109 protein-coding genes, 1 tRNA gene, 3 pseudogenes and 1 riboswitch (1 of these 114 only partly in view) are annotated in these 112,361 nt (G+C 70.2%); of the genes and pseudogenes, 49 read left to right on the top strand and 64 right to left on the bottom strand.

Translation table 11 applies throughout. The annotated features are described in order from the left end of the window. The 4 genes from groL to thrC form a co-directional block, all read right to left on the bottom strand. Positions 1 to 53, bottom strand: the 5' end (the start) of a protein-coding gene (gene groL, locus P8T65_RS25510; RefSeq protein ID WP_316727575.1) for a chaperonin GroEL. It extends 1,570 nt beyond the left edge of the window; 53 of the gene's 1,623 nt are visible here — the first part of the coding sequence; its start codon is at positions 51 to 53; its stop codon lies beyond the left edge, outside the window. A gap of 366 nt (positions 54 to 419) precedes the next feature. Beyond that, positions 420 to 626, bottom strand: coding sequence for a cold-shock protein (locus P8T65_RS25505; RefSeq protein ID WP_046709519.1), 207 nt, complete (start codon positions 624 to 626; stop codon positions 420 to 422). Positions 627 to 1,085: 459 nt separating this feature from the next. Continuing rightward, positions 1,086 to 1,361 (bottom strand): ubiquitin-like small modifier protein 1, encoded by a 276-nt coding sequence (locus P8T65_RS25500; protein ID WP_316727574.1) that lies wholly within the window; start codon positions 1,359 to 1,361, stop codon positions 1,086 to 1,088. A gap of 118 nt (positions 1,362 to 1,479) precedes the next feature. Beyond that, a complete protein-coding gene (thrC, locus tag P8T65_RS25495; RefSeq protein ID WP_316727573.1) occupies positions 1,480 to 2,781 on the bottom strand; it encodes a threonine synthase in 1,302 nt (433 codons plus the stop codon). 17 nt (positions 2,782 to 2,798) lie between these two features. Next, positions 2,799 to 2,970: riboswitch (SAM riboswitch) on the bottom strand. 131 nt (positions 2,971 to 3,101) lie between these two features. Between thrC and P8T65_RS25490 the strand changes: the two genes are divergently transcribed. Both P8T65_RS25490 and P8T65_RS25485 read left to right on the top strand, forming a co-directional pair. Then, on the top strand, positions 3,102 to 4,046 hold the full coding sequence (locus P8T65_RS25490; RefSeq protein ID WP_316727572.1) for a glucosyl-3-phosphoglycerate synthase: 945 nt from the start codon (positions 3,102 to 3,104) through the stop codon (positions 4,044 to 4,046). Between the two features lie 298 nt (positions 4,047 to 4,344). After that, positions 4,345 to 5,757, top strand: a complete 1,413-nt coding sequence (locus P8T65_RS25485; RefSeq protein WP_316727571.1) for a trehalose-6-phosphate synthase — start codon at positions 4,345 to 4,347, stop codon at positions 5,755 to 5,757. 92 nt (positions 5,758 to 5,849) lie between these two features. Here the strand turns inward: P8T65_RS25485 and otsB are convergent, their stop codons facing one another. The 3 genes from otsB to P8T65_RS25470 all read right to left on the bottom strand — a co-directional run bounded on the left by otsB (position 5,850) and on the right by P8T65_RS25470 (position 8,480). After that, entirely contained in the window at positions 5,850 to 6,725 is an 876-nt protein-coding gene (gene otsB / locus P8T65_RS25480) for a trehalose-phosphatase (RefSeq protein ID WP_316731709.1), read from the bottom strand. A gap of 17 nt (positions 6,726 to 6,742) precedes the next feature. Further along, a complete protein-coding gene (locus P8T65_RS25475; protein WP_184892514.1) occupies positions 6,743 to 6,970 on the bottom strand; it encodes a DUF3263 domain-containing protein in 228 nt (75 codons plus the stop codon). A gap of 289 nt (positions 6,971 to 7,259) precedes the next feature. Further along, entirely contained in the window at positions 7,260 to 8,480 is a 1,221-nt protein-coding gene (locus tag P8T65_RS25470) for an extracellular solute-binding protein (protein WP_316731708.1), read from the bottom strand. Between the two features lie 267 nt (positions 8,481 to 8,747). On the opposite strand from P8T65_RS25470, the gene P8T65_RS25465 reads away from it, so the two are divergent. The 3 genes from P8T65_RS25465 to P8T65_RS25455 all read left to right on the top strand — a co-directional run bounded on the left by P8T65_RS25465 (position 8,748) and on the right by P8T65_RS25455 (position 12,077). Further along, complete coding sequence (locus tag P8T65_RS25465) at positions 8,748 to 9,743, top strand: ROK family protein (RefSeq protein ID WP_316727570.1); 996 nt, start codon at positions 8,748 to 8,750, stop codon at positions 9,741 to 9,743. Continuing rightward, complete coding sequence (gene nagA / locus P8T65_RS25460) at positions 9,743 to 10,987, top strand: N-acetylglucosamine-6-phosphate deacetylase (RefSeq protein WP_316727569.1); 1,245 nt, start codon at positions 9,743 to 9,745, stop codon at positions 10,985 to 10,987. The genes P8T65_RS25465 and nagA overlap by 1 nt, the downstream gene beginning before the upstream one ends. Before the next feature lie 163 nt (positions 10,988 to 11,150). Further along, positions 11,151 to 12,077 carry a 1-phosphofructokinase family hexose kinase gene (locus P8T65_RS25455; RefSeq protein ID WP_316727568.1) on the top strand — a complete coding sequence of 309 codons (927 nt, stop codon included), beginning with the start codon at positions 11,151 to 11,153 and terminating at the stop codon, positions 12,075 to 12,077. 24 nt (positions 12,078 to 12,101) lie between these two features. Here P8T65_RS25455 and P8T65_RS25450 read toward each other — a convergent pair whose 3' ends face one another. Both P8T65_RS25450 and cdgB read right to left on the bottom strand, forming a co-directional pair. Next, entirely contained in the window at positions 12,102 to 13,085 is a 984-nt protein-coding gene (locus tag P8T65_RS25450) for a CBM35 domain-containing protein (protein WP_316727567.1), read from the bottom strand. A gap of 212 nt (positions 13,086 to 13,297) precedes the next feature. Further along, positions 13,298 to 15,046 (bottom strand): diguanylate cyclase CdgB, encoded by a 1,749-nt coding sequence (gene cdgB / locus P8T65_RS25445; RefSeq protein WP_316727566.1) that lies wholly within the window; start codon positions 15,044 to 15,046, stop codon positions 13,298 to 13,300. Between the two features lie 477 nt (positions 15,047 to 15,523). Between cdgB and P8T65_RS25440 the strand changes: the two genes are divergently transcribed. Next, on the top strand, positions 15,524 to 16,036 hold the full coding sequence (locus tag P8T65_RS25440) for a flavin reductase family protein (RefSeq protein ID WP_316727565.1): 513 nt from the start codon (positions 15,524 to 15,526) through the stop codon (positions 16,034 to 16,036). A gap of 15 nt (positions 16,037 to 16,051) precedes the next feature. Here the strand turns inward: P8T65_RS25440 and arfB are convergent, their stop codons facing one another. Continuing rightward, positions 16,052 to 16,480, bottom strand: coding sequence for an alternative ribosome rescue aminoacyl-tRNA hydrolase ArfB (arfB, locus tag P8T65_RS25435; RefSeq protein WP_316727564.1), 429 nt, complete (start codon positions 16,478 to 16,480; stop codon positions 16,052 to 16,054). Between the two features lie 217 nt (positions 16,481 to 16,697). On the opposite strand from arfB, the gene P8T65_RS25430 reads away from it, so the two are divergent. Further along, positions 16,698 to 17,273, top strand: coding sequence for a TerD family protein (locus P8T65_RS25430; protein WP_316727563.1), 576 nt, complete (start codon positions 16,698 to 16,700; stop codon positions 17,271 to 17,273). A gap of 73 nt (positions 17,274 to 17,346) precedes the next feature. On the opposite strand, the gene P8T65_RS25425 is transcribed toward P8T65_RS25430, so the two are convergent. Then, positions 17,347 to 18,036, bottom strand: a complete 690-nt coding sequence (locus P8T65_RS25425; protein WP_316727562.1) for a hypothetical protein — start codon at positions 18,034 to 18,036, stop codon at positions 17,347 to 17,349. Positions 18,037 to 18,116: 80 nt separating this feature from the next. Here P8T65_RS25425 and P8T65_RS25420 point away from each other — a divergent pair, with 80 nt between their 5' ends. Beyond that, the gene (locus tag P8T65_RS25420; RefSeq protein WP_399103205.1) at positions 18,117 to 19,238 is read left to right on the top strand and encodes a GNAT family N-acetyltransferase; all 1,122 of its coding nucleotides are present in this window, start codon (positions 18,117 to 18,119) and stop codon (positions 19,236 to 19,238) included. Here P8T65_RS25420 and P8T65_RS25415 read toward each other — a convergent pair. The 7 genes from P8T65_RS25415 to P8T65_RS25385 form a co-directional block, all read right to left on the bottom strand. Then, positions 19,216 to 20,376 carry an aminotransferase class I/II-fold pyridoxal phosphate-dependent enzyme gene (locus tag P8T65_RS25415; RefSeq protein ID WP_316727560.1) on the bottom strand — a complete coding sequence of 387 codons (1,161 nt, stop codon included), beginning with the start codon at positions 20,374 to 20,376 and terminating at the stop codon, positions 19,216 to 19,218. The genes P8T65_RS25420 and P8T65_RS25415 overlap by 23 nt on opposite strands. After that, positions 20,373 to 21,791, bottom strand: a complete 1,419-nt coding sequence (locus P8T65_RS25410) for an MFS transporter (RefSeq protein WP_316727559.1) — start codon at positions 21,789 to 21,791, stop codon at positions 20,373 to 20,375. Before P8T65_RS25410 ends, P8T65_RS25415 begins: the two co-directional genes overlap by 4 nt. Positions 21,792 to 21,889: 98 nt before the next feature. Then, complete coding sequence (locus P8T65_RS25405; RefSeq protein ID WP_316727558.1) at positions 21,890 to 22,639, bottom strand: SDR family NAD(P)-dependent oxidoreductase; 750 nt, start codon at positions 22,637 to 22,639, stop codon at positions 21,890 to 21,892. A gap of 14 nt (positions 22,640 to 22,653) precedes the next feature. Beyond that, entirely contained in the window at positions 22,654 to 23,424 is a 771-nt protein-coding gene (locus P8T65_RS25400) for an SDR family oxidoreductase (RefSeq protein ID WP_316727557.1), read from the bottom strand. A gap of 20 nt (positions 23,425 to 23,444) precedes the next feature. Next, positions 23,445 to 24,122, bottom strand: coding sequence for a cupin domain-containing protein (locus tag P8T65_RS25395; RefSeq protein ID WP_316727556.1), 678 nt, complete (start codon positions 24,120 to 24,122; stop codon positions 23,445 to 23,447). Continuing rightward, on the bottom strand, positions 24,119 to 24,745 hold the full coding sequence (locus P8T65_RS25390; RefSeq protein WP_316727555.1) for a prephenate dehydratase domain-containing protein: 627 nt from the start codon (positions 24,743 to 24,745) through the stop codon (positions 24,119 to 24,121). The genes P8T65_RS25395 and P8T65_RS25390 overlap by 4 nt, the downstream gene beginning before the upstream one ends. Positions 24,746 to 25,014: 269 nt before the next feature. Beyond that, entirely contained in the window at positions 25,015 to 26,514 is a 1,500-nt protein-coding gene (locus P8T65_RS25385) for a M1 family metallopeptidase (RefSeq protein WP_399100108.1), read from the bottom strand. Between the two features lie 7 nt (positions 26,515 to 26,521). Here P8T65_RS25385 and P8T65_RS25380 point away from each other — a divergent pair, with 7 nt between their 5' ends. After that, entirely contained in the window at positions 26,522 to 27,022 is a 501-nt protein-coding gene (locus P8T65_RS25380) for a hypothetical protein (protein WP_184892477.1), read from the top strand. Positions 27,023 to 27,251: 229 nt separating this feature from the next. Here P8T65_RS25380 and P8T65_RS25375 read toward each other — a convergent pair whose 3' ends face one another. Further along, positions 27,252 to 27,920: a pentapeptide repeat-containing protein gene (locus P8T65_RS25375; protein ID WP_316727553.1), complete on the bottom strand. Its 669-nt coding sequence runs from the start codon at positions 27,918 to 27,920 to the stop codon at positions 27,252 to 27,254. Between the two features lie 171 nt (positions 27,921 to 28,091). Here P8T65_RS25375 and P8T65_RS25370 point away from each other — a divergent pair, with 171 nt between their 5' ends. Together P8T65_RS25370 and P8T65_RS25365 are read left to right on the top strand one after the other, a co-directional pair. Beyond that, complete coding sequence (locus P8T65_RS25370; RefSeq protein WP_316727552.1) at positions 28,092 to 29,360, top strand: FAD-dependent oxidoreductase; 1,269 nt, start codon at positions 28,092 to 28,094, stop codon at positions 29,358 to 29,360. A gap of 77 nt (positions 29,361 to 29,437) precedes the next feature. Then, a pseudogene (locus tag P8T65_RS25365) lies at positions 29,438 to 30,402 on the top strand (zinc-binding dehydrogenase); the annotation flags it as partial. 130 nt (positions 30,403 to 30,532) lie between these two features. Here P8T65_RS25365 and P8T65_RS25360 read toward each other — a convergent pair. Then, a complete protein-coding gene (locus tag P8T65_RS25360) occupies positions 30,533 to 31,954 on the bottom strand; it encodes an FAD-dependent oxidoreductase (protein ID WP_316727551.1) in 1,422 nt (473 codons plus the stop codon). A gap of 117 nt (positions 31,955 to 32,071) precedes the next feature. On the opposite strand from P8T65_RS25360, the gene P8T65_RS25355 reads away from it, so the two are divergent. Next, the gene (locus P8T65_RS25355; RefSeq protein WP_316727550.1) at positions 32,072 to 32,950 is read left to right on the top strand and encodes an aminoglycoside phosphotransferase family protein; all 879 of its coding nucleotides are present in this window, start codon (positions 32,072 to 32,074) and stop codon (positions 32,948 to 32,950) included. A 25-nt stretch (positions 32,951 to 32,975) separates the two neighbouring features. On the opposite strand, the gene P8T65_RS25350 is transcribed toward P8T65_RS25355, so the two are convergent. Beyond that, positions 32,976 to 33,239 (bottom strand): hypothetical protein, encoded by a 264-nt coding sequence (locus tag P8T65_RS25350; protein WP_316727549.1) that lies wholly within the window; start codon positions 33,237 to 33,239, stop codon positions 32,976 to 32,978. A 30-nt stretch (positions 33,240 to 33,269) separates the two neighbouring features. On the opposite strand from P8T65_RS25350, the gene P8T65_RS25345 reads away from it, so the two are divergent. Next, positions 33,270 to 34,346 carry a transporter associated domain-containing protein gene (locus P8T65_RS25345; RefSeq protein ID WP_316727548.1) on the top strand — a complete coding sequence of 359 codons (1,077 nt, stop codon included), beginning with the start codon at positions 33,270 to 33,272 and terminating at the stop codon, positions 34,344 to 34,346. Between the two features lie 216 nt (positions 34,347 to 34,562). Here P8T65_RS25345 and P8T65_RS25340 read toward each other — a convergent pair whose 3' ends face one another. Next, on the bottom strand, positions 34,563 to 35,588 hold the full coding sequence (locus tag P8T65_RS25340) for a hemolysin family protein (protein ID WP_316727547.1): 1,026 nt from the start codon (positions 35,586 to 35,588) through the stop codon (positions 34,563 to 34,565). After that, on the bottom strand, positions 35,585 to 36,919 hold the full coding sequence (locus P8T65_RS25335; protein ID WP_316727546.1) for a hemolysin family protein: 1,335 nt from the start codon (positions 36,917 to 36,919) through the stop codon (positions 35,585 to 35,587). Before P8T65_RS25335 ends, P8T65_RS25340 begins: the two co-directional genes overlap by 4 nt. Before the next feature lie 446 nt (positions 36,920 to 37,365). Between P8T65_RS25335 and P8T65_RS25330 the strand changes: the two genes are divergently transcribed. The 4 genes from P8T65_RS25330 to P8T65_RS25315 all read left to right on the top strand — a co-directional run bounded on the left by P8T65_RS25330 (position 37,366) and on the right by P8T65_RS25315 (position 39,589). Next, positions 37,366 to 37,587 (top strand): hypothetical protein, encoded by a 222-nt coding sequence (locus P8T65_RS25330; RefSeq protein WP_316727545.1) that lies wholly within the window; start codon positions 37,366 to 37,368, stop codon positions 37,585 to 37,587. A gap of 90 nt (positions 37,588 to 37,677) precedes the next feature. Continuing rightward, positions 37,678 to 38,727 carry a sporulation protein gene (locus tag P8T65_RS25325; protein WP_316731707.1) on the top strand — a complete coding sequence of 350 codons (1,050 nt, stop codon included), beginning with the start codon at positions 37,678 to 37,680 and terminating at the stop codon, positions 38,725 to 38,727. Between the two features lie 112 nt (positions 38,728 to 38,839). Continuing rightward, entirely contained in the window at positions 38,840 to 39,295 is a 456-nt protein-coding gene (locus tag P8T65_RS25320) for a TerB family tellurite resistance protein (protein WP_316727544.1), read from the top strand. Positions 39,296 to 39,325: 30 nt separating this feature from the next. Beyond that, entirely contained in the window at positions 39,326 to 39,589 is a 264-nt protein-coding gene (locus tag P8T65_RS25315) for a GlsB/YeaQ/YmgE family stress response membrane protein (protein ID WP_230221934.1), read from the top strand. A 73-nt stretch (positions 39,590 to 39,662) separates the two neighbouring features. On the opposite strand, the gene P8T65_RS25310 is transcribed toward P8T65_RS25315, so the two are convergent. Both P8T65_RS25310 and P8T65_RS25305 read right to left on the bottom strand, forming a co-directional pair. After that, the gene (locus P8T65_RS25310) at positions 39,663 to 40,592 is read right to left on the bottom strand and encodes a M56 family metallopeptidase (protein WP_316727543.1); all 930 of its coding nucleotides are present in this window, start codon (positions 40,590 to 40,592) and stop codon (positions 39,663 to 39,665) included. Positions 40,593 to 40,597: 5 nt separating this feature from the next. Further along, complete coding sequence (locus P8T65_RS25305; protein ID WP_316727542.1) at positions 40,598 to 41,002, bottom strand: BlaI/MecI/CopY family transcriptional regulator; 405 nt, start codon at positions 41,000 to 41,002, stop codon at positions 40,598 to 40,600. Between the two features lie 1,448 nt (positions 41,003 to 42,450). On the opposite strand from P8T65_RS25305, the gene P8T65_RS25300 reads away from it, so the two are divergent. The 6 genes and pseudogenes from P8T65_RS25300 (at position 42,451) to P8T65_RS25275 (ending at position 47,069) form a co-directional block, all read left to right on the top strand. Next, positions 42,451 to 43,026: a TerD family protein gene (locus P8T65_RS25300; RefSeq protein ID WP_230221942.1), complete on the top strand. Its 576-nt coding sequence runs from the start codon at positions 42,451 to 42,453 to the stop codon at positions 43,024 to 43,026. 122 nt (positions 43,027 to 43,148) lie between these two features. After that, the gene (locus P8T65_RS25295) at positions 43,149 to 43,862 is read left to right on the top strand and encodes a hypothetical protein (RefSeq protein WP_316727541.1); all 714 of its coding nucleotides are present in this window, start codon (positions 43,149 to 43,151) and stop codon (positions 43,860 to 43,862) included. Between the two features lie 177 nt (positions 43,863 to 44,039). Then, entirely contained in the window at positions 44,040 to 44,621 is a 582-nt protein-coding gene (locus P8T65_RS25290) for a TerD family protein (RefSeq protein WP_230221946.1), read from the top strand. Between the two features lie 39 nt (positions 44,622 to 44,660). Beyond that, positions 44,661 to 44,930, top strand: coding sequence for a Sec-independent protein translocase subunit TatA (gene tatA, locus P8T65_RS25285; RefSeq protein ID WP_316727540.1), 270 nt, complete (start codon positions 44,661 to 44,663; stop codon positions 44,928 to 44,930). 117 nt (positions 44,931 to 45,047) lie between these two features. After that, a pseudogene (locus P8T65_RS25280) lies at positions 45,048 to 45,356 on the top strand (ISAs1 family transposase); the annotation flags it as partial. Positions 45,357 to 45,830: 474 nt separating this feature from the next. Next, positions 45,831 to 47,069: a DUF4157 domain-containing protein gene (locus P8T65_RS25275; RefSeq protein ID WP_316727539.1), complete on the top strand. Its 1,239-nt coding sequence runs from the start codon at positions 45,831 to 45,833 to the stop codon at positions 47,067 to 47,069. A gap of 127 nt (positions 47,070 to 47,196) precedes the next feature. Here P8T65_RS25275 and P8T65_RS25270 read toward each other — a convergent pair whose 3' ends face one another. After that, positions 47,197 to 47,400, bottom strand: coding sequence for a hypothetical protein (locus P8T65_RS25270; RefSeq protein ID WP_316727538.1), 204 nt, complete (start codon positions 47,398 to 47,400; stop codon positions 47,197 to 47,199). A 663-nt stretch (positions 47,401 to 48,063) separates the two neighbouring features. On the opposite strand from P8T65_RS25270, the gene P8T65_RS25265 reads away from it, so the two are divergent. Continuing rightward, complete coding sequence (locus P8T65_RS25265) at positions 48,064 to 48,834, top strand: type II CAAX endopeptidase family protein (RefSeq protein WP_316727537.1); 771 nt, start codon at positions 48,064 to 48,066, stop codon at positions 48,832 to 48,834. A gap of 175 nt (positions 48,835 to 49,009) precedes the next feature. Here P8T65_RS25265 and P8T65_RS25260 read toward each other — a convergent pair whose 3' ends face one another. The 9 genes from P8T65_RS25260 to P8T65_RS25220 form a co-directional block, all read right to left on the bottom strand. Beyond that, the gene (locus P8T65_RS25260; RefSeq protein ID WP_316727536.1) at positions 49,010 to 49,831 is read right to left on the bottom strand and encodes a hypothetical protein; all 822 of its coding nucleotides are present in this window, start codon (positions 49,829 to 49,831) and stop codon (positions 49,010 to 49,012) included. A 1,049-nt stretch (positions 49,832 to 50,880) separates the two neighbouring features. Then, positions 50,881 to 51,540 (bottom strand): hypothetical protein, encoded by a 660-nt coding sequence (locus P8T65_RS25255; protein ID WP_316727535.1) that lies wholly within the window; start codon positions 51,538 to 51,540, stop codon positions 50,881 to 50,883. Further along, a complete protein-coding gene (locus P8T65_RS25250; RefSeq protein WP_316727534.1) occupies positions 51,534 to 51,842 on the bottom strand; it encodes a hypothetical protein in 309 nt (102 codons plus the stop codon). The genes P8T65_RS25255 and P8T65_RS25250 overlap by 7 nt, the downstream gene beginning before the upstream one ends. A 28-nt stretch (positions 51,843 to 51,870) precedes the next feature. Further along, a protein-coding gene (locus tag P8T65_RS25245; protein WP_399100089.1) for an IS3 family transposase occupies positions 51,871 to 53,123 on the bottom strand; the annotation gives its coding sequence in 2 pieces (ribosomal slippage) (positions 51,871 to 52,850 and positions 52,850 to 53,123; 1,254 coding nt in all). Positions 53,124 to 53,135: 12 nt separating this feature from the next. Further along, complete coding sequence (locus tag P8T65_RS25240) at positions 53,136 to 54,845, bottom strand: relaxase/mobilization nuclease domain-containing protein (RefSeq protein ID WP_316727532.1); 1,710 nt, start codon at positions 54,843 to 54,845, stop codon at positions 53,136 to 53,138. Next, a complete protein-coding gene (locus P8T65_RS25235; protein WP_316727531.1) occupies positions 54,842 to 55,402 on the bottom strand; it encodes a MobC family plasmid mobilization relaxosome protein in 561 nt (186 codons plus the stop codon). The genes P8T65_RS25240 and P8T65_RS25235 overlap by 4 nt, the downstream gene beginning before the upstream one ends. Positions 55,403 to 55,735: 333 nt before the next feature. After that, on the bottom strand, positions 55,736 to 56,539 hold the full coding sequence (locus P8T65_RS25230) for a DUF2637 domain-containing protein (RefSeq protein ID WP_316727530.1): 804 nt from the start codon (positions 56,537 to 56,539) through the stop codon (positions 55,736 to 55,738). Positions 56,540 to 56,988: 449 nt separating this feature from the next. Next, on the bottom strand, positions 56,989 to 58,158 hold the full coding sequence (locus tag P8T65_RS25225) for a DUF3631 domain-containing protein (RefSeq protein WP_399100084.1): 1,170 nt from the start codon (positions 58,156 to 58,158) through the stop codon (positions 56,989 to 56,991). Between the two features lie 410 nt (positions 58,159 to 58,568). Then, positions 58,569 to 58,808: a hypothetical protein gene (locus P8T65_RS25220; RefSeq protein WP_316727528.1), complete on the bottom strand. Its 240-nt coding sequence runs from the start codon at positions 58,806 to 58,808 to the stop codon at positions 58,569 to 58,571. Positions 58,809 to 58,904: 96 nt separating this feature from the next. Between P8T65_RS25220 and P8T65_RS25215 the strand changes: the two genes are divergently transcribed. Beyond that, positions 58,905 to 59,585: a helix-turn-helix transcriptional regulator gene (locus tag P8T65_RS25215; RefSeq protein WP_316727527.1), complete on the top strand. Its 681-nt coding sequence runs from the start codon at positions 58,905 to 58,907 to the stop codon at positions 59,583 to 59,585. Then, complete coding sequence (locus P8T65_RS25210; RefSeq protein ID WP_316727526.1) at positions 59,582 to 61,195, top strand: site-specific integrase; 1,614 nt, start codon at positions 59,582 to 59,584, stop codon at positions 61,193 to 61,195. The genes P8T65_RS25215 and P8T65_RS25210 overlap by 4 nt, the downstream gene beginning before the upstream one ends. Positions 61,196 to 61,323: 128 nt before the next feature. Here P8T65_RS25210 and P8T65_RS25205 read toward each other — a convergent pair. Continuing rightward, positions 61,324 to 61,397, bottom strand: a tRNA-Thr gene (locus P8T65_RS25205). 233 nt (positions 61,398 to 61,630) lie between these two features. Here P8T65_RS25205 and P8T65_RS25200 point away from each other — a divergent pair. The 3 genes from P8T65_RS25200 to P8T65_RS25190 all read left to right on the top strand — a co-directional run bounded on the left by P8T65_RS25200 (position 61,631) and on the right by P8T65_RS25190 (position 64,307). Next, complete coding sequence (locus tag P8T65_RS25200) at positions 61,631 to 62,767, top strand: sn-glycerol-3-phosphate ABC transporter ATP-binding protein UgpC (RefSeq protein WP_316727525.1); 1,137 nt, start codon at positions 61,631 to 61,633, stop codon at positions 62,765 to 62,767. Positions 62,768 to 63,008: 241 nt separating this feature from the next. Further along, entirely contained in the window at positions 63,009 to 63,473 is a 465-nt protein-coding gene (locus P8T65_RS25195) for a hypothetical protein (protein ID WP_316727524.1), read from the top strand. A 102-nt stretch (positions 63,474 to 63,575) separates the two neighbouring features. Further along, a complete protein-coding gene (locus P8T65_RS25190; protein WP_184892443.1) occupies positions 63,576 to 64,307 on the top strand; it encodes an NDP-sugar synthase in 732 nt (243 codons plus the stop codon). Positions 64,308 to 64,777: 470 nt separating this feature from the next. Here P8T65_RS25190 and P8T65_RS25185 read toward each other — a convergent pair whose 3' ends face one another. The 6 genes from P8T65_RS25185 to P8T65_RS25160 all read right to left on the bottom strand — a co-directional run bounded on the left by P8T65_RS25185 (position 64,778) and on the right by P8T65_RS25160 (position 71,548). Further along, positions 64,778 to 66,517 (bottom strand): DoxX family protein, encoded by a 1,740-nt coding sequence (locus P8T65_RS25185; protein WP_316731706.1) that lies wholly within the window; start codon positions 66,515 to 66,517, stop codon positions 64,778 to 64,780. 122 nt (positions 66,518 to 66,639) lie between these two features. Further along, on the bottom strand, positions 66,640 to 67,581 hold the full coding sequence (gene rlmB / locus P8T65_RS25180) for a 23S rRNA (guanosine(2251)-2'-O)-methyltransferase RlmB (RefSeq protein WP_184892441.1): 942 nt from the start codon (positions 67,579 to 67,581) through the stop codon (positions 66,640 to 66,642). A gap of 140 nt (positions 67,582 to 67,721) precedes the next feature. Then, positions 67,722 to 69,125, bottom strand: a complete 1,404-nt coding sequence (gene cysS / locus P8T65_RS25175) for a cysteine--tRNA ligase (RefSeq protein WP_316727522.1) — start codon at positions 69,123 to 69,125, stop codon at positions 67,722 to 67,724. Between the two features lie 259 nt (positions 69,126 to 69,384). Next, a complete protein-coding gene (ispF, locus tag P8T65_RS25170) occupies positions 69,385 to 69,912 on the bottom strand; it encodes a 2-C-methyl-D-erythritol 2,4-cyclodiphosphate synthase (RefSeq protein ID WP_399100075.1) in 528 nt (175 codons plus the stop codon). Between the two features lie 37 nt (positions 69,913 to 69,949). Beyond that, the gene (gene ispD, locus P8T65_RS25165; RefSeq protein WP_184892435.1) at positions 69,950 to 70,726 is read right to left on the bottom strand and encodes a 2-C-methyl-D-erythritol 4-phosphate cytidylyltransferase; all 777 of its coding nucleotides are present in this window, start codon (positions 70,724 to 70,726) and stop codon (positions 69,950 to 69,952) included. A 339-nt stretch (positions 70,727 to 71,065) separates the two neighbouring features. After that, a complete protein-coding gene (locus P8T65_RS25160; RefSeq protein WP_003953493.1) occupies positions 71,066 to 71,548 on the bottom strand; it encodes a CarD family transcriptional regulator in 483 nt (160 codons plus the stop codon). Between the two features lie 301 nt (positions 71,549 to 71,849). Here P8T65_RS25160 and P8T65_RS25155 point away from each other — a divergent pair, with 301 nt between their 5' ends. Continuing rightward, complete coding sequence (locus P8T65_RS25155; RefSeq protein WP_316727520.1) at positions 71,850 to 72,059, top strand: hypothetical protein; 210 nt, start codon at positions 71,850 to 71,852, stop codon at positions 72,057 to 72,059. 108 nt (positions 72,060 to 72,167) lie between these two features. Further along, positions 72,168 to 72,836 carry a copper chaperone PCu(A)C gene (locus P8T65_RS25150; RefSeq protein WP_316727519.1) on the top strand — a complete coding sequence of 223 codons (669 nt, stop codon included), beginning with the start codon at positions 72,168 to 72,170 and terminating at the stop codon, positions 72,834 to 72,836. A gap of 133 nt (positions 72,837 to 72,969) precedes the next feature. On the opposite strand, the gene P8T65_RS25145 is transcribed toward P8T65_RS25150, so the two are convergent. Beyond that, the gene (locus P8T65_RS25145; RefSeq protein WP_009340348.1) at positions 72,970 to 73,650 is read right to left on the bottom strand and encodes a response regulator transcription factor; all 681 of its coding nucleotides are present in this window, start codon (positions 73,648 to 73,650) and stop codon (positions 72,970 to 72,972) included. After that, complete coding sequence (locus P8T65_RS25140; protein WP_316727518.1) at positions 73,647 to 74,963, bottom strand: ATP-binding protein; 1,317 nt, start codon at positions 74,961 to 74,963, stop codon at positions 73,647 to 73,649. Before P8T65_RS25140 ends, P8T65_RS25145 begins: the two co-directional genes overlap by 4 nt. Before the next feature lie 299 nt (positions 74,964 to 75,262). Here P8T65_RS25140 and phoU point away from each other — a divergent pair, with 299 nt between their 5' ends. The 3 genes from phoU (at position 75,263) to P8T65_RS25125 (ending at position 77,329) form a co-directional block, all read left to right on the top strand. Then, complete coding sequence (gene phoU, locus P8T65_RS25135) at positions 75,263 to 75,961, top strand: phosphate signaling complex protein PhoU (RefSeq protein ID WP_045555976.1); 699 nt, start codon at positions 75,263 to 75,265, stop codon at positions 75,959 to 75,961. A 665-nt stretch (positions 75,962 to 76,626) separates the two neighbouring features. Beyond that, a complete protein-coding gene (locus tag P8T65_RS25130; protein ID WP_316731704.1) occupies positions 76,627 to 76,875 on the top strand; it encodes an SCO4226 family nickel-binding protein in 249 nt (82 codons plus the stop codon). Positions 76,876 to 77,029: 154 nt separating this feature from the next. Then, on the top strand, positions 77,030 to 77,329 hold the full coding sequence (locus tag P8T65_RS25125) for a hypothetical protein (protein ID WP_184892425.1): 300 nt from the start codon (positions 77,030 to 77,032) through the stop codon (positions 77,327 to 77,329). 89 nt (positions 77,330 to 77,418) lie between these two features. On the opposite strand, the gene P8T65_RS25120 is transcribed toward P8T65_RS25125, so the two are convergent. Then, positions 77,419 to 78,180: a phosphoglyceromutase gene (locus P8T65_RS25120; protein ID WP_184892423.1), complete on the bottom strand. Its 762-nt coding sequence runs from the start codon at positions 78,178 to 78,180 to the stop codon at positions 77,419 to 77,421. 198 nt (positions 78,181 to 78,378) lie between these two features. Between P8T65_RS25120 and P8T65_RS47350 the strand changes: the two are divergent. After that, a pseudogene (locus P8T65_RS47350) lies at positions 78,379 to 78,723 on the top strand (MFS transporter); the annotation flags it as partial. 69 nt (positions 78,724 to 78,792) lie between these two features. On the opposite strand, the gene P8T65_RS25110 reads toward P8T65_RS47350, so the two are convergent. Continuing rightward, complete coding sequence (locus P8T65_RS25110; protein ID WP_316727517.1) at positions 78,793 to 79,293, bottom strand: DUF2000 domain-containing protein; 501 nt, start codon at positions 79,291 to 79,293, stop codon at positions 78,793 to 78,795. Positions 79,294 to 79,342: 49 nt separating this feature from the next. Here P8T65_RS25110 and P8T65_RS25105 point away from each other — a divergent pair, with 49 nt between their 5' ends. Continuing rightward, positions 79,343 to 80,203, top strand: a complete 861-nt coding sequence (locus tag P8T65_RS25105) for an AraC family transcriptional regulator (protein WP_316727516.1) — start codon at positions 79,343 to 79,345, stop codon at positions 80,201 to 80,203. Here the strand turns inward: P8T65_RS25105 and P8T65_RS25100 are convergent. Then, positions 80,148 to 80,663 (bottom strand): YbjN domain-containing protein, encoded by a 516-nt coding sequence (locus tag P8T65_RS25100; RefSeq protein ID WP_215456404.1) that lies wholly within the window; start codon positions 80,661 to 80,663, stop codon positions 80,148 to 80,150. The two genes, P8T65_RS25105 and P8T65_RS25100, sit on opposite strands and share 56 nt — an antisense overlap. 62 nt (positions 80,664 to 80,725) lie before the next feature. Next, positions 80,726 to 82,066: a D-inositol-3-phosphate glycosyltransferase gene (gene mshA, locus P8T65_RS25095; RefSeq protein ID WP_316727515.1), complete on the bottom strand. Its 1,341-nt coding sequence runs from the start codon at positions 82,064 to 82,066 to the stop codon at positions 80,726 to 80,728. Between the two features lie 268 nt (positions 82,067 to 82,334). Here mshA and P8T65_RS25090 point away from each other — a divergent pair, with 268 nt between their 5' ends. From P8T65_RS25090 to P8T65_RS25080, 3 genes are all read left to right on the top strand, one after another. Next, a complete protein-coding gene (locus P8T65_RS25090; protein WP_316727514.1) occupies positions 82,335 to 83,237 on the top strand; it encodes a class I SAM-dependent methyltransferase in 903 nt (300 codons plus the stop codon). A 418-nt stretch (positions 83,238 to 83,655) separates the two neighbouring features. Continuing rightward, positions 83,656 to 84,771, top strand: a complete 1,116-nt coding sequence (locus tag P8T65_RS25085; protein WP_316727513.1) for an NlpC/P60 family protein — start codon at positions 83,656 to 83,658, stop codon at positions 84,769 to 84,771. A 484-nt stretch (positions 84,772 to 85,255) separates the two neighbouring features. Further along, on the top strand, positions 85,256 to 86,674 hold the full coding sequence (locus P8T65_RS25080; RefSeq protein WP_399100062.1) for a PP2C family protein-serine/threonine phosphatase: 1,419 nt from the start codon (positions 85,256 to 85,258) through the stop codon (positions 86,672 to 86,674). A 39-nt stretch (positions 86,675 to 86,713) separates the two neighbouring features. Here the strand turns inward: P8T65_RS25080 and P8T65_RS25075 are convergent, their stop codons facing one another. From P8T65_RS25075 to P8T65_RS25060, 4 genes are all read right to left on the bottom strand, one after another. Beyond that, entirely contained in the window at positions 86,714 to 87,058 is a 345-nt protein-coding gene (locus P8T65_RS25075) for a DUF2516 family protein (protein ID WP_316731703.1), read from the bottom strand. Between the two features lie 226 nt (positions 87,059 to 87,284). Beyond that, a complete protein-coding gene (locus P8T65_RS25070) occupies positions 87,285 to 87,902 on the bottom strand; it encodes a hypothetical protein (RefSeq protein WP_316727511.1) in 618 nt (205 codons plus the stop codon). Positions 87,903 to 88,006: 104 nt separating this feature from the next. Then, a complete protein-coding gene (locus P8T65_RS25065; protein ID WP_316727510.1) occupies positions 88,007 to 88,561 on the bottom strand; it encodes a helix-turn-helix transcriptional regulator in 555 nt (184 codons plus the stop codon). A 244-nt stretch (positions 88,562 to 88,805) separates the two neighbouring features. After that, positions 88,806 to 89,399, bottom strand: a complete 594-nt coding sequence (locus P8T65_RS25060; protein WP_316727509.1) for a TetR family transcriptional regulator — start codon at positions 89,397 to 89,399, stop codon at positions 88,806 to 88,808. Positions 89,400 to 89,514: 115 nt separating this feature from the next. On the opposite strand from P8T65_RS25060, the gene P8T65_RS25055 reads away from it, so the two are divergent. The 4 genes from P8T65_RS25055 to P8T65_RS25040 all read left to right on the top strand — a co-directional run bounded on the left by P8T65_RS25055 (position 89,515) and on the right by P8T65_RS25040 (position 92,752). Further along, positions 89,515 to 90,207: an SDR family oxidoreductase gene (locus P8T65_RS25055; protein ID WP_316727508.1), complete on the top strand. Its 693-nt coding sequence runs from the start codon at positions 89,515 to 89,517 to the stop codon at positions 90,205 to 90,207. Between the two features lie 59 nt (positions 90,208 to 90,266). After that, positions 90,267 to 90,605, top strand: coding sequence for an aldo/keto reductase (locus P8T65_RS47345; RefSeq protein WP_399100056.1), 339 nt, complete (start codon positions 90,267 to 90,269; stop codon positions 90,603 to 90,605). Positions 90,606 to 90,776: 171 nt separating this feature from the next. Then, on the top strand, positions 90,777 to 91,781 hold the full coding sequence (locus P8T65_RS25045) for an NADP-dependent oxidoreductase (RefSeq protein WP_316731702.1): 1,005 nt from the start codon (positions 90,777 to 90,779) through the stop codon (positions 91,779 to 91,781). Between the two features lie 416 nt (positions 91,782 to 92,197). Continuing rightward, a complete protein-coding gene (locus P8T65_RS25040) occupies positions 92,198 to 92,752 on the top strand; it encodes an NUDIX domain-containing protein (RefSeq protein ID WP_399100053.1) in 555 nt (184 codons plus the stop codon). A 38-nt stretch (positions 92,753 to 92,790) separates the two neighbouring features. On the opposite strand, the gene P8T65_RS25035 is transcribed toward P8T65_RS25040, so the two are convergent. The 4 genes from P8T65_RS25035 to P8T65_RS25020 form a co-directional block, all read right to left on the bottom strand. Continuing rightward, positions 92,791 to 93,600 (bottom strand): ABC transporter permease, encoded by an 810-nt coding sequence (locus P8T65_RS25035; protein ID WP_316727507.1) that lies wholly within the window; start codon positions 93,598 to 93,600, stop codon positions 92,791 to 92,793. Then, complete coding sequence (locus P8T65_RS25030) at positions 93,597 to 94,652, bottom strand: ATP-binding cassette domain-containing protein (RefSeq protein ID WP_316727506.1); 1,056 nt, start codon at positions 94,650 to 94,652, stop codon at positions 93,597 to 93,599. Before P8T65_RS25030 ends, P8T65_RS25035 begins: the two co-directional genes overlap by 4 nt. A 333-nt stretch (positions 94,653 to 94,985) precedes the next feature. Continuing rightward, a complete protein-coding gene (locus tag P8T65_RS25025; RefSeq protein ID WP_316727505.1) occupies positions 94,986 to 95,822 on the bottom strand; it encodes a DUF4097 family beta strand repeat-containing protein in 837 nt (278 codons plus the stop codon). Between the two features lie 93 nt (positions 95,823 to 95,915). Beyond that, positions 95,916 to 96,452 carry a toxin-antitoxin system HicB family antitoxin gene (locus P8T65_RS25020; protein ID WP_316727504.1) on the bottom strand — a complete coding sequence of 179 codons (537 nt, stop codon included), beginning with the start codon at positions 96,450 to 96,452 and terminating at the stop codon, positions 95,916 to 95,918. Positions 96,453 to 97,153: 701 nt separating this feature from the next. Here P8T65_RS25020 and P8T65_RS25015 point away from each other — a divergent pair. The 3 genes from P8T65_RS25015 (at position 97,154) to P8T65_RS25005 (ending at position 100,267) form a co-directional block, all read left to right on the top strand. Beyond that, positions 97,154 to 98,047 carry a GNAT family N-acetyltransferase gene (locus P8T65_RS25015; protein ID WP_316727503.1) on the top strand — a complete coding sequence of 298 codons (894 nt, stop codon included), beginning with the start codon at positions 97,154 to 97,156 and terminating at the stop codon, positions 98,045 to 98,047. A gap of 270 nt (positions 98,048 to 98,317) precedes the next feature. Then, entirely contained in the window at positions 98,318 to 98,920 is a 603-nt protein-coding gene (locus tag P8T65_RS25010) for a DinB family protein (protein ID WP_316727502.1), read from the top strand. Positions 98,921 to 99,379: 459 nt separating this feature from the next. Continuing rightward, positions 99,380 to 100,267, top strand: a complete 888-nt coding sequence (locus tag P8T65_RS25005) for a nitroreductase/quinone reductase family protein (RefSeq protein ID WP_316727501.1) — start codon at positions 99,380 to 99,382, stop codon at positions 100,265 to 100,267. Between the two features lie 106 nt (positions 100,268 to 100,373). Here P8T65_RS25005 and P8T65_RS25000 read toward each other — a convergent pair whose 3' ends face one another. From P8T65_RS25000 to P8T65_RS24985, 4 genes are all read right to left on the bottom strand, one after another. Then, complete coding sequence (locus P8T65_RS25000; RefSeq protein ID WP_399100046.1) at positions 100,374 to 102,545, bottom strand: HelD family protein; 2,172 nt, start codon at positions 102,543 to 102,545, stop codon at positions 100,374 to 100,376. 78 nt (positions 102,546 to 102,623) lie between these two features. Continuing rightward, positions 102,624 to 103,238 carry a TetR family transcriptional regulator gene (locus P8T65_RS24995; RefSeq protein WP_316727500.1) on the bottom strand — a complete coding sequence of 205 codons (615 nt, stop codon included), beginning with the start codon at positions 103,236 to 103,238 and terminating at the stop codon, positions 102,624 to 102,626. 10 nt (positions 103,239 to 103,248) lie between these two features. Beyond that, positions 103,249 to 105,537, bottom strand: coding sequence for an aminoglycoside phosphotransferase family protein (locus P8T65_RS24990; protein ID WP_316727499.1), 2,289 nt, complete (start codon positions 105,535 to 105,537; stop codon positions 103,249 to 103,251). 291 nt (positions 105,538 to 105,828) lie between these two features. After that, complete coding sequence (locus tag P8T65_RS24985; RefSeq protein WP_316727498.1) at positions 105,829 to 106,911, bottom strand: aminoglycoside phosphotransferase family protein; 1,083 nt, start codon at positions 106,909 to 106,911, stop codon at positions 105,829 to 105,831. A 176-nt stretch (positions 106,912 to 107,087) separates the two neighbouring features. Here P8T65_RS24985 and P8T65_RS24980 point away from each other — a divergent pair, with 176 nt between their 5' ends. Further along, positions 107,088 to 107,843: an HAD-IA family hydrolase gene (locus tag P8T65_RS24980; RefSeq protein WP_316727496.1), complete on the top strand. Its 756-nt coding sequence runs from the start codon at positions 107,088 to 107,090 to the stop codon at positions 107,841 to 107,843. On the opposite strand, the gene P8T65_RS24975 is transcribed toward P8T65_RS24980, so the two are convergent. Further along, a complete protein-coding gene (locus tag P8T65_RS24975) occupies positions 107,824 to 108,705 on the bottom strand; it encodes a GntR family transcriptional regulator (RefSeq protein WP_316727495.1) in 882 nt (293 codons plus the stop codon). The two genes, P8T65_RS24980 and P8T65_RS24975, sit on opposite strands and share 20 nt — an antisense overlap. Positions 108,706 to 108,874: 169 nt before the next feature. Here P8T65_RS24975 and P8T65_RS24970 point away from each other — a divergent pair, with 169 nt between their 5' ends. After that, positions 108,875 to 109,063 carry a hypothetical protein gene (locus tag P8T65_RS24970; protein WP_316727494.1) on the top strand — a complete coding sequence of 63 codons (189 nt, stop codon included), beginning with the start codon at positions 108,875 to 108,877 and terminating at the stop codon, positions 109,061 to 109,063. Here the strand turns inward: P8T65_RS24970 and P8T65_RS24965 are convergent. Both P8T65_RS24965 and P8T65_RS24960 read right to left on the bottom strand, forming a co-directional pair. After that, complete coding sequence (locus P8T65_RS24965) at positions 109,054 to 109,872, bottom strand: HAD-IA family hydrolase (protein ID WP_316727493.1); 819 nt, start codon at positions 109,870 to 109,872, stop codon at positions 109,054 to 109,056. The two genes, P8T65_RS24970 and P8T65_RS24965, sit on opposite strands and share 10 nt — an antisense overlap. Further along, positions 109,821 to 110,684: a GntR family transcriptional regulator gene (locus P8T65_RS24960; RefSeq protein WP_316727492.1), complete on the bottom strand. Its 864-nt coding sequence runs from the start codon at positions 110,682 to 110,684 to the stop codon at positions 109,821 to 109,823. The genes P8T65_RS24965 and P8T65_RS24960 overlap by 52 nt, the downstream gene beginning before the upstream one ends. A gap of 201 nt (positions 110,685 to 110,885) precedes the next feature. Here P8T65_RS24960 and P8T65_RS24955 point away from each other — a divergent pair, with 201 nt between their 5' ends. Then, on the top strand, positions 110,886 to 111,077 hold the full coding sequence (locus P8T65_RS24955; protein WP_230222033.1) for a hypothetical protein: 192 nt from the start codon (positions 110,886 to 110,888) through the stop codon (positions 111,075 to 111,077). Between the two features lie 64 nt (positions 111,078 to 111,141). Here P8T65_RS24955 and P8T65_RS24950 read toward each other — a convergent pair whose 3' ends face one another. Next, positions 111,142 to 111,984, bottom strand: a complete 843-nt coding sequence (locus tag P8T65_RS24950; RefSeq protein ID WP_316727491.1) for a GntR family transcriptional regulator — start codon at positions 111,982 to 111,984, stop codon at positions 111,142 to 111,144. Between the last annotated feature and the right edge of the window lie 377 nt (positions 111,985 to 112,361).

The following is a 112,361-nucleotide window of genomic DNA, read 5'->3' as shown; positions in this document are numbered from 1 at the left end:
CCGCGCTCGAGGCCGCGCCGCGCCTCCTCGTCGAACGCGATGATCTTGGCCATGTGAAGTGGTCCTCCCGGACTGGGGTGGATTGCTCCGGACCGCGCTGGCGCCCGCGACGGACGGCCTGCCTGCCTCGTGGTTCCTTGCCCCACCCGGCCTGCGGGCCTCACCGACCCGGTCCTCGTTGTCACTCTCACCTTCAGAGTGCTAACGCCAATGATTAGCACTCGACCATGCCGAGTGCAAGCGGCTCTCGATGATCCGCAGGTGAACGCGCCCGCGCACGCGCCGCCCCGGCGCCCCGCGCACACCCCTCACACACAGGAGGGCCCGCAGCACACGCAGGAGGGCCCGCACCCCTGACGGGGTGCGGGCCCTCCCGAAAAGAACGAAGAACGTCGCTGCGTGAAACCCGGCGCGTTACTTCAGCCGACCGCGAGCCGGACCATGTCCGCCTGCGGTCCCTTCTGACCCTGCGAGATCTCGAACTCGACCCGCTGGCCCTCTTCCAGGGTGCGGTAACCGTCCATCTGGATCGCGCTGTAGTGGACGAATACATCCGCACCACCGTCGACCGCGATGAAGCCGTACCCCTTCTCCGCGTTGAACCACTTGACGGTGCCCTGAGCCATGCCTAACTCCCCTATTACTGGCCCTTGCACAGATCCACACTTCGCGGATCCGGGTCAGACCTCACCCCCCAACGGTTGGGGGTGTGCGCCGGAACGCGTCGACCGCGGCCGAATGTATCTGTCCAACTGCCCTCTGCAACAGGTCAATCGGACGAGAATTCTGGACACGACCGGTCGGGAATGTACGAACAATTCGTCTGAATTCAGGGCAAGTCGGGCCCCATAAAAGGAACGAAATACGCAAAAGGCCTGCACACTTTGGCTACTTCATATAGGGCGTGCGGCGCGATCGGATATGCGCCCGGCAAGAATCACTACGGTGATCGGACCGGGTTCCCCAACTCTACAGTGCTCAACCATAGAGAATTGCCCCCTCCGCTTCTCTCGCGGAGGGGGCAATTCGGTGAACTCTCGGTAATCAAAGTTACCGACGGTTACTACCGACCGGTACGACGGCGGTCAGCCACCGGCGACCGCGGGAATGATCGAAACACCCGCACCGTCCGGCGTGGCCGTCTCCAGACCCTGCTCGAATCGGACGTCGTCGTCGTTCACGTACACGTTCACGAACCGCCGCAGCTTGCCCTGATCGTCGAGCACCCGGGCGGCGATCCCGTTGTGGTTCTTCTCCAGATCGGCGATGACCTCCCCGAGGGTCGCCCCCTCGGCACTCACCTCGGCCTGCCCGCCGGTGTAGGTGCGAAGGATGGTGGGGATGCGGACGGAAACGCTCACGATGGGACCTCCGGTCAGATGTTTTCAGGGGCGCGGGGCTGTGTTCAATGTGCGGCTGCCGCCGCGTGGGCGCGACCAGCCCCCACCGGCCCGCAGACGAACGACTGGCTAACGGGCCCTACGCGAGCCCCGCCTCACGGAACGAATCAAGGTTGGGCCGAATGGTCGCGGTCAGCCCGGTCCCGGCCACCGCGTCCAGCGTCTTCAGACCGTCCCCCGTGTTGAGCACGACCGTGGTGAGCGTCGGGTCGAGGAGTCCGTCCTCGATCAGCTTCTTCGTGACACCGACGGTCACGCCACCGGCGGTCTCCGCGAAGATGCCCTCCGTCCGCGCGAGCAGCTTGATCGCCTCGACGACCTGCTCGTCCGTCACGTCCTCCACGGCCCCACCGGTCCGCCGCGCGATGTCCAGCACGTACGGCCCGTCCGCCGGGTTGCCGATCGCGAGCGACTTGGCGATGGTGTTCGGCTTCTGGGGCCGCACCACGTCGTGCCCGGCCTTGAAGGCCACCGACACCGGCGAGCACCCCTCGGCCTGCGCACCGAAGATCTTGTACTGCTTGTCCTCGACGAGCCCGAGCTTGATCAGCTCCTGCAGCCCCTTGTCGATCTTCGTGAGCTGCGACCCGGAGGCGATCGGCACGACCAGCTGGTCGGGGAGCTGCCAGCCGAGCTGCTCGCAGATCTCGTACGCGAGCGTCTTGGAGCCCTCGGCGTAGTACGGCCGCAGGTTGACGTTCACGAAGCCCCAGCCCTCGCCGGCCGGGTCGCCGATCAGCTCGGAGCAGAAGCGGTTCACGTCGTCGTAGTTGCCCTCGATGCCGACGAGCTCGCCGCCGTAGATCGCGGCCATGACGACCTTGCCCTGCTCCAGGTCGTGCGGGATGAACACGCAGGACCGGAAGCCGGCGCGGGCGGCGGCGGCGCCGACGGCACCGGCCAGGTTGCCCGTGGAGGAGCAGGAGAGAGTGGTGAAGCCGAAGGCGCGGGCCGCCTCCAGGGCCTGCGCGACGACCCGGTCCTTGAAGGAGTGCGTCGGGTTGCCGGAGTCGTCCTTGACGAAGAGCTTGCCGGCGTCGACGCCGAGCGCGGCGGCCAGGTTGTCGGCCTTGACGAGCTGGGTCCAGCCGGGGTTGATGTTCGGCTTGGTGGCCACGTCCGCCGGGACGGGCAACAGGGGCGCGTACCGCCAGATGTTCGCGGGACCGGACTCGATCCGCTTGCGCAGCTCCTCCGTGTCGTAGGCGGAGTAGTCGTACGCGATCTCCAGCGGCCCGAAACACTCCTCGCACGCGAAGACCGGGCCGAGGGGTACGCGGTGACCGCACTCACGACAGCTCAGAGCGGCGGCGGGGCCGAGGTCTACTGTGGAGATGGAGCCGAGGGAGTCGGTGGTGCTTGCAACAGTCTGCGCAGCCATGGAGGCGAGGCCCTTTCTCCTCATCTTCCTCACGACGCACTTCGCCGTGAGACGGATTTGGCACCTTCCCTAGCCGGGAGCCTCACCACGATGACGATGACGCGACGATGCGCGAATGTCGTGGTCAGACCGGCTGGAGGGTTGCCGGGGCTTCATCGGGCCGTATCCCTCTGCCCCTCTGGATGAGCGGTATTTGGTTGTATACGCCGACGAGCCGCGACATGCGATGGTCACCAGCGTTGTCCAAGACTGTAACCGAAGGCCAGGACAGTTGAGAGAGCCGTCCGAACCGCGAGATGAACGCAGAGGAGCCGCGCACTGTGCTGAACGAAGTCGAGCGCTGGCTGAGTACCCGCTCCTGGTCCATGTCCGACCGCCCGCTCCACCGGATCATGGCCGCGAAACGCGCCACGGGACAGACGGTCAGCGTCGTCCTGCCCGCGCTGAACGAGGAGGAGACGGTCGGCGACATCGTCGCGATCATCCGTCACGACCTCATGCGCCAGGTCCCGCTCGTCGACGAGATCGTGGTCGTCGACTCCGGCTCGACCGACCGGACGTCGCAGGTCGCGGCGGCCGCCGGGGCCACGGTCGTCCACCGCGACGACATCCTGCCCCGCATCCCCGCCGTGCCCGGCAAGGGCGAGGTCCTGTGGCGGTCGCTGATGGTGACCTCCGGCGACATCGTCTGCTTCATCGACGCGGACCTCAGGGAGTTCTCGTCGGACTTCGTCTCCGGGATCGTCGGCCCGCTGCTCACCGACCCCGGTGTCGACCTCGTCAAGGGGATGTACGACCGCCCCCTGGGCTCGGCCGCCGGTCAGGGCGGGCGTGTGACGGAGCTCATGGCCCGCCCCCTGCTCAACATGCACTGGCCGCAGCTGGCCGGCTTCGTGCAGCCGCTCGGCGGCGAGTACGCGGCGCGGCGCTCGCTGCTCGAACGACTGCCGTTCCCGGTGGGCTACGGCATCGAGCTGGGCATGCTGGTCGACGCGCTGCACCTGGTCGGCCTCGACGCGCTCGCGCAGGTCGACGTGGGCGTCCGCAAACACCGGCACCAGGACGGGGCGGCGCTGGGCCGCATGTCGGCGGCGATCTACCGCACGGCTCAGCTGCGGCTGGCCCGGGGGCACCTGATCCGTCCCGTCCTGACGCAGTTCGAGCGGGGCCGGGAGGGTTTTGAGCCGCGCACGTATTCGGTGGACCTGGAGGAACGACAGCCGATGCTGGAGATCGAGGAGTACGCGGAGCGCAGGGCCGCGTAGGCGTAGGCGGCGTAGGGGGTGGGGGTGCGTGTTCCGTCGCCGGGTGCGGGTGGCTGGGGCTTCTCGCGCAGTTCCCCGCGCCGCTGAAAGACCAGGCCCTGCGGGCCTGGAAGACGGCGGGCTGCGGGATGAAGGGCATTGGGGCGCAGCCCCTGCTCCTCAGGGGCGCGGGAACTGCGCGACCAGCCCCCACGCACCCGCAGCCGCCCACGCACCACGCACCCCCTCCCCCATAGGCACCCGGTAGACGGCCGAACCGTACGTTTGACCGGTGAACTCAGGGGCTAGGTTGAGCCCTATGGCATCGACGCACAGCGCGCGGATCCTCGTCGCCTCCAACCGCGGCCCCATCACGTACACCGAGGACGAATCAGGCGCCCTCACAGCGAAGCGCGGCGGCGGCGGCCTCGTCTCCGGCCTCTCCGCGATCGACCCGGACGCGGGCGCCGTCTGGGTGTGCTCCGCCCTCGGCGACGGCGACCGCGAGGCCGTACGCCGCGGTGTCGGCGAGCCCGGCGTCCGCATGCTCGACATCCCCGCCGACGTGCACCACGACGCGTACAACGGCGTCGCCAACTCCACGCTGTGGTTCGTGCACCACATGCTGTACCAGACCCCGCTTGAGCCGTCCTTCGACGCGGAGTTCCGGCGCCAGTGGGCGTCGTACGAGACGTACAACCGCGCCTTCGCCGAGGCGCTCGCCCAGGAGGCGGCGGACGGCGCGTCCGTGCTCGTGCAGGACTACCACCTGACCCTGGTCCCCCGGATGCTCCGCGAGCTCCGCCCCGACCTGCGGATCGGCCACTTCTCCCACACCCCGTGGGCGCCCGTCGAGTACTTCCGGCTGCTGCCCGACGACATCGCCGCCCAGGTGCTCGACGGCATCCTCGGCGCCGACCGGGCCGCGTTCCTCACCCGGCGGTGGGCCGACGCGTTCACCGAGTGCGCTCGCGCCGTCCTCGGCCCCGACGCCCCGTCCGGCACCCGGATCGGCGTGCACGGCCTGGGCGCCGACGCGGACTTCCTGCGGGCCCGCGCCCACCAGGCGGACGTCGACGACCGCATCGCCACGCTGCGGGGGCAGATCGGTACGGCCCCCGACGGCTCCCCGCGCCGCACGATCGTCCGCGTCGACCGTACGGAACTCTCCAAGAACATCGTGCGCGGCCTGCACGCCTTCCGGCAGCTTCTCGACGAGCGGCCGGACTGGCGCGAGCGCGTCGTGCACATCGCCCTCGCCTACCCGTCGCGGCAGGACCTCGCGGTGTACCGGGACTACATGACCGAGGTCCAGCGGGTCGCGGACGACATCAACGAGCGGTACGGGACGCCGGAGTGGACCCCGGTCGTCCTCCACCTGAAGGACGACTTCGCGCGCTCCCTCGCGGCGTACCGGCTCGCCGACGTGGCCCTGGTGAACCCCATCCGGGACGGCATGAACCTCGTCGCCAAGGAGGTGCCGGTCGTCTCCGACGAGGGGTGCGCGCTCGTGCTGTCACGGGAGGCCGGGGCGTACGAGGAGCTGGCGGACGACGCGCTGGTGGTGAACCCCTACGATGTGGTGGGCACGGCCGCCGCCCTGCACGAGGCGTTGAGCATGCCGACGGCCGAGCGGGCGGAGCGGACGAAGCGGCTCGCCGGGGCGGCGACCGCGTTGCCGCCGACGCGGTGGTTCCTGGATCAGTTGGAGGCGTTGGAGGGCGGCCAGTAGCTCGGGGGGGCGGGTTCGTCGGCGAGTGCGGATCCGGTGGGGCTTCTCGCGCAGTTCCCCGCGCCCCTGAAAAGCACCGGGTCCCCCTGTCGCTACACGTGCTCGGCGATCGTTGCCAGCAGGTGGACAACGCCCCCGGGGCCGTCCACCACCAGGTCCGCGCGCTCCGACACCTCGCTCACCTCCGCGCTGCCGCTGCACACCAGCAGGCCCGGCGTTCCTTCGGTGCGGAGTTTCTCGACGGTGGCGAAGGCGGGGAGGTCGCCGAGGTCGTCGCCGGCGTAGAGGACGGACTCGGCGGCGGTCTCCTTGAGGTACTCGTGGAGGGCGACGCCCTTGTCCATGCCCGGGGGGCGCAGTTCGAGGACGAGGCGGCCGGGTTCGACGATGAGGCCGTGCCGGCCGGCGAGGTCGGCCAGCGGGGCGCGCAGGGCTTCGAAGGCGGCCTGCGGGTCGGTGGCGCGGCGCGTGTGGACGGCGACCGCGCGGCCCTTCTCCTCGATCCAGGTGCCCTGCCACGCGCCGACGCCGTCCAGCAGCCCGGGGAGCTCCGCGCGGACCGCGGCGACACCGGGGTGCGGGGCGGGGGCGCTGACGGTGCCGGTGACGGCGTCCCAGCGTTCGGCGCCGTAGTGGCCGAGGACGACGAGGTGTTCCAGACCGGGGACGTCGGCGAAGCCGCCGTGACGGACGGCGACGGCGGCGGGGCGACCGGTCACCACGGCGACGGAGGCGACCTTGGGGGCGAGTGCGGCGAGCGCGGCCACGGCGTCGGGGTGGGCGCGGGCCTGTTCGGGGTCGGGGACGATGGGGGCGAGGGTGCCGTCGAAGTCGAGCGCGATCACCGTACGGTCGGGTCGTCGCAGGATCGCGTCCAGCGCGTCCCGCCCGGCGGGGGTCACGGGTGTCGGCAAGGTGGCCCCGGAGTTCGCACCATGCGTGTTCTCTGCGTCCTTGTGGCTGCCCATGGCTTCGACCCTATCCGTCATCGCTCCTCGCGGCGGGCCTCTCGCACCCTTCGCAGCCGGTTGACGGTGACCGGGTCGTGGGCGAGGGCGCGGGGGTCGTCGAGCAGGGCGTTGAGGAGCTGGTAGTACCGCACGGGGGCGATCCCGAGCCGCTCCCTTATGGCCCGCTCCTTGGCCCCCGGCCCCGCCCACGACTGCCGTTCCACGGCGAGGATGGCCTGTTCACGGGGTTCGAGCGCGTCCATGGGTCGACCGTAGCGGAGGGGGGTGACAGGGCGTGTGCCAGCTCGGGGGTGCGGGTTCGGCGGCGGGTGCGGGTGATTCGTGGTTGCTCGCGCAGTTCCCCGCGCCCCTGAAAAGCAAGGGCTGCGCCCCGTGCTTTCGGCCCGCAGCCCCGTCGCTTTTCAGGCCCGCGGCCCGCCGTCTTCCAGGCCCGCGGGGCCTGGGTCTTTCAGGGGCGCGGGGAACCGCGCGAGAAGCCCCACCGGGCCGGCAGCCGCCCACGCACCGAAACCACCCACCCCCGTACGCGCCCTAACCCTCCCGATCCGCCACCTCCGCCGTCTTCTGCAACTGCTCCAGCACAACCCGCGGCTCAATCCCCGGCCGCACCGCCCGCCCGATCTGCTCCTTGACCGCCGCGCTGACATCCGCCCAGGACGTCTTGCCCACCGGCGGCAGCACCGCGTCCGGCAGCGCGTCGAGGAAGGGCCCGAGGTCCGCCTCGTCCTTGTCCGCCGCCATCTCCTCGGACGCGGACACGGTCACCGGCAGCAGGTCGTACTCCCGGGAGAAGTCGAGAACGTTCTCGTCGCTGTAGACGAAGTCGAGGAAGTCCCCGATCTCCTCCCCGTGGCCGTTCTTCTTGAAGGCCATCATCCAGTCGGCCACCCCCATGGTCGCGTGCCGCCCGCCGCCGTACCCCGGCATGGTGGCCGTCCCGTAGTCGACCCCTTCGTCCGCCGCCATCCGCATCAGGCTGGGGTGCCCGTTGAGCATGCCGACCTCCCCCCGCGCGAACGCGGCGAACGCGTCGGCCCGGTTCAGCTCCGCCGGCGCCGTGGGCCCGGTGAGCCCCTGGTCGACCAGTTTCTCCTTCAGCCAGGTGAAGGTCCGGACGTTCTCCTCGGAGTCGAGACGGTAGTTGTCGACGGTGTCGACATAGCCCGCCCCGCCGCTGAACAGCCACTGCATGGTCTCGGCCTGGGCCTCCTCGGGCCCGAGCGGCAGCGCGTAGGGAGTCTTGACCCCGGCCTCGTCGAGGGCCTCGGCGTCGGCCGCCAGCTCGCTCCAGTTGCGCGGGGCGCCGTCGAGGCCCGCCTCGGCGAAGAGCTTCTTGTTGTAGAAGAGGACGCGGGTGGACGCGGCGAACGGTATCCCGTAGGCGACGCGCCGCACCTTGCCAGCGTCGGCGAGCCGGGGGAGGAACCCGGCCTGGACGGGGATGGAGAGCAGGTCGTCCACCTCGTAGAGCCGGTCGGCGGCGGCGTAGTCCGCGTAGGTGCCCGCCTGCGCCATGTCGGGCGCCTCACCGGCGGCGACCATCTCCTTGACCTTGCGGTCGACGTCGTTCCAGGAGTACACGGTGACGTCGACCGTGACGCCCGGGGTCTTCTTCTCGTACGCCTTCACGACCGCGTCCCAGTACTTCCGGGAGCTGTTGGCCTTGGAGTCGCCGTAGTCGGCGGCGACCAGCTTCAGGGTGACGCCGGGGCCGTCGGCCGACGCAGCGCCGCAGCCCGCAAGCGTCGCCATCAGGCCCAGCACGGTCAGTGCCGCCGTCCCGCTGTTCCTGACACCGGTCTTCGTCTTCGTCCGCCTCTGTCGCTGTCGCACTTGTCCCGCCCCAAACCCGTCGCACGTACCCCGCGTGAACCAGCCTGAGTCACCGGCTCTCCGCTCAAGGCCGTTGATCACTCAACTTCCCGAACCCTCCATAAGGTCTACACCACTCCTCTCATGAGGTCTAGACCACGTGAGTGGACTAGACCTCTCGCGGGTCCAAGGGCCACACTGTCCTCCGTGAGACATGTCATCGCCCTCGACGTGGGCGGCACCGGGATGAAGGCCGCTCTGGTCGGGGCCGACAGCGCGGCCTCCGGGGGCACATCCCCCGGGGCCCCCGTCCTGCTGCACCAGGCACGCCGGGCGACCGGCCGCGAGCGCGGGCCGGAGGCCGTCGTCGCGTCGATCCTCGACTTCGCCGCCGAGCTGCGCGCGTACGGCGAACGGCACTTCGGCGAGCCCGCCCTCGCCGCCGGCGTCGCCGTGCCCGGCATCGTCGACGCCGAGCGGGGCATAGCCGTCTACGCCGCCAACCTCGGCTGGCGCGACGTCCCGCTGCGCGCGCTCCTCGCCGAACGCCTCGGCGGCGTCCCGGTCGCGCTCGGCCACGACGTGCGCACCGGAGGGCTCGCGGAGGGGCGCGTGGGCGCGGGCCGGGGCGCGGACCGCTATCTCTTCGTGGCGCTCGGCACCGGGATCGCCGGCGCGATCGGCGTCGACGGCCGGGTGGAGGCGGGCGCCCACGGCTTCGCGGGCGAGATCGGCCACATCGTCGTACGGCCCGCGGGCACCCCGTGCCCCTGCGGGCAGTACGGCTGTCTGGAGCGGTACGCCTCGGCGGCGGCCGTCAGCCAGGCCTGGGCGGAGGCGTGCGGGGAACCCGAGGCCGACGCGGCGGACTGCGCCAAGGCCGTCGAGTCGGGCGACCCGCGCGCGAGCGCCGTCTGGCAGCACGCCGTCGACGCCCTCGCCGACGGCCTCGTCACCGCCCTCACCCTCCTCGACCCCCGCACCCTCATCATCGGCGGCGGCCTGGCGGAGGCCGGTGACACCCTGTTCGACCCGCTCCGCGCCGCCGTGGAACACCGGGTGACCTTCCAGAAGGTCCCCACCATCGTCCCCGCGGCCCTGGGCGACACCGCGGGCAGCCTGGGCGCCGGCCTGATGGCCTGGGACCTGATCGCCCCCACGACCCCCACAACCCCGACGGACCCTTCGGAGGTAACCCCCTGATGGCCCCCGCCTTTTCCGACACCGGGTCCGACAGCAGCGCCCCATCAGGGGCGCGGGGAACTGCGCGACAAGCCCCCACCCACCCGCAGTCGCCGAACCCAGCGCGTCCCTACGTCCTGGAAGGCGCCAACGTCGTCCTCCCCACCGGCACAGCAACAAACGCCCGTCTCACCATCCACGGCACCAAGATCACCGCCAACTCCCCCGAGATCGCCCACACCATCGACGTCCGCGGCCACTGGCTGGTCCCCGGCTTCGTCGACCTCCACAACCACGGCGGCGGCGGAGCCTCCTTCACCTCCGGCACCGTCGACGACGTGCTCACGGGCATCCGCACCCACCGCCTGCACGGCACCACCACCCTCGTCGCCTCCACGGTCACCAGCGACATGGACGGCCTCGCCCACCGCGCCGGCATCCTCTCCGAACTCGCCGAACAGGGCGACATCGCCGGCATCCACTTCGAGGGCCCCTTCATCTCCCCCTGCCGCAAGGGCGCCCACTCGGAGGAACTCCTGCGCGACCCCGACCCGGCGGAGGTCCGCAAGCTGATCGACGCGGCGCGCGGCCGGGCCGCGATGGTCACCCTCGCCACCGAACTCCCCGGCGGCCTGGACTCCGTACGGCTCCTCGCCGAACACGGCGTCATCGCGGCGATCGGACACACCGACGCGACGTACGAACAGACGGTTCAAGCCATCGACGCGGGCGCGACCGTGGCCACCCACCTCTTCAACGCGATGCCACCGCTCGGCCACCGCGACCCCGGTCCGATCGCCGCGCTCCTGGAGGACGAGCGGATCACCGTCGAGCTGATCAACGACGGCACCCATCTCCACCCCGCCGCCCTCCAGCTGGCGTTCCGTCACGCGGGCGCGGACCGGGTCGCGTTCATCACCGACGCGATGGACGCCGCCGGCTTCGGCGACGGCCGCTACACGCTGGGCCCGCTGGCGGTCGAGGTCGTGGACGGGGTGGCCCGTCTGGTGGAGGGCGGCTCGATCGCGGGCTCGACCCTCACCCAGGACCGCGCCTTCAAACGGGCCGTCACCCTCGACCGCCTCCCCGTCGAGGACGCCGTCGCCGCCCTCTGCTCCAACCCGGCGAAACTCCTCGGCCTCTACGACCGCGTGGGCTCCCTGGACCCCGGCAAGGACGCCGACCTCGTCCTCCTCGACGCGCACTTCGACCTCAAGGGGGTCCTGCGCAAGGGCGAGTGGGTGGTCGATCCCCAACTGAGGTGATTCGCCTGGTTGTTGGCATGAGGTACGGAGTGCGGCGGTTGTCCCGAGGGCTGGGACGACCGCCGCTCTTTTGGCATGATCGAGCCTGCGCAACCCCGTCCGGGCGAGCGCACTCTGTTACTCGGCAGGCGCGCTCACGAGCACCAAAAGGGGGTCGGCCCAGGTGATCCTCACGGTCACACTGAACACCGCTCTCGACCTCACCTACCGCGTACGGGACCTCAGGCCCCACGCCACGCACCGGGTGACCGATGTCATCGAACGGCCCGGCGGCAAGGGCCTGAACGTGGCCCGGGTGCTGGCGGCGCTCGGCCACGAGGTGACCGTCACCGGTTTCGTCGGCGGCGCGACCGGCCGGGCCGTACAGGACCGGCTCACGCACACACCGGGCGTGGTGGACGCGCTGGTACCGGTGGAGGGTGCGACGCGCCGGACGATCGCCGTGGCCGACGCGAGCGGTGACACGACTCAGCTCAACGAACCGGGCCCGCTAGTCTCGCCCGCCGAGTGGTCCGCCTTCCAGGAGGCGTACGTCGGTCTGCTGCGCTCCGCCTCGGCGGTGGCCCTGTGCGGCAGTCTGCCGCCGGGGGTGCCGGTGGGGGCGTACGCGGGTCTGGTCCGTACGGCTCGCGCGCTGTCCGTGCCGGTCCTGCTGGACACCAGCGGCGAGCCGTTGCGGCGCGGGGTGGCGGCCCGCCCCGACCTGGTGAAGCCGAACACCGACGAACTGGCCGAACTCACCGGCTCCCACGAGCCGTCCCGCGCGACCCGGGACGCCCGCCGCCGCGGCGCGCAGGCGGTCGTCGCCTCCCTCGGCCCCGACGGTCTGCTCGCCCACACCCCCGAGGGCCTCTGGCGTGCCACCCCGCCCCGCCGTCTGCGCGGCAACCCGACCGGCGCGGGCGACTCGGCGGTGGCGGGCCTTCTGTCCGGCCTGGTCGACCGCCTCTCCTGGCCCGACCGGCTGGCCCGCGCGGCGGCCCTGTCGGCCGCGACCGTACTGACCCCGGTGGCGGGCGAGTTCGACCGTCAGGCGTACGAGGAGTTGGTGGACCAGGTGACGGTGACGGGGGATGTCACGGCGGCGTGAGGCATCGGCTCCTGCGAGCGGGCCTCAGCTCTTCCAGCCCTTTTCCAGGTACAGCTGGTCGAAGTTGACGTCGCAGGAGTTGCCGTCCTCGCAAGAGATCTTGATCTCGTTGCTGCCCTTGTTGAGCTGGATGGACGCGTAGGTGTTCGTCCAGCCCTTCTCGTAGTCGCCCTCGGGGCCCTTGGCGAAGTTGTCCAGGTTGAGCGGGCGGGTCTGGGCCGTGCCGTTGACCGTGAGGGTGGCGTCGGCCTTCTTGCCCGGGACGCCGTAGTTGACGTAGAGCGTGTACTTGCCGCCCGCCGGGACGTCCTCCATCTTCCAGGTGATGGACGACCCGACCGAGTTGAAGTTCCCCACATAGAACCCGCCCTCCGACTTCGCGCCGGAGACGTCGGAGGCGATAGCCGCGTTGCCGCCGAGGAGGAGAGTCTTGGCCTCGGCCTTGGGGAGTTCCTTGGCCTCGGCCTTCTTGGACTTGCTGGCGGACGGGCTGGGGTCGGCGCTCTCCTGGGTGGTGGGGCCGGTGGAGGCACCGGTGTCGTTGCCCGAGGCCTTGTCGGAGTCGTCGCCGCCCAGCATGGCGACGCTGATGCCGATCACCACGGCGGCCACCACGGCGATCGCGCCGATGAGGAGGCCCTTGGTGTTGGGGCCACGGCCCCGGCCGCCGCCCCCGCCGTTGCCGTACGCCTGCTGACGCGTCGTCTGGGCACCGCCGGAGAAGCTCTCGGGGGCCTGGTAGTGCGCGTTCGGCTGGCCGGGGGCGCCCTGCGGCTGGCCGTAACCCTGCTGCGGGACCTGCCCGTACTGCGCGGTGGCGGCCTGCGGTGCCTGCTGGGTCTGCTGCCCGTACTGGCGTTCGCCGACCGGACGCGCCCGGTTGACCGCGTTCGGGTAGCCGTAGCTCGCGCTGGGCGGCTGGGCTCCTCGGGCCTGCCCGTCGGCGTAGAGGTAGCCGAACGGGTCGTCGTCCTCGGGCGTGCTCGCGCCGTTGTTGCCGGGCGTCATCCCTTGGTCTCCTCAGCGGTGCGGTACATGCGGTACGGGTGGCGGGTTGGTGCGTGGGGGTGTAGGAGAGCGAGCCTACCCGCTCGTGATGGTCCAAACGGGTGACTCGGACCTCATCGCCCGGCCGGTACAGCGCCGACCAGGCGTCTTTCAGCCGCCAGCGGGCTCTGACCTGGGCTTCTGTCCCGGTGTCTCCGCTGTCACACCGGGCTCTATCCGGCCCGCCTGTGCTGTCTGGGACGAGATCGTTTCTCGACGTACATCCGCTCGTCAGCTGATTTCAACACCTCGTCCGCCGTCATTCCGCAGTGGGCCCATCCGATGCCGAAACTGGCCCCGACGCGCATCGCCCGGCCGTCCACGCGAATCGGCTGGATGATCTCGTTGCGCAGGCGTACGGCGAGGTCCTGGGCGTCCGCGCGGCCGAGGCCGTCGGCGAGGACGACGAACTCGTCACCGCCGAGCCGGGCCACGGTGTCGCCGTCGCGCACGCCCCGGCTGAGCCGCCGGGCCACCTCGATGAGGACGGCGTCGCCCGCGTTGTGCCCGAACCGGTCGTTGATCGACTTGAACCCGTCGAGGTCGCAGAAGAGCACCGCGAGCCCCTTGGTCCCGTCGTCACGATCGTCCTCGGGCGCGACGGTGTGCACATGGTGGTCGAAGGCGTCGTACGGGCCGCCGGCCGCGTGGAAGTCGAAGACGTGCCCGCTGTGCCCGGCGGCCTCGTAGGCGTCGAACGACGGGTGCGGCAGCCGCGCCGCGTGCTCGGCGCCGTACTCCCCGAACCCGCCCCCCTCGCCCTGCTCGCCGAACTGCCCGAAGGCCGCGTTCATGGAGTCGGCCGCCGCGCCGGCCGGGAGGGACTGGGGGCGCTGGCAGATACGGGCGGAGAGGCGCGAGCGCAGCTCGGCGGAGTTCGGCAGGCCCGTGAGGGCGTCGTGCGAGGCCCGGTGCGCGAGCTGGAGCTCACGCCGCTTGCGCTCCTCGATGTCCTCGACGTGGGTGAGCAGGAAGCGGGGCCCGTCGGCGGCGTCCGCGACCACGCTGTTGCGCAGGGACACCCACACGAACGTCCCGTCGCGGCGCCCGAGGCGCAGCTCGGCGCGCCCGCCCTCGGCGGAGGTCCGCAGGAGGGTGCCTATGTCCTCGGGGTGGACGAGGTCGGAGAAGGCGTACCGCCGCATGGCGGAGGCGGGCCGGCCCAGCAGCCGGCACAGGGCGTCGTTGGTCCGCAGGATCCGGCCGTGCTGGTCGCCGCCCATCTCCGCGATGGCCATACCGCTCGGGGCGTACTCGAACGCCTGCCGGAAGGATTCCTCGCTGGCGCGCAGCGCCTGCTGCTCCCTTTCGAGCCTGACCAGTGCGCGCTGCATGTTGGCGCGCAGCCGAGCGTTACTGATCGCGATGGCGGCCTGGAAGGCGTACATCTGGAGCGCTTCGCGTCCCCACGCGCCCGGTCGGCGACCGTTTCGCGGTCGGTCCACGGAAATGACCCCGAGCAGCTCGCCGCAGGAGGCGCCGCCGGCGCCCGGCGTGTACATCGGCGCGAAGAGGCGGTCGGAGGGGTGCCACTCGTCCTCGAAGCGGGGCGCGGGGCCGTCGGTATACCACTGGGGGACGTCGTCCTCGTCGAGCACCCAGCCCTCGGTGTGCGGTATGAACCGCAGGTCGCCCCAGGCCTCGCCCATGTTCAGCCGACGGTCCCAGGAGGCGCGGGAGCCGACGCGGCCGGTGATCAGGGCCTCGGCGGCGCTGTTGCCGGAGAGGGCGGCGACGACCAGGTCGCCGTCGGGGCGGACGAGGTTGACGCAGGCCAGTTCGTAGCCCAGGCCGTTGACCACGCCGTCGGCGACGGTCTGCAGCGTGTCGGCCAGGCTGCGCGCGGTGTTCATGTCCGCCATCACCTGGTGCAGCTGCCGTAGCGTCGTCAGACGGACGTAGGGCTCCGACTCGGTCTCCATTCGCCCTCCCCCCGAGATCTCGTGGCAGCTCCAGGCTCCAGGTACCCTGCGGAACCTGCTCGAGTGCTTAACTCGCGGGCTTACTACCGCTTACAGTTCCCGCTTACAGGTTCCAGCTTCCCCGCCACTGAATCACAGCGTGAAGCCCACTCGGTACACAGGGTCAACAAAATATGGCTCCTGTGACTCAAGTCACAGCGGAACCTGAGCAATTGAGTGGAGTTTATGCGTTTCCCGCATGCGCTTCCTGAACAGGATTCAGAACTCTGTGTAGGCACTGTGAGCGACCTTGACCGGTGCGCTCGGAGGGCCCTAGGTCGCAGGTCCGGGGCGGGGTGGGGCCCCGGCCCGATGTGGGAGCCCCTCGCCGCGGACTAGCGTGCGAGCGTGTCGAAGACAGTTCCTCTCGCAAACGCGCCCGTGGCCCAGCGCACCCCGGCCGCCCCCGGTTCCCTCCCCGGCGGGCATGCTGAGGGGGTGAGCGAAGACGAGTTCCGTGCCGCGATGTCCCGACTGGCGGCGGGCGTGGTCCTGGTGACCGCGCACGAGGCGGCGCTGGATCCGGACGGGCCGCGCGGCGAGGACGTGGGTATGACGGCCACCTCCTTCATGTCCGTCTCCCTCGACCCGCCCCTCGTCCTGGTGAGCCTGCGCGAGGGCTCCCGCATGGACGACCTGCTCGCCGAGCAGCCCCGGTGGGCGGTCTCCGTCCTCTCCGACCACCAGCACACCGTCGCGGCACGCTTCGCCATGCGAAACCGCGTGAGCGACCGCCTCCTCTTCGACTCCGTCCCCCACACCCGGGGCGAGGCCACCGGCGCGCCTCTGCTCGACGGCGCCCTGGCCACCCTGGAGTGCCACACGGAACAGCGCGTCACCGCGGGCGACCACACCCTGGTCATCGGCAGAGTCCTGACCGCGACCCTCCCGGGCCCGGACACAAGCCCCCTCACCTACTTCCGCGGCCGCTACCGGCAACTGTCCCAGTAGGCCGGGCCCCGGCCCTCAGCCCCAGCCCTGCCCCGACCGGCCCCGCTTCGTGTCCGAGCGCTGCTTCTTCTCCCGCAGCCGCCGCTCGTTGATCCCGCGCGGGATACGGGTGGCCCGGCGCGGCTTGGGCGGCGGCGCCGTCGCCTCCGCGAGCAGTGCGGCCAGCCGTACGGCGGCGGTCTCCCGGTTGCGCCACTGCGAACGGTGCTCGGAGGAGCGGACGCTGACCACCCCGTCGACGAGCCGCGACGCGAGCCGCTCCAGCGCCCGCGCCTTCCACACCTCGGGCAGCGCCTCGGTGTTCGCGAGGTCGAACCGCAGCTCGACCTGCGAGTCACTGGTGTTGACGTGCTGTCCGCCGGGACCGGAGGAGCGGGAGAAGCGCCACATGAGCTCGGCCTCGGGAAGCGAGACGGAGCCACGGATGACGTAAGGACCGGACATGCCCCCATGGTCGCGCGGATGTCCGGTCCACGTCACGCCCTTTTCACGGCACCCGGGTTCCTCAGGGCTCCCTGGGTTCCACGGGCTCCCCGGGTAAAGAAAGTAAAAACCGCTGGAACCTCTGGCGCCCCTCCCGACGTTCATAGGGGTACAGGTAGCTTCGTCCCCGGCACGAAGCCTGTAAGGCACGTACGCAACGAGGGAAGGACTCCCAACCATGGCTGTAAGCCTGTCCAAGGGTGGCAACGTCTCGCTCACCAAGGAGGCTCCGGGCCTGACCGCCGTCACCGTGGGCCTCGGCTGGGACGTCCGCACCACCACCGGCACGGACTTCGACCTCGACGCCTCCGCGATCGCGGTCAACACGCAGGGCAAGGTCTACTCGGACGGCCACTTCGTCTTCTTCAACAACAAGCAGACCCCGGACCAGACGATCGTCCACACCGGCGACAACCGCACGGGCGAGGGCGCGGGCGACGACGAGGCGATCAACGTCAACCTCGCGGGCCTCCCCGCCGACATCGACAAGATCGTCTTCCCGGTCTCCATCTACGACGCGGAGAACCGCTCGCAGAACTTCGGCCAGGTCCGCAACGCCTACATCCGTATCGTCAACCAGGCCGGTGGCGTCGAGATCGCCCGCTACGACCTCTCCGAGGACGCCGCCACCGAGACCGCCATGGTCTTCGGCGAGCTGTACCGCAACGGCGCCGAATGGAAGTTCCGCGCGGTCGGCCAGGGCTACGCCTCGGGTCTCGTCGGTATCGCCCAGGACTTCGGCGTCAACGTCTGAGTTCCGCACCACCGCACCACCGCTTCACCGCTTCACCGAAGGCCCCGCCGGCGCACGGCGGGGCCTTCGGCCGTCATACACGCCAGCCGGCGCAGTACTGGATGTGCAGCGAGGCGGGGACACGCCGCCGGTTCCGTATCCGGGACCAGGGGCCCGGGTCGAGTTCGACGCAGAAGTGCCCGGCGTCCGGGTGCCGGTGCGGGAACGACGGCGCCTCGTCGACGAGCCCCCGCAGAGCGGCGCCCCGCTCGCGGAACGCGGTGGGGCTGCCCACGACGAACAGGGTGTGCGCCGCGATGCCGAAGGCGAGCTGGTCGCGGTACGAACGGTGGTGCCATCTCCCGTAGTCGACGGCGTCCTCGTCCGGGAAGTCCCGCTCCGGTGTCGCCGTGGTCTGGGGCCGACCGGCGTCGAGCCGGGACCGTACCTCCTTCCACGCGCCAGTCGGGAACCGCAGGCTTTGGTGGACCAGGACCAGGTCCAGCGCGACAGGTTCGCCGCCGCCGCCGCTGCCGGCACCGCCACTGCCGGCACCGTCGGGAACGGCCGCCGCCCGGATCGGCAGATGGACCAGCGACCGGGCGGACCGGGCGGCCAGCGCCCACAGGGCGACGAGTTGCTCCGCGCCCGCCCGGTCGACGTACATCGACAGCCAGTGGTGGTCGTCGCGCAGCGCCAGCCGTGCCGCCGACGGGGTCGGCCGGATCACCCGGAACTCGTCACCGCCCAGCCGCGCCTTGTGCACGCGCACGCGCTGTTCCACACGCCCCCCCTCCGCTCCTTCGTATCCGGAGGAACCGTAGGTCCACCGACAGGTCCCCTGATCGATAACGTGCGGCCATGCTGCTGCTCGAACCGCTCCGCACAGCCGAGGACGGAACCGTCCCCGGCCCCCTCCTCGCCGAACTCACCGCCCTGCACGCCTCCAACCGCGACTTCTACGCCCTGAGCGATGACTTCCCGGACGCGAACGACATCCGTCCCGAACAGGTGGCCGCGGCGCTGGCGATGGAGCTGGCCAACCCGGACGTGGAGATCCTGCTCGCGAGGCAGGGCACCGAGGACGGGGACGGCCCCGCTCCCCGGCGGCTCGTCGGGGTCGCCATCACCCTCGCGCGGCACCCCGATCCCGCCGACCCCGACCCGTGGATCGGGTTGCTGCTCGTCGACGGGTCGACCCAACGCCGGGGGTACGGAGGCCAGTTGGCGGCCCTCGTCGAGGAACGGTTCCGGCGGGCGGGGCGGGCCGCCGTCCGGCTGGCGGCGCTCGACAACAACCCCGGCGCCCTGTCCTTCTGGACCTCCCTCGGCTACGAGTTCGTCGAACACCGCCGGGACCGCCAACTGGGGCGCCCCTGCACGGTGTTGCGCAAGGCGCTGAGCGAACCGCCGAGCGGACGGCCGAGCGAACCGCCGAGCGAACGGCCGAGCGAACGGCCGAGCGAACCGCCGCGCAGATCGCGCCGGGCCGCGCGGATCGCCGTACTCGATCCGGAGGGTGCCGTCTTCCTCTTCCGGTGCGTCGACGACGAGACGGGCCCGCACTGGGCCCTGCCCGGCGGCGGTCTGGAGGAGGGCGAGTCACCGCGCGAGGGTGCCCTGCGGGAGCTGCGCGAGGAGACGGGCTGGACGGACATGGAGCCGGGCGCCTTCCTCTGCTCCTGGGAGCACGACTTCACCCGCGCCGGCATCCCCGTCCGCCAGTACGACGACATCTACGTGGCCCGGGGCCCCCGCCGCGAGCCGGCCGGCGGCCTCCTCACCACCACCCGCGCCGAGGAGGGCATCCTGGCCTGGCGCTGGTGGACCCCCGCGGACCTGGCCGACCCGGCGGCCGAGCCCGTCTGGCCGCCGGAGCTGCCCCGGCTGCTGGCGGAGCTCGGGACGGCCGCCGACGCCGGGGACCCCGACGCAGGGGACCGTCCGCCGGCGCCGGCCGACGTCAGCGGAACCGGGCCAGCCTGACGACCGCCTCGCGGAGCCGTTCCTCCGGGGCCAGCAGACTCACCCGTACGTATCCCTCGCCGTGCTCCCCGAACCAGCGGCCCGGCGACACCGCCACCCCGGCCCGGTCGAGCAGCGCGTCGGCGAAGGCGACGGAGGGCTCGTCGGCCGGTGTCGGCAGCCAGGCGAAGACGGACCGGGGGACGTCGAGGTCCCAGCCCGCCTCCCGTACACCGGACACGAAGACGTCACGTCGGCGTTCGTAGATCTTCGAGAGGTCGTGGACACAGTCCTGGGGCCCGGTCAGGGCCGTGATCGCCGCGCGTTGGATGAAGGGCGGGAGCGAGACGAAGTAGTGCTCCTGGAGGAGGTCGATCGCGGCGACGACGGCGCGGTTGCCGACGACGGCGCCGACCCGCCAGCCCGCCATGTTGTACATCTTCGACAGCGAGATGAACTCGACCCCCACCTCCTTCGCCCCGTCCGCCCGCAGGAACGACACCGGGGCCTCGCCGTCGAAGCTCAGGGCACCGTAGGCGAAGTCGGAGGCCACGAGCACGCCGTGCCGGTCCGCGAACCGGACCGTGTCGGCGTAGAACTCCGGCGGTGCCGTCACCGAGGCGGGGTTGTTGGGATAGTTGAGGAACATCAGCCGGGCCCGCTCGCGTGTCGCCCGGTCGAGGGCCGTGTAGTCGGGCAGGAAGCCGTTCTGCCGGCGGAGCGGCAGGGGGTGCATCCGGGCCCCGGCGAGGGCGACACCGGCCCAGTAGTCCGGGAAGGCCGGGTCCGGCATCAGACACACGTCACCCGGGTCCAGGAAGCACTGGCTCAGCTCCACCAGTCCGGCCTTGGCGCCGAACAGGATCGCGACCTCGGTCTCCGGGTCCAGCTCGACCCGGTGGTTCGTGGCGTACCACCGGGCGATGGCGGCCTTGAGTTCGAGGAGGCCCGAGAAGGAGCCGTACCGGTGGGTGGCGGGGTCGAGGACCTCGGTGCGCAGCGACTCGACGATGTGCGGGGGCGTGGGCAGATCGGGGTTTCCCTGGCAGAGGTTGACGACGTCCTCGCCCGACCGCACGAGCCGGTCGATCCTGGCCACGGTCGACGCGAACGAGTTCCTGGGCAGGTCCCGGAGCCGGTGGGCGGACTCGATCCTCATGGCCGGTCCTCACGGTCGGCGGCCGCTTCCGGACGGCGGTCCTCGGTCACTGCCACGCGACGGTCCTCGGTCACTGCCCCACGGCGGTCCTCGGTGACGGGCTCGGCTCCGGGCTCGGGCCGGTCGGTTCCGGTGGGGGTTTCGGTGTCCCGACCGCGCGCCCACTGGCTCAGGCCGCAGGCGGCGAGTGTGATGCCCGCGCAGACGAAGCCGACGGCGGAGAAGCCGTACTCGGTGAACAGCGGGCCGAGCAGGGCGGCGCCCAGGGCCACCGCCAGGTTGGTCGCGAGGGTGTAGAAGGCGAGGATCGTCCCTCGGTGGGCCGGCGAGCACTCACTCAGCAGGGTGCTCAGCAAGGTGACGACCAGGCTCTGCATCGCTCCCCACAGGAAGAGGCAGAGCACCAGCAGCGGGGTGAGATGGTCGACCAGCGGGATCACGGCCAGCGCCGGGACCAGGCCGGCCAGCAGCCCGACGAGCACGCGCTCCTTGCCGAGGTCGTCGGCCCACTTCCCGGTGACGAAGCTCGTCGCGAAGCCGAGGCCGTACAGCAGGATCATCAGAGAGGTCGAGGAGCTCTCGTCGCCGAACCGGTACTGCAGCGCGCTGCCGAGGTACGTGTACATGCCGTAGAAGCCGAGCATGTTGAGGAACGTCGCCAGGACGTACACCAGCACCTTCGGCGCGCGGAAGGCCTGGACGACCGAGCGGCTCCAGCCGCCGTCGCCCTGCCGCGCAGCTGTTCCCACGGCGTCGTCCGTCCGCACGGCGCCGTCCGGTGTCCGCGTGGCGTCGTCCGGTGTGCCCTGCGGGCCGGCGGGCTCGGGGCGGGCGCGTCCGCCGGCCCGGAACAGCACGCCGATCACGAGGACGCCCAGCACGCAGAGCAGCCCGAAGGTCCACCGCCAGCCGACCCGCTGTCCGACGAAGTCCCCCGTGGGCACGCCCAGAACGAGGGAGAGCGACCAGCTCGACACGACGATGCCCATGGCCCTGGCCCGGTGCCGGTACGGGATCTGGTCGCCGACGAACGCGTACGCGGTCGGTACGAACGCGCCCGTGGCCAGACCGGCCAGCGCCCGCCCGGCGAAGAACACGCCCAGGGAACCGGCGGACGCGCACAGCAGCGTGCCCAGGACGAACACCGTCATCCCGGTCACCAGTCCGACCCGCCGGGACACGCGGTCCCCGAGCGGGGCGAAGATCAGGGCGCCGATCGCCGTACAGACCCCGTAGACGCTGACCGACAGCCCCATCACGGCGACCGAGGTGTCGAACGACTCCGACATGTCCGGGAGCAGCGGGGAGACCACCAGCTCCTCCGAGCCGACGGCGAAGATCCCCGCCATGAGTGCGAGGACCGTCAGCAGGGGGAACCCCGCCGCGCGCTGCCCGCCGTCCAAGCGATCCGCCACTCCAGCCAACCTTTCCCGCCCACGTGCGCTGTTGCTCACTTGCTGTTGCTCACTCGCTCTTGCTCGTCTGCTTCCCTGTGGCGCTTCCCGCGGCCCGCTCAGACGGCCGTGTAGCCGCCGTCCACGGTGAGCGCGGCGCCGGTGATGAAGGACGACCGGTCCGAGGCGAGGAAGAGGATCGCGTTCGCGACGTCCTCGGGCGTGCCCAGACGGCCGACCGGATTCAGCTTCGCCTTCGCCTCCTTGACGGTGGCGTCGTGACCGATGGACGCGTCCGTCATGGGCGTGTCGATGATGCTGGGGCAGACGCAGTTGGCCCGGATGCCGTGGCGCGCGTACTCGACGGCCAGGGACTTCGTGAGCATCAGGACACCGCCCTTGGTGGTGTTGTACGCGGCGATACCGGGCCAGGCCACCAGCCCGCTGACCGAGCAGACGTTCACGATCGCCCCGCTCTGCGCCGCCATCATCGGGCGCAGCGCGTACTTGGAGCACAGGAACATGCTCTTCAGATTGGTGTCGAACAGCCGGTCCCACTCGGACACCGGCATCTCGTGGATCGGGGTGGATATCTCGATGCCGACGTTGTTGACCAGGACGTCCACCCGGCCGGTCCGCTCCGCGGCGACGCCGATCAGGTGCTCGCAGTCCGCCTCGGCGGTCAGGTCCGCCCGGACGAAGACCGCGCGGTGCCCGTCGCTGGTCAGCTTGGCGACGACCTCGGGTCCGTTCGTCCCGTCGACGTCCGCCACGACGACCGTGGCGCCCTGCCGGGCGAACTCCACCGCCGTCCGCTTCCCGATCCCCGACGCGGCACCGGTGACCACGACTACTTTGTCCTCGAACAAGACTCGGTCCCTCCTCACACACTCTTCAACTGACCGCCGTCGGCCGAGATCTGCTGGCCGGTGATGTAGGACGCCTCGTCGGAGGCCAGGAATCCGATGAGGGCCGCGACCTCGTCGGCCTGTCCCGGCCGGTTCATGGGGACCGCCCGTACGAGACGGTCCTCGACCTCGGGCTCCGGGAGACCGCCGTCCCGGCTCAGGTGCCGGACGGCCTGGTCGTAGCGCGGGGTCCGGATGGTCCCGGGGTGCACGCAGTTCACCGTGATGTTGTGCGCGGCGTACTGGCTCGCCAGATATTTCCCGGCGTTCGCCATGGCCGCGTTGACCAGACCGGAGAGGAACATTCCCGGCAGGGGTTCCCTACCGATGTTGCCGACGACATTGATGATCCTGCCGAATTCGTTTCTCGTCATCACGGGCGCGACGGATCCGATGAGATCCAGATACGGAACGAGTTTCTGATGCATCGCGGCACATACGTCGTCGTTCACCCGCACCCCGTCGAACGGGCCGGGCGCCGGGCCGGGCCCGTTGTTGACCAGGACATCGATCCGGCCGAATCGTTGTTCCACCTTCTCCACGAGTTCGGCACGGAATTCCGGCGAAGTGATGTCACCCGGAACGACATAGGTGTTCCGTTCGACGCCGGATTCCCGCGCCACCTTCTCCAGCGCGTCCCGGCCGCGGGCGCTGAGGACCGTCGTGCAGCCCCCGGAGAGCAGCCGCAGCGCGGTCGCCCGTCCGATACCGCTGCCGGCCCCCAGCACGATCGCTACGCGCGCCACCGATCTCCTCTGCCGTCCGTCTACTTGGGGACCCGGTGGTACCGGGGCGGAATGAAGATGTTCAGGGAGCGGGCCACACTCTCGTGCGGATTCGCGGCCCCATGCCCCTCCTGGCTCTCGCAGAAGTAGGTGGCGCCGAAGACGAGTTCGTGGGTCGTCTCCTCCACCGTCATGTCGTAGCGGCCTTCCAGGCAGATCCCGATCTGTTCGTGGGAGTGCTTGTGGTACGGCATCTCCCCGCCGCCCGGAATGTCGGCGATCATCAGCTCGATCCAGTTCTCCAGAAAGAACGTGACGTCCATTCCGACGAACTTGCGCGACTCGATCGGCCCGAGGAAGTACTCGCTCGGCGCGGTGTAGTTCTCGCCCGGTTTGTAGCGTTTGATGTCGAGTGCGACGGTCTCCTCCGAGGTCGGGTTCACCGCGGAGTGCTCTACATGGGAAGGGGCGATGTACACGTCCTTCTCGGCCCGCATCAGCCTGGTCACCCCGCCGACCGTCATGGAGAGTTCGCCCCTGACGACCATCCCCACCTGGGCTTCCCTGTGGGAGTGGGGTGCCACGACGGCACCGGGCGGGAGGTACGACACCAGTACCTCCGTGTCGCCGCGCCGGTAGGACTCCATCCGGATCCCGTTGTCGTGGAACACCACGGCGGAGTCGGGGAAATAGGGGCGCTCATACACGTGCGTGGTCATCGCGGTCCTTCCTTTTCGATTCTTTTCGAGAAGACGGTCCACGTCATGGGGATCGGTGAGAACCGGTAGACGAACTTGAGATTGTGCTGTCTCGCCGCCTGTTCATTGGTGATGGCGATGTTGTAGAGACCGTCGGCCACCTGGCCGGCCGCCTGACTCGTGGAGGTCGTCGTGACCAGCTTCACGGGCCGGTCGAAGTAGTACTCCAGGAGCGGAATGGGGGCCGGATGGGTCACCACAGTGTCGGTGAAGAGCAGTTCCTCACGAAAGGCGAAGTCGGACCGCGCGGCCAGTCCGTATTCCGGCGTACTCCCACGGAACACGATCGACGGCTCCAGCAGCGGATTCATGTAGAAGGCGTTGATACCGGCGTAGGCGTGCGGCACCAGCGCGAGATCAATACGCCCCTCGGTGAGCGCGTCCATACAGTGCTCGAAGGTCTCTTCAAGAACTATTCCGAAGCATCCTCGGTCACCGAATAATCGTGTCATCAGCCGGGCCACGTACTCACTGCTGGTCCCCTCGGGACCCAAGGTGCCGAGCTTCAAGGAACGTTGCGATTCGTCCCCCATGAGCGAGATCAGCGCACGTTTCTCGTCACCGGATATGCGGAGCGTCTCCATACCTCACCTTCACCCAGAGACAGCACAGGAGAGCACACGCAAGCCTCACGAAAAATTGTTTCCACCAGATTCCGTGCACGCAACGACAAGTTGCCCCATCGATCACGCCATCGGTTTTCGGCCTGCCCCCGAACATCGCGAGTGAAGTAATTTCGCCACGAATAGGCGGCATAGAAACGGACGGGAATCCTCCAGCTCTCACCGCGGTCCCGCCTGACCTCGGCGGAATCGGATCACGCGAAAGCGGGCGCACGGTCACGGCGATGGGATCAAGCCAGCGGAGGCTTTCCGTCGCCGTACAGCCAGTCGTCCCAGACCGGCGTCAGATCCGCGCCCGGCGCCGCCTCCTCCGCGAACTTCTCCGCATACGCCGTGAAGTCGGCCGTGTCCGCGTTGCCGTGGCGGTGCACGGCCGCCCAGCCCCGGATCAGCTCGAAGAAGGCGTCGTCGCCGACGGCCTCGCGGACCTGGTGCAGGACCATGGCGCCGCGTTCGTACACCGGGCTGTCGGAGATCCGGGCGGCGCTCGGCGGGCGCGCGGGCGGGAAGTCCCAGACGGCCTCGTTCGAGGCGGCGTCCGGGAAGTAGTCACCCTCGTACAGCGCGTCAAAGGTCTCCTGGGCGCTGTCACCGCCGTGGTCCCCCTCCCACAGCCACTCGGCGTACGTCGCGAACCCCTCGTTGAGCCACATGTCCCGCCAGCTCTTCGGGGTGACGGAGTCGCCGTACCACTGGTGGGCCAGTTCGTGGACGAGGAGGGAGAGGTCGGGGGCACCGGGAAAGACGGGCCGGTTCTGGGTCTCCAGCGCGTACGCCGAGTCCTCCGGCCTGTCGACGATCGCCCCGGTCGAGGAGAAGGGATACGGACCGAAGTACCTCTCCGCCCATGCGACGACCTCGGGAATCCGCCCGAGCACGGCACGGCTGTCCTCGGCCTGGGAAGGATCGACGGCGACGTACACGGGAAGCCGCCCCGAGCCCTCTCCTTCTCCCCCGCCCGCCGTCGAGCGCCGGATCTCGTACGTGCCGATCGCCAGCGTGGCCACATAGCTCGCCATCGGTTCGGCGGTGCGCCAGGAGAAGGTCGTACGGCCGTCCTCGGTGGACTCGCGCCGCAACTCCCCGTTGGAGACGGCGTGCAGGCCCTCGGGGACGGTGACCGTGAGGTCGTAGGCGGCCTTGTCGGAGGGGTGGTGGTTGCCGGGGAACCAGGTCATCGAGCCCGCCGGTTCGCCGAGCGCGAGGGCGCCGTCGGCGGTGGGCAGCCAGCCCTCGCGGGAGCCGTCGGGATCGGTGAGCGTCTGCGGGGCGCCGGAGTAGCGCACGGTCGTACGGAACGTCTTCCCCTCGTCGAGACCGGCGTCCGCGGGGGTGACGGTCAGCTCCTGCCCGGCCCGCTTCCACCGCGCCGTCACACCGTCGACGGCGACGGACTCGACGTCCAGCCCCTTGAGGTCGAGGTTGAAGGAGGCGAGGTGCCGTGTGGCCCGTGCGGTGATGACGGCGGTGCCGCGCAGCGGGGCGTCCGCCTCGGGGTCGTAGGCGAGGGTGAGGGCGTAGTGGCCGGCGTCGTAGCCGCCGTTGCCGAGCCGGGGGAAGTAGGGGTCCCGGAGACCGGCGGAGCCCGGGGCCGCCCCGGCCCCGCCGCCGCCCCCGCCCCCGGTGCACGAAGTGAGAGTCAGAGCCAGCGCGACGGTGAGCAGGGCGGCGGCCGGGACAACCGGTGCGGATCGGGACACGTCGGCGATCCTATGAGGACATGACACCATCGCCTACGTGCTCGACATCGGCTACGCCCTCTCCAACCGCTTCCCGGACCCGCCGCAGACGGACTACCGGCGCGCGGACGTGTACGCGCTGCGGCACGACCTGTTCTGCGGTGACGTGTACCTCGCCGACACCAAGGCGGACCGGGAGCTGTCCACAGCCTGGGGATGGGTGCCGGTGCTGGACTTCGCGTGGGCGCTGTGCGACATCGTGGAACAGCTCGACCAGGACCCGGCGGGGTCCCGCGCCTCCCGGCCCCAGCACGCGGAACTCGACTTCACCGAGTCCACGGACCGGATGCTCTTCGAGCGCCGCTTCGGGTGGGTGGACGTCGAGGCCGACTGGATGCCGGCGGAGGAGGCCCCGCTCACCTTCTCCCACGCCGAACTCCGCCGCGAGGCCCGCGACTTCCTCCACGACGTCATCGCCGACCTGTGCGATCTGCACGACGCGCTGGCCGAGAATCCGGCGATCTGGACGCTGCAGGCGCGGTTCCCGAGGGTGCCGTAGGGATCAAGGGGCGCGTCGTTCGTCCGCGGGTGCGTGGGGCTTCTCGCGCAGTTCCCCGCGCCCCTGAAAAAGCGGGGCTACGCCCCTGCTTTTTCGGCCCGAAAGGGCCGTGGGCCCGTCAGGGCCTGCGGCCCTTTCAGGGGCGCGGGGAACTGCGCGAGAAGCCCCACCCGACCCGCACCCGCCAACGCACCCGAACCCCCGAGCTATCAGGCGCCCCGCACCCCCCTCACCCCTCCACCCGAATCCCCATCTCCCCCGCCAACACCGGCGCCAGATCCACCAACTGAGCCGCACTGATCACGGCCCCCGACAACCGCCCCACCCCCCGAGCGATCTCCACCACCGCCGCCTCCCGCAGATCCACATCCACCAGACTCACCCCACTCAGATCCGCCCCCCGCAAGGCACACCCCACAAACGCGACCCGCTCCAGCCGCGCACCCCCGAAGTCCGGCTCCACCAGCACACAGTCCTCGAACACGACATCCTTGAGTCGCGCCTCCCGCAGATTCAGGAAGTCGATCTTCCCCCCACGCACCAGCACCCGCTCCAGCACGGCCCCGTGCAACTGCACCCCACCGAGCCGAGCCTCCAGCACCTCGACATCCCGCAACGTCGCCTCGGACAGATCCGTCCCGACGCCCCGCATCCCCGTGAGGACGGAGTCGAGCACCCGCGCCCGGTGCAACCGCGTCTCGTCCAGCGCGCACCCGGTCAGCGCGCAGTCCATGAACCGCGCACCCCCGCCGTCCTGCCCGACGAAGTCCTCCTCGCGGAACTCCAGCCCGTCGTAGTCCCCGTCGGGCTCCAGCTCACCGCCCGCGTACGTCTCCAGCACCGGCAACCGCACCTCCGGCCGCCGCGCCGCCTTCACCACCGACCTCGCCCTCACCATCCCCCCATCGTGCACCCCACCACTGACAATCCCGCCGACCACGCCCCGCCCCCTGCCCCCGACCCCACCCCCGCCCGATGTCACATCCCGGCGCCCCCGATCCGTCGTACCCGCGGTCCGCCGCGCGACCGCACGACCGCGCGCCCGCACACCGACCCGAGGGAGCCGCCCATGCACGCCACCCGACCCCCCGTCCACACCCAAACCCCCGCCCCCCTCACCGTCATCGGCGGTGGCTTCGCCGGGCTCACCGCGGCGATCACCGCCGCCGAGGCGGGCGCGAGGGTCGCCCTCTACGAGGCGCACCACACCCTCGGAGGCCGGGCGCGGACCGCGCAGGGCCCGTACCGTACGAACGAGGGCCCGCACGCCCTGTACAAAGGCGGCCCGCACTGGACCTGGCTCGCGCAACGGGACCTGATCAGACCGCTCGCGCCCCTCCCGCCCCTGGAGACCGCCCGCCTGCGCCTGCATCACAGGGGCGCCCTGCGCCGGACCCCGCCGTTCGCGATGCTCAAGCTCCTCCGGCCTCGCCACATGGGCCGACCCGCGCCGATGGACGTCGACTTCCTCACCTGGGCGACCGAACAGGCCGGTGAGGAGGCCGCACGCGCCGCCGCCAACTACTCGGCGGTGGCGCTGTTCCACCACGACCCGGGCTCCCTGTCGGCCGCGTTCGTGCAGGAACGGCTGCGCCGCGCGACGAAGCTGCCCCCGGAGGCGCACTACCCGCGCGGCGGCTGGGCGAGCGTGATCGACCGGATGGCGGCCCGCGCCTGGAACCTCGGCGTCCGGATGGAGACCCTCAGCCGCGTCGACTCCCTCGACGTCCTCACCGGCACCGGCACCGGCACCGGCACCGGGACAAGGACCAGGACAGGGACAGGGACCGGCCCGATCGTCGTCGCCACCTCCCTCGACGCGGCCCGCCGGCTGCTCGGGGACGACTCGCTGACCTGGCCGAGCGGCCGCACGGCACTCCTCGATCTCGCCCTGAGCACCCGCCGCGGTGACCCGTTCGCGGTCTCCGACCTGGACGCGCCCGGCTGGCTCGAACGGTTCACGGCCCAGGACCGCACGCTCGCCCCGGCGGGCGAGCAACTGCTCCAGGGACAGTTCCCGATCGGTCCGCAGGAGTCCCGGGCGGACGGTGTCGCCCGCGCCGAGCACCTGCTCGACCTGGGCTTCCCCGGCTGGCGGGACCGCGTCACCTGGCGGCGCGAGGCGATCGCGAACGGCCGTACGGGCGCCGTCGATCCGGTCGGCAGCAGCTGGCGCGACCGCCCGGCCGTGGACCGGGGCGACGGCGTGTACCTCGCGGGCGACCAGGTCGCGGCGCCGGGCGTGCTCTCGGAGGTGTCGTTCAACAGCGCCCTCGCGGCCGTCTCGCTGGCGCTCGGCAGGCGGTCCAGGAACTCCCTCGACCGCAAGCATGCTTGAGGTCCGAGGCTGGGGTCCACCGAGCGATACCAGGCGCACACACGCCGCGCGAGAACGACATCGTCCAAGGGGGCTCCATGCACGCCATACGTCTGCACGCCTTCGGTCCGGCCGAGACCCTGACGTACGAGAAGGTCGCGGACCCCGAGCCCGGACCGGGCCAGGTCCGTATCGCCGTCGCCGCGGCCGGCGTACACCTGCTGGACGCGGCCCTCCGCGAGGGCGTCCCGGGGCCGGCACCGGCACCCGAACTGCCCACGATCCCCGGCCGCGAGGTCGCCGGGGTCGTCGAGGCGCTCGGGGAGGGCGTCCCGGAGATCTGGCTCGGCCGCCGCGTCACCGCCCACCTCGGCTTCGTGCCCGGCGGCTACGCCGAGCCGGCCGTCACCGAGGTCGAACGGCTGCACGAGGTACCGGAGAACCTCGACTACGCGGAGGCGGTCGCGATGATCGGGACGGACCGTACGACGATGGGGATCCTGCTCTTCGCCGAACTCGGCCCGGACGACATGGTCGTGATCCCGGCCGCGGCCGGCGGCATCGGCGCGCTCCTCGTGCAGTACGCCAAGAACGCGGGCGCCACGGTAGTCGGCCTCGCCGGCGGCCCCGCGAAGACGGCGCGAGTGGCGGCCGACGGCGCCGACCTGGCCGTCGACTACACCGATCCGGCCTGGCCGGAGCAGGTCGCTGCGTACCGGGGGAAGGCCACGATCGTCTTCGACGGGGTCGGCGGGGCGGTGGCACGGGAGTCGGTGTCACTCCTCGCGCCCGGCGGCAGGCACCTGGTCTTCGGCTGGTCGGCGGACGGAATCAAGGACGGCGGCCCCCACGTCGTGGAGGGCGTCTCGCAGACGGTCCTCGGCCAGGAGATGCTCCGCCGGGCCGGCGGCCCCGACCCCCTCCGCACCCTCGAACTCCGCGCCCTCGCCGAGCCGCCGCCGGCCGCCTCAAACCGGCCGTCCACCGCTTCCCGCTCGCCGAGGCCGCCACCGCCCACCGCGCCCTGGAGAACCGGGGCACCACCGGCAAGGTGGTGCTGGAGCTGTGCCCCCCACCAGGCGCCCCGGGACCGCCGAGGTCACGGACACCGGGACGCCCCCCGACCCCCGGCGGGTTCTAACGGTCCCCGCAACATCCTGGAGGCGACGATCGTGAGCGGGGAGGCACGCGGCCTACCGCCCCGCCACCCGGTCCGCCCACCGCGCCAACCGCGACGACTCCCCGCTGTGGGAGGCGGTCTCGCGTCGGTCGGCGGTGCGGTAGGTCGCGTACATCCCCTGCACGCCCAGCCAACGGAACGGCTCCGGCTCCCACTTGCGCACCCGGTGGTTCACCCACGGCAGCGAGGTCAGCTCGGTGGCGCCGCCCTGCCCGGAGTCCCGCCGGACGAGGTCGCGCAGGGTGCGGCCCGCGAGGTTGGTCGTGGCGACCCCGGAGCCGACGTAACCGCCCGCCCAGCCGAGCCCCGTGGCCCGGTCCAGCGTGACCGTCGCACACCAGTCGCGCGGCACCCCCAGCACCCCCGACCAGGCATGCTCGACGCGCACCCCGGTCAGCGAGGGGAAGAAGCGCACCAGGATCTCGTGGAGCGCCTCGATCGTCGCCGGCTGCGTACGCCCGTCGTTGTCGGTCCGCGACCCGAACCGGTACGGCACCCCGCGCCCGCCGAGCGCGATCCGGTCGTCGGCGGTGCGCTGGGCGTACATATAGGCGTGCGCCATGTCGCCGAGCGTCTCGCGCCCATCCCAGCCGATCTCCGCCCACTGCCCGGCGGTCAGCGGCTCGGTGGCGATCATCGAGGAGTTCATCGGCAGCCAAGTCCGCCGCTGCCCCTTGAGGTTCGCCGTGAACCCCTCCGTGCAGCGCAGCACATAGGGCGCCCGGACGGTCCCGTACGGCGTGACCGCGTGCCCCGCCCGGATCTCGGTGACCGGCGTCAGCTCGTGCACGACGACCCCCATCGCCTCCACGACCGCCGCCAGCCCGGTCACCAGCTTCACCGGATTCAACCGCGCCCCGTGCGGCGTCCACGTCGACCCCACGGCGTCGGCGACCCTGATCCGCTCGGCCGTCTCCCGGGCGCCGTACAGCTCACGGTCGTCCTCCCCGTACGCCAGCTCGTGCTCGTAAAAGGCCTTGAGCCGCCCCAACTGCGCGGGCGTGTAGGCAACTTCGAGCACCCCGCCCCGATGGACGTCCGCCTCGACGCCCTCCTCCGCCGCCGCCCGCACGACCTCGTCGACAGTCTCGTTCATGGCCCGCTGCAACCGCACGGCGGCGTCCCGCCCGTGCAGGCGCGCGTAACGGTCGCGCCCAGCGATCCCGTTGTAGAGCCAGCCGCCGTTGCGCCCCGAGGCCCCGTACCCGCAGAACTTCTGCTCCAGGACGGTGATCCGCAGCGAAGGATCGGCCTGCTTCAGGTAGTAGGCCGTCCACAGCCCTGTGTATCCGCCGCCGACGATCACCACATCGACCGCCGCGTCCCCGGCCAGCGGCTCCCTCGGTACGGGGAGTCCGGCCTGCGCGTACCAGAAGGAGATCCCGCCGTTGACGGTGCCGGCGGTCGTGTCCGGGGTGCTCTGGGAGCTGCTCATGGCCGGACGCTAACCCCTGCCGACGGGCCCTGTCCTCTACGGATTCCGTGGTGTACGGGCGTCTTGGGGCCGGAAATCCAAAGGACTCCGGGCCGGGGCGCGCGTAGGGTCGGCCGCATGATCGATGTTCCGGAGGAACTGGCCGAGACTCAGGAAGAGATCAACGGAGAGACGGGCCGCAGATTCATCGCGAGCCTCCCGCGCCTGACCGCCGACTTCCTGGACCGCTGGGGCCTGCGCCTCGACGGCCGCCCCATGCACGGCATGTGCGCGCTGATCCTGCCGGTGGTCCGCACGGCCGACGGCACCCCTGCGGTGGTGAAGCTCCAGATCCTCGACGACGAGAGCGAGGGCGAACCGATCGCCCTGCGCGTCTGGAACGGCGACGGGGCGGTACGGCTCCTGGACCACGACCCCGACACGGGCACGATGCTGCTCGAACGCCTCGACCCGGCCCGCATGCTCTCCCACGAGCCGGACACCCACCGGGCCGTCGAAGTCATCGCCCACCTCCTGGCCCACCTGACCGCCACCCCGGCCCCACCGGCCGTACGCCGCCTCTCCGACATCGCGACGGACATGCTGGAGCGCACCCCCGCGGTCCTCGCCCGTATCCCGGACCCCACGGACCGCCGTCTGATCGCGGACTGCGCGGCGGCGCTCCGCGAGGTCATGGCCGAGCCCGGTGACCGCCTCCTCCACTGGGACCTGCACTTCGACAACGTCCTGGGCGCCGACCGCTCCCCCTGGCTGGCCATCGACCCCAAGCCCCTGTCCGGCGACCCCGGCTTCGACCTCTGGCCGGCCCTCAACAACCGCTTCGACCCGTCCGACGTCCACTGGCGCTTCGACGCGATGACGGAGGTCCTGAACCTGAACCGCGAACGGGCGAGGTCCTGGACCCTCGCCCGCCTCCTCCAGAACGCGATCTGGGAGATCGAGGAAAACCGCTCCCTCGACCCTGAAGACCTGGAACTGGGCCGCCGCCTCCGCTGACCCGCCCCAGCCGAGCGGGGTGGACTCAGCGCCAGTCGTCGATCACATAGGCGTCCGGACGGCTGTAGCCGGGTTCGTTGGGCCTGTGCATGGTCACGCCTTGCAGCCAGGGACGGAACCCGCGGTCGATCATGCGCCGACAGGCATCCTCGCGGGCCAGATTCATCCCGGCGTCCAACTGCCCCAGGCCCTTCTCGACGGCCAGTTGCTCGCATGCGTCCAGCAGCCGTTCGAATCGCTGCGCTCCGTCCAGACCGGGGCGTACGGCACCGAATTCGACGAAGCGCACGTCCTCACCGGCCTCCGAGCCCGCTCCGCAGTGGCAGACGGCCAGACCGTCGAGGTCGGAGTCGGCGCCCTGGAGAAGGACGGTGTCACCGAGCCCCTGCGCCTGCGTGGCCACGATCTCGCGCTCCAGGTCCAGGCCCTCGTGCGCCGTACGGCGGCCCGTGCCACGGTGTACGGCTCGGTGGCGGCGAGATCTGCGCGAGTGGCCCCCTCGGGGACCGGATGGGCGAAGTGCGCGGGAACGGCCACGCGTTCGGCCAGCACTGGGGGCAAGCACGTACCGCTGGACCTCCTGGCCATCGTCTCCCGGCCTGCCGTCTGGGCCCTGGGCCGGGCCACCGACCTGACTGTCCGCCTGCTCGGGGGCGATCCCCGGGCAGACAAACAGCCTCCGACCCCCGAGGAACTGCGGGACATGGTGACCAGCCACCGTGGGCCGACCGCCGAGCAGCGCACCATCATCTCCAGCGCCCTGGAGATGCACGAGCGACCCCTGCGCGCCGTCCTCGTACGGCGCCGTGCCGTGTTCACCGTCCCGGCCGACATGTCGGCCGGCCAGGCCCGTATCGCGCTGGCCGGTTCGGGGCACTCGCGGGCCCCGGTCGTACCCGCCGGACACTTCGACGAGGTCCTCGGCGTGGTGCACCTGCGCGACCTGACCACGGGCGACCAGGCCGCACCGGTCGCCGACCTGGCCCGCCCCGCCACCCGTTTCCCCGACTTCATGAAACTCTCCGAAGCGCTGAGGCGCTTCATGACCGCGCACCAGCAGTTCGCGCTCGTCAAAGAGATCGTCGGAGAGATCCACGACGAGACCGATCGCGACGTGATGACCCCCCGCGCCCAGCCCGACGGATCCCTGCTCGTGCCCGGCGGCTTCCCCGTCCACGATCTGCCCGGCACCGGTGTGGATGTCGGGGACCTCGCCCAGGGCCCCTACACCACCGTCGCCGGTCTCGTCCTGGCCCGGCTCGGACATCTGCCCCAGTACCCCGGCGACCATGTCCGGGCCGCCGACTGGGACATCGAAGTCACCGGCATCGACCACCACGCCATCAGCACCGTCCGGCTGCGCCCACACGCCACCGACCAGGCCGGGGCGCAGTGAGACGTCCGACGCGTCCCGCCTGAAAGCCGAAGCGCCGGATCACCCGGGCGGGAGAGCGCTCGGAGCGGGCAGCGACGCCCGAGCCGAGGCGGCTTCGACACCCTGCCGGCGAAGGAATCCGGGGCGCGGCCCGGTTCAGCCGCACCCGGCCGGTCGGGTCCGTCCTTGCCACAGTGGTCCTGTCGGCAGGCTGACCATTCCGGCTGACGGGGCGGCTCAGGCCGCTGCGGAGGAGCTGGGACCGACCAGTTCCTCCAGGACGTCTTCCATGGTCACGAAGCCGATGACAGTGCCCTTCTCGCCGGTGACGGCGGCCAGGTGGGTGCCGGCCGCGCGCATGGCGGTCATGGTGTCGTCCAGCGGGGTGTCGATCTCGACCTGGATGACCGGGTGCAGGGCGCTGCGCGGGAAGGGCCGGGTGCGCTCGGCTGCGCCCAGGGCGTCCTTGATGTGGAGGTAGCCCAGCACCTCGTCGGCGGGGCCGGTGACCGGCAGGCGGGAGAACCCGGAGGCCGCGGCGGCGCGTTCCAGCTGCTGCGGGGTGGTCTCGTGGCCCACGGTGACCGTCTTGTTCAGCGGCACCATCACCTCGCCGACCGGGCGGGTGCCCAGTTCGAGTGCGTCCTTGAGGCGTTCGACGTCGGCGGGGTCCAGCAGCCCTGCTTCGCTGGAGTCCTTGACCAGACGGGCGAGTTCGTCGTCGGTGAAGACGGAGGCGACCTCGTCCTTCGGCTCGACCTTCAGCAGCCGCAGCAGGGTGTTGGCGAAGGCGTTGATGCCGAAGATGACCGGCTTCAGCGCCCGGGTGAGGGCCACCAGCGGCGGGCCGAGAAGCAGCGCGGTCGGCGCGGGGGCGGCGAGGGCGATGTTCTTCGGCACCATCTCGCCGATCAGCATGTGCAGATAGGTCGCCGCGGTGAGCGCGATGACGAAGGCGATCGGGTGGATCAGCGCCTCGGGCACGCCGATGGCGTGGAACGGCGGTTCCAGCAGGTGGGCGATGGCCGGTTCGGCGACCGCGCCCAGCACCAGGGAGGAGACGGTGATGCCGAGCTGGGCGGTGGCCATCAGCGCGGACAGGTGCTCGATGCCCCACAGGGTGCTCTTCGCCCGCCGGTTGCCCTGGAGTGCGGCCGGTTCGATCTGACTGCGCCTCACCGAGATGAGGGCGAACTCGGCGCCGACGAAGAACGCGTTGGTGACCAGGGTGAGTGCCCCGACCAACAGCTGGATCGTGGTCATCGGGCGTCCTCCGTGCTGGTCGGGGCGGCGGCCGGGGCGGTGATGCGGACCCGGTCGGCCCGGTGGTGCTCGATGTCCAGGACGGCCAACTGCCAGCCGTCCACGTCGATGCCGTCGGTCAGGGTGGGGATACGTTCCAGGCGGGTGGCGACCAGTCCGGCCAGCGTCTCGTACGGGCCGTCGGGGGCGGCGAAGCCGATCTCCTTGAGCTCGTCCAGGCGGACGCTGCCGTCGGCCTCCCACACCGGCCGGCCGTCCGGGGACGCGGCGACGGGCATCAGGTCCGGCTGCTGGTGCGGGTCGTGTTCGTCGCGGACCTCGCCGACGACCTCCTCGACGATGTCCTCGACCGTGGCGACGCCGGCGGTGCCGCCGTACTCGTCGATGATCACGGCCATGGTGCGGGAGGCGCGCAGCCGTCCCAGCAGCTTGTCGACCGGCAGCGAGTGGGGCACCCGCAGCGGCTCGGTGGCCAGCTCGGTGACCGCGGTGACGGCCCGCTTGCCCTCCTCCAGGGCGAGGACATCGCGGATGTGGACGGTCCCGATGACCTCGTCGAGGCTGTCGCGGTAGACGGGGAAGCGGGACAGGCCGGTGGCCAGGGTGAGGTTCGCCGCGTCCGCCGCGGTGGCGTGGGCTTCCAGGGCCTTCACGTCCACGCGCGGGGTCATGACGTTCTCGGCGGTCAGCTCGGACAGGTGCAGGGTGCGCACGAACAGCTCTGCCGAGTCCGCCTCGATCGCCCCCTCACGGGCGGAGTGCTGGGCGAGTGCGACCAGTTCCTCCGGGGTGCGGGCGGAGGCGAGCTCCTCCTGCGGTTCCAGCCCGAAGCGGCGCACCAGACGGTTCGCGGTGTTGTTCAGGTGCCTGATCAGCGGCGCGAACGCGGCGGTGAATCCGCGCTGCGGCCCGGCCACCGCCTTGGCCACGGTCAGCGGGCTGGAGATCGCCCAGTTCTTCGGGACCAGTTCACCGACCACCATCAGCACCACCGTGGCGATCGTGACGCCCAGAAGGGTCGAGACGGTGGAGACGGCGCCGGCCGGCAGACCGGCGGATTCCAGCGGGCCGCGCAGCAGGGCCGCGAGCGACGGCTCGGCGAGCATGCCGATCACCAGCGAGGTCACCGTGATACCCAGCTGGGCGCCGGAAAGCTGGAAGGTCAGCGTGCGTACGGCCTTCAAGGCTCCCTCGGCACCGCGCTCACCGGCCGCGGCGGCGCGCTCCAGCTCACCGCGCTCGATCGTGGTCAGGGAGAACTCGGCCGCGACGAACACCGCACACGCCAAGGTGAGCGCCAGGGCCAGGAGCAGGAGCAGGACTTCGGTCACCGTGCCACCCCCGACCCCTCACAGATGTGCGGCGGGCGGGCAATGGCACGGCTGGGACTGGGAGGTTCACCCATGGCGGGTCTGCTGCTCCTTCTTGACTCATCGGATCGGGCGGATCCTGGCGGTTCGGTGAGGCGGCTACGCCCGGACCCCATGGTAAAGGGGCGGCAAAGTCGCCTTGCGGGGACGGCTTCCGCCGCCCGCACGGGTGGTTTTCGGACGTTCCGCCGGGGTGTCGTCCGTGCGGGCCGCCTCACCCCTATGCTTCTACATGCTTGTAGATAACGCGAGGGGCGGGTCGGATGTTCCCCGGGCCGCCCTGCGGGCGACGGGCAGGGACGGGAGGGGCGCGCACCGGCTTGAGCAACACGTCATCCGCCGGTCATGGCCACCCCGGCGGCACGTCGTCCGGCACATCCATCGATGTTTCCCCTGGGAGGGCTGTCGTGGCTTCGATCGACCTGGACAAGGTGCTGGACAAGGCGTGGGCGGACAAGAGCCTGCCGGAGATACTCGCCGCGCCGACCTCCGCCCTGAAGGGGGTCTCGGACCGGCAGGGCGACCTCCTGCAGGAGGCGTTCGGCATCAAGACGGTCGCCGATCTGGCCGAGCTCAAGTACGCGCGCTGGGCGCAGGCCCTGGCCGCACTCGACACCTCCGCCAAGTAACCCACTCCGCCGGGCGGCGGACCCCCTTTCAGGGTCGGCCGCCCGGTGGGGTCAAGAACCGTACGTACACATGAAGGAGTGAACGCCACGATGGTGTTCAAGCGGCTGCTCGGCTCGCTCGGCGTGGGCGGGCCCACGGTGGACACGGTCCTGGATCCGGGCGCGGTGCTTCCCGGCGGGACCCTGAGCGGGCAGGTCCACCTCAAGGGCGGCGACGCGGACTTCACGATCGCGCACATCACCCTGGAACTGGTGGCCCGCGTCGAGGCCGAGCACGACGGCGGGGAGTCCGAGGGCGCTGTCGTCTTCGACCGGTTCACCGTCGGCGGCAGCTTCCGCCTCGCCGCCGGCGAACCGCATAGCGTGCCCTTCAGCGTGATGCTTCCGTGGGAGACCCCCATCACCGAGTTGTACGGGCAGGGCCTGGGCATCGTGCTGGGGGTGCGCACCGAGCTGGCGGTGGCGGGAGCGAAGGACAAGGGCGACCTCGACCAGCTCGCGGTGCGCCCGCTACCCGCCCAGGAGGCGATCCTGGAGGCGCTCGGGCAGCTCGGTTTCGGCTTCAGGTCCGCGGACCTGGAGCTGGGGCGCATCGGCGGCACCGGCCAACAACTGCCCTTCTACCAGGAGATCGAGCTCACCCCGGCGCCGCAGTACGCGCACCGGATGAATGAGATCGAGGTGACCTTCCTGGCCGGTCCGGCCGGCGTGGAGGTGGTCCTGGAGGCCGACAAGCGCGGCGGACTCTTCTCCGGCAGCCACGACACGGTGTCCCGTTTCACCGTCAGCCACCACGGCGTCGAGCAGATCAACTGGAGTGCCGAAGTCGACGGCTGGATCCGTCAGATGGTCGAGCACCGCGCCTCCCACGGCTCGTACGGGCACGGCGAGTCGCACCACGGCGGCCCCTACGCCGCCCATGGCAGCCACCCCCACAAGGGCGAACACGGTCACGGCGACCACCATCACGGCGAGGGCCACGGGCACCGCTCGGGACCCGGCATGGGAACCGTGGTCGCGGCCGGCGCGGCGGGCCTCGCCGTCGGTGTGGTCGGCGGCATGGTCGCGGCCGAAGTCGTGGACGAGGTCGGTGACTTCTTCGAGGGCGATGACGAGGACGAAGGGGGCGACGAGGGCTGAGGAGCCCTCGCGCCCTTGCCATCCTGATAGCTTCTACATCAATGTAGAAGAAGCGGTTGTCCGGGCCGTACCCCGTCTCGGCCCGGTCTGCCCTGAGACGTGTGGAGTTGGCATGGCCCTGTGGGACCGCATCAAGGAGTCCGCATCGACGATGCAGACCCAACTGAACGCGAAGAAGAACGACCTCAAGAGCGGCGCCTTCCGTGACGCTTCCATGGCGATGTGCGCGCTGGTCGCCGCCGCGGACGGCACGATCGACCCGGCCGAGCGCCGCCGGGTGGCACAGCTGATCGCCACCAACGAAGTGCTGCAGAACTTCGACGCCATGGACCTCCAGCGTCGCTTCGAGGACAATCTGAACAAGCTGACGGCCGACTTCGACTTCGGCAAGGTCAGCGTGCTCCAGGAGATCGCCAAGGCGAAGAAGAAGCCCGCCGAGGCCCGCGCCGTGATCCAGATCGGCATCGTCATCGGCGGCGCCGACGGCGACTTCGACAAGACCGAGCAGACGATCGTCCGTGAGGCGTGCTTCACCCTTGATCTGCCGCCGCACGAGTTCGACCTCTAAGCCCCAGACGGGGCAGGGAAGGGGACGAGTATGGAGATCTCCGGGATCATCAGTGCCCTCGTGATCGGCGTCATCGTGGGCACGCTGGGCCGACTGGCTCTGCCGGGCCGTCAGCGCATCGGCGTGCTGTGGACGATCGGCGTCGGTATCGCCGCGGCCTTCGTCGGCACCGGCATCGCCGCGGGCCTGGGAGTCGCGGACACCAAGGGCGTCGACTGGATCGAATGGCTCATCCAGATCGGACTCGCCGCCGTGGGCGTGGCCGCTCTCGAACGCTTCAAAGCCCGCCACTGACCTGGCAGCCGGACGGGGCGCTGCCGCCGGACGGGCGGCGGCACCCCTTCTCGCCACGCACGGCCGCCTCCGGCTACATCGGGGTGGCGGCGTGCAGGATGAGGAACAGGGTGACGGCCGCGTTCGCCGAGGACAGCGCCGATACGGTGGTGCCCGCGGCGGCTGTCCAGGCGGCCAGGCCCACCGTGGTGAAGACAGGCGGCCAGATCCGTGTGGCGGGAGCCGGTCCGAGCAGGGCGGCGACCCGACGCGGCACCGGACCGGGGGCCGCGAAGTGCGCGAGCGTGGCGATGGGCGCGCCCCGGGAGATCAGCGCGGACTTGCCGATCGCCAGTGCCACGGTGCGCCGGCTGCCCACGGCGGTGGCCGCCTCCTCGTCCGCCCACCGTTCCGCGGAGTACGTGACGGCGGTCCGCAGCGGCCGCAGGAACGGGTTGGCCCGTGCGGCGAGCTGCACGGTGAGCAGGAAGCGGTGGTGGCGGCGGGCGAGATGTGCGCGCTCGTGGGCGAACAGGGCGCGGCGCTCGGCCGAACTGAGCCCGGCCAGCATTCCGGTGGTGACCACGATGCGGTTCCGCCTGCCGGGGAGCGCGTAGGCGTAAGGCAGTTCGTCGGGCAGCACCGCCACCGGCGTGCCCGGCAGGCCCGCGAGGGAACGTTCGGCTCGGCGGCGCACACGGTGGTGGCGCCACGCCGTCCGCGTACAGGCGGCGAGCACCGCGATCAGGGCGGGGATGGCGGCCTTGCCCGCGATCTCGTCGTAGGGCAGCGCCTCGCGGACCTCGGGGTCGGACCAGCCGTCGGGCAGCGGGTTGCCGGGCAGCTGCGCGGTGCCGACCACCATCAGCAGGGCCAGGCACAGGGTGCTGCACACCGCGAGCACTCCGGCGACGGCCGACAGCAGCCAGGTCGCCGCCCTGGGGTGCAGATGCTGTTCGGCAAGGCGGGCGATGGGCCAGGCCGTTAACGGCAGCACCAGCGGCAGGAAGACGAAGACCCCCATGGCAGTTAGTCTTCCTCCCGTTCGGGGCCCTGGGCCAGCAGGTCGCGCAGCACCTGTTCGTCCCCCGGCGTCAGGCTGGTCAGGAAGCGGGCCAGGACCGCCTCCCGGTCGCTCTCGGCATCCAGGACCCTCCGCATCCGCAACGCGGCCAGCCCGGCGGCGTCGGCGACGGCGGTCCACTCGAACGAACGGCCCGCCCGCCGACGGGCGACCGCGCCCTTGGCGTGCAGCCGGGTCAGGATGGTGATCACCGTGGTGTAGGCGAGGGTGCCGCCGAGGCGCTCCTGGACCCAGGCCACGGGAACCGCCCCGGGAGCCTGGCCCAGCACGGCGAGCACCTGCCCCTCCAGCTCCCCCTGGCCGCGCCGACGCGGGGACTGCTCGGTACCGCCCCTGTCCTGGTCCGTCATACCGTCAACCTCCCCGTCTCCCGCGCCCGCCTGCCGCCGCGGGAGCGGTTCATCGTACTGAGCCCGCCGCCCGCCCGCCCGACGCCGTTTCCCAGATGTCCACTTCCACGAGCCGGGTACGGGGCCCGACCCGGCAGGGCGGGCCCGGCAGGGCGGGCCCGGCAGGGCGGGCCGTCAACTGCCGGTGCCCGTGCTTGTGGTGGGCCCAGTCTCAGCCGCAGCGACCGTTCCTCGTCCGGGGACGGTTCGGCGACGAACCGGCTGAGCAGGGCGCCCCGGTCACTCTCCTCGTCGAGGACCTGGTGCATGCACCGGGCAGCCGGCCCCGCCGCGTCGAAGACGGCACTCCACACGGAGGAGCGCCCCCGCGGCGACGGACCACGACCTGCTTGCCGTGCGACCGCGTCAGCGTGGTCACGACCGTGGTGCAGGCGAGGGCGGGGTCGACCTGTTCGCGTACCCAGCCGGCCGTCACCGGCCCCGGCGCCCCGACCAGGGCGGCCGGCACACCGGCCGCCGGACCGGCGGCCGAGAGGAAGAGGTACGTGGACAGACAGCCTGGCGCGCACCCCGCACACCCCGCACACCCCGCGCACCCCGCACACCCCGCGCACGCCGCGGGCCCGACCCCAAGGGCACCGGGTCCCCAACGGCTACGGCACACCCGGCAGGGCCGCTCAGGCAGGCGAACCGCTGTGCGCGACCGGCCGCCATGAACGTCATCGGCACCGGCAGCACGCCCGGGACAGACCACCGCCACCTGCCCGCCCGGCCTCGGACAGCGGGCCCATTCGCTGAGCGCCCGCCTCACGACCTCCGTCTCCGTCACCACCGATCAGGACCCGGCCGCCACGCCCGGGAGGCGCCCCTCACCATCGGCTCCGGCCGCCCCGGCCTGCGCGGCCGACCAGCCCGGAACCACCACACCGTTCCTGAAAACTGAGCAGGAGTGAACCTGACTCAGCCGCACGCCCCGAGCGGTCTTGAGCGCACTGGTCCCTGGCGTACTCAACCCCGGGGCGGCGACACGCATCCTGTGCGTGGTCCGATCCCGGGAGGCCGGTTCCCTGTGCGACCTGGCCAAGTGGATACGGCCAGTGGCGACGGGGAGGCCCCGAACCATCTCTCCGGTGGAGCAGGGGCCCCGCACGCTGGCGCCATATCCGGCGTCCCAGATCGCGCGATCACGTTAACCAGGACGGCCCAGGGCGCCGCAAGCCAGGAAGCCGACCATCACACGGTCGAGTTAAAGCGGCCTTATGCGCGCTCCTGGGCCAGCAGTTGCCACCCCCTGATCGGGCAGCGGCACGAACAGACTCAACAGCACTCCTTCTCAACAACACTCCTTACAAGCGCTCCATCAAGTTCTACAGTGTTGTAGATTTCAGGTTCGGTCACTCAACGCCGGGCTCACACGCCCGGCCATGGGACATGGGAAGGGATACGACATGGGTGTGAGCCTCTCCAAGGGCGGCAATGTCTCGCTGAGCAAGGAGGCGCCGGGCCTGACAGCCGTCCTGGTCGGCCTCGGGTGGGACGTCCGCACGACCACGGGCACCGACTACGACCTCGACGCCAGCGCCCTGCTGGTCAACGAGTCCGGCAAGGTGCTTTCCGACCGGCACTTCGTCTTCTTCAACAACCTGAAGAGCCCCGACGGCTCGGTGGAACACACCGGTGACAACCTCACCGGCGAAGGCGAGGGTGACGACGAGGTCATCAAGGTCAACCTGACCACCGTCCCCGCCGACGTCGCCCGGATCATCTTCCCCGTCTCCATCCACGACGCCGAGAACCGCGGCCACAGCTTCGGACAGGTCCGGGGGGCCTTCATCCGCGTCGTCAACCAGGCGGGCGGCTCCGAGCTGGCCCGCTACGACCTGTCCGAGGACGCCGCGACCGAGACCGCGATGGTCTTCGGCGAGCTCTACCGCAGCGGCGCGGAGTGGAAGTTCCGCGCCGTCGGTCAGGGCTACGCCTCCGGCCTGGCGGGCATCGCCGCCGACTTCGGCGTCAACGTCTGACTCACCGCCACGCGTCCGCGGGCGGACCCCGGACCGGTACGTCCGTCCCGCCCGCGACGAGCACATCCGCCGCCGGATGCCCGCCACGGATCGGCGCCGGCCCGCGCATCGGGGGGACCTTCATGAACGAGCCCGGCCGCCTCGAAGCCGTCGACAGAGCCGACTTCGAACACACGCTGCACGAGGCACTGGGCGCCCCTGACATCCGTGAGGCCCTGCAGCAGCCGTGCTCACAGGTCACGCCCGAGCAGCTGCACGCCAGGGCACTGGCCGCGGCCGACACCGTCGCCTCCGAAGCCTCCACCGAGTACGCCGCCCTGCTGCGGCTGCGGACCGCACCCGCCCCGGCCCGCACCGGCCGGCCCCAGCAGCCCGCACACGCGACCGTCGGGGACGGGCTGCTGGCGGCACTGGCCGTACTCACTCCACTCCTGTCCGCCGCGGCGGCGGCCATATTCCTTCTCCTCGGGTACGGCATCCAGCTGACCGGCGCTCAGCGGCCCCTCGCCATCGCACTGATCCGGACCGGCTGGATCACCGGGGCCATAGCGGTGCTCGCCGCCGCAGCAGCGGGCACGGCACTCGTGATCACCGCGGCCCGGCACCGCGCCACGTCCCGCCACCCGCAGCCGGACGCCGCCGCCCTCGCCCAGGCCCACGCGACGTGGCGGCGTGCCCTGCTGGAGCGCGGGCTGCTCCCGTTCCTGCGCCACCAGCTGCACCAGCCGCCCGCCGCCGCGCCGCAGCCCCGCCCCGCTTCGCCTCCCGCACAGCGCGCTCGCCCCAGCTACAGCAGCCCGGACTTCACCGGCCCCACCCTCCCTTCCCGGGACTGACACCGCCCCCGCGGGTGGGCACGCAGGCCGAAACGGTTCCGCCGCGCGAATGGCCGTATCCGCCAGGGCCGGGCGCGCCCCTGCCCGCCACTTCTACAGTGCTGTAGATTCGCGTGTGCTGCCCCAATACACAGCTGGTGCAGCGCACTTCGGCCCCCGAGCACCAGGAGGAAACCGGTGGGAATCACGCTGACCAAGGGCCAGCAGATCAGCCTGGAGAAGAGCGGCGGTCAGCCGCTCAGCGTCGTACGGATGGGACTGGGCTGGCAGGCCGCCCCCCGTAAAGGCTTCCTCGCCAGGCTGACCGCACGCGAGATCGACCTCGACGCCTCCGCGGTGCTCTTCGCCGGCAACGAGCCGGTCGACGTCGTCTTCTTCCAGCACCTGGTCAGCGACGACGGCTCGGTCCGCCACACCGGCGACAATCTCGTCGGTGGCGCCGGCCAGGGCGGCGACGACGAATCGATCCTCGTCGACCTGCTGCGCCTTCCCGCCCACGTCGACCAGATCGTCTTCACCGTCAACTCCTTCACCGGCCAGACCTTCGCCGAGGTGCAGAACGCCTTCTGCCGCCTCATCGACGAGAACACCGGCCAGGAACTGGCCCGCTACACCCTCTCCGGCGGGGGCTCCTACACCGCCCAGATCATGGCCAAGGTCCACCGCTCCAGCGGCGGATGGAACATGTCCGCCATCGGGGAACCGGCCAACGGCCGCACCTTCCAGGACCTGCTGCCCACCATCGCCAGCCACCTCTAGCCAACCTGCCGCCCGCCACCGAGGAGAAGACGAACACCCATGTTCGGCATCAGCGAAATCGCCATCATCCTCATCATCGTCATATTGATCTTCGGTGCCAAGAAGCTCCCCGAACTCGCCCGCTCCATGGGCAAGTCGGCCCGCATTCTCAAGAGCGAGGCCAAGGCGATGAAGTCCGACCAGACGCCGCCCACCACACCGGAGGCGGCGTCGGACGAGGCCGCAGCCCCGCGCATCATCCGGGCCGCGCCAGGTGACACCACCGGTCGTCCCGCGGATCAGCCGGGCAACGACACACCGCGGACCTGACGCCCTGAACGACGCCATCGGCCGGCAGATCATCACGTTCAACCCAGCGACCACGTCGAGATCGTCGAGGACGGGGGCCTTCCCTATGCCCAGACGCTACGACTCGCACCCCACACCCGCGACGACGCGCGAGGGCACGGCCGCCATGAGCAACGGATCGTCCAGGTCGTCACCGTCGCGGGCCTGCTCTTTCCGTACGCGGCCCAGGTCCTGCGGATCAAGCGCCGTCGCCGTCTCTACGGCGCGAAGAAGTGGTCCAGCGAGACCGTCTACGCCATCACCGACCTGACCGCCGAAGAGGCGAACGCAGCCGAGATCGCGTCATGGGTTCGCGGGCACTGGACGGTGGAAAACACCGTCCAGTGGGTCCGAGATGCTGTATTCGAAGAAGATAAATCCCAGGTCAGATCCAATGGCGGTAGCTCCGGGGAAAGGAGATGCGTCGGACCCCTTACTTACTCGGCCGAGTATGCTCTTCAATGACCTGGTAAACGTTCGTCAGCACGTCACTGGGCCCTCAGAATGCTGGGGTCGAGGCCAGCGGAAAGGACGTCGTGGATGTCACCGATCCGCCATCCGAGCGCCACCGCCCGAACATCGACCACGGTACCGGCGCAGGCACCGTCCCCCCTGGACCGTCGGCAGACCGGTCGCCGAGGAACCCTGCTGGCCCTGCACCGCCGATACGGCAACCGACGGGTGCAGTCGATCATCCAAGCGAAGCTGAACCCCGGCCCGGTTGACGGCTCTCACCGGCGGGACGCCGATCGCGCCTCCGAGCCGACGAGGGCGGGGGTGTAGACCTCCCTCACGCCTGGCAAGCGCGCCCTCGGTCCGTTACTCGGGGGCGCGCGTGCCCGACCCGGTACGGGCGGCCCCGCGGCCGGTGGCGGTCGACCCGTGCCGGAGGGAATCCGGTCCACCATGGAACGCGCGCTCGGCCGGGACCTGTCGAGCGTCCGCGTTCACGAGGGCGAACACGCCCTCACAATGAACGCGTTGGCGTTCACGCAGGGCAACCACATCCACTTCGCGCCGGGCCAGTACCGGCCGTGGAGCCAGCAGGGCCAAGACGCCCTACGCCACGAACTCGTGCACGTCGCACAGCAAGCCGAGGGGCGCGTCCCCGCGACCCGGCGGCTGCACGGCGCATGGCTCAACGACGATCCCCGACTCGAGCGCGACGCCGACGACCGAGGGCGCCAAGCCGCGCGGGCGGCGCTCCTCCCCCATCACGGGACACCGCCGGAGCCGTTCCTCACCACGGCTTCGTCCCGTCGCGCGACGCGCGAGGGCGGGGCCGTCCCGAAAGATCTTGCACCTCTCCCCGCGCCCACCGGCGCCGCACCCGTTCAGCGTCTTTCGATGAGCGATTTCGATACGGTCGCCAAGGACGTGTCCGACACGCTCCAAAATATTCCCTATGCCTTCGGCGGCAGCTATGCCATCGCCATCCACTCGGGTTACATCCGCGCGCCGCACGAAACCCACGCTCGGCTCCAAAATGGCAACCCGGTACGTCAACCCAAGGACATCGATCTACTTTTCCCGAATTCGAAAGAGCTACGGAGTACGGTCCGAGCGATGCTAGACAGCAAGAAATTCAATTTCAATCCGCAGGACAGGGAATCAAATGCAGACTTCAGCGATAATGAACAGGAAACAGCAACCGCAGAGTCCGACGAAATGGACCACGAGACTATGCGGCATGTCGACGTGAACAGCATTGAAATCGACATGTCGAACATGTCGAGGAGCGAGTTCGCGCCATACAGGCAGGAGCGAACAGGCACGAAAGGGAAAGAATACGTTCAGGTCAGCAACTTTCCCGACCGTGTCAACAACGTCGCCCCCGTGGAAATGCTCTTGGCGGGCGCGTTGTCTCGCATGAACGAAAATGCCAAGAATGATATCTCGCTCACCGTCGACATGATTGCGAAGAACCGTTTGAAGCTGGGCTTCATCGCCAGGATCGTGCCCTACGTCTTCGAAAAAGACCGGGTGACGAGGCGATGGAATCAGTTCTTCAAGGGATCGACCAGACGCACCATCAAAGAAATGACGACTGCGGAGATGATGAAGAAGTTGGGCGCCGATGAGACGTGGAAGCATGAGAAGTTCAACCTCGACCTTCTTTAGCCCGGCACTACAGCACCAGATCACGAGCAAGGTCCGCTATGGGACGGTTTTGAATGCGCAGGTACGACGGCAGTGGATCTCCGCGGCGGCGGTACTCGGGGTGAATCCGTAGCATCGCCGTGATGGATCATGGTGGCTTCGTGATCAGTCCGGTGTCGGTGAGGCAGCCGGTGATCGCGTCGGGCCGGTACAGGATCTGCTTGAGTCGGCTGCGGACGAGCGCTTCAAGGTCGTCGATGCCGGCGAGCAGGAAGTTGACGATGCTTCGCTTGAGCCAGGGCCAGATCCACCCGGTCCGGTGAGCGGCCCTCCCTGTCCCGCACGCGGTCACGCAGCCGGTCGTGGAGCTCGGCGAGCAGACCCGTCACCTGCCAGCGGCGGGCGAATGCATGCACACGCCGGCGCCCCGGTGGCCCGGCCACCAGCCCTGCCCTCGCGCAGTTCCCGTTCAACCTCCTCGAAGACCTCACCGCCGATACGCCAGCGCGTGACCTGCTCTTCGACCTGGACCGCCTCCCGTTGCAACACCGCGATCCGCTCGCGGAGTTCGACAGCCCGGGTTTCGAGATCACCCAGTCGGCGCTTGATGACAGCAGCGGACGTGGGCACGGCGGACCTCCAGGCTCGACGACGAGAACACCGGCACCCTGCACGCCCGAACCCGAAGATCACGAACTTCAAACAAGCAGGTCAGACACGTGATCGGTTGGAAAAAAGCTAGTGAGGAAGAGCCGCACCCTACGGGTCTGGCCGATGTGCGGATGGTCAAGGGAGTGGCTGGCTGCGGCCACGGTCATACGAACTTGACCGGCGACGAGTTCGACGCCGTGGTGAGGGCTACTTGAGCACCGCCGACCGGCAGGTCGAGGAGTTGGATGAGGAGGACTCGCCCCGTTGCTCGCAACGACTGGAGAGGGCTGGTAGGGATACCCCTACCGGTGACTGACCGGCTGGCTGGATCGAGGTTGGCGAATGCCTCTGAAACCGTCGACGCATGCCCTCGACCATCAACGCCGGCCACACAACCCGGGCGATACCGCAGTACTCGTTGGCACGGGTGCTCGCCGTGTGGGCCGCCGCGGCCGCACCCATGGCGCTGCTCGCCTGGGTGGTGGCCCCGGCGGCGGCCGGCCCGGACCCGACCGCGAACCGGTTCGCGGTGACCCTCATCATCGCCCTCACCGCCGGGCTCATCTGGCAGTGCGTGCTCGTCCTGGTGCTCGTCGGGAAGGAGCAGGGCAGCCTCCGGTGGAGCGTGGTGCGCGAGGCCCTGTGGCTTCGCGCCCCCTCCGACCACAAAGGACGGCGCGGGGGTCGGCTCTGGTGGTGGACCGTACCGTTCATCCTCGTCCTCGTCGCGCGCCAGTTCGCCACGTCCGGCCTGCCCGCACCGTCCAACCGCGACTTCGGGGAGATCCTCTCCTCGCCCTCCGGCCAGGACCTGATACGCGGCGACTGGGGCCTGTTCGTACTGATCCTGGTGATGCTGCTGTTCAACACAGTGCTCGGCGAGGAACTGCTGTTTCGCGGGCTGCTGCTGCCCCGCATGAGCGGCGTCTTCGGCCGGGCGGACTGGGCCGCCAACGGCGTCCTGATGGGCCTCTACCATCTGCACCAACCGTGGGGGATTCCCCTCTCCATCATCGGTGGCCTGCTCTTCGCGTATCCCACCAAGCGGTTTCGTAGCGCGTGGATGGGTATCATCGTGCACTCGACCAACAGCGTGGTGATAGCCGTACTCGTCTTCCTCCTGGTCATCTCGTGAACGACCGACGGTCGGGCGCGTCAGCATGAGGCGCTCCACTGAATCGAGATCCTCGGTCCCGCTTGACAGGGGGCACGATCAAGATTATCTCCGCGGGGTAGCCGCGATGTGAGCGGTGAGTCTCACCTCATATGCCGCCGCCGGCGGCTAGTGCTGTGCATCACATGCGGTCTGTTCAGGCAGGTCGATCGACCACCGTCAGCAACGCGGCGGCGATGCTGATCAACGCCTTCGCCTCGTCCGCGCTGTACTTGAATGCCGAGGTGACGGCATCCGCGTGCACCGATCCGCTCGCCTGGTCCTCGACGACCGAGCGGATCGCCGCCCACCGCTCGCCCTTTCCCCGCAGACGGCTGTCCTTGTTGAGCGGCCACGTCCAACCGCTGTGGAGCCTGATCCACTCAAGGGTTCGGCGAGCGTCAAGGATCGCGCCGTCGATGTCGCCGTCGAGGAGCCGACGCTGCGCGGACCGCAGGTGCTGCGCCGGCTCGGCCCGCGGGTCGTCCTCCAACGGAAAGGGCACCCTCATCTCGAAGGCGACCGAGGGGCCGAGAGCGTTGATCTGATCGATCCAGCGACTCCTGGCAACGCTGAAGTGCAGCACTTCCGTCGTGCTCCCGGGGTATCCGGTCGCCTGAGGCAGCGTCCCTGTCACCTCCAGCTCCATCCGCAGGTCTCCGTCGCGGGCCTCGTTGATCGCGTGGAGCTGTGCGGCGGTGAGCAGGAACTTGAGGGTGCGGCGCTCGATGCCGGTCTCGGGCGTGAACGGCAGCATCTCCGTCACTCGGCCGAGGAGCGTTCGCTGGTACGACCCATGAATGCCGTAGGGGTCAGCTTGAAGCGCCAGGAACCTGCCGACGTCCTGAGCGGGTGGGGCCTTGACCTCCAACCCCAACTGCAAGCAGATCGTGCCCATGCCCCTGAGCAGCTGGACGCTCTCCTCCTGGACACCGAGGGTGAAGTCCCCGACTCCGCCATCGAAGCGCATAACGTTCACGACCGGACTCCTCCGCACCAATGACTCCGGCTTCACCAGTAGCCGTCTCAGCTCCCTCGATTTATGGGCCCCCCAACAGCGCTGCCTCCGTCAGCCCCGCGTACCAGGTCCGGCAGCCCCATCACCTCTGGCACGCCAGCCCGGTTCTCGTACACCGGCTCGTCCACCACGCCGCACGCTCGCGGCACGCTTGTCCACCGGTTGTCCACGGGCGCCCCCGAGCGGTGCGCCTCGGACCGGTCAGACGCAGCGAGACTCGTTCACGGAAAGCAAAAGGACCAGGTCAGATGGGGTCTGACCTGGGGTTCCAAAAGAGCCCCCTGTCGGATTCGAACCGACGACCTACGCATTACAAGGGCTGGTGGGGTTGTTTTTGCGGGTGCCGCACGATCACAGCAAATCCCGTTTTCCCTGATCAGTGGCTCGCAGGAAGCTCCGAACCTACCGCTGCATCCATATGTTGCCGCGCCGTCCGCTCACGCATTGCTCACGCATCTTGAGCGATGTGACCAGCACTCTCCCGAGAACCTGCAGTTGTCCGGGCGTCATGGCCCCTCGGTGGTACAAGACAATGCCGCGACACAGCGCAGCGCGATACGGCCGAGAACCGACGTTCCGCCAGTCCCTGCCGTCCATGAGCCCGGGGGGTGCGTGCAGCCGAGAATCCTCGCCAGAAACCTGCCCGGACGGACGCCACGGGGGCCTGAGGTGGTGTTGACCGCTTTGACCGCGCGGCGCTGGATCCGACGTGAAGCGGTCCTGGATCACGCGGCGGCCCCAGCTTCAGCTCCAGCGCCTCTCAGGAGGCGGTGCCGCCGAAGTACGTCGGCCCGCGTCCCGAACTGCTCGGCTTCCAGGCGGGTGTAGCCGGTCCTTCGCGCCCAGCGCCTATGGCGCCCCGGCTGCAACACCGGCGTTCCCCACGGCGAGTATCGCCACGCACTGCCCGCTCTCCCAAGCGGCTGTGCGGACGTACCGGCCCGTCCTCGTGTGTGCGATGCCCGGCCGGGTATCGCACACACGAGGACCGACTTGAGCTCAGATGCCGCTCAGCTGCTCTGCTCTCCGCACAGCAGGGCCTCGGCCTCGATTTCGACAGCCGAGAGATCCTCGCGGATGCCACATGTGAACAGCGCGGAGTATGTGGCTGGCGACCACGTGGTCAAGGTACCCCGCACAGCTTCCTGCCCCTTGCTGCCACAGCCGTAGACAAAGGATGCCTCGACCGTGTCGACCCCCACTACAGCCACCAGCACACCGTCAAACTTTCCGGACGACGTTTTGAGGGTCTTGTCACCCTCGCTCAAGGTGAACGTCGTGCCCACCTTCATCAAATCGAGCCCGGTCTGCTCCGCAAGAGAGTCGACGGCAGCCTGCGGGTCCAGCGTGCTGTCCGGAAGCGACGGCGAGATGGTCGCCTTCAGTGTGCGGAGTGGAACGAGGTCGAACGTCGACTCGACGGTTTCTCCAGCCTGAACGTGCACTTCCTGCGCGTCGGACACAGCGGCCAGCTTCTCCCGCTTCGTCACCTTGCCCCAGTGGAACGTCGCCTTCTGACAGGTCCAGTTCTTCGGTACCGCGCGGCTCGCCGCGGATGTCTTGCTCGCGGACGGTCCGGCCTGCGGTGCTGCGTCCGCCGTGCAGGAAGCTGTCACCAGGATGACAACGAGCGCGGCTGCGCCGCGCAATGGTCTGTTCACGTTCAGCACCCCTTGTTGATCGCTATCTTGGCCAGCCCGTCCCGCGGCTTCTTGTCACAGCGGTAGCCATCGTCGTAGTTGACCGACGAGAAGGAGCGCCCCTTCGCCGTGTACGACTTGACGTGGCTCGTCAGACTCTGGCAGTGGTAGCCGTATTCCACCCCTCGGACGTAGCGCCTGCCGTGGTAGAAAACCCACTTGTGCCCGGATGGGAGGTTGATGCTCCAGGTGTACGACTTCTTCTTCGTCTTCGATCCGAGGCCCCGGAGTTCGATCCCTGTGTCGACCCTCGCATCGGCGAGAAACTTCAACTGAACCGTTCCGGGTTCCGTAGAGAGCTCAGATGTTGGGCGTGACCTGGGGTTTCGTGGTGCTGAGGTAGTGGTTTGCTTCGTACTCGACGGGCGGGATGTGCCCTATCTCACCGTGGAGTCGACTGTGGTTGTACCAGTCGACCCACTCGGCGGTGGCGAGCTCGACCTGGGAGAGCGTTCGCCACGGCCGCTGGGGCTTGATCAACTCGGTTTTGTAGAGTCCGATCGTCGATTCCATCAGGGCGTTGTCCAGGGCGTCCCCGACCGAGCCGATGCTCGCCGCGATGCCGGCGGCATCCAGATGGTCGGCCAGCTTGAACGACGTGTATTGCGACCCGGCGTCCGAGTGATGTATCAACTCGCCTCGAATGTGGGGGCGTTGGTCGCGGTCGCGTTGCCACAAGGCCATCTCCAGCGCGTCCAGGACGAGCCGGGTCTCCTTCGTGGTGGCGGCCGACCAGCCGACGATGCGGCGCGAGAAGGTGTCCACGACGAAGGCGACGTAGACGACGCCGGTCCAGGTCGCCACGTGGGTGAAGTCTGCGACCCAGCAGCGGTTCGGTGCGTCGGCGACGAAGTCGCGGTCGACCAGGTCCGGTGCCCTGGGTGCGATGGGGTCGGGGATCGTGGTGATCACCTTCTTGCCGCGGACGGCGCCGGTGATGCCGAGTTCGCGCATGAGGCGTTCGACGGTGCAGCGGGCCACGGAATGGCCTTGTCGGTTCAGGTGGCGCCAGATCTTTCTGGCACCGTAGACACGGTAGTTGGTGTCGTACGCCTCCTTGATCAGGGGCTTCAGTTCGGTGTCGCGGACGGTGCGGGCCGCGGGGGCGTCCTGGCGTTTGCGGTGTGCGTAGTAGGTGGAGGGGGCGATCTTGCAGTCGTGGTCGGTGAGGACCCGGCAGATCGGCTCGACGCCGCCGAAGCGGCCCTTGTGCTCGTCGATGAACGCTACGAGCGTGTGTGTGGCCGGTCGAGCTCGGCCGCGAAGAAAGACGCTGCTGCCTTGAGGATGTCGTTCGCCCTCTTCAGCTCAGCGTTCTCCTTCTTCAGCCGCTTCAGTTCCGCCGACTCATCCGTCGTCGTGCCCGGCCGGGTGCCGGCGTCGATCTGGTCCTGCCGCACCCACTTACGCAGCGTCTCGGTCGTGCCGATGCCGAGTTTCGACGCGACGGCCTTCATCGCGGACCACTCGGTGTCGTACTCCGGCCGCACCTCGGCGACCATGCGGACAGCTCGTTTGCGCAGCTCAAGCGGGTACTGGGAAGGGCGTGCCATGACTCGATCCTCTCAAATGATCGAGTCCCTACCGAACCCGGAACGGTTCACTGCTGGGAGCCGACCGTTTCGGGTCTGCTGAGTGGGGATCGAGCCTGCCGTGGTCGTCTGCAGGCGGGCGGCTTCGGCGCGGCGGTTGGGTGCCGGGTTGCGGCCGGCGTGCTGGATACGGGTGATGAGGACGCGGGCGGGTTGGCGGGCGGTGGTCAGCTCGCGTTGATCGGCGGCTTCTTTGAGGAGTTGGTGGGGTTGGTGGCCGCGCGCTTCGGCGTCTGCGAGGACGGTGGCGAGCGCCGGCCAGGCCGGGTCGGTGAGGATCCGCTCAGCGTGGTCGGGGACGGCTGCTCGTACGTCGTTCGCGAGAACGCGGCGGGCTTGATCCCGGGGTGGCCGGGAGGTGAGGTCGGCGAGTGTAGGGGCGAGTGCGCGGTCGGCGGCTATCTGAAGGTGCTGGACGGCTTGGCGAGCGGCGTCGGCCTGGTGGGCGTGGTGCTTCGCTTGATGCCAGCGCCTGGCGACGATGGTGGCCCAGACGAGGGCTGCGACCAGGGCGGCCAGGGCGCTGCCGTCGGGGCCGGTGGCGGTGTGGACGATGTCGCGTGCCGCGCTGCGCAGGGCGTGGGCGGCTCGGTCTTCGGCCCGGATCTGGGAGCGCTGGGCCCGGGCGAACGCCTTCGAGGCGGCCCGGAGTTCGCCCTGCAGATGGGCGGGAACCTTCTGGGCAGTGGCTTCGAGCAGTTCGCCGAGGGCGGTGATGTGGGCCTGGGCGTGGGTGTCGTCGGCGAGGTCGGTGTGGAGGGTGTCGAGTGCGTCGGTGGCTTGGTGCCAGGGGCTGCTGGGGTGGTTGCGGCGGGCGGTGGGGTGTTCTTCAGGTCGGCTGGATTCGAGGCGGGCCTTGATTTTGGGCAGGGAGAGGTCGGGGGAGATCTTGCTTCCGGGGTGGTAGATCTGCTCGCCGGCCTCGTTGACGTCGCCGGGGCGGCCGACGGCGTAGCCGAGGAGATCGCCTGACGGGCCGCGCCGGACCTGGACCTCGATGCCGCTGGCTTGCAGGTAGGTGATGAATTCCTCGGCGCCGGTCACGTGGGGGATGGCGGCGCGGATGCGGTCCTGGAGCCAGGCGGGGCTGGGTTGGTCCCAGCCGAGGCGTTCGGCCTTGTGCATCTCGGCCTGGGTGGGGCGGCGGGCTCCGGTGCCATCACCCTTCTTCAGGCGGCGCAGCCCGTAGTCCTTCTCGATCTCGCGGCAAGCGTCGCCGACGCGGAGGCCGCTGTCGTGGAGCCCCGGGCGGCGGCCGTCTTCGCGGACGGTGGTGGCGAGGATGTGGATGTGGTCGTCGGCGTGGCGTACGGCGATCCAACGGCAGCCCAGGTCGTCACCGGCCGGGGCGATGCCGGCGGCCTGGACGATGCGCTGGGCGATCTCGGCCCACTCGGTGTCGGAGAGGTAGCGGTCCTCGGGGGCGGCGCGGACGGGGCAGTGCCAGACGTGGTCGGTGACCTTCTTGCCGAACTCGCTGTTGCGCAGGCGGACGGGTTCGTCGAGGTGGCGGGCGAGTTCGGTGAGGGTGGCGTTCTCGTCGCGGCCGGGGTCGGGCATGCCGAGCATCGCGAAGCCGGCCACGATGTGCGGGTCGAAGTGCTCGTCGTGGGTTCCGCGGCCGTAGAGGTAGGCGAGCAGGCCACGGGTGTTGGTCCCGGCGGGCTTGATGGCGGCGATCACGCTGTCCCGGCCTCCTCCGGGTCGGCGGGCTGGCGCAGGGCTTCGGCGATCAGCTCCAGCAGGTGGTGGAGTTCGGTCAGGCGCTGGCGGATGTCGGGTGGGGTGTGGTCGCTGTTGAGGGCGCGGGCGATCTGGTTGACGTTGACGCCGATCCGGTTGAGCTGGCGCAGGACCTGAGCGCGGAAGATGTGGGTGCGGCGGCGGTCCTCGGACAGGGGCAGGTTGGCGGTGAACCGGCCGGTGAGGAAGGCGAGGACGATGTCGGCGGCGAACCCGGAGTCGCCCTTGTAGCCGTGCTCGGCAGCGGCCTGCTGGAGACGGGCTCGCTGGTCGCCGGTGAAGCGCAGCGGGCCGACGCGATCGTTGCTCTTGGTGCCGGTAAAGCGGCGGATCGTGGGCTGCACGCTCTGCACGGCAGGCTCGCCGGCGGCGACGGCTGCGCTCTCTGCGGGGCGCAGGACGGCTTGCTGGACGGAGTGAAGCGTGTCCGGGTCGGGGCCGCCCTCGGCTCCGACCCTCTGGTCCGGCGCCCCCTGGCGGTGGGCCGTCTCCGCCACCCCCGGGGCGGAGATCCCCGAAGTCCGGCCTTGAGTCGGACTCGGGGTACTACTGGCTCCGCCAGGGGCAGCCCGTCCGAACGCGCGGCGCAAACGCCCCATCAGCGTAGGGGACTTCGTCAGCGGCAGCGGCTCGTCGGGAGTGTGGTCGGAGCGGTGCGGGGCGTGTGTCACGGGCGGTTCTCCGGAAGGGGCGGGTCGGCGGGAAGGACTGGCGGAGTACTGGTGGCCAGTGCGCCATCCACAGGTGTGGACAAGCGGGCGTCGAGCGGTGCGGTGGTCGGCTGGCCGGGGTGACCGGAAGCGATTCCGGTCACCCCCCTGGGTTTCCGGTCAGCCGCTGTTCGGACCGGTCTTGGCGGCGGCTTCGATATCGGGCCGGAGGATCTCCATCACCTCGGTCTGCCGCTGACTGCCGATCGTCAAGTCCCTGTCCTTGACGGCCTTCCGGAGAAGGGACCGGCTGAGTGTGCCGTGCTCAGCGAGGGCGATCCGGCCGATCGCCACGAGCTCTGCGAGCGTGGCCTTGGGCGGACGGCCTCCGCGCGGCTTGCTCTCCGAAACTTCGGGCGGTGGTTCGGTCGGCTGGACGGAACCAGCGGCCGGACGCTCAGCGTGCCCGACCGGATCGGCCCGTGGCTCGACGGGCTCGGCGGGCGCGGTGACCGGTGGTTGCGGCGCCTGGACGGGTGCGGCGTCCACGTGGTCGGCAGGTTGATCGACCAACTGGTGGATCTGCCGCATCAGGACACCGAAGGCCAGCAGCGCGGCGGTCGGAGGAACCGCGGCGACCACATAGTCGAGCAGAGGCACAGCGCTGGCGTTGCCCGTGCCGCTGACCCCGGCCACGTTGAGCGCGATGGAACCGACCGATCCGGTAGCCGTGAGCGCGATAGCCCACCCGTCGGTCACCCGGCGCAGACCCGCGCGGAGCATGAGCAGTTCGCCCGCGACGATGAACGCGTCCAGGGTCGCCGGCCAGGCCCACTGGCGGACCGGGGAGCTCTTGAGGCCGTGCTGTCCGGCGACCTCGGCGAGATGCGCGTACGACAGCCAGAACCCGCCGGCAGTGAGCGCCACGATGACGACTCCCGCCGCGACGAGCGCATACCGCTCGGCCGCCTGCTTGGTCGTCATCGGCCGCCCTCCGTCAGGGCGAGCGTCCCGGTGGATGGGTGTGGAGAGGGTGGTCAAGCGGGGTTCTCCTGGGGGTGGTGGCGTGGTCCGTCTTAGCCGTCTTGGCCGTTGCAACCGCAGGTCAGAGCCGGTACGGCAGAGGGGCCGGTGTTCCGTCCCGGCAGCGTCGGCGCGTCTTGGGCAGGCGCGGGCTGCGGGGCTGCGCTTCGGTGGCCGTGGACGGATCGGATCCGTCGTGCCGTCCCGGCCGCATACGCGGTGACCTGCGGCGATACGGCGAGGACGCCCGGGACGGCACAAGACGGATCGGGGCAGCGTCCGGTTGGCGGCAGCGCGCTCTTCATGATCGCGTTGCCGTCTTGTCCCCGGTTTTCCGTCCCGGTCGCATGCCGTTTGACCTGCGGGATCACGGCAGGGACGGCAGGGACGGTCACCAGGGGAGGCGCGGCTCAGCCCGAGGCTGGGGTGGTGGGTTCGGCGTTCACTGAGTGAACGGTGGGGCAGTAGCGCCGCCACGCGTCGAGGAACTTGTTGCGCATGTAGCCCTTGCGCTGGGTTCCGTCGGCGAGCCGGACGTTGCCGGGCTTGATGTCGTACCGGCGCAGCATCCTCGCCAGCTCGCGGGAGGTCAGCCCATAGCGGCCCCATTCCGCCCACGGGCTCTCGGCGTTCTGCCGCAGGTGGTGCAGCAGCTCGTCCGTGGAGAGGCTGTCGACCTCGCGCTGGGCGACGAAGACCCTGCGGATGTCGGCGAGGATCCGGGCCTCGCCGGGCTGGTCCTCCTCCGTCTCGACCTCCGCGGCCACCATCCCCGCACACGCCTCGCGAGCCCGGCGGGGCCAGGACCCGGCGGCCAGGTCGGCCACGATGACCAAGGGCTCCCAGGTATCGGCGGCCCGATCCTCCACCGGCATACCCGGCTCCAGATCCGCCGCCTCGTCCAGCAGCGGCCTGGCCCAGGCGGCGATACGGTCCCGCAGATCATGGAGTCCTGGGATGTCGCGGCGGGAGCGGAACGGCTTGACGCTCTCGCCCTCCGCCCGGCGGCGCATACGGATGACCACCGACCGGTCCATGATCGTGTCGGGCAGGTCGCCGATCCCGGCCAGGGCGGCCATGGCGAAGGTGGCGAACCGGTGCGGGGTGTGGTCGTTGCCGACCACCCGGGTCACGTACCGGTTGCGCTGGTGGCCGGCGTTGAGCAGGCCGCGCATCTCCTCGTTCTTCTCCGCCTGCTTCGGCGTGCCGAAGATGGTGTCTGCCTCATCCACCAGCAGGGTGGGCGGCTCCTCGGTGATGGACCGGAAGACCGCCGCCGGGGTGGTGTTGATGGTGAGCATCGGCTCGTGGACCGTCTCGGTCAGCACGTCCAGCAGCCGTGACTTGCCGCGCCGCTTCGCCGGCCCCACCACCGCCAGGCGCGGGGCGTGCTGCCACGCGGGCTGCAGATGCGTCGCCGCCACCCACAGCGTGACCGCGTCCAGCGCCTCCGGCGAGGGCAGGATCACGAACTGGGCTATGTGGGCACACAGTTCATCCAGCAGCTCGGAGCCGTGCGTCGGCTCCGGGTCCGGCACCGCCTGTTCGGCGGGCTGATCCGCCAGGTCCGGGTCCGGCACTGTGTCGTCGGCGGCTGGCGTCTCTTCGCCCGAGGGGTGCCCCGGCTGGCCGGGCACGGCAACGGCAGGCCACGCGGCTTTGCCAGGGTCGGAATAGGGCTCGGGTGTCGTAGGTTGCACAGGGCGGCTCCACTCCTGCGGCAATCGGGCATGGCTGGCCCGGTGCGCGCGGGTCGTTCGTTGGATGCGGGCGGCGGGGTTTCCCGAGCCTCCGGCGTTGCTGCGCCGGAGGCTCGCTGCGTTCCGAGTCGGGACACTCGCCTTGTCCCGAGTCTGGACACTCGTTTTGTCCCGAGTCGGGACGCTCGCGTTGTTCCCCGAGGGAACACGGACAGTACGTCCACGCCCGGCGACAGTCCAGCGTTTCTGTGTCAGCTCAACGCAGAACCGTTTGCTACGCTGCCCCGCTTTCACGCCGCCAGCCCGAGCAGCTCCAGCAGATCCGCGGTCACGACCCGGTAGGCGTTGCCGAGCCGCAGCACCTTGCACGGGTACTCGCCCCGCTTCGCCAGCTCATACCCCTTACTCCGCCCGAGTCCCAGAGCCCGGTTGCCCGCCTCCAGGTCAACCGATACAGGGAGAGCAAGCAGCTCTTCCCGACTCATCCCCTTCAAGCCCTTCGACTGCCCGGTCGTCGCGTCTTCGCGCATGCAGCGCACCCCTTTCGGTACAGCCCTCGGCGAACGCGCCCATCACGTCCGACTCCAGGCATGCACCAACCATCATGACCAAGCTAATGTGTCTGCATGACACAACGCGGTGTGGATGCTGATGAGGACGACTTCCCGGAATGGGCAGATCGGGTCAAGGCCAACGTGGCCGGCGAAGTCCGGCGCAGAAGGAAGGAGATGGGATGGAGCGCTCAGGACCTCGCGGACCGGTGCGAACAGCTCGGGCACCCCATCCCGCGCAACGTGATCGCCAACATGGAGTCCGGACGCCGGGCCAACCTGCCCCTGGTGGACGTCATGGTCCTGGCCGCCGCTCTGGAGACGTACCCGGTCTGTCTGATCTTCCCGGTCGGCTACGTCGAGCGGACCCAGGAACTCCCCTTCCAGGACCTCATCCCCACCTGGGACGCCCTGCGGCGCTTCACCGGCGAGCAGGAAGTGCCCATGTACGACGCGGGCCTGGTCCCCGACTTCGAGCACCACGCCAGCCTCGTGCAAACCGCCCTCGCCGCCCTCGAAGAGGAAGAACAGGCACGGTTCGCGGCCAGGACCGCCACCAGCCGCGCCCAGCAGGAAGAAGCCGAGCGCAAGCGGACCAAGTACGCCGACCAGGCCATCTCCGCCAAGTACAGCCTCCGCCACCTCCGCCGCGACATCCGCGAGGACGGCGCCACCCCACCCCATCTGCCACCCGCACTGGGCGACGTAGACCCACCCGAAGAAGAACCCGACACCACCCCGGAGGAACGCCTTTGAAGGGCTCCACCTACCGCCGCTGCTCCTGCCGTGACCCGAAGACCGGCAAGGAACTGGGCACCTCCTGCCCCAAGCGCAACAGCAGGAACCACTGCACCTGCTCCATACGTCAGGAGCTGCCGCCCCACGAGGACGGCAGCCGACGGTCCTTCGCCCGTGGCGGGTACGCCAGCCTCAAGGCGGCCCAGGCCGACCTCGACCACGTACGCGCACTCCTGGGGCTCGCCGAGCCGGACGACCCCGAGGGTGTCCAGCTGATCGCCGAGATGCTGGCCGAGGTCAGCCGCGACAAGCTGCCCCTCCCCGACGTGGAGGAGACGAGGCGGCGCCTCAACGCCGGGCAGGACCTCGTGGGCAGCCTCACTGTGGGCGAGTGGCTGGACCGGTGGCTCGCGGGCAAGCGCATACGGAAGTCGGGCGTCAGCCGCTACGAGACCGATGTCCGCGTGCACCTCAAACCCCACATCGGGGACCGGCGCCTCGACCGGCTGCGCGTGAGCCATCTCAGCGAGATGTTCACCGCCATCACCGACGCCAACGCCGAGATCCTGGAGCAGAACGCCCAGCGGCGTACGGCGGTCGAGGAGTTGGCGGCCGTGCCGTGGAAGGGCGTGGAGAACCGGGCCCGCCGCACGGCCATGAAGGCGGCGATCGACGCGATGCCACCCTTCCGCCGCGTCACCGGGCCGTCCACACGCCAGCACATCAAGGCCACACTCCGCGCGGCCCTGAACGACGCGATCGGCCAGCAGATCATCACCTTCAACCCAGCGGCCCACGTCGAGATCGACCCCGTCCGCAAGCCGAAGGCCCTGGTGTGGACGGACGAGCGGGTCGCCCGGTGGCAACAGACCGGCGAAAAGCCCTCCCCCGTCATGGTCTGGACGCCGGAACAGACCGGTGCGTTCCTGGACTTCGTGGCCACGGACCGCCTGTACGCCATGTGGCATCTGATCGCCTTCCGCGGCCTGCGTCGCGGTGAGGCATGCGGCCAGCCTTGGTCGGAGACCAACCTCGATCGGCACTCCCTCAGCGTCACCGGCCAACTCATCCAGGACGGATGGGAAGTCGAGGCGTCCGAGCCGAAGACCGACAGCGGGTTCCGCGTCGTGGCCCTGGACGACGACACCGTCGACGTGCTGGAGCGGCATCGCAAGCAGCAAGCGGCGGACCGAGAGGAGTGGGCATCGGCCTGGGTCGAGACCGGCCTCGTCTTCACCCAGGAAGACGGCTCGTGGCTGCACCCCGGCAAGGTCACCGACCTCTTCGAGCGCCTCGTCGCCGCCTCCGGGCTGCCGCCGATCCGGCTGCACGACCTCCGCCACGGCGCGGCCACGCTCATGCTCGCCGCCGGCATCGACGTGAAGATCGTGTCGGACACGCTCGGGCACAGCGACACCCGGATCACGCGGGACATCTACCAGAGCGTCCTGCCCCAGGTCGGTAGGAACGCGGCCGAGGCCACCGCCAAGCTGGTCCCGCTTCAGCGGAAGACCGAGGCGGAGGAGGCCGCCCGCAAGGCGGCGAAGACCGCCAAGAAGGCCAAGGACAAGGCGAAAGCCAAGGCTAGGGCCGAGAAGAAGGGCAAGCGGAAAAAGCCCAAGAAGTAGGGCACTGGACCGCTCCGCTCACGCATCGCTCACGCAAGCCATCTCGCGGCACCCCAGCCGTGTGACGCGTCACGCCCCGAACAGCAGGAAACCCCAGGTCAGCGGCTATCTGTCCTGGGGGTTCTCGGAGCCCCCTGTCGGATTCGAACCGACGACCTACGCATTACAAGTGCGTTGCTCTGGCCAGCTGAGCTAAGGAGGCGTGGTCCCTCGCGGGGACGCCCGTGCAGTGTACCCAGGTCGCAGGGTGTGATCGTCGAAAATTTCCGCGAAGTTCACAGGGGCCCGGGTACTGACAGACCCGGTGAACGCCAGGTACCGTCCTGACCCAATCCACTCCCGTGGACTACACCACCGCGGCAGGGCCGTGGTGGATCACCACCTTTACAACGGATCGTCCGGCACGTTCCTGCCGGTGAAGGGGGCCTACGACCCATGGCCACAGTTACGTTCGACAAGGCGACCCGGATCTACCCGGGTTCCACGAAGCCCGCCGTGGACGGTCTCGACATCGAGATCGAGGACGGCGAGTTCCTCGTTCTGGTCGGCCCGTCCGGTTGCGGCAAGTCCACCTCGCTCCGCATGCTCGCGGGGCTCGAGGACGTCAACGGCGGCGCCATCCGCATCGGTGACCGCGACGTCACGCACCTGCCGCCGAAGGACCGGGACATCGCCATGGTGTTCCAGAACTACGCGCTCTACCCGCACATGACCGTCGCCGACAACATGGGCTTCGCCCTGAAGATCGCCGGCGTCAACAAGGCGGAGATCCGGCAGAAGGTCGAAGAGGCCGCGAAGATCCTCGACCTCACCGAGTACCTGGACCGCAAGCCGAAGGCCCTCTCCGGCGGTCAGCGCCAGCGTGTCGCCATGGGCCGCGCCATCGTGCGTGAGCCCCAGGTCTTCCTCATGGACGAGCCGCTGTCGAACCTCGACGCCAAGCTCCGTGTCTCGACCCGTACGCAGATCGCGTCCCTGCAGCGCCGCCTCGGCATCACCACCGTCTACGTCACCCACGACCAGGTCGAGGCCATGACGATGGGCGACCGCGTGGCGGTCCTCAAGGACGGTCTGCTCCAGCAGGTCGACACCCCGCGCAACATGTACGACCGCCCGGCCAACCTCTTCGTCGCCGGCTTCATCGGCTCCCCGGCCATGAACCTGGTCGAGGTCCCGATCACCGACGGCGGCGTGAAGTTCGGCAACAGCGTCGTCCCGGTCAACCGTGACGCACTGAAGGCCGCCTCCGACAAGGGTGACACCACGGTCACCGTCGGTGTCCGCCCGGAGCACTTCGACATCGTGGAGCACAACGGCGCCGCCGCCTCCGCCCTGTCGAAGGACGCCGAGGACGCCCCGGCCGGCCTCGCCGTCTCCGTCAACGTCGTCGAGGAGCTCGGCGCCGACGGTTACGTCTACGGCACCGCCGAGGTCGGCGGCGAGACCAAGGACCTCGTGGTCCGCGTCAACGGCCGCCAGGTCCCCGAGAAGGGCGCGACGCTGCACGTCGTCCCGAGTCCGGGCGAGACCCACGTGTTCTCGACCTCGACGGGCGAGCGCCTCACCGACTGATCGCCCGACAGGGTGGGCGCGACCGTTCGCGAAACCACCGGCCCGGGATAAATCACCCAGGTTGACGAAGAGGGCCCCGCGGAAATCCGCGGGGCCCTCTTCCACGTCGACAACCACCCCGGCAAATCGGCTCTTTTCGACCTCCGTGCGTCAACACGCCACCCTGGAACCGGCGCTGCGAGATCCCCCGTATCGGTGACCTAATGTCGCCATATCACTACCCCGCGCTACCCTCACTCGCGTGAAGCACACCCACACCTACACCCAACGGACGCGGCGCGGCCCCGGCCCCGCCCGCCGGATCGGCCGCTCGCTGGCCCTGGTCCTGCCCGTCGTCCTGGTCCTCTCCGGCACCCTCGCGGTCACCAAGGTCCAATGGACCACCACGGACCCCGACCAATCGGTCCTCGCCGCCTCGGACGTGGCCGAGCTGAACTCCGGCAAGCGCGCCAAGCCCCGCGCCCCGCACGAGGTGCTCCAGGACAAACTCCTGATGGAGCTCCAGGACGAGGACCCTGGCGTCGCCCTCACCCACCTCCAGGAAGCGGTGAACGAGCGCCCGTCGCTCGCGAAGCACTGCACCGCCATCGCCCGTGCCCTCGGCCGCGCCGCCGTCCGCGCCTACGGCCCCACCCGGGCCCAGGGCTTCGCCCGCCCCGTCTGCGACACCTCGTACGCGACCGGAGTGGCCGCCCAGTTCGCCTGACCACCCCGGCGATCCACCGGGGCGCCCCACCCCGGTGACCCCCCTCCGCGCCGATCCCAGGGCCGTGCTCCCGCGAACGGGGCGCCACGTACAGTTCGGGTCATGACCGATCCGAACGCCGCGTCGCGCCCCGTTCAAGCCGTGGTCCTCGCCGGTGGCCAGGGCTCCCGGCTGCGTCCGTACACCGACGACCGGCCCAAGCCCATGGTCGAGATCCCCGGTACGGGCACGCCGATCATCGGCCATCAGCTCACCTGGCTCGCCGAGGAGGGCGTGACCGACGTGGTCGTCTCCTGCGGCCATCTCGCCGACGTCCTGCAGAAGTGGCTGGACTCCGCCGACCTGCCGGTCCGCGTCACCACGGTCGTCGAGACGGAGCCCCTGGGCCGAGGCGGGGGCCTCAAGTACGCCGCCGCGCACCTCCCGCACCCCGACCAGCCCTGGTACGCCACGAACGGCGACATCTGGACCCGCTTCTCGCTCCGCGACATGGCGGACTTCCACACCGAGCGCGACGCCGTCGCCACGCTCGCCCTGGCCCGCCCACGCATCCCCTGGGGCGCCGTGAAGACGGACGGCTTCGGCCGCGTCACGGACTTCATCGAGGCCCCGCCCACCACGTACGAGATCAATGCCGGCGTCTACGTGTTCTCCCCGGAGTTCACCGACCTCCTCCCGGCCCGGGGCGATCACGAACGCACCACGTTCCCCCGCCTCGCCCGAGAACGCCGCCTCGCGGGCTTCCCCCTCCCCCAGGGCGCCTACTGGCGAGCCATCGACACGGCAAAGGACCTCACGGAGGCAGCAAAGGAACTGGCGTCCCAGACCCGCTAGACGGCCGCTGAGGGCCGGGGAGGCGCGCTGAGGGTTCGTGCCCGGTGAGCAGCTGTGCCGAGCGCTGAGCAGTGCTGAGGGTCGGTGCGGCGATGAGGGGCGCTGAGGGTCGGTGCGGGGCGCTGAGCGGCCGTGAGGCTCGGTGACGGCGGTGAGCGGCGCTGAGACTGAGCTGCGGCGCGGGTCGGTGCGGGTCGGTGAGGGCCGCTTGCAAAGCCGGGGCCCAGGCCCAGCGCCCGTCAGGGGCGCGGGGAACTGCGCGACCAGCCCCACCCAACCCGCACCCGCACCCGCACCCGCACCCCAAACCGCTCCCCCCGAGCCTCTAGGCGCCCCCGAAGACGACCCGCACGAAACACACAACCGACAACGCCAACCGCAACGCCAACGCCAATGGGCCCCACGCAGAACTCCACGCGGGGCCCATCACGACATCATTCACATCACAACAGCCGACCGACCCGGCCGACCTACCCGAGCAACCCCCCGACCAGCCCAGACTTCTGCCCACCGGAAGAGCTCCCCCCGGTAGACCCTCCGGAGGACGTCGCCCCAATGGTCGCACCGCCGGAGGCACCGCTCGAACTGGGCCCCGCCGTCGTACTCGGCACCTGCTCCACCGGCGCCGACTGCTGCGGCGGCGCCTGCCCGGCCATCCCCTGCGTCTGGCTCGGCTGCCCCCCGGTGACCGCCCCGGTGGACCGCGTGGCCGCCGGCGTGGTCGCTTCCTGCGAAGGCTTCGCGGACGTGGCGCCCGCGCTCGGCGAGTCGGACGCGGACGGGCTGTTCTCGCGCCGCGCACTCGGCTCACCCGGCAGCGGCAACCCCGGCAGCTCGTTGCGCGGCGCCTCCCCGGGCCCGGGAACGACGATCCGGTCGGCGTCCCGCACGGCCCCGCCGAGCAGGGACCCGACGAGCAGCGTCAGTCCGACGACGATCGCGGTCACGAGCGCGCCCCGGCGCAGTACGTACCGCCGCAGCTCCCAGATGTCGGCACGCGGCCCGAGCGTGCGCCAGGCGCCGCCCGCGAGCCGTCCGTCGACCGAGTACACCGGCGCACCCGCGATGATCAGCGGGGACCAGGCGGCGAGGTAGATGATGTCGGGCGTCTCGTAGACAGGGACGGTCTTCCAGCTGACGGTGACGAGCAGCGCGGCCGACAGCAGCGCCCCGACTCCGGCCGCGACCCGCTGCCACAGTCCGAAGACGGTCAGCACGCCGACGATGACCTGGGCGAAGGCGATGACCAGCCCCGAGCCCACCGGGTGTTCGAGGGCGAACTGCCGCAGCGGCTCGGCGACTTCCCACGGGTGCAGCGTGTTCAGCCACTTCACCATGGAACCGCGCTTGCCGCCGTCGAAGTAGTGCGGGTCGCAGAGCTTGCCCATGCCGGCGTAGATGGAGATGAAACCGAGGAAGACCCGCAGCGGCAGCAGCACCACGCCGAGGCTCATCCGGCGACCGGGGTAATAGGCGTGCCGGACGGGCTCGTTGCCGGTCCGGCGCCCACCCCGCGCGTCCTCGTCGTCCCCCCGGTCGTCGTACGCGTCCGTGAAGTCGTCGTCCCCGTAGGCCCCGTGACCCGCCTGGCCGTAGCGGGCCTCGTCGTAGGCGCTGTCGACCGTGCGCATCGCGGGGAGCAGCCGGGTGCCGTCGCCGGCGGCGTGGTCGCCGTGCGTGCGCTGGCTGCCGACGATGGGCGTCTCCACCGTCTCCACGGTCAAGTCGGCGCCGTACCGCCCACTTTCGGAGCCGTAGCGCCCGCCCTCGGTGCCGTAGCCACCGCCGCCCGTGCCGTCGACGCGGGGGATGACCTGGGTCGAGCCCGTGTCGCCCAGCGGGTCGGGGAGGCCGACGCCCGCGCCGCGCACCGCCTGGAGGAGCCGGTGGGCTCCGGTGTCGTCGGGCGCGGACTTCCCGCTCCAGACGACCGGCGCGCGCCGGCGCCCGGCGGCGGGCGCGCCGGAACGCCCCGCCGTGCCCACGACGGGGATGCGCGTGGTGTCCTCGGTGACGCTCAGGTGCCGTGCGATACGCGGGGACGCCCGCGTGGAGGCGCCCAACTGCACGCGGAAGCTCACGTGGTTGACGATGACCTGCGCCGGATCGCTCGGCACCTTCACCATGCTCAGCGCGGGAGCGTCGTCGAATCCCGAGTCGAATTTCGACGAACGCTCCCCCGTGGGTGTGCGGGGTGTTCTGGTGTCCACACTCATCTAACCGAGTGACGTGTCGTTAGGACACTGCTTTGACCGCCCCGATCTGTCCGGACCCCGTCAAGGTGATCCAGAACGTCCCGAACCCCCAGCCAGGGCCCGTTTCGGGCCCTGGCTCAGGCCCTGCGCCGTGCCGCCTCGTACAGCACAACTCCCGCCGCCACACCGGCGTTCAGCGACTCGGCGCCACCCGGCATGGGGATCCGCACCCGGAAGTCGCACGTCTCGCCGACGAGGCGGGACAGGCCCTTGCCCTCGCTGCCGACCACGATCACGACGGGCCCCTCCAGGGCCTCCAGCTCCCCCACCTCGGCCTCGCCGTCGGCGGCGAGCCCGACCACGACGACACCGGCCTTCTTGTACGCCTCCAGGGCACGAGTGAGGTTGGTGGCGCGCGCGACGGGCGTACGGGCGGCCGTACCGGCGGACGTCTTCCACGCACCGGCGGTCATCCCGGCCGCGCGCCGCTCGGGCACGACGACGCCGTGGCCGCCGAACGCGGAGACGGACCGGACGACGGCACCGAGGTTGCGCGGGTCGGTCACCCCGTCGAGGGCGACGATCAGCGGGTCCTCGCCCTCGTCGTACGCGGCAGCCACCAGGTCCTCGGGGTGCGCGTACTCGTAGGGCGGCACCTGGAGGACGAGCCCCTGGTGGTTGAGCCCGTTGGTCATGCGGTCCAGCTCGGGGCGGGGGGCCTCCATGAGGTTGATGCCACCGCGCTCGGCCGCGAGCTGGAGCGCCTCGCGCACCCGCTCGTCGTTGTCGATGAACTGCTGGACGTAGAGCGTCGAGGCGGGCACGCCCTCGCGCAGTGCCTCGACGACCGGGTTGCGGCCCACGACCATCTCGGACGTGCCCTTGCCGCCCCGGCCACGCGGCGCGGGGCGGCGCGCGGCCTGCTTCGCCTTGGCGTTGGCGATGCGGTTCGCCTTGTGCTTCTTGCGCATCTCGGCGGGCGGCGTCGGACCCTTGCCCTCGAGACCCTTGCGCCGCTGGCCGCCACTGCCGACCTGCGCGCCCTTCTTGCCGGACATGCGGCGGTTGTTAGCGGCCATGACCTACCCGTCTCCCGAGAAGCGTGCGTGTGTACGAATGTGTATGCGTATGAGCGTGTGTGCTCAATGCGGTGTGCTCAATGCAGTGTGCCGCCCGGAGGGCCGGGCGGCACAATCGATCAAGGTGACCGGACGTCCGCTCAGCGCGGGCCGAGCGTCCAGCGCGGGCCGTCCGGGCTGTCCTCGATGACCAGACCGGACTGGTTGAGCTGGTCACGGATGGCGTCGGCGGTGGCCCAGTCCTTACGGGCGCGCGCCGCCTCCCGCTGCTGCAGGACCAGCCCGACGAGGCTGTCGACGACTCCGTGCAGGTCCTCGCCGCGCTCGCCGCCGTCACCGGCCCAGTGGGCGTCCAGCGGGTCGAGGCCCAGCACCCCGAGCATGGCCCGCACCTCGGCGAGCCGTGCCACCGCCTCTTCCTTGTCGTCGGCGGCCAGCGCGCTGTTGCCCTGCCGGACCGTGGTGTGCACGATGGCGAGCGCCTGCGGCACCCCGAGGTCGTCGTCCATCGCCTCGGCGAACGCCGGCGGCACCTCGGCCGCGGGCTCGACGATCCCGCCGGCCTTCTCGACGACCCGCTGCACGAACCCCTCGATCCGCGCGAACGCCGACTCGGCCTCGCGCAGGGCGTCCTCGCTGTACTCGATCATCGACCGGTAGTGCGGGGTGCCCAGGTAGTACCGGAGCACGATGGGCCGCCAGTGCTTGACCATCTCGGAGACGAGGACGCTGTTCCCCAGCGACTTGGACATCTTCTCGCCGCTCATGGTGACCCAGGCGTTGTGCACCCAGTACGTCGCGAAGTCGTCGCCGAAGGCCTTGGCCTGCGCGATCTCGTTCTCGTGGTGCGGGAAGATCAGGTCGAGGCCGCCGCCGTGGATGTCGAAGGCGCTGCCCAGGTACTTGTGGGCCATGGCCGAGCACTCCAGGTGCCACCCCGGCCGGCCCCGCCCCCAAGGCGTCTCCCAGGTCGGCTCCCCCGGCTTCGCCGACTTCCACATGGCGAAGTCACGCGGGTCGCGCTTGCCGGTCTCGCCCTCGCCCGAGGGCTGGAGCAGGTTGTCGAGCTCCTGGTTGGACAGCTGCAGATACCCGGGGAAGGACCGCACGTCGAAGTAGACGTTCCCGTCGGCCTCGTACGCGTGTCCGCGCTCGATCAGCCCGCGCATCATCTCGACCATCTCGGTCACGTGCCCGGTGGCCCGCGGCTCGTAGGTCGGCGGCAGGCAACCGAGCACGCCGTACCCGTCGTTGAACGCGCGCTCGTTCTCGTACCCGATCGACCACCACGGGCGGTCCTGGTCGGCCGCCTTCGTGATGATCTTGTCGTCGATGTCCGTGACGTTCCGGATGAAGGTCACGTCGTACCCGCGGTACTCGAACCACCGGCGCATGATGTCGAAGTTGAGCCCCGACCGGATGTGCCCGATGTGCGGGGCCGCCTGCACCGTGGCGCCACACAGGTAGATCGAGACGCAACCCGGCGTGAGCGGGGCGAAGTCACGGATCTGCCGGGCGCTGGTGTCGTACAGGCGAATAGTCACGCACCCAAGCGTAGTGGCCCACCACCCATGCCCCGAGCCCTTCACCCCGAGGACGACAGATTCGTGACGTATGCCCACCGGCGCCGGCACTCCTCGATGGGCCGCAGGCCCAAAAAGGGGCGTGGGGAACTGCGCGACCAGCCCCCCACCGAACCCGCGCGTACCCACCCACCCCCGCGCGGAGCGCGAAAGGGGGTCGAAGGGGCGCGGCCCCTGGGGATGGGACGGGCAGGGGCGGCGGGGCGAGAAAGCCCCGGGTTCACCCCACCCGCACGACCAACGCCGTGGCCACCGCCATCAACCCCTCCCCCCGCCCGGGAAACCCCAGCCCGTCCGTCGTAGCCCCCGACACCGACACCGGCGCCCCCACAACCGCCGACAGCACCCGCTGCGCCTCGTCCCGCCGCTTCCCGATCTTCGGCCGGGCCCCCACCACCTGCACCGCCACGTTCCCGATGACGAACCCCCCGGCCCGCACGATCCGCGCCGCCTCCGCCAGCAACGTCACCCCGGACGCCCCGGACCACTCCGGCCGCCCGGTCCCGAAATGCTGCCCCAGATCCCCCATCCCGGCCGCGGAGAACAACGCGTTGCACGCCGCGTGCGCCACGACGTCCGCGTCGGAGTGCCCGGCCAGCCCCGGCCCCTCCCCCTCCCACTTCAGCCCGGCGCACCACAGCTCCCGCCCCTCCTCGAAGGCGTGGATGTCGGTACCGATCCCGACCTGCGGCAACACCACGGAACCCGGCAACGGCACCGGCGCCGCCCCGGAACCCTCAGCAGTCACCGACGAACCCGTAGAACCCGTAGAACCCGTCGAACCCTCAGAAACCACCGTCGAGCCTCCTGCGCGCCAGAACCGCCTCCGCGAGCACCAGGTCCAGCGGCCTGGTCACCTTGAACGCCTCCTCGTGCCCCGGCACGACCACGACGCCGAGCCCGAGCCGCTCCACCATGCTCGCGTCGTCGGTGACCTCCCCGGTGACCGTCTCGTGCGCCCGCACGAGGGTCTCCCGGTGGAACCCCTGCGGCGTCTGCACGGCGCGCAGCCGCGCCCGCTCGGGCGTGGCGACGACCGGCTCCGGCGCCCCCGGCGCGTCCGCCGGCTCGACCTCCTTGACCGTGTCCGCGAGCGGCAGCGCGGGAACGACGGCCGGCGCCCCGTCCCGTACGGCCTCGATGACCGCGTCGACCGTGTCGACGGGCACCAGCGGACGGGCCGCGTCGTGGACGAGGACGGTGTCGTAGCCGGGCGGCAGCGCGTCCAGGCCGAGCTTCACCGACTCCTGGCGCGACTCACCCCCGGGCACGACGAGGAAGTCCGTCCGCTCGGGCAGCGCGTGCGCGTCGAGGAGGGTCTTGACCTCGGGGGCGCCATCGGGCGGCGCCACCACGATGACCAGGGAGACGGCACGGGACGCGGCCATGGCCCGCACCGCGTGGATCAGCATCGGGGTGCCGTTCAGCGCACGCAGCGCTTTGGGGGCGCCCGGGCCGAGGCGTACGCCCCGGCCGGCGGCCGGGATCACAGCCGCCGTACGGGTTGCCGCACGGGCTGCGGTACCGGTTCCGGAAGGCGAAGGGCGCGAATCGTCAGACATCGGTTCCTGTCAGGTTTGTGTGCTCGGCCTACGTGGGTATGGCCACAGCGTGCCGGGCGCGACACCTTGACCGGACCCTTCCGTGACATCTGGTCGAGCCAGCTGCCCGGGCCCGGCACGCCAAGTACGAGTACGGCGTACTCATGAGCACCGGGGCACGCCAAGTATCGCCAAGTATCAGGGACCTCTTCAGGCGTACGGCATCCGGGTACGAACATGCCGCAGCGCCCGGCGACATCACATACGTCATCGGGCACCGCGGCATTTCGATGTGCTGCTGCACTGAACGACTGAGCGGGCTGGCTGCCTGCCTCAGGTCAGTTCGGTAACGCAGTCAGTTCAGGACGCGAGGACCTCGTCGAGCAGAGCCTCGGCCTTGTCCTCGTTGGTGTTCTCCGCGAGGGCGAGCTCGCTCACCAGGATCTGGCGGGCCTTGGCGAGCATGCGCTTCTCACCGGCGGACAGTCCGCGCTCGCGCTCGCGACGCCACAGGTCACGCACGACTTCCGCGACCTTGATGACATCGCCGGAGGCAAGCTTCTCCAGGTTTGCCTTGTAGCGACGCGACCAGTTCGTGGGCTCCTCGGCATACGGCGCGCGCAGCACCTCGAAGACCCGGTCCAGGCCGTCCTGACCGACCACATCACGTACGCCGACGAACTCCGCATTGTCCGCTGGCACACGCACCGTCAGGTCGCCCTGAGCGACCTTGAGCACCAAGTAGGTCTTGTCCACGCCTTTGATCTGGCGAGTTTCGATGGCCTCGATCAGCGCGGCCCCGTGATGGGGATAGACCACGGTGTCGCCAACCTTGAACGTCATGTGACAGGTACCCCTTCCGTGGCTATCCAGGGTAACACGGATACGGCGGGTTCTGAATGGCGTTTTCGCAGGTCAGGGCATATCTCGGGGCTTGACAACTACAACAGGAACGTGCTGCGGGACCCGAACGGAAGAAGGTATTCGCAGGTGGGAGCGGCTCTCCGGGCGGAGTGAAACGCGTACGTTACACGCATCCGGAGGGCGCCGGGAGCATCCTAACGTCCCGCTTTGTCCGACTCCAGATGTGCGACTTCCGCTACTCCGTTCGATGCATGGAGTCGGGTACGAGACGAATCCGGAATTGATCAAGGAGTTCGATCCACGGGCCCTCTTCCGCCGTTACCGGATCGTGTTCTTGCGCGTTCCGGCGGTGTTCTGGCAGTTGATCGATTTTTCGTGGCGGCACACATTCCTGGGCGGATTTCCAGGACGCGGCGCCGACGAGTTCGAGGGTGGTTTTGCGAATGCCGACCGGGACGGCCGTGACGTGTCCGTCAATTGCTTCCGGTGACATGTCGGGGAACTTGGGGAGGGTCGGGTGCGGCGGCGACGGGACGGCTCGGTAACCTAAGGCCGCTACAGACCACGTACCGCCCACGTTCTAGGAGTTGCCGCCGCCGTGAGCAGCAGCCTTCGACGCGGCGCCCTCGCCGCCGCCGCCATCGCGTTCTCGATCGCCTCACTCGCCGCGTGCGCCGCCGGCAGCAACGCCCAGACGCTGGAGATCAAGCCGGACAACGCCGCCACCAGCGTCGGCGACATCAAGATCCAGAATGCCATCGTGGTCACCCAGCCCGGCACCGAGACCGAGGGCCCCGCCGTCGTCTCCGCGACGCTCTTCAACGCCGCCTCGACCGACCAGACGCTGGACTCCGTCACCGTCGAGGGCGCCGGCACCGTCGAGCTCACCCCGGCGAAGGGCAAGGGCAAGGGCGGCAAGGTCGTCGTCCCGGCCGGCGGCTCCGTGGTCCTGGGCGGCGAGGGCAACGCCTCCGCCGTCCTGTCGGACGTCACCGACGCGGTCAAGGACGGCAACGCCCAGAAGGTCACCTTCGAGTTCAGCGAGACCGGCCAGGTCGCCCTGCGCGCCTTCGTGGTCCCCGCCGAGCACTACTTCGAGAAGTGGGGCCCGACGGACATCCCCGAGGCTCCCGCCGCCAGCGCCTCCCCGTCGGAGGAGACCACCGGCTCCCCGTCTCCTGACGGCACGGCCGCCGAGGAGGGCACCGCCGCCGGTTCGACGGCCTCGCCGTCCACCTCGGCCTCCGAGGAGACCGCGGGCCACTGAGGCCGCCGGGGGTCACCCCGAGTACATATGCCGAAGGGCGGCACCCCTGGAGGGATGCCGCCCTTCGGCATATGTGTGTCCGTTCGGTGTCCGTGGAGCCCGGGGCCGTGGGGTTCCGTGTGCGTCCCTCGGCCTACGGCTCGAACTTGTACCCCAGTCCGCGCACCGTCACCAGGTATCGCGGCGCGCCGGGGTCCGGCTCGATCTTGGCGCGCAGGCGCTTGACGTGGACGTCGAGGGTCTTGGTGTCGCCCACGTAGTCGGCGCCCCAGACGCGGTCGATGAGCTGCATTCGGGTCAGGACGCGGCCGGCGTTCCGCAGCAGCATTTCGAGCAGGTCGAACTCCTTGAGGGGGAGGTCGACCTTGGAGCCCGAGACAGTGACCACGTGACGGTCGACGTCCATCCGGACGGGACCGGCCTCCAGCGCTGCCGGGGTGACCTCCTCGGGCTCGCCGCGGCGGCGCAGTACGGCCCGGATGCGGGCGACGAGCTCGCGGGAGGAGAAGGGCTTGGTGACATAGTCATCGGCTCCTATTTCCAGGCCCACGACCTTGTCGATCTCGCTGTCCTTGGCGGTCACCATGATCACCGGGACATTGGAACGGCCGCGCAGCTGACGGCAGACCTCGGTACCCGGCAGCCCGGGCAGCATCAGGTCGAGCAGGACGAGGTCGGCTCCGTTACGCTCGAACTCGTCGAGGCCGTCGGGCCCGGTGGTCGCGATGGCGACCTCGAAGCCCTCTTTGCGGAGCATGTAGGACAGGGCGTCGGAGAAGGACTCCTCGTCCTCGACGACGAGCACTCGGGTCACGGAAGGACCTCCGGGGCGGGAAGCGGTCCGTACGGTTCGTACGGGGATCTGTCGGTGTGAGGCTGTCCGTCCTCGTCGTCGAGGTCCGGGTGCTGGGCGGCGCGGTCACGGGACTTGCCCGCCTCCGGCAGCCTCAGCGTGAACGTGGAGCCCTGTCCCTCCGAGCTCCACACCGTGACCTCCCCGCCGTGCGAGGCGGCCACGTGCTTGACGATCGCGAGACCGAGGCCCGTACCGCCGGTCTGGCGGGAGCGGGCCGGGTCCACGCGGTAGAAGCGCTCGAAGATGCGCTCCTTGTCCTTGTCCGAGATGCCGATGCCCTGGTCGGTCACGGCGATCTCGATGTGGTCCCCACCGGGGGCGGTCACCCGGCGCGCGGCTATGCCGACGCGGGTGCGGGCCGGGGAGTAGTTGACGGCGTTCTCCACGAGGTTGCCGAGGGCGGCGGCCAGCTGACCGCGGTTGCCCCAGACGCGCAGCTCCGCCGTGCCGCCCGCCCGTCGCCCGCCACCACCCTGTTCGAGCCCTTCGGGCGCCCCTGTATTCGAGGCCATGGTGATCTGCTTGGTGCCGGCCTGGTGGCGGCAGCGGTCGACGGCCTCGGCGACCAGCTCGTCCACCCGAACGGGCTCGGCGTCCTCCAGCGGGTCGTCGTTCTGCACCCGGGAGAGGTCGATCAGCTCCTGCACGAGGTTGGTGAGCCGGGTGGCCTCGATCTGCATACGCCCGGCGAAGCGTTCCACCGCCTCGGGATCGTCCGAGGCCCCCATGACGGCCTCGGAGAGGAGGGAGAGCGCGCCGACGGGCGTCTTCAGCTCATGGCTGACGTTCGCGACGAAGTCCCGCCGCACGGCCTCTATCCGGCGGGCCTCGGTGAGGTCCTCGACCAGGAGCAGTACGAGCCGGGAGCCGAGCGGCGCGACGCGCGCGGAGACGGCGAGGGCCTCGCCGCGACCCGTGCCGCGCCGGGGCAGGTCCAGCTCGACCTGCCGTATCTCGCCGTCACGGCGGGTGTCGCGGGCCATCTTGAGCATCGGCTCGATGGAGAGCTTGCCGCCCCGCACCAGCCCGAGGGCGTACGCGGCGGAGCTGGCCTTGACGACGGCGTCCGACTCGTCGAGCACGACGGCGGAGGAGCGGAGCACGGACAGCACGGTGTCGACGCCGGGCGGCAGCACCGGGTCGGTGTGCAGGGAGGTTCTGGTGGGACGCTTCTGCTCGCGCTCGCTGAAGCGGAACGCCAGCATGGCGATGACACCGGTGAGCACTCCGGCGATCGCTGCCGCTGCGGCGACCGCCGCGTTCACGTCCATGCATCCAGGTTAGGCACGAGGTCGGACATCCCCACAGCGATCGGAGGGCGACCTCGAACACTCGTCGCCCAGAGTTCACCTTGGAGCCAGTATTGGTTCATTTGGGGTGGCGGAAACGGACGCGTAAGGGCCGGAACGTGGGAGCGTGGGAATCGTCCGGGACTCCCGGTCACCGTTCGCCGTCGCCGTTCCACGCGGTGGTCGGGGTACGACCGTACCGGCCCGGCCTGGCGGGTCGGCTTCCGGAACGGCTTTCCTGGTTACCCACGAGCAGACGTACGTAAGAGAGGGACACCCTGATGCGGGACGCGTACCACGAGGAACTTGACTCGATCGGTGAGGGCCTGGTCGAGATGGCCCGACTGGTGGGGTCGGCGATCGGTCGCGCCACGACGGCGATGCTCGACGCCGACCTGAAGCTGGCCGAGAGCGTGATCGAGGCCGACAAGAAGGTCGACGACCTCCAGCACGACCTGGAGGCCCGCGCGATAGCCCTGCTCGCCCGGCAGCAGCCGGTGGCGACGGATCTTCGTATCGTCGTGACGTCGCTGCGGATGTCGGCCGACCTGGAGCGCTCGGGCGACCTCGCCCAGCACGTGGCCAAGCTGACCCGGCTGCGCTTCCCCGAGCGCGCTGTCCCGCGCGACCTGCACGCCACGATCCTGGAGATGGGCCAGCTCGCGCAGCGGCTGATGGCGAAGGCCGCCGAGGTCATCATCACCAAGGACGTCGACCTGGCGCTCCAGTTGGAGAGCGACGACGACGCGATGGACCTGCTCCACCGCACTCTCTTCCAGCACCTCATGGACGACCGCTGGAAGCACGGCATCGAGACCGCCGTCGACGTCACCCTCCTCGGCCGGTACTACGAGCGCTTCGCCGACCACGCGGTGTCGGTCGCGAAGCGGGTGGTGTACCTGGTGACGGGCGAACACGCGGACGAACTCCAGGCGGACATCCAGCCGGTGCAGCCGGTCGCGGGGGTGGAGGGGGCGTAAGGGGCGGCGGAGCTGCGGTGGTGGCCGTGGGGAGGCCGCCGAGAGCAGCGGGTGCGCCGGGGCCGCGGTATCCGGCGCGCCGCGGTAGCGGGGCTCCGGCGCTCGAACATCGGGCAGGGCGTGTGGACGCCTCTGTGCGCCGTTGATGCGCCCGGCTGAACGGGCTTGGAATAGGGCAGGCAAAGGGCAGGCAAGAAGGAGCCCATTCCCTGCGCTTCCTTGTCTTCCGTGCCTCGCCTTCCGTGCTTCGCCTTCCATCCCTTCGAGGAGGGACCATGGCCGAATCCCCCGCCAGCCCCAGCACGCCGGACCCGACACAGGTCCGGGACACCCATCAGCCCGTCGACCGCAAGATCCTGCCTCTCTTCGGTGCCTGCGGATGCGGGTCCGGATGCGGGTGCGGGTGCCAGTCCGGCAACCCGTGCCAGTGCGGCTGACGCCGACCAGCCGCGGGCTCGTCTGCGCGGTAGGCGAGTGAAGGGGCCCGTCTCTGACGACGGGCCCCTTCACTCATGTCCGTCGACGGCGACGATGTCGACGTCGACGTCGACGTCGACGATTCGGCTGCGGCTGCGGCTTCGGCTTCGGAGTCGCCCGTACGGCCGTACGAGCGCAGCATGAGGAGGGGGGAGCACAAGGCACCAGGCACTGAGGAGGTGCGGGTGATGACCAAGTTCATGGACGTCCACCACAACATGAAGGGCATCACGGAGAACCAGCTGCGTGCGGCGCACAAGGCCGACCTCGACATCGAGAAGGACGAGAACGTCCACTTCGAACGCGCCTGGGCCGACCCCACGTCGGGCACCGTGTACTGCCTCTCCGAGGCCCCCTCCGCCGACGCGGTCCAGCGCATCCACGAACGCGCGGGCCACAAGGCGGACGAGATCCATCCGGTTCCCCTGATGATCTAGGCGGTACGGCGCGGACGACCCGGCGCAACGAGCGCGCGCAAGCGCTGGGTCGGCCGCGTTCGCCTCCGCGCGCTCTGTCCGACGACACTCGCGGGGTGGAACCATCCCCATGCCGGAACCGGCCGGGACCGGCGGGAACAAGGGGGTTCTGCACATGTCCGTAGTGATGTCGATGCACTGGCCAGAGGTGACCCCGGAGCAGTACGACACCGTGCGGGACGCGGTCGACTGGGAGGGGGTACCGGCGGCTGGGGGCCAGATCCACGTGGCCTGGTTCGACGACCAGGGGATGCATGTCGTCGACGTGTGGGAGTCCCAGCAGGCGTTCGAAGCGTTCTTCGCCGAGCGCCTGGCCCCCGTACTCGAAAAAGCGGGCCTCCAGGGCACCCCCCACACCACCTTCAGCCCCCTCCACCGCCGCTTCGTCGCACCGACAATCGACGGAGCGGCATAACCCGACACGCTCCACGACGACAAATGCCCCCACCTGCGAAGAAGCCGCAGGTAGGGGGCCTGTCTGCTCGGGTTACTTCTCCGCTCTGCTTACTTCTTCTTGCCCTGGTTCTTGACTGCCTCGATTGCGGCTGCTGCTGCTTCCGGGTCGAGGTAGGTGCCGCCGGGGTTCAGGGGCTTGAAGTCGGCGTCGAGTTCGTAGGCGAGGGGGATGCCGGTCGGGATGTTGAGGCCCGCGATGTCGGCGTCCGAGATGCCGTCGAGGTGCTTGACCAGGGCGCGGAGGCTGTTGCCGTGGGCGGCGACGAGGACCGTACGGCCAGCCAGGAGGTCGGGGACGATGCCGTCGTACCAGTACGGCAGCATGCGGGTGACGACGTCCTTCAGGCACTCCGTGCGGGGGCGCAGCTCCGGCGGGATGGTCGCGTAGCGCGCGTCCGACGCCTGGGAGAACTCCGAGTCGTCCGCGAGCGGCGGCGGCGGGGTGTCGTACGAGCGGCGCCACAGCATGAACTGCTCCTCGCCGAACTCGGCCAGGGTCTGCGCCTTGTCCTTGCCCTGGAGGGCGCCGTAGTGGCGCTCGTTCAGGCGCCAGCTGCGGTGGACCGGGATCCAGTGGCGGTCGGCGGACTCGAGGGCCAGCTGCGCGGTGCGGATGGCGCGTCGCTGGAGGGAGGTGTGCAGCACGTCCGGGAGCAGGCCGGCGTCCTTCAGCAGCTCACCGCCGCGCGTCGCCTCCTTCTCGCCCTTCGGAGTGAGGTTGACGTCCACCCAGCCGGTGAACAGGTTCTTCTCGTTCCACTCGCTCTCGCCGTGGCGGAGGAGGATCAGCTTGTACGGTGCGTCGGCCATGGCCCCGAGCGTAATCGACGGCCGGGAACCACCACACGGGTGGCCGACAGGCGGACAGGGCCGACGGGTGGGCAGGCGGGGCCCCGGTCTCGCCATTCCCCGTTCGCTGCGCCGCCGGTCTCGGGTCCGCCTCGCCCACCGCCCCGACAGTTGACTGGGGTTGTTAATTGGGTGGCTCGTCTCTCGTTCGCGTTGGCCCTCGCCGAGATCGTCAACGCACCGACCCAGACCGGGGTCGTCGTCCGCCTCTCGCCCGCACAGGGGCGTGGCCGTTACCAGGGCATGTACACGATGTCGTGGTCCGTCGCCGCGCTGGTCGCTCCGCTCATGTCCGGCCTCGTCATCGACCGGTGGGGAGCGGCGTGGCTGTGGGGGCTGTGCGCGGTGATCGGGACCGTGGCGGGGGTCGGGTACTGGGCGCTCATGCGTCGGATGCCGGCATCGGAGGACGGAGCCGCGGCGCCTACCGCCGTACCGGTGGAGCAGCCCTGCGGCGGGGAGCCGGTCCCTGGGCAGCCCGTCGGTCAGATAACCGGGCGGTGAGAAGCCGGGCGGCGGGCGAGCCGCCGTGGGGGAGGTCGCCGACGCGGTCCGAGGACCTCCGGCACGGTCTCACGGGTGCATCCGCGCCCCCTTCACCACCTTGTCCACCCCGTTGCGCGGGCCATACACCGCCAACCCCACCAGGTCCAGCTCCCCCGTCGCCACCGACCGTACGGCCGCCCGGTTGTCGTGGTCGTTGCCGGTGGCGAACAGGTCGGACGTGAAGAGCGCGCGGGGGAGGGCGCGGGACAGTACGCGCGCGTGCGCCGCCTTCAGGACCTCCTTCGTCGCCTCGAAAACGAGGACCGGCTGCCGGAACATCGGGAGGTAGGCCACCTTGTCGGCGTCCTCGTACGGCTCGCCGATCACCTCCGGGATGGCCGGGCCGATGCCGCTGACCAGGAAGGACGTGACGTTCAGGCGCTGCCAGGTCGCGAGGTCGTCGCGGAGGAGGACGGCGATCTTGGTGTCGAAGCGGGTGGGCGGCGGCGTACTCGCGGAGGTCGCGGCCGACACGGAGGGCGCGTCAAGGGGCTCGTCGAAAGGCTCGTCAAAGGGCTCGCTGTTCATGGGATGAGACTGCCGATCGCCGGGCGACCCCGTCTTGTACGTTCTTTGCATGGGTACCCAGCGGCCCGGTTCTCCCCGGCGTGACGTCACCGCCTGGCGGCCGCGCGTGCCCGGTGTCGTCGAGGTCTTCCATGCGCACTACACCGAGTACGCGTACCCCATGCATGTGCACGACGTGTGGACGCTGTTGATCGTGGACGACGGGGCCGTGCGCTACGAGTTGGACCGGCATGAACACGGGACGCCCCACGACACGGTGTCGTTGTTGCCGCCGTTCGTGCCGCACAACGGCGCGCCGGTGACGGAGCGGGGGTTCCGCAAGCGGGTGCTGTACCTGGATCCGGACGCGCCCCTGGCCGCGCTGGACGCGAGCCTCGTCGGGGCGGCGGTGGACGGGCCGGATCTGCGGGATCCCCTACTGCGGCGGCGGGTGGGGCAGTTGCACGCGGCGCTCGCGCGGCCCGGCGACGAGTTGGAGGCGGAGAGCCGGCTGGCGCTGGTCGGGGAGCGGTTGCGGGGGCATCTGCGGTCGGCGGCTCCGTCGGGGGGTGGGGCGGTGACCGCTCCCGCCGGGCGTGCCGTCGCCCATCGCCTCCGTGAGCTTCTCGACGAGCGGATCACGGACGGGATCACGCTGGAGGAGGCCGCGGGGACGGTCCAGGCCCACCCCACGCATCTCGTACGGACGTTCGGCGCGGCCTTCGGGATCGCGCCGCACCAGTACCTGATGTCCCGGCGGGTCGAGCGGGCCAGGCGGCTGCTGTTGCAGGGTGTGCGGCCGGGCGAGGCGGCGGCGGTGGCCGGGTTCTACGACCAGGCGCACCTGACGCGGCACTTCAGGCGGTGGGTGGGGGTCACCCCTGGTCGCTATCGGAACGGTCGCCCGCCACGTCCCGGGTCAGATGGCTGAACGCGTCCAGATTGCGGGTCGGTTCGCCCCGGGAGACGCGCCAGGCGTACTCCCTGCGGATCGCGGAGGCGAAGCCCAGCTCCAGGAGGGTGTTGAAGGCGCCGTCGGCCGCTTCCAGGACCTGGCCGAGGAGGCCGTCGATGCCCTCGGGGGTGACGGCGGCGAGCGGCAGCCGGGCGGTGACGTAGATGTCGCCGAGCGGGTCGACGGCGTAACTCACGCCGTACAGCTTGAGGTTGCGCTCCAGGAGCCAGCGGTGGACGCCCGCCTCGTTCTCGTCGGGGTGGCGGATCACGAAGGCGTTGAGGGAGAGGGAGTGCCGGCCGACGATCAGGGAGACGGTCGTGGAGAGCTTGCGGGTGCCGGGGAGTTTCACGACGTAGGAACCCGGGTCGGGGCTCTCCCACTCCAGCTCGGCCTCGTTGAGGACCTGCTCGATGATCGACGCTTCGTCAGCCATGGGGCGAGGGTACCCGCCGGTACGCGGAGGTCGACTGCGGAGCCGCGGCAGGGCCCCGGGGCTCACCCGTGGTGGCCCCTGGCCCGGGGGCGGCGGTAGTCGTGCATGGCCGCCGTGTACACGTCCGCGGTGGCGGCGGCCGAGGTGTCCCAGCCGAAGGACTCGGCGTGGCGGGCGGCGGCCGCGCCCATGCGGGCGGTCAGCTCGGGGGCGTCGGCGAAATCGCGGAGCACGCGCGCGTACGCGGCGGGATCGTGGCCCTGGACCAGGAAGCCCGTCTCCGTGTCCCGCACGGCGACCGGCAGACCGCCGACCGAGGCCGCCAGGACCGGCGTACCGGCCGCCTGCGCCTCGATGGCGACCAGCCCGAAGGACTCGCTGTACGACGGCATGACCAGCACGGACGCCGCCCGGAACCAGTCCGCGAGCTGCTCCTGCCCGACAGGCGGCCGGAACCGTACGACATCGGCGATGCCGAGCCGCGCGGCCAGCTTCTGCAAGCCCTCCGGCTTGGCGAGCCCGCTGCCGCTCGGCCCGCCGACCACCGGTACGACGATCCTCGACCGCAGCTCGGGGCGCTCGGCGAGGAGGACGGCGACGGCGCGGAGCAGGACGTCGGGGGCCTTCAGGGGCTGGATACGGCCGGCGAAGAGCGGGATCAGGGCGTCCTGGGGCAGACCGAGGCGGGCCCGGGCCGCGGCGCGGCCGTCGGCGGGACGGAAACGGTCGAGGTTGACGCCCGGGTGGACGACGGCGACCTTGGCCGGGTCGGCCTCGTAGTGGCGTACGAGTTCGTCGGCCTCCTCGGCCGTGTTGGCTATGAGGCGGTCGGCGGCGCGCACGATCTGGGTCTCGCCGATGACGCGTGCGGCGGGTTCGGGGGTGTCGCCGGCGGCGAGCGCGGCGTTCTTGACCTTGGCCATCGTGTGCATGGCGTGCACCAGGGGGACGCCCCAGCGCTGGGCGGCGAGCCAGCCGACGTGGCCGGAGAGCCAGTAGTGCGAGTGGACCAGGTCGTAGTGGCCGGGGCGGTGACCCGCCCACGCCTGCATCACGCCGTGCGTGAAGGCGCAGAGCTGGGCCGGCAGCTCCTCCTTGGCCAGCCCCTCGTACGGGCCCGCGTCGACGTGCCGGACCAGGACGCCGGGCGCCAGCTCGACCGCGGGGGGCATGGCGCCGGTGGTGGCCCGGGTGAAGATCTCCACCTCGATGCCCTGGGCGGCCAGCCGCTGCGCCAGCTCCACGATGTAGACGTTCATCCCGCCCGCGTCGCCCGTGCCGGGCTGGTGCAGCGGTGACGTGTGCACCGAGAGCATCGCTACCCGGCGGGGCCTGCGGTGCAGCCGAAGCCGCCCCGCGCCGGCCGGGGAACGTCGCCCGAGCCTGCTGACGTAGTGGCTCACGTGGCGTTCCTCCTCGCTCCGGGCATGCCGTTCGGGAGGGCGTGGGGTCCCTCTCGGGAGGGGGAACACCGGAGGAGGCAGTTCCATTTCCTCTTTGCGTAATTATTACCGAGCTTCGCTCAACCGTTCGAGTGCCTGAGTGCGTGGGGGCGTGGCGGCCGGGGGGTGTGGCGGCCTGGGGGCCGGGGGGCGCGGGAGCGTGGTGGCATGAACTGAGCTCGCTGGGAGTGGGGGCACGTCCCCCGGGAGGCGGACATACGCTCACCTCATGGCCAGACCAGTCGGCACCGTGACGCGTGGCACCACCAACCCCAACCGGCTGCGTCGCATGGACCGCTGGATCGCGGCGACGCACGGTGCCGCACTCCGCCGCGCCACCACCCCCCTCGCCGTCGACCTCGGCTACGGCGCCGCCCCTTGGACCGCCGTCGAACTGCTCCGCCGCCTCCGCGCGGCGGCACCCCGCACCCAGGTCGTCGGCGTCGAGATCGACCCGGCCAGGGTCACCGCGGCCCAGCCCTACGCGTGCGAGGGTCTGACCTTCCGGCACGGCGGCTTCGAGGTACCGGTGCCGGGCCGCCCCACCCTCATCCGGGCGGCGAACGTGCTCCGGCAGTACGACGAGGACGAGGTCGCCGCCGTATGGGAACGCCTGTGCGCCCGCCTCGAACAGGCCGCACCGCCCCCTCCCCGCCCGCCCCATCCCACTCCAGGCGCGCACACCCCAGGCCCTCGCACCACGGACCTCCGCTCCGCGAGCCCCCACTCCCCCACCGCCTCGTACCCCTCCGGCGGTCTGCTCGTCGAGGGCACCTGCGACGAGATCGGCCGCCGGCACGTCTGGGTCGCCCTCGGCCCGGAGGGCCCCCGTACGGTCACCTTCGCCACCCGGCTCGGCTCCCTGGACCGCCCCTCCGACCTCGCCGAACGCCTCCCCAAGGCACTCATCCACCGCAACGTCCCCGGCGAGCCGGTGCACGCGTTCCTCCGCGATTTCGACCGCGCCTGGGCGGCCGCGGCGCCCTACGCCTCGTACGGCGCCCGGCAGCGCTGGATCCGCACGATCCGCACGCTGAGCGCGGACTGGCCGGTACGGGACGGGGTCTCGCGCTGGCGCCAGGGCGAAGTCACGGTGGCGTGGGAGGCGTTGGCGCCGCGGCCCCGCCATTAGCCGAGAGCCCCGCCCGCCTCCTCATCTTCGTACGCCCTCGTCTTCGCACGTTCTTGTCTTCGCACGTTCTTGTCTTCGCACGTTCTTGTCTCCGCACGCTCTTGTCTCCGCACGCCCTCGCCCCCGTACGCCCTCGCCTCCGCGCATCCTCGTGGCCGCGCGCCCGGCGCCCATACTCTTGATTACACAGAGCAACATTTTCGTGACGCACGGGAACGAACGCCACGGGCCGTTCGTCGGACAGTCGGGAGCGGTGTCACGCAGGTGGGAGCAGGGGAGGGAGGAAGAGGCTGCGGGCAGAAGTGAGTTCTTGCCCGCCTCTGTCGCATTCCGCGACGTCGTGACACGATCACCCGGGCACCGGCAAGTTACTGACGGTTAATCAGTTCTGTATCCATTGGGGTTGGGGGCAAGAGGTATGGGAGTCGGCAAGCGGAAGCTGACCGTGGCGGCCGTGGCCGTGGTCTGCGCGATGACCGTCCTGGGCGCGCCGGTCACCGCGTACGCGAGCCAGACGAAACCGGCCGAGCCGACCCCGAGTCCGACGCCGACACCCTCGTCCTCGTCCTCGCCTTCGCCCGGCTCGACTCCGGTGACGAACGAGGAGTTGGAGCGCGTCCGCACCAAGCTGGAGGGCCTCTACCACGACGCCGCGGTCGCCACGGACGCGTACAACGCGGCCGAGGAGAAGGCCGACAAGCAGTCCGAGGAGCTCGTCGATCTGGCCCACGAGGTCGTCAAGGGCCAGCAGAAGCTGGACAAGTTGCAGGACCTCATCGGCGCCGCGGCCCGCGCCCAGTACCGGGGCGCCGGCCTCCCGGCCGAGGTGCGGCTGTGGCTGAGCGAGAACCCCCAGGACTTCCTGGAGGGGGCGGACCGCCTGCGTCAGGGTCAGCTCGCGACCAAGGGGCTGCTCGCCGAAATGACCCGGACCCAGCAGGACTTGGAGCAGTACTCCAAGGACGCCTCCGCGCGCTGGGAGAAGTTGGAGACCAACCGCAAGGCCAAGGAGAAGGCCAAGAAGAAGATCAAGAAGCAGATCGCCGCCGCCGAGGAGCTGGAAGACCAGCTGGAGGACGACGAGCGGGAGCGGTTGGCGCAGTTGGAGGAGGAGGCCGCGCAGAAGTCACAGGCGGCGTGGCTGGACTCCGGGATACTCGCCGAGATCAACGGCAAGGCGACGCCGCAGGGGAAGAAGGCCGTCGAGTTCGCCACGAACCAAATAGGCAAGTGGTACGAATGGGGCGCCGAAGGGCCCGACACCTACGACTGCTCCGGTCTCACCAGCGAGGCGTGGGCCGCCGCCGGGCTGACCATCCCCCGCACCTCCCAGGAGCAGTGGCGTCAGCTCAAGCACATCGACATCCAGGACATGCGGCCCGGCGACCTCATCATCTACAACGCCGATGCCAGCCACGTCGCCATGTACCTGGGCGACGGCTCCATCGTCCACGCGCCCCGTCCGAACCGGAAGGTGTCGATCGCGGGCGCGGGCACGATGCGGATCCTGGGCGTCGTACGCCCGGACGCGTGAGCCGACGGGCTGACGAGGAGGGCTGAGCCGACGGGCTGGGGTCGGAGGCTGAGGGCGTGACCCCGACGGTCGCACCCGAACCGCACCGCACCCGGCGACGCCCCGCGTCACACCGCACCGAACCGGCCCCGCCACCACCCCGCGTCACACCGCACCTCAACACCCCGGTCTCCAACACCCCCCGCACCCCACCCACGCAGCACCGCCCACCCACGCCCACCACACCCCCGCCGTGAGCCACCCCACGTGACTCTCGACACCTTCGTCACCCGGCTCAACCTCCGTCGCGTGACATTCGTCATCCCAGGGGAAAGCCCTGCCATGTCCAAGTGCGGTACGGGATGCGGCATATGACGTCGGCTGTTTACCACCCGACGCCCCGTCTCCCATTCCGTTGCGACGGCGCCTGGCGCTAAGGTCCCCGTCGGTGGGTCGAGGTCCCTCGCCCGCCGTGCCCTCGGGGGGAGGGAAGGAACCCAACACGATGCCCGTACCCGTACCGCGGCAGAGAGCGATCCCGGCCGCGGAGAGTGGTCAGGCGCACGCCACGTCCGCGGCCGGCGGACCGTCCGGAGAGGGGGCTGCCATGAACGCCTCGGCCCTGGCCCCTACAGACAACTCCACAAACCAGCCCGGCCCCCACGCCGCCGGCCCCGGTGTCACGGGCCCGGCCCTCCAGCCCGGCCCCACCAACCTCACGGTCCTCCTCATAGAGGACGACCCTGCAGGTTCCCTCAACGTGCCCGAACTGCTCGACTCGGCGGGCAAGCCGATCCGTGTCCGCACCGCCCGCAACCTGACCGAGGCCCAGCGGCTGCTGACCGACGACGTCAACTGCATCCTCCTGGACCTGGCACTCCCGACCCCGTCCCGCCCCACCGACCCGGACACCGAGTCGGCCGACGCCCCCGACGACGAACTCGCCGTCCTCAAATACGTCCTGGACCTGGCCCCCCGCCACGCCGTCCTGGCCCTCACCGACTCCGGCGACGCCGAACGCGGCACGGAGGCGGTTCGGGTGGGCGCACAGGACTACCTGTTCCGGGACGAAGTGGACGGCCGGCTGCTGAGCCGCGCGATCCGTTACGCGGTGGAGCGCAAGCGGTCCGACACGGCCGAGCGCCGACTCACCGAGTCCAAGCTGCGCGCCCAGGAGAACGCCCGCCTGGAACGCGGCCTGCTGCCGACCCCCCTCCTGGAGGGCTCGTCCCTGCGGTTCGCCGCCCGCTACCGGCCGGGCCGTTCCCGCGCACTGCTCGGCGGTGACTTCTACGACACCGTCCGCACCCCGGACGGCACCGTGCACGTGATGATCGGCGACGTCTGCGGGCACGGCCCGGACGAGGCGGCGCTCGGCGTGGAGCTGCGCATCGCCTGGCGGGCGCTGACCTTCGCGGGGCTCTGCGGCGACGAGCTGCTGTCCACGCTCCAGCGCGTCCTGGAGCACGAGCGCGAGAGCGACGAGATCTTCGCGACGCTCTGCACGGTCGACATCGCCCCCGACGGCCGCCGCGCGGGCCTCTGCCTCGCGGGGCACCCGGCACCGCTGATCGTCCGCCACGGCCAGGGCGGCCGACTGACCCCGCCGGCGGAGCTGCTGCCGTACGACAACGGCGGCCCGGCCCTCGGTCTGCTGCCGAACGCCCGCTGGCCGCGCACGCAGATCGAACTGGGCGCCGCGTGGAGTCTGATGCTCTACACCGACGGCCTGATCGAGGGCCGGATCGGCCAGGGCAAGGAACGGCTGGGCCAGGACGGCATGGTGGAGATGGTCCGCCGCCAGCTCGCCGAGGGTCTGCGCGGCGAGGAGCTGCTGCGCGCCGCCGTGAACGAGGTCCGCGACCTCAACGGCGGCGAACTGACCGACGACGTGGCGGTCCTCCTGCTGGACCGGGAGGCCTGAGCAGGCTCGGGCTCGGACGAGGCCCGACCTCGAAGGAGGTCACCGGCCGCCGTTGTAGGGGCCGTACGGGCCGTCGCTGCTGGAGCCCCGGTTGCCGCCGCGGCCACCGCCGCCGGAGATCTGCCGCACCGCGGGGCGTACGTCGACGATGTACACGATGCTGGCGATGAGGCCGATGATCGGGAGGAACGACAGCAGCGGGAAGAGCAGGCTGACGACGAACGCGATCCCGAGGATGATCAGCCAGAAGACCTTGGTCTGCTTGTCCGTCGCGCGGAACGCGTCCTCCCGCCGGAAGGTGGCGTCGATCAGCGCGAACGCGGCGAGTGCGATCACAGCGAGCTGCAACAGCCCCATGAACCCCGCGAAGCCGTTCATCAGCATGGTGCCCACCACCGCCCGTTCCGTTCTTCACGCATCCGAATACCGACCGTCTCTCCCACGCGGCCACCGTACCCGTAGAACGGGCCGGCCACCCCAAAGGTGCCCGGCCCGTCTCCGTACCGCGAGGTACTGAGAGGCACTACGCACGTACCTGCACGCGTACCCCTCGCTCTGTCGCCGACTCCGTCGTCGGCTATGTCGCCCACTCGGCGGCTCGCCCTGCCGCTTACTTGGCGGGCGGGGTGGTCTTCTTCGCGGCCGTGGCCGTGGTCTTGCGCGCCGGAGCCTTCTTCGGTGCGGGCTTCTTGGCGGCGGGGGCGGGCGCGGGCGCGGCCTGGGCCGGGACCGGCTTCGCGGCCGCCGGCTCGTCCTTGACCTCGACCGGCTGGGACTTCGGCTCGACGGCGATCGCGAGCTCCTCGATCTCCTCCGCGGCCTCACCGCGCCAGGTGCGCACGGCATGCTCACCGTGCTCGGCGACGCGCTCGTACGCCTCGCGGGCCTTGACCGCGTACTCGGCGGCGACGCCGACGCTGCGCAGCGCGAGGTCCTGAGCGCTCTCGCCGAGCTTCTTCAGGTCGGTGTCGAGGGTGCCGATGATCTCGGTGACCTTGGTCTGGAGGTTCTCCTGGGTCTCCTTGACGCGGGCGGTCGCCTTCTCCTGCACGGCCTTCGGGTCCGTCTGGCGCACGGCGTCGATCTTGGCCGGCGCCTCGGCGCGCAGCTGCTCGACGAGGCCGGGGACCTTCTTCGCCTGCTGGAGGGCGAGGTCGGCGGTGCCGGCGGCGAAGTAGAGGGGGGTCGGGTCGGTGACGGCCTTGCGGATGTCGTCGGTGATGGCCATGGTGAAGGTCCTCCGGGTTGCTTACTGCTGAGGGTTGGTAGTCGTTCCGGTCCGCTTCGACGGCTTCGGCCTGGGCTGCGACTTCGGCTTCGCGGTAGACGTGGTCAGCTCGCCGTCCGCCGCGGACCGGCATCGCCGCCGTCGGCCTTGTGAAAGCCGGGGGCCGGGGCGTCTTCGACGCCCGCGATATCCGTCGTCGTCGCCGTCGTCGCCGTCGTCGCCGTCGTCGCTGTGGCAGCTGTTTCGGCGTCGATCCGTATGTCACTCTTCGCCGCGGCTTCGACCTCGGATCCCACCTCGACCCCGATCTCGAATCCGTTCTCCTTGCGGAAGGACTCGTAGATCTGGAGCAGCACCTGCTTCTGCCGCTCGTTCAGCGTGGGATCGGCGAGGATGACAGCGCGCGTCTCGACCTCGTCCCGGTCCCGCTCGGCGTCGAGGATGCCGGCCCGCACGTACAGCGTCTCGGCGGAGATCCGCAGCGCCTTGGCGACCTGCTGCAGCACCTCCGCGCTCGGCTTGCGCAGCCCGCGCTCGATCTGGCTCAGATACGGATTGGACACCCCGGCGGCGTCGGCGAGCTGCCTGAGCGACAGCTGCGCGTTTCGCCGCTGTTCACGCAGGTACTCACCGAGATTGCCGACGTTGAGCGATGCCATGCCTCCACCATGCCTCACTTCCGCTAACTATTGCAAGCACCCGCTTGCAAAAGTGCGCTACACCACTGCGCGGGGCGGTGAGCCTGAGCACGAGAGGTGTCGCATTTGCACGACAACTGCCGTAGGGAGCACGGAACTACGCCAGATCGATCAGGCCGCGAGCACGGAAGCCTCGGGCCCCGCGTCACCTCGCGAGTGCGGCCGGGGCGCACACTCCGCGCGGCGCCCGACGCCGGGCCCCCGGTCAGTCGGCTTCCGTCAGGGCCGCGTGCGCGGCGGCGAGGATCTCCTCGGAGAGCGGGGAGCCCTGGGTGGCCCGGGACAGGACCAGAGCACCGACCAGGGTGCACAGCCGGGCGAGGCCGCCCTCGCCGCCACCGACGCCCTCACCGTCCGCGACAGCCTCGGCGGGGGCGAGGAACGCGGCGAAGTCGGCCACGCCCTCCGCGTAGGTACGGCGCGCCTCGCGGCCTTCGGGTCCGCGCGCGATATCGATGGCGAGAGCCGCGACCGGGCAGCCGTCCGCCGCGCTGTCACGGTGTTCGACGGAGAGGTAGGCGTCGATCAGGGCCCGCTGAGCGGCATGCCGCTGCCCGTCGTGCCGCTCGAGCCCGGCCGCATTACGCCGTGCGATCTCATCGAAGACGTGGACGGTGACCTCATCGACGAGCGCTTCCTTGGAGGCGAACTGCTTGTAGAAGGCACCGTGGGTGAGGCCGGCCGCCTTCATGAGATCGGCGACGCTGACGTGGGTGCCCTGCTCCCGGAACAGCCGCGACGCGGTGCCCACCACCCGCCTGCGATTTTCCTCCGCCTGCGCCTGCGATACGCGGCCCATGGCCACCTCCCGTTTAGATGTCGACTGGCATCTATCATAGCCCTGTGTTTAGATTATGTTTGCAATCTAATTGACGCGGGTGCTCCGACGGCGCCTGCGAAGGACAGGAGCGAGCATGGAACTCAAGAACGCGGTCGCGGTGGTCACCGGCGCCAACCGGGGCCTCGGGCGGCACCTGGCCGCCCAGCTCGTGGAGCATGGCGCGAAGGTCTACGCGGCGGCCCGCCGTCCCGAGACGGTCGACCTGCCGGGCGTCCACCCGTTGCGCCTCGACGTGACGGACCAGGAGTCGATACGGGAGGCCGCCCGCATCGCCTCCGACGCGACGCTGCTGATCAACAACGCGGGCGTCTCCACCGGCGCGACGCTGGTCGGCGACGACCTGGACGAGGTACGTCGCGAGATGGAGACCAACTTCTTCGGCCCGCTCGTCGCCACACGGGCCTTCGCTCCCGTCATCGAGGGCAACGGCGGCGGCGCCGTACTCAACGTCCTGTCCGCCCTGTCCTGGTTCCACCCGGCCGCCCTCGGCTCCTACGCGGCTTCCAAGGCCGCCGCCTGGGCGCTGAGCGACGCGAGCCGCGAGGAACTGGCGCCCCGCGGGATCACTGTCTCGGCGCTGCACGTCGGCTACATGGACACCGACATGGCCGCCGGCGTGCCCGCCGATCAGAAGGTCGCCGCCGCCGACGTCGCGGCCCAGGCCCTGTACGGCATCGAGACCGGCCTGCCCGAGATCCTCGCCGACGAGACCAGCCGGTACGTCAAGCAGAGCCTGTCCGCGGCGCCCCAGCCGACCGCGGGTTGACGCTCACCCCGCCACCCCGACGCGACCGCCTTCCAGGCCCCCTTACGCAAGGACTTCTCATGCGTTACACGGCCTTCGGCCGCAAGACCGGACTGCGCGTCTCCGAGTACGCGCTCGGCACCGCGAGCTTCGGCACCGGCTGGGGCGCCGGCGCCGAGCCCGACGAGGCCCGCCGGATTTTCGACCGGTTCGCCGAGGCCGGCGGCACCTTCCTCGACAGCGCCGACAGCTACCTCGCAGCCCTCGACGTCCAGCTCACCGGCGAGCAGTACGCGCACCTCGACAAGGTCAGCGCCATGCCGCTCGGCGTACCGCACGAGGGCGTCGCAGGCTCGCTGGGCCGCCTCCAGGGCGGCGACGCGGGCAGCGTCATCGCCCCGGTCGTGCCGGTGGCCTGAGCCCGCAAACACGGCCGACGTAGAGCTCTCCGCGCAGGCACTGGCCACTGCCGTGCCGACGCGGAGCGCGCGGACCAGAAGACACCACAAACCATCTCGCAACGAGACAAACCCGTCACGGACAGAACACCCCTCCCGCTTGGACGGGAGACCACACGAGCGGAGATGACGATGAAGGCCTTCATGGTCGAGAAGTACGGTGACGCGTCCAACATGCGTGCCGCCGAGATACCCGACCCCCGGGTGGGCGCCGACGACGTCCTGGTAAGGATCGACGCGGCGAGTGTCAACCCGCTGGACATGAAGATCCGCGACGGTGACCTCAAGCAGATCCTGCCCTACCGTCTCCCGCTCGTCCTGGGCAACGACCTCGCCGGGACCGTCGTCCGCGTCGGATCGTCCGTCACCCGCTTCGCGGTGGGCGACGAGGTCTGGGCGCGGCCCGACAAGGACCGCATCGGCACCTTCGCCGAACTCCTCGCCGTCCACCAGGACGACCTGGCGGCCAAGCCCGCCACGCTCACCATGACCGAGGCCGCCTCCCTTCCCCTGGTCGCGCTGACCGCCTGGCAGGCCCTGGTCGAGCGGGCGAACGTCCAGCCGGGCCGGAAGGTCCTCATCCACGCGGGCGCCGGCGGCCTGGGATCCATCACCATCCAACTGGCCAAGGCACTGGGCGCGCACGTGGCCGCCACCGCGAGCACCGCCAAGGTCGACCTCGTCAAGGATCTCGGCGCGGACGAGGTCATCGACTACCGCACCCAGGACTTCTCCGAACTCCAAACCGGCTACGACCTCGTCCTGGACTCCCTCGGCGGCGAGAACCTCGCCAAGTCCCTGCGCATCCTCAAGCCCGGCGGCCTGGCCATCTCCGTCGCGGGCCCGCCCGACCCGGCCACCGCCCTCGAACTCGGCTCGAACGCGGTCATGCGCCTGGGCATCGCCGTCCTCAGTGCCAAGATCCGGCGCCAGGCCAAGCGCCTCGGCGTCAGCTACTCCTTCCTGTTCATGAGGGCCAGCGGCGACCAGCTGCGCGAACTCACCCCCCTCATCGACGCCGGGAAGATCCGCCCCGTCGTCGACCGGGTCTTCCCCTTCGACGAGACCCTTCAGGCCATGGAGTACGTCGAGAAAGGCCGCGCAAAAGCCGGCAAGGTCGTCGTCTCCATGACGTGAACCCAGGGCAACAGCCCTGCCGGACGCCGAGAACGCCGCCCGCCACAACGAGAAGAACCCGCCCCACGCTCCTTTCTCCCACACCAGGACCCGATCACGAACGCACCGTCCAGCTCTCCCACGCCCACCCCGTCGTCGTACAAGAACGCGCCGACCCGCGCCGTGTCCGTGCACGGCGTGGGCGTCGCCTACCGGCAGCACGGTCCGGACGACGGCTTGCCTGCGAAGAGTGCGGATCACGTCAGGCACGATGCGAATTCGGCGACAGACGTCGCGCTCAGAGCTTCACAAAAGGGCAGGTCGGGACGGAAGGATGACGACACCTATCGTGCTCAGTCTCAACGGGGGCGGAGCCTGGGCACGATGGGTGTCGTCGGACAGCGGTGTTGTCGGTGGGCTCTGCCAGGGTGTGCGTCGTGGATGAATTGGTGGAGCGTGTCGACGATCAAGATCGTGTGCTGGGGGTGGTGGTCAGCCGCCGACAGGCCATCCGGGAGGGTTGGCTGCACCGGGTCGCCGTGACGGTGTGTCGTGATGAGCGTGGGCGGATCCTCGTCCACCGGCGGTCGGAACAGCTGTCGCGCTTCCCCGGGCTCCACGAGGTCGTGGTCGGTGGCGCCGTGGGTGCCGGTGAGTCCTATGAACAGGCCGCCGCGCGGGAGCTGGCCGAGGAGCTGGGCACCCGCGCGCGGCCGCGCTTGCTGTTCACGTTCATCAATCGCAGTGGTTTGAGCCCTCACTGGCTTGGTGTGCACGAAGCCGTGGTGCCGGATGCCGTGGTCCCCGATCCCGATGAGGTCGCCTGGCATGGCCGGCTGACGGAGCCTGAGCTGCGGTCGGCCCTTCAGGAGTGGCGCTTCACCCCTGACAGTCACGAGGCCTTCCGTCGGTATCTCGCATTCCGGACCGCGCAGTCCGGCTCGGCGATCCAGAAATCGCCTGGCCAGGGGTGCCGGGCCGACCACGATTGACCCGCTCCACCTCGGCGGAGGCGGAGCGGGCCGTCGGGTCAGTTGCGGACGCCCCGCCTGAAGGCGGACTTGGACCAGAGGTAGCCGGTGAGGCCGATGACCGCGCACCAGGTCAGGGCTGTCCAGCCGCTGTTGCCGATCTCGGTGCCCATCAGCAGGCCACGCAGGGTTTCGTTGATGGGGGTGAAGGGCTGGTGCTCGGCGAACCAGCGCAAGCCGGTCGGCATGGAGTCGGTGGGGACGATGGCGCTGCCCAGGAACGGGAGGAAGGTGATGGGCATCGGCATGTTGCTGGCGGACTCGACGGTCTTGGCGACCAGGCCCATGCCGGCCGAGAGCCAGGTCAGGGCGAGCGCCAGCACGGTCAGCAGGCCGGCGGCGGCGAGCCACTCCACGGCGGTGGCGTTCGGCCGGAAGCCGATGGCCAGGGCCACACCGGTGACGGCGACGGTGCCGACGACGGTCTGGACCAGATTGCCCAGGACGTGCCCGGTGAGGAACGAGGCCCGGGAGATCGACATGGTGCGGAAGCGGTTCACGATGCCCTCGGTCATGTCCATGCACACGCTGAGGGCGGCTCCGATGCAGCCGGTGGCGACGGTCATCAGGATGACGCCGGGTGCGACGTAGTCGATGTAGTCGATGTCGCCACCCTGCCCGCCTTGTGCCGCCTGCGAGCCCTGGATACCGGCGCCGAGCGCGCCGCCGAAGGCGTAGTTGAACAGGAGCAGGAAGAGCACCGGCATCATCACGATGGTGATGACGATGGACGGATAGCGGATCGCCCGCTTCATGTTGCGGCGGAACATGGTGACGGAGTCACGGGCCGCGTAGCTGATGCTGCTCATCGGGAGATCTCCTGCTGCTGCTTGTCGCCGGTCAGGGTGAGGAAGACGTCGTCGAGGTCCGGGGTGTGCTGCGAGAGCGCCTCGGGGGTGACGCCGGCGCCGTCGAGGATGTCCAGGACCGCGCGGAGGGTGGGGACGGTGCCGTCGGAGGGGATCTGGAGGGTGAGTTCCTCGTCGTCGCGGGCGGTCGCGGCGAAGTGCGAGGCGGCCGCTTCCAGGGCCTCGGGACCGGCGAACCTGAGCGAGATGTGACCGCCCGGGATCAGCCGCTTCAGCTCCTCCGCCGTACCTTCGGCGACCAGCTTTCCGCCGTCGAGCACGGCGATACGGTCGGCGAGCTGGTCGGCCTCCTCCAGGTACTGGGTGGTGAGGAAGATCGTCACGCCGTCCTCGTCGACGAGGGAGCGGATGATCTCCCACATGGTGCGGCGGGAGCGCGGGTCCAGGCCGGTCGTGGGCTCGTCGAGGAAGATGATCCGCGGGTCGCCGACCAGCGTCATCGCCAGGTCGAGCTTGCGGCGCATCCCGCCGGAGTAGGTGGCGACGGGCTTGCGGGCGGCCTCGGTGAGGTCGAAGCGGGCGAGCAGGTCGGCGGCGCGGCGTCGGCCCTCGCGGCGGGACAGATGGTGCAGGTCCGCCATGAGCATCAGGTTCTCCTCGGCATTGAGGAGGTTGTCGACAGCCGCGAACTGGCCGGTGACACCGATGAGTTTGCGTACGGCGTCGGCTTCGCGGTCCAGGTCGTGACCGGCGAGGCGGGCGGTGCCGGAGTCGGCGGCGATGAGAGTCGACAGGATCTGGACGGTCGTGGTCTTGCCCGCGCCGTTGGGGCCGAGCAGGGCGAAGACGGTGCCGCCCTTGATGTCGAGGTCGATACCCCGCAGGACCTGCTTGTCGCCGTACGACTTGGTGAGGCCGGTGGCGGTGAGACCGGCGGTGGCGGCCGAGGTGCGGTGGGGGCGCGGGGTACTGGTGGCGCCTGACGCGCCTGACAACTTTGGTGTGGGCGACGACTTCGACATGGGTGACTTCGACATGGGTGACTTCGACATGGGTGAATTTGATGCGGGCATGACAGCTAGCTCCTTGGCGGAGGGAGAAGGGCAAGGCCTGCGGGAGGAGGGGAAGAGGGGCCGCTCTACGGGGATACGAGCGCGGGCTGAGCGTTGAGCGCCGACGGAGAGCCGCGCCTCAGCAGAGAGATGAGCGCCGACCGGGAGACGAGCCGCAGCGGAGAAACGAGCGTGGGCTTTGAAACCGGCCCGGCGGAGAAGGAGGGGCGGGGCCCTGCGGAACAAGTGCTGGGCTCCGGCGGAGAGATGCGGCGGGACAGCGTGGGGTGGGGGTGGGGCGTGGCGGGGGCTGTGGGCGTATGCCCCCGGCGGTCAGGCGCGGCGGATGTGGATGTCGCCGACGGCGGTGCGGGCGGTGACCTCCACCGTGTCCGTGGCGTCGCCGGGGCCTTCGGCGGTGCCGAGGGCGCTGCGCAGGACACCTACGTCGGTGTGGACGTCGAGCCAGGCGGCGGTGGTCTCCGGGATGCCGACCTCCAGGTCGCCGACGGAGCCGCGGAGGGTGACCCGGCCCCGAGTGACCCGGCCCAGTCGGATACCTCCGTTGGCCGACTTGGCCTCCACATCGGAGTGGGCGGTGCCGACATCGATACGCCCGTTCGCGGCGGAGGCCTCCAACGTGCCGGTGATCTCGGCGAGTTCGGTGTCCCCGTTGCCGTTCTTGGCGATCAGGCCGCCCTCCACCGTGCCGACGGTGACGCGGCCGGCCGCGATGATCTCGACCGAGGCGGTGGCGCGGTCCAGGTGGACCATGCCGAGCTCGCTCTTCAGCCGGGCGGTGGTGGTCTCCTCGACGTGGAGGTCGCCGACCGAGGTCTTCAGCCGGGTCTCGCCGAGGCGTCCGGAGCAGTGGAAGTCGCCGACCTGGGTGGTGCCCTCCAGGGTGGAGCCGGTCGGCAGGGAGACGGTGATGTCGATGCCGCCGATCTTCCCGAAGGGCGTGCTCTTGCGCGGGCCCTTCACGGTGAGGACACCGCCGGAGCAGTTCACCTTCGTCTGCTTGACGGCCTTGAGGTCCGCTTCGGAGGAGGGGTTGGAGGGCTGGACGTCGACGAAGGTCTCGGTGCCGTCGGTGGCGATGATCCGGGCGTTGCCGATCGCGTACTCGACGATGGCGGTGATCGCCTCGGGGGTTTCGTAGGAAGGCATGACGGATCTCCCGTCCTCTCTGGAGGGGTGGGTGACGGTGGTGTGGGGCCACGGGCGCGCGGGCGGGCGGAGACAGGGCTCCAACCCGGTGGTTCAGCGGACCCAGCCGGTGAAGTTCCGGTCGCCGGTCGCGCGGTTCGGCGCGGAGGCGGGGGGCGGGCCCGGACGGGTGCCGGGTCCGGGTCCCGGGGTGAGCGCGGCGGAGGTGGCGCGGACCAGCCAGGCGTTGACCGAGAGCCCTTCGCTGCCGGCTGCCTCCTCCAGACGGGCCTTGAGGTGGGCCGGGAGGCGGAAGTTGATGCGGGCCGAGGCGCCGTCGTCGCCCTCCGGCGCGAGGGGCGGGGCGGGCGCCTCGGTCCAGGGCGCGGTCACGTCCTGGACCGGGGTGGCCGGCAGGGTCACCACGAACTCCGGATCGGCGCCACGGAGTCGTACGTCGACCGAGCCGGGTGCCAGCTCCCGGGTGACCTCGCTCATCGCCGCCGAGAGGGCGGTGAGGAGGGTGAGGCGGGTGGCGGAGTCCAGAGGTGCGACGAGCCGCTCGGCCAGCGCGCGGGCCTCGTCGCCGCCGGCCTCGGCGGCGACGACGAGCTCCTGGCGGAGGCGGTCGACATACGGGGTGAGGTCCATGACGCCATCATGGCACATCAATGGCGCCACGTGAAGCCGGGTTGGCGCAAGTCGGCGCTCGCGGGTGGGCGACTCGGACTCCATTGAACAAGCTTTCCCAGGTCAGGCACTCTTTCGAGACGTACGCCAGAGATGGCGCCAGCAGGCCGTGAGCGAGACACCAGCCGTTGCGGGCGATACAGGATGGCACCGTGCGGCGCCGCGTGATGCCACATGGCACCGCGCGGCACGGTGTGACGCCGCATGCGACGCCAGTGCGGCGCCACATGGCGCCACATGGCGCGGCGTGGCAGCACGTGGCGCGGCGTGGCGGCACGTGACTCTCGATGGCGTCACAGAACACCGACGTGGCACCACGAGCCGACAGGGAGCAGCCGGGTACGGCGAGACTCCACGTAGCCGGGTACGGCGAGACGCCAGTGAGCCGGCTACTGCGAGACGCCAGGGAGCTGAGCGCTGCGAGACGCCAGGGTGTCACGAGGCGCCAACATGGTGCAGGTCGCCAGGGTGCCGCACGAGTTGTCACCACCGCGGGCCGCGCCGACGTCTTCCGGACAAGGATCTCGGCAGGGGCCTCCCCCGCACTCCCGTCCCCCGCACCGCCGAAGGCCGCGCCGGGCCCCGCCTGCCACGGGCGGCCCCGCTGCCTCGTCCTGGCGGAAAAGCGCGAGGCACCCGGGCGGCGCGCGAAATCATGAGGCATGCGCCCGGATGACTGGCACCTCACCGAAGACGTCCACGAGTTCCTCTCCCGAGCCGGGGACTTCCTGCGCTCGCGCCCCGCCCTGCACACCATGCACCTGACGGCGACCGAGAAGCACCGGGTGAACGGGGTGTCCGCGAACCCCGCCGAAACACCCGTGTTCGGCCGGTTGGAGCGCGACGGCGAGGTCCACGCCGGCTTCTACCAGCGCACCCCGACCGGCTACCTGAGCCTCACCTCCATGGCCCCCGACCAGGCCGACGCGCTCGCCGCCCGCCTGGCCGACCTCGGACGCCCCGTGGCCGGCGTCAGCGCGGACCACGACGCGTCGACCGCTTTCGCCGAGGCCTGGCAGCGGCGGACGGGCGCGGAGCCGGTGGTCACCACGCGGCTGCACCTCTACCGCCTCGGCACGCTCACACCGCAGGACCCCTTCCCGGAGGGCCGGGGCCACCTCGCGGGAGAGCAGGACCGTGAGCAAGTCGTCCGGTGGTGCCGCGAGTTCTGTGTCGAGGTCGGGGAGCAGTACTCCATCGACCTGATCGACGCGGGCGCCTGGGGCGACTCGCGTTTCGGCGACAGGAACTTCACGTTCTGGCAGACCCCGGACGGCACGCCCGTCTCCATGGCGGCCGCGACCTCGATCGTCGGCGGCATGGTCAGGGTGGACCCCGTCTACACCCCGGCCCACCTCCGGGGTCGCGGCTACGCGGGGGCCGTCACGGTCGAGGCGAGCCGCGCCGCGCTGGCCGCGGGCGCGAAGGACATCGTGCTCTTCACGGATCCCGGCAACCCCACCAGCAACGCCCTCTACCAGCGCCTCGGATACGTCCGCCTCACCGACTTCACGGTGTACGAGTTCCCGTCCGCCGCACCCGAGGCCGCTGCCTGAGGCCGCGCGCTACGGGGCTTTCGGCGATCAACGCACGGTGTCCATGGATCAGCGCCCCGCCCTCGGCCGGGCGAACCAGCGGCGCGGTGCTCGGCGTACGCGGGGAGATAAGAACGCGTCCATGGCCATCAGCCTACTGAGCGGTGAGCGGTGAGCGGCGGGTAGCCGGGGCAGTGGAGCGCGGAACACGAAGCGGGGAACGTGAACGGAAGCGGGCCGGGAGCGTTGAGGGACGGTGGACAAAGATCGTGTGGGCGGGAGACTGGGGTCATGACCGCCGCCGACACTGAAGCCAAGGCCGACCTCCTCCGCTATCTGCAGTCCGCCCGCGATGCCCTGGTGTGGAAGCTCGACGGACTGTCGGAATACGACGCCCGCCGCCCGATGACACCGACCGGCACCAACCTCCTGGGGTTGCTGAAGCACGCCGCCGGTGTCGAACTGGGCTATCTCGGCGACACCTTCGCGCGGCCGTCGGGCGAGGCGTTGCCCTGGCTCGCCGATGCCGCCGAGCTCAACTCGGACATGTGGGCCACCGCCGCCGAGTCCCGCGAGGACATCGTGGGCCTCTACCGCCGGGCCTGGGCCCACGCGGACGCCACCATCGACGCGCTGCCGCTGGACACCGTCGGCCGGGTGCCGTGGTGGCCCGACGACCGGGACGAGGTGACGCTGCGCCACGCCGTCGTCCGCGTGATCGCCGACACCCACCGGCACGCCGGGCAGGCCGACATCATCCGAGAACTCATCGACGGTGCGGCGGGCATCAACGAGGGCAACTCCAGCCTCCCGTCCAACGACCCGGCGTGGTGGGAGGAGTACCGAAACCGGGTGGAACGCGCGGCCGAGGAGGCCGGCACAAAGGCTCCGTAATTCCGGCGGAATGCATATTGCCCCACCCTGCCCCCACCTCTTATCGTGGGCGCATGACTGCCGGGTCGGCCTTGTGCCGTGAGCGGATGGGTTACCCGGCCTCCGAGTGAGGCCGGGGCGGGCCAGGAGCCCGCCCGTTGAATTCCGCGCGCTGATACTGCTCTCCAACACCGTTCTCATACCTCGGTGTTGTTGCCGCGCGCGTCGCCCCCCTGCACCGTCTGCGCCTCACCACACCACCACACCGCTGCGCGCCCTTTTCGCCGCACGTTCTGTCTGCACATATTCCGTCGGCGAACATTCCTTCAGCCATGCATTCCGTCGACACGAATCTCTTCGGCGTGCATTCAGTCCGCACGCATTCCGTCGGCAACGTGCTGGACCGCGCCCCGCGGCAATCACCCCTGCTCACATTCCGCGACCAACGAACCGTGTCGCCATCACCCCTGAAAGCAGAGAATGCCCAACCCCTTCAACCAGCAAGTCATCGACGAATTCCGCGCCCGTCACGGCGAGGTCGGCGGCTATTTCGAAGGCGCCCGTCTGGTCCTCCTGACCACCACCGGCGCGCGTACCGGCAAGCGGCACACCACTCCCCTCGGCTACCTCCCCGACGGCGACGGCACGATCCTGGTCATCGCGTCGGCCGGGGGCTCGCCCAAGCACCCCGACTGGTACCGGAACATCACGGCCGACCCTCGGGTGACCGTGGAGACCGGGGCCTTCACCTACGAGGCCGAAGCCGTCGTACTGGGCGGCGAAGAGCGGGACCGGGCCTTCGCGCGAGCCGTCGAGGACGAGCCGGGGTGGGCCGAGTACCAGGCGAAGACGGACCGTACGATCCCGGTCGTCGCCCTGCGCGAGGTCCCCGTGGCCGGCCCGCCGAACGTCAACGCCGACTCCATGGGCGAGGCCCTCAAGGTCGTCCATGACGCCTTCCGGCGCGAACTCGGACTGATCAAGAAGGAGTTGACCGCCAGTGGCGGCAGGGTGGGCCTCGGTGCCCAGCTCCGCGTCAACTGCCTCACCTTCTGCCAGGGTCTGCACAACCACCACAACGGCGAGGCCATGGGCCTGTTCCCCTTCCTGGGGGAACGCCACCCCGAGCTGGCCCCGGCCCTGAGCCGCCTCCACAAGGAGCACGAGCGCATCACCGTCCTCGTCGAGAACCTGCGCCGGGTGGTGACGGCCGAGGACGCCGACCCCGCCGCCGTACTCCCCGAGGTGGAACGCCTCATCGACGAACTCGAAGCCCATCTCGTCTACGAGGAGGAGCAGTTGATCCCGGTCCTTGAGGCGGCGGCGAAGCCCGAGGCGTGGGCGGCGGAGCGGGAGGGCGAGGGCTAGACCGTGGACTCGTGAGAGCGCCGGCGCGGAGGCGGGCCCGTCGAACCGCGTGAAGCACCGACGCGGCGCACATCTCGGCACGTCGCCCGCGACGCACGCCCGTACGTCACCACGGCAACGCACGGGCGTGCACCACGTCCAGGCGCGACACCGCCCGGGTGAGGACGACGTACAGGCGGTGCAGCCCCCGTTCCTCGGCCTCCGCGATCGCCGCCGGTTCGACGACCACGACATGGTCGTACTCCAGACCCTTCGCGACACCAGCCCCCAACACAGCCACCCGCGAACGGAGTTCGTCCGGCCCACCCGTCGAGATCCCGGCCTCGTCGAGCGCCTGACGCAGCCGTACGACGTCGGGCCCATCGGCCACGATGACCCCGACGGACCCCTCACACCCGAGCGCGTCCCGCACGGCGTCCACGACCTCGGCCACGACACCCTCAGCGACGACGTCCTCTCCGCGAACACTCCTGATCCGCAGCTCCCCGTCCCTCCGCAGAGACCGGGCGGCCGGCACCTCCACCCCCAGCCTCCCCAGCAACCCGTTCGCCAGTCCCACGACGGCCTGCGGCACCCGGAACCCGGTGGTCAGAGGGACGACACGGGCGTCCGGCTTGCCCAGGTGGGCGAGGAGTCCGGGCCAGTCGCGGGCGGCCCACGGCGTCGTCCCCTGGGCCAGGTCTCCCAGGACGGTCACCGACCCGTAGGCCGCCCGGCGGGCGATCGCGCGGCACTCCATCGGGGAGAGGTCCTGAGCCTCGTCGACGACGACATGGCCGTAGCCGTCGGGGTGGGCGAGGAGCCCCGCGACCTCGTCGAGGAGGACGAGATCGGCGGCCGACCAGCGAGCCGACCGCCAGGTACGCGGCGGCTTCGCCCAGCTGAGGGCCTTCTGCTCGTCCGCGTCGAGCAGCCCCTCCGCCGCGTCCGCGAGCACGTCCGGGTCACCGAGCAGCCGGGCCACGACCTCCTCCGGCCGCACCTTCGGCCATACGGCGTCCACGTACGCGCCGACCGGCCGCGACCGCGAGACCCGGTACAGCCACGCGTTCGGGCGGGGCCCGGCCCGCCGCTCCGCCTGCTCCTGCAGCAGCCGGACCACCCGCGCCCGGACACGCTCCCGCCCTACGTCGTACGGCAGTTGCTCGGCCCGTACGTCCGTCACGATCCGCCGCAGCTCGTCCCCGGCCACCCGCCAGCGGTACGAGCCCTCCGCCAGGACGAGGGAGTCGAACACCTCCGACCGATCCAACCCCTTCCCGGATCCGCCGCCGCCCGCGACCCCGGCGTACAGCGCACGCCGGAGCACCTCCGCCATCCGCGCGTCATGCTTCACCACCGCCGCCCGCTCCTCGTCCCGCGCCCTCACCTCATGCCGGGCGATCTCGTCCGTGACCGTCGACTGCCGTACGCCCGTCTCGCCCAGCGCGGGCAGCACCTCCGCGATGTACGAGAGGAACGTGCGGTTGGGGCCGAGGATCAGCAGTCCGCCGCGGCGGATGCGCTGGGGGTGGGTGTAGAGCAGGTACGCGGCGCGGTGCAGCCCGACGGCCGTCTTGCCGGTGCCGGGGGCGCCCTGCACACAGACGGAGGTCGCGAGGTCCGCCCGCACCAGATCGTCCTGCTCCGGCTGGATGGTGGCGGCGATGTCCCGCATCGGACCGAGCCGGGGCCGCTCGATCTCGGCGGCGAGGAGGCTGCCCGGGGAAGCCGCAGCAGAGGCGGGGCCTGGGCCGTCCGGAGCGGGCGCCCGGCGTTCCAGATGCTCGTCCTCCAGCCCCGTCAGGTCGGCCGAATCCCCCAGGCTGCCCGGCACCCACCCGAAGCGGCGTCGGACGGCGACGCCTTGGGGATCACGGGAACTCGCCTGGTAGAAGGCCCGCGAAACCGAGGCCCGCCAGTCCACCACGAGCGGCGGTACGGCCGGGTCCTCGCTGATCCGCAGCCGCCCCAGGTGATAGCTCTGCCCGGCGTGGTCACCGGGGGCCCGAGCGGCGAAGTCGAGCCGCCCGAAGAACAACGGCCCCTCCGGCAGCTCGCGCATCTCCTTGGCCCGGCTGCGCAGCCGGTACCCGAGCACCTCCGCGTCGGCGCCCGAGGCGGAGACGTCCTCACCGACGACGACCTGCTCGCCTGCCCTCTCGACCATGGCGGCGAGAGCGGCACGGCAGGTGTCGTGGTACGCGCGTTCACGGGCCAGGGCGTCCTGGAGGAGGGCGGCATCGGCGGCAGGGTCAGCGGGGTCGGCAGGGTGGGCGGATGCGCGAGGAGGCGTCATTCCGCCGAGCGTAGCGAAAAACGTAACCGAGTTACATTTATTACCGAGGATCGTAATCCCTCGGGGCGCATCCCTTCGTCACACCCCGAGCGGCAGGGCCTCCTCCAACCGTCCGAACACCCGCTCGGCAGCGGCGACCGCGTCCCGCTCGACCTCCTCGACCGGCTCCCCCCGCTCCACCCGCCGCCGGTTCTCCTCCGCCAGCACCCGCCGTACGGTCACGATCTGCCCGGCGGCGACCCTCGCGTCGAGCCCGCCCCCGAGCACCTCGGCCAGCGCGGCCTCGGCCCGCTCCAGATGGCCGTAGGCCCGCGCCACCAGCGACGGCGTCCCGTAGAGCAGCCGGTGGAACGCGAGCACCTGCGGATGGTCGTTGAGCCCGGTCACCGGGTCGCGCCGGGCCAGTCCCTCCAGGAAGTGCGCCCGCACCGCCCCCACCACGGACTCCCCCTCGGCCCGCCCCGCGACCACCCGCGCCGTCTCGTCCTCGTGATCGGCGATCCGGTACAGGACGAGGTCCTCCTTGGCCGGGAAGTACCGGAAGAGCGTCGGCTTGGAGATCTCCGCCGCCGCGGCCACCTCGGCCACGGACACCGCGTCGAACCCCTTCTCCAGGAACAGCCGGATCGCGACCTCCGACACGTTCTCGTACATCCGTCGCTTCTTGCGTTCCCGCAGCCCACTCTCACTCATGCCGTCGAGCCTAGGCACGATCAGGCGCGTCGCTCGCACTGATGGCCTGGCCGGAAAGGCTCGTCGAGCCGCGCGGTGCGGAGGGCAGCACGGCGCGCAGGGCGTGCGACCCTGCGGAACCGATCCGCCGCAGTTCGGTCCGCAGCGTCCTGCGTGGCAGCTCCCAGTCCGTTTCCATGAACCGCTGGACGAGGCACCGCATCGCCTCCTGAGCCAGGGGCCTGCCACGCCCGGCGTACGGAAGGGCCCGCAGCAGCAGGGGTTGGACGTCCCCTCCCCGGCGCCACCCCCGCAGTCCGAGCGCGGCCTTGGCCCGAGCCAGTGTTGCGGCGTACGAGTCCACGGCCCTGCTCACACCGGGCGCGTCGAGGCTGGAGCGGGTGACCAGGCGGTCGAGGTCCACATAGGCGGACCTCACCCTCTCCAGCCTCAGGTAGACACGCTCGTCGCTCCGCCAGCGCCAGGTGTACTCCTCGTCCAGCCGCTCCTGCCACCGATCGAACATCTGCTTACGGATCCGCCACGGGGTCGGTGTCAGATGCATGTGGCGTACCAGGTCGTACAGCGGGTCTCCCAGCATGGCGGCTTCCCAGTCGACCACCGCCAGCGGCGCTGCCTCGCCCTCGCGGCGTACGAGGTTCCACGGGTTCAGGTCACCGTGCAGCAGTGCCTGACTCCTGGGGGTCACCTGGTACGAGTGCAGGATCTCTCGCAGTCGACCCGCTTCCGGGAGGCCGAGTTGGTGTGCCAGTTCCCGGGTCTGCGGGGACAACTCGACCACCTGTTCCACCAGTTGATCGCTGAGTGAACGATAGAAATCGGCGCCGTCGGGGCACGTCCCGAACGATCCGAGCAAGCCCTTGTCGACCTTGGTCAGTTCGCACAACTGGTCCACGAGGGCGTCCGCCTCGTCCGGTCGCAGCCCGTCCACCGGATGGTCGAGCCGGCCCGGATACGTGGGCGTGCCGACGTACGAGTGCAGGGCGAAGAGGAAGCCCCCCTCACTCATCCCCAGCCCGAGCGCCTTCGGGGCCGACACCTTGATGTCCGACCGCGCGATGGCCTCCAGCACGACGTGCTCGTGCAGGAAGCTCCGCCGGTTCCCGTGGACCCCCTCGCGCCTGCGGCGCACCACGACCGGATGCGGTGCGGCCTCGACGCACACGACCGTGTTGCGGTGAGTGGTTCCGGTCAGCACCTGGTCCGCTGAGGCACGCCGCTCCGCCGCCAGCGCCTCGTCCAGGACGACGTCGGAGGGTTCACCTTCGGCTCGGGGCAGCCGTGTGCGCCGAGTCCAGTCGATCGCGATCAGCGGACGCAGCTTCATGTGTCTGCTGTCTCTCAGCTTCTGCCATGCGACGAGCGCGTCCTCGATCTCCGGCCCGGAGGGCATGTCGACGAGCCGTAGGGGGCGTGCGGCGGCCTCCAACGCCCGACGAATCGATCCGGTCGCCCGGTCCAGGTCGTGCTGCTCGAACGAACCGTCCAGGGACTGAGCCGCACGCATCACATCGGGGTAGACCGACTGTGCGCGCTCGAACTCGACGTAGTGGTCGAGGTCCGCTTCCAGACCCTCGGTCGCAGCGGGTGTGACGGCCCGGACCGCCCGCTCCCAGGCCGTGATCACGTCGTCCCGCTGCGCGTTCGGATACCCCATCCTGACCAGGTGGACGGCCAGGTCGTGTACCGGGTCGCCGTAGGTCGCCAGCTCCCAGTCGACGCAGAAGAGCGGCGGCTCACCGGAGTAGGTCAGGATCACGTTGTCCCGGTGGAGATCCCCGTGGAGCAGGCTGTACGGACGTCTCGTCAGCTCCGGTACGTGCTCGGCGTACTGGAGCATCGCGTCCCTGGGGATGCGCAGGGACGCGAAGAGGTTGCCGAACCTGTGCCAGTTGGGCAGGCAGACGTCATGGTGGACCAGTTTCGCCAGCGTGTGCAGGAACGCCTGGCCACCGTCGTCTTCACACGGCCAGTAGTCGGGCAACGGCGGCAACGACTCCTCGCGCACGCGCGACATCTCGGCCAGCAGAGCCGTCAGCTTCTCGATGAGGGTCCGGTCCACGGATCGGCCCTCCGGGCAAAGCCTGGACAGCGGGACCCCGTCCACATAGCTGTGGACAGCCGCCCCCCAGGACTCGGCGAGGCACGTCGGCACATGCGGCAGGACACTGCCGACGGCGTCCAGGACACGTACCTCGTCGCGCCAGGTGCGGATCACGACCGGCAGTGCCTCGTCCGTCGGCTTGCGGACCCGTACGGTCACGGGCGTATCTGCCTCGCCCCCCACTTCCCGCGCCATGGCCTCGTCCAGAGGCAGAAGAAAGTTCCTGTTGTGATGACCGCTGGTCATCTCGCCGTCGCGGATCGCCCGCTCGACGAACGCCTCACAGACAGCCCCTGACACCCGGCCGCGCCGCTCAGCCGGGGAAGGTACGGATGCTGCGGGCACTGAACACTCCTGGACGGTCGACACGGGTGGCGGAAGCACCCGAGGAAGAGGGAACGACGAGCCAGCCGGCATGCCGCAGGGGTGTATGGGCGCTCGACGCGCGCCTACGATCCCACACGCCCCTGGCGCCCTGGGCGTGTGTCATCCCCCGCCATCGCGAAGCCAGCGAGTCAGAGCGGCTTCGATAGTCGACACGCTCGGTACCCGCTCGACCCCCAGGGGCTGTGCTCCCCTGCTCAGGACGTCCCACACCGTCCAGCCGGCTTTGCGAATCAGCTTTGGGTCGGCGTTCTGCTCCAGACGCAGGGCCTGGGAGGTGCGGATCACGTCGGTGAACACCGACTGCGCCTTCTTGAAGTCGAGCAGCTTCGGCAGGTCCTCCCGCCAGCCTCGCGAACTTCCCGGTCTGACGCCCTCGACGAGCGCACACCAGCGTTCCGTCATCCGCCGTTCCTGATCCGACGGGTAGTGCATCAGGTAGAGGTGGGTGGCCAGGTCGTAGAGCGGATCGCCGAACATCGCGAGTTCCCAGTCGATGGCCCACAGGCGGCGCTCGTGGTCGACGATGAGGTTCTCGCGGTGGAGGTCGGCGTGGAGGAGACAGAAGGGGCGCTCCCGCAGGCCGGCCACGTGCTTTCGGAGCTGCTTGAAGGAGTCGGGATCCAGCTCCAGGTCCGCGAACAGTCCGCCGTACTCCGGGAAATTCTCCCCGTACACGCGTTCTTCGGTGAAGCAGATCAGCCGGTCGAGGAAGCCTGCGCTGTCGCCCTCCACCGCGCGGTCCCGCCGCTCGCACCTCCGCTTCACCAGAAGGGTCCGGGGCCTTACGGCGACCAGTTGCCCGAACAGGTCAAGGATCTGCTCGAACGCCTCCTCCGGGACAGCCGTGTCGGACGCGTGGTGAGTCCCGAGTGTGTCGCCCTCGATGAATCGCTGAAGGACGGTGCCCTCGACCTCGATGAGCTCGGGGATGTTGTCGATGCGTCCTTGCAGTTCGGTGAGGAGGCGCTCCTCCGAGTCGAAACAGCGCCGGTCGAACCACAGCAGGCTCTCGCGCGGCTCGCGGCACTTCCAGCGTCCGCCCTCGCCGACCTTCGCCTCGGCGGGCAGACGGAAGACGTACGTCTCATGGTGGTAGCCGCTGAGCGGTCCCTCCACCTCGTCCGGGGCGGCGCTCATCTCACCGGCGCGGCGCCGCCCCATGGACTCCGAATCAGCTGGCATTGCTTGTTCTCTCGCCGAGGTCGCACCAGTGGTGAAATCAAGAAGTGGAGGCACGTTACTCCCCCGTGGTGCCGCATCGTGCCAGAAGTGACTCAATCGCAGGTTCCCGTCTCCCGGGTCGTCGGTGACTGTTCCGTCTCTCGGATCCGACGAGCCGCTGGGCCACACTGGCTCCCATGACGAGACCCCCGGTCGACACTCGTATGTGCTTACCGACGCTCCTCAGCAGAACACGAGCGGTTCTCTTCGACTTCGACGGCCCCGTCTGCGATCTTTTCGCCGACCGGTCGACCAAACCGGTCGCCCAGGAGATCAAGGCCATGGCCAGGCGGACCTGGCAGGTACTGGACCCCGCGGCCGAGGCGTGCGAGGACTCGCACAGCCTCCTTCGACTCCTGGGCGCCATGCTGGAGCGGAGCGGGGTGGGTGCCCTTGACCCGGAGACGCTGGGCAGGGCGGACGAGATGGTCACACGGTACGAGAACGACGCCGTGGCCTCGGCGGTCCCGGCGCCGGAGATCCACACCCTTCTCGACACCCTCCTCGGGCTCGGCAAGCGACTGGTGATCGTGACCAACAACGCCGCGGATCCTGTACGGAACTTCCTCGAACTGCACGGCATGTCCCACAAGTTCGAGGAGATCTTCGGCCGCGATCCGCGGGAACCGCACCTCATGAAACCGCACCCGAGTTCGCTGCGCAGCGCCCTGCGGCACCTGGGGGACATAAGCCCGGAAGACGCCGTCATGGTCGGCGACCAGCTCAGCGATCTGCAGGCGGCCAGATCCGCCGGGGTCGGGTTCCTGGGCTACTCGAAAGATGCCGAGTGCGCCGGGAGACTACGTCGGCAGGGCGCGCACTGTGTGGTCCACGAGCACCGTCAGCTCGTGGACGCCTGCGCCTTTCCGCCGGTCAACCACCCTCGACCGTGAGCAGCTTCCAGACCGAGTCGAACCAGGTCTGAGCGTTGTCCACGAAGACAGCTACCGACGAGGAAGCATCGCCGTCGTCCTTCCCATGGTGGGTCATCGTGGCGCCCAGTCCGAGCACGTCGAGGGCCTCGACTTCTTCCCCTCCGTCCACGATCGTCCGCTCGATCACTTCATAGAAGCCGTGCAGAACCTCGCACCGGTTGCGCAGGTAGACCTTGAAGGTCGGGGCCAGCTTGGCGTGGCGGATCTCGACTTCGACGCGTGGGACGAGCCTTTCGCGCCGTAGTTCGTCCAGTGCGCTCACCAGCAGATCCGTATGGGTGCGCGTGATCGCACAAAGGCGTTCCCGGAGACGCCCGTCCTCGGAATGGCCTTTGACCGTGATGTACGGCAGGGGCGTCGAGGGATCCGGCAGCAGCAGGCGCAGGAGTACACGCTCAGGCGCGATCTCTCGGTCACGGATCCGCTCGGCCTGCAGCCGAATGTGCGTATTCAGAGATTCGGACGTCAGCGTATGGATGTCCAGCAACACTTCAGGCCGCTCGAAGGCCCGGTCGAAAAAGGAGCGCAGTGTCACCCGGCCTTCTGGCCCGCCTCCCGCCGATCCACCGGATCGCACCCGCTGCGCACCCAGCACCCAGGTCCCGCTGCCCTGCCTGGACGCGATCGCCCCTTCCTCTTTCAACCTGGTCAGAACCTTCTGGACGGTGGCGCGGGAGACATCGAGTTCCTCGACCAACTTCCGCTGCGGCGGCAGGGAGCTGCCCACCGGATACGTGCCGTCAGCAATCCCAGCCCGCAGCGTCTCCAGGACACGCTCGAACTTGCTGCCGCCACCCTCGCCGGTTCGCGCCTCACCCACCCCTCGACCGTACCGCTTCCGGACGCCGGGCAAACCAGTTCCAGTCAAGTGAACCAGCCAACTGGACTGACAGTTAAGGGATCAGGGGCGGCGGGCATACAGCAGACAAGTCAACTAGCAGGCCAATTGGACTGGTTGATGGAGGGTCGACAGAGACGGGGTGGGAAGCATGGTGGTATGGGAAGTGGTGCGCGCAGCAGTCCAATTCACGGCGGGGCATCTGATAGGGAAAGCCTTCGGCCCTCTCGGCCTGGCACTGCTCGTCACCGTGCTCGTGGCCGTGCGAGTAGGCCGGGAGCGGTTGTCCTGGCGCTGGTGGGCCGCGCTCGTCTTCGTGCTCCTCATGGTTCAGGCCTGATCCGGCAGTTGGGTGCGCAGGACGTCCAGGACCGGCTTCAGCGAGTTCACCGTGTGGGCCAGGGGGACGCCCACCTCCAGGAGGGCCTTGAGCTTGGCCTCGGTACGCGCGTAGCCCAGGAAGGGGACGCCGGCGTCGCGGGCGGCCTCGAAATCGGTGGGGGCGTCGCCGAGCATCAGAGCGCGGGACGGCTCGGCGCCCATCGCGTTGAGGGCCAGGCGCAGGGTGTGGGGGTGCGGTTTCATCCGGTCGAGGTCGCGCGTACGGCCGTAGATGTACGGGAAGCAGTCGGCGAGGCCCCGGGTCGCGATGTAACGGGACGCCGCCAGCGCCGAGTTGTTGGTGGTGATGGCGAACCTGGCCCGCCGGGACCAGGTCCGGATGAGCGGATCGGCCCAGGTGGTGGGGTACGCCTTGGGCGCGGCGGTCAGCTCCTGCTGGGTGAGCCACTTCTCCACGTCGATGATCAGGTCGCTGCTCGGATGGCGCCGGCCCAGCCCCAGGAGGACCACCTGCGGGTCGGCCGTGCTCCGCTCCCGCTCCGTCAGCAGACCGCCCAGCCCACGCCTGTCGATCAACTCCACCAGATCTCGGGCCACTTGGTGCGCGGGGTGCCCGGAGAACAGTCGACAGATCGGCCCGTCCAGGTCCCAGAGCACGAAGCGGACGGGTGTGATCAGTTCTCGAAGGGCCTCCGTGGCCTCTGTCTCTTCCGTCACCGGTTCAGTCTGCGCCGTATCAGCCGTGTCAGGAGTCACTAGGAGAGTGTCAGGTCCGTCGTGATGGTTTCCCAGAGGGCGTCGAACCATTGCTGCGACTGCTCGACGAAGGCGGCGTCCCGGGGGCCGGTCTCCTTCTCGAAGGAGAAGAGGAGGGACTGGGTGCCGAAGGCGTCGTACATCTCCAGGGGGCCGTCCGCCATCTGCTCCTCGCGCTTCATGAGCATGTAGTAGGCGATCAGGGCCTCCTGGCCGTTGAGGAGGTAGAGCTTGACGGGCGGCGTGAAGGGCAGGGCTCGGAACGTCACTCGGACGTCGAGCTTGTGCGAGGTGCGCAGGGCCTGGAGGTTGTGGCGCAGGACGCGGATCTGGGCGTTGCGCTGGTCGAGCCAGCGCTTGTGGACGGGATCCTCCTCGTCGTCCTCGCCGCGCCCCTCGACCGGCACCGGGAACGCCAGGTTGATCTTCCGGGAGGGCAGGAGGATCCGGACGTCGATGGACTCCGGGCGGATCGTCCCCTCGTGGATACGTCGGACCGGTTCGCCGAGGGCCAGCATCAGGGTCTCGGCGGTGAGACAGGCCGCGTCCACGCGTACGTGCGGTGCGGAGAATGCCTCGGCCAGACGCGGGCCGAGGCCCACCATCGTCGGCTGGGGCTCGTTGCCCGCGCTGTGGCCGACCTCGGCGACCCGGGGCGGGCTCCCCTTGCTCACGTTGCTCAGCAGCCCGTCGTCCTGCAACGCGCGCAGGGCCTGACGGACCGTGCCGCGCTCCACGCCGAACTCCTCCGCCAGTTCGGCCTGGGTGGGCAGGCGCTCGCCGGGCCTGAGGTCGCCGCTGCGGATGCGGTCCCGCAGGGTGGCGGCGATCTCCTGGGACGAGAGCTTTCTGCTGCCGTTCACTGCAACGTTCTCCTGGGTCACGACCAAACGCTACAACTCTCACCCATCTTTGGGGAGTTCACGAGAAGGTGGTTATGAACATAGACCAAGTGGGAACCATTTAAACAAAGTTGGTTGCCAACTTGGTCAAGTTGGCAGAGTTCTCCCCCACACCGCTTCGCACCGCCCCGCCCGTGCCGGCCCCTCGGAGGAGGTACCACCATGCCCGCTGCCATCGCCCTCGTCTCCGCTCTCGCCGTCGTCGCCTTCCAGCGCTTCGTCGAGTGGCGCTACGGCACCCTGGGAATCGTCGGCCTGCTGTTCCTCACCATCGGACTGAAGGCCAACAACCACACGTGCAGCTCGATCGGAGCGGTCATCCTCGCGGTGATGTTCGCCGGACCGGCGATGTGAGGCGACGCGCTCTCGAACAGGAGGAAGCCGGTGCCGGCGGCCGTCAGCCGGTGGCCGGGGACCGTCAGCTCGTGAGCAGCAGGTCCGAGCTGATGGTGTCCCAGAGCGCGTCGAACCAGAGGCGGGACTGCTCCACGAAGGTCGTGTCCCGGGGCTCGGCGACCGCGCTCCGCTCGAACGCGAACAGCGTGGACTGAGTGCCCTCGGCGTCGTACATCTCCAGCTGCTCACTGTCCACTTCCGCCTCCTTCCGCTGCACCGTGTAATACGCGAACAGCGCCTCCCGACCGTTGAGGAGGTACAGCTTCACGGGCGGCGTGAAGGGCAGGGCGCGGAAGGACACATGGACGTCCACGCCGTGCGTGGACCGCAGGGCCAGCAGGTTGTGCTTGAGGACCTGGCCCTGGGCGTTGCGCTGGGCCAGCCAGCGGCGCTGCAGCCGACCGTCGACCGTCGCGTCGACCGGGGCCGGGAAGGCGAGCGGGATGTCCCGGCTGGGCAGCATCACCCGGACATCGACCCTGGCCGGTTTTATGCGCCCCGCGTGAATCTCGCGCAACGCCTCACTCACGGCGAGCGTGAGGGACACGGAGGTCAGGCAGAGGGCGTCGATCTTCACGTGCGGGGCCGCGAAGGCGGCGGATATGCGAGGGGCAAGCTCCACCATCGTCGGCCGCGGGGCCGCTCCCGGACCGCCGACGGCCGCCGTGCCCAGGCGCGGGGCGACAGTCGCCGGACTGCCCTTGGAAACATTGGTGAGCAGGTGCTCCGACTGCAGGATGCGCAGGGCCTGGCGCACGGCGCCGCGCTCGACGCCGAACTCGTCGGCCAGCTTCGCCTGCGTGGGCATGCGCTGTCCCGGTCGCAGCTCGCCGGACCTGATCCGGCCGCGCAACACGTCGGCCACCTCGTGGTGTGACCTCTGGGGCCGCTGTGACGACTTCCGCCCATCGACGGCCGTGCGTTCCCGCTCCACGCACAAACACTACAACTTCTCGCCATCTTTGGGCAGTTCGCGGGAAGGTGGTTATGAGACGACTCCAAGCGGAGATAAGTAAGGTGAAGTTGGTCGCCAACTTTCGCAACATGGTCAAACTTTCGAATGGTTGGTGACTCTGGCAACTGCCGCCGACCATCACCCAGACCAAGCGATCACTCAGACCGACCGATCGACCTCCCTTCCGGAGGGGAGCCGGGAGTTCGACCGGTCCGCACCGTCACAACTGAATGGCTCAGCCACAACTGAATGCGCAGCCACAACCACAACTGAACAGCTCAGCATCG

The organism is Streptomyces sp. 11x1, from assembly GCF_032598905.1.
Lineage (GTDB): Bacteria > Actinomycetota > Actinomycetes > Streptomycetales > Streptomycetaceae > Streptomyces.
The sequence above is the reverse complement of the archived record's forward strand: the minus strand, read 5'-3'. Positions and strand labels throughout refer to the sequence as shown.

Bases quoted from the DNA above. Each gene is read 5' to 3' on its own strand.
- P8T65_RS25485 (WP_316727571.1), top strand. From the start codon at position 4,345: ATGGCATCGACGCACAGCGCGCGGATCCTCGTCGCCTCCAACCGCGGC.
- P8T65_RS25360 (WP_316727551.1), bottom strand. From the start codon at position 31,954: ATGAGCAGCTCCCAGAGCACCCCGGACACGACCGCCGGCACCGTCAAC.
- P8T65_RS25355 (WP_316727550.1), top strand. From the start codon at position 32,072: ATGATCGATGTTCCGGAGGAACTGGCCGAGACTCAGGAAGAGATCAAC.
- P8T65_RS25505 (WP_046709519.1), bottom strand. From the start codon at position 626: ATGGCTCAGGGCACCGTCAAGTGGTTCAACGCGGAGAAGGGGTACGGC.
- P8T65_RS25140 (WP_316727518.1), bottom strand. From the start codon at position 74,963: ATGGACGTGAACGCGGCGGTCGCCGCAGCGGCAGCGATCGCCGGAGTG.
- nagA (WP_316727569.1), top strand. From the start codon at position 9,743: ATGGCCCCCGCCTTTTCCGACACCGGGTCCGACAGCAGCGCCCCATCA.
- P8T65_RS25315 (WP_230221934.1), top strand. From the start codon at position 39,326: ATGGAGATCTCCGGGATCATCAGTGCCCTCGTGATCGGCGTCATCGTG.
- P8T65_RS24985 (WP_316727498.1), bottom strand. From the start codon at position 106,911: ATGCCAGCTGATTCGGAGTCCATGGGGCGGCGCCGCGCCGGTGAGATG.
- P8T65_RS25035 (WP_316727507.1), bottom strand. From the start codon at position 93,600: ATGAGCAGCATCAGCTACGCGGCCCGTGACTCCGTCACCATGTTCCGC.
- P8T65_RS25375 (WP_316727553.1), bottom strand. From the start codon at position 27,920: ATGGTGAGGGCGAGGTCGGTGGTGAAGGCGGCGCGGCGGCCGGAGGTG.
- P8T65_RS25200 (WP_316727525.1), top strand. From the start codon at position 61,631: ATGGCCACAGTTACGTTCGACAAGGCGACCCGGATCTACCCGGGTTCC.
- P8T65_RS25070 (WP_316727511.1), bottom strand. From the start codon at position 87,902: ATGGCCATCACCGACGACATCCGCAAGGCCGTCACCGACCCGACCCCC.
- P8T65_RS25120 (WP_184892423.1), bottom strand. From the start codon at position 78,180: ATGGCCGACGCACCGTACAAGCTGATCCTCCTCCGCCACGGCGAGAGC.
- P8T65_RS25320 (WP_316727544.1), top strand. From the start codon at position 38,840: ATGGCCCTGTGGGACCGCATCAAGGAGTCCGCATCGACGATGCAGACC.
- P8T65_RS25015 (WP_316727503.1), top strand. From the start codon at position 97,154: ATGCGCCCGGATGACTGGCACCTCACCGAAGACGTCCACGAGTTCCTC.
- P8T65_RS25065 (WP_316727510.1), bottom strand. From the start codon at position 88,561: ATGGCATCGCTCAACGTCGGCAATCTCGGTGAGTACCTGCGTGAACAG.
- P8T65_RS25370 (WP_316727552.1), top strand. From the start codon at position 28,092: ATGCACGCCACCCGACCCCCCGTCCACACCCAAACCCCCGCCCCCCTC.
- P8T65_RS24990 (WP_316727499.1), bottom strand. From the start codon at position 105,537: ATGGCGCGGGAAGTGGGGGGCGAGGCAGATACGCCCGTGACCGTACGG.
- arfB (WP_316727564.1), bottom strand. From the start codon at position 16,480: ATGTCCGGTCCTTACGTCATCCGTGGCTCCGTCTCGCTTCCCGAGGCC.
- P8T65_RS25265 (WP_316727537.1), top strand. From the start codon at position 48,064: ATGCCCTCGACCATCAACGCCGGCCACACAACCCGGGCGATACCGCAG.
- P8T65_RS25415 (WP_316727560.1), bottom strand. From the start codon at position 20,376: ATGAGGATCGAGTCCGCCCACCGGCTCCGGGACCTGCCCAGGAACTCG.
- P8T65_RS25190 (WP_184892443.1), top strand. From the start codon at position 63,576: ATGACCGATCCGAACGCCGCGTCGCGCCCCGTTCAAGCCGTGGTCCTC.
- otsB (WP_316731709.1), bottom strand. From the start codon at position 6,725: ATGGGCAGCCACAAGGACGCAGAGAACACGCATGGTGCGAACTCCGGG.
- P8T65_RS25220 (WP_316727528.1), bottom strand. From the start codon at position 58,808: ATGCGCGAAGACGCGACGACCGGGCAGTCGAAGGGCTTGAAGGGGATG.
- P8T65_RS25030 (WP_316727506.1), bottom strand. From the start codon at position 94,652: ATGTCGAAGTCACCCATGTCGAAGTCACCCATGTCGAAGTCGTCGCCC.
- P8T65_RS25075 (WP_316731703.1), bottom strand. From the start codon at position 87,058: ATGCTGATGAACGGCTTCGCGGGGTTCATGGGGCTGTTGCAGCTCGCT.
- P8T65_RS25390 (WP_316727555.1), bottom strand. From the start codon at position 24,745: ATGGAGACGCTCCGCATATCCGGTGACGAGAAACGTGCGCTGATCTCG.
- P8T65_RS25045 (WP_316731702.1), top strand. From the start codon at position 90,777: ATGAAGGCCTTCATGGTCGAGAAGTACGGTGACGCGTCCAACATGCGT.
- P8T65_RS25300 (WP_230221942.1), top strand. From the start codon at position 42,451: ATGGGTGTGAGCCTCTCCAAGGGCGGCAATGTCTCGCTGAGCAAGGAG.
- P8T65_RS25215 (WP_316727527.1), top strand. From the start codon at position 58,905: ATGACACAACGCGGTGTGGATGCTGATGAGGACGACTTCCCGGAATGG.
- P8T65_RS25025 (WP_316727505.1), bottom strand. From the start codon at position 95,822: ATGCCTTCCTACGAAACCCCCGAGGCGATCACCGCCATCGTCGAGTAC.
- P8T65_RS25090 (WP_316727514.1), top strand. From the start codon at position 82,335: ATGGCCAGACCAGTCGGCACCGTGACGCGTGGCACCACCAACCCCAAC.
- P8T65_RS25395 (WP_316727556.1), bottom strand. From the start codon at position 24,122: ATGACCACGCACGTGTATGAGCGCCCCTATTTCCCCGACTCCGCCGTG.
- ispD (WP_184892435.1), bottom strand. From the start codon at position 70,726: ATGTCTGACGATTCGCGCCCTTCGCCTTCCGGAACCGGTACCGCAGCC.
- P8T65_RS24995 (WP_316727500.1), bottom strand. From the start codon at position 103,238: ATGAGTGAGAGTGGGCTGCGGGAACGCAAGAAGCGACGGATGTACGAG.
- P8T65_RS25055 (WP_316727508.1), top strand. From the start codon at position 89,515: ATGGAACTCAAGAACGCGGTCGCGGTGGTCACCGGCGCCAACCGGGGC.
- P8T65_RS25100 (WP_215456404.1), bottom strand. From the start codon at position 80,663: ATGGCTGACGAAGCGTCGATCATCGAGCAGGTCCTCAACGAGGCCGAG.
- P8T65_RS24955 (WP_230222033.1), top strand. From the start codon at position 110,886: ATGCCCGCTGCCATCGCCCTCGTCTCCGCTCTCGCCGTCGTCGCCTTC.
- P8T65_RS25385 (WP_399100108.1), bottom strand. From the start codon at position 26,514: ATGGTGTCATGTCCTCATAGGATCGCCGACGTGTCCCGATCCGCACCG.
- tatA (WP_316727540.1), top strand. From the start codon at position 44,661: ATGTTCGGCATCAGCGAAATCGCCATCATCCTCATCATCGTCATATTG.
- P8T65_RS25085 (WP_316727513.1), top strand. From the start codon at position 83,656: ATGGGAGTCGGCAAGCGGAAGCTGACCGTGGCGGCCGTGGCCGTGGTC.
- rlmB (WP_184892441.1), bottom strand. From the start codon at position 67,581: ATGGCCGCTAACAACCGCCGCATGTCCGGCAAGAAGGGCGCGCAGGTC.
- P8T65_RS25340 (WP_316727547.1), bottom strand. From the start codon at position 35,588: ATGACCACGATCCAGCTGTTGGTCGGGGCACTCACCCTGGTCACCAAC.
- P8T65_RS25325 (WP_316731707.1), top strand. From the start codon at position 37,678: ATGGTGTTCAAGCGGCTGCTCGGCTCGCTCGGCGTGGGCGGGCCCACG.
- P8T65_RS25305 (WP_316727542.1), bottom strand. From the start codon at position 41,002: ATGACGGACCAGGACAGGGGCGGTACCGAGCAGTCCCCGCGTCGGCGC.
- P8T65_RS24970 (WP_316727494.1), top strand. From the start codon at position 108,875: ATGGTGGTATGGGAAGTGGTGCGCGCAGCAGTCCAATTCACGGCGGGG.
- P8T65_RS47345 (WP_399100056.1), top strand. From the start codon at position 90,267: ATGCGTTACACGGCCTTCGGCCGCAAGACCGGACTGCGCGTCTCCGAG.
- P8T65_RS25430 (WP_316727563.1), top strand. From the start codon at position 16,698: ATGGCTGTAAGCCTGTCCAAGGGTGGCAACGTCTCGCTCACCAAGGAG.
- P8T65_RS25080 (WP_399100062.1), top strand. From the start codon at position 85,256: ATGCCCGTACCCGTACCGCGGCAGAGAGCGATCCCGGCCGCGGAGAGT.
- cdgB (WP_316727566.1), bottom strand. From the start codon at position 15,046: ATGGAGACCGAGTCGGAGCCCTACGTCCGTCTGACGACGCTACGGCAG.
- P8T65_RS25110 (WP_316727517.1), bottom strand. From the start codon at position 79,293: ATGAACAGCGAGCCCTTTGACGAGCCTTTCGACGAGCCCCTTGACGCG.
- P8T65_RS25125 (WP_184892425.1), top strand. From the start codon at position 77,030: ATGTCCGTAGTGATGTCGATGCACTGGCCAGAGGTGACCCCGGAGCAG.
- P8T65_RS25005 (WP_316727501.1), top strand. From the start codon at position 99,380: ATGCCCAACCCCTTCAACCAGCAAGTCATCGACGAATTCCGCGCCCGT.
- P8T65_RS25105 (WP_316727516.1), top strand. From the start codon at position 79,343: ATGGGTACCCAGCGGCCCGGTTCTCCCCGGCGTGACGTCACCGCCTGG.
- P8T65_RS25450 (WP_316727567.1), bottom strand. From the start codon at position 13,085: ATGACGCCCGGCAACAACGGCGCGAGCACGCCCGAGGACGACGACCCG.
- P8T65_RS25230 (WP_316727530.1), bottom strand. From the start codon at position 56,539: ATGACGACCAAGCAGGCGGCCGAGCGGTATGCGCTCGTCGCGGCGGGA.
- P8T65_RS25000 (WP_399100046.1), bottom strand. From the start codon at position 102,545: ATGACGCCTCCTCGCGCATCCGCCCACCCTGCCGACCCCGCTGACCCT.
- P8T65_RS25295 (WP_316727541.1), top strand. From the start codon at position 43,149: ATGAACGAGCCCGGCCGCCTCGAAGCCGTCGACAGAGCCGACTTCGAA.
- thrC (WP_316727573.1), bottom strand. From the start codon at position 2,781: ATGGCTGCGCAGACTGTTGCAAGCACCACCGACTCCCTCGGCTCCATC.
- P8T65_RS24980 (WP_316727496.1), top strand. From the start codon at position 107,088: ATGACGAGACCCCCGGTCGACACTCGTATGTGCTTACCGACGCTCCTC.
- P8T65_RS24965 (WP_316727493.1), bottom strand. From the start codon at position 109,872: ATGGTTCGACGCCCTCTGGGAAACCATCACGACGGACCTGACACTCTC.
- P8T65_RS25310 (WP_316727543.1), bottom strand. From the start codon at position 40,592: ATGGGGGTCTTCGTCTTCCTGCCGCTGGTGCTGCCGTTAACGGCCTGG.
- P8T65_RS25475 (WP_184892514.1), bottom strand. From the start codon at position 6,970: ATGGACGCGCTCGAACCCCGTGAACAGGCCATCCTCGCCGTGGAACGG.
- P8T65_RS25010 (WP_316727502.1), top strand. From the start codon at position 98,318: ATGACCGCCGCCGACACTGAAGCCAAGGCCGACCTCCTCCGCTATCTG.
- P8T65_RS25470 (WP_316731708.1), bottom strand. From the start codon at position 8,480: ATGGCGACGCTTGCGGGCTGCGGCGCTGCGTCGGCCGACGGCCCCGGC.
- P8T65_RS25060 (WP_316727509.1), bottom strand. From the start codon at position 89,399: ATGGGCCGCGTATCGCAGGCGCAGGCGGAGGAAAATCGCAGGCGGGTG.
- P8T65_RS25160 (WP_003953493.1), bottom strand. From the start codon at position 71,548: ATGACGTTCAAGGTTGGCGACACCGTGGTCTATCCCCATCACGGGGCC.
- P8T65_RS25020 (WP_316727504.1), bottom strand. From the start codon at position 96,452: ATGGACCTCACCCCGTATGTCGACCGCCTCCGCCAGGAGCTCGTCGTC.
- phoU (WP_045555976.1), top strand. From the start codon at position 75,263: ATGCGGGACGCGTACCACGAGGAACTTGACTCGATCGGTGAGGGCCTG.
- P8T65_RS25130 (WP_316731704.1), top strand. From the start codon at position 76,627: ATGACCAAGTTCATGGACGTCCACCACAACATGAAGGGCATCACGGAG.